Source organism: Flavobacterium sp. RSP49, from assembly GCF_003968735.1.
Classification (GTDB): Bacteria; Bacteroidota; Bacteroidia; order Flavobacteriales; family Flavobacteriaceae; genus Flavobacterium.
This window is the reverse complement of the sequence record NZ_RYDN01000002.1, coordinates 115,344-207,485: the sequence shown is the minus strand read 5'-3', so window position 1 is coordinate 207,485 and position 92,142 is coordinate 115,344. Positions and strand designations below refer to the sequence as shown.

Here is a 92,142-nt window from a genome sequence, read left to right as displayed (position 1 = left end):
TTAGCGGAATTGATAGTTCACCTCTGTTTTCCTTTGAATAAATTTAGTGTTTTTTATCTAATACAAAGTAAAGGCGGTATCGGGAGTTAAATTCGCAGCACCATTCTTGACATAAAAAAAAGAGTCAATACACAAATCGACTCTTCTTTTTATAAAATACTCACTTTATTGAATCTAAAGCATCCCGTTACGAAAAACTTATTCGCTCCAGAAACTGCCTAATCAAAGTCTAAACTACTTTACCGCTGGTACATAATTCTGATTATCAATGATTAATTTTCCTAAAATCTCTTTCAGAATTTCTGAAGTTCCCCCGCCTATTGGTCCTAAACGACTGTCCCTAAACAAACGTGCTAATGGATACTCCTCCATATAGCCATAACCACCTAACATTTGCAAACAACTATAAATAGTCTCATCTGCAACTTTTGTAGATTTCAGCTTAGCCATAGTGGCTTCCTTTACGACGTATTCCCCTTTGTCTAAACGAGCGACAGCAGCATAGTTAAACACCTTACAATGTTCTACCTCTGTTGCATGCTCAACAAGCGTGTGTCTTAGTGCTTGAAACTTACTTATTTTTTTTCCAAATGCCTCTCTTTGCGACATATAAACTATTGTATAATCTATTGCATATTCAGCTCTCGCATGTGCATTTATCGCCATGATTAAACGCTCTAAAGCAAAATGCTGCATGATGTAAGGAAATCCTTTCCCCTCTTCTCCCATTAAGTTTTCTGCTGGGATCTCTACGTTGTCAAAAGCGATTTCAGCCGTATCAGATGCTCTCCAACCTAATTTATCTAGTTTGACAGCCGATATACCTTTTAAACCAGTATCCATCAAAAAGATGCTTATCCCTTTATTTCCAAGTTCAGGATTAGTTTTTGCTGCAACAATATAATAATCGGCATAAACACCGTTTGTTATAAATGTTTTGGAACCATTAATAATATATTTATCTCCTTTTTTCACGGCATTAGTGCGCATCCCCGCAACATCACTACCCCCAAAAGGCTCTGAAATACATAAAGCTCCTATTTTCTTTCCGGCGATACTTGGCACTAAGTAGTCTTGCTTTATCCTTTCGTCACCCTCGGCATTCAAATGGGTCATCGCTAAATACCCATGAGCCCACATGGCAGCAGCAAAACCTGATGACTTAATTTTTTGCAATTCTTCGAGAAAAATAACAGTATAAAATAAATCGAGATTCAGACCGCCATAAGCCTCTGGGTAGGCAATACCAAAGTACCCCATCTCGCCAAATTTTTCCCAAATAAAACGTTCTATTGTACCCGTTTTTTCCCACTTTTCGATATGCGGAACAACTTCTTTCTGCAGAAAATCTTTTAAACTTTCTCTAAATGCATGGTGTTCTTCCGTAAAATAAATTGAATTCATATAGTATCTTTTTTTTTAACAAATAGTATTAGTTGAAACATAATAAAGTCGTGCTATTTCAAATTTCGTTTTTAAACATTTAAAAATAATCCTTTAATAAAAAAGTAACACCTTTATTTTAAAAAGTAATACAATCCTCTTATCCGGAGCTTAAAATCTGACTCTTCTAATTAAAGTCCAAATATAAGTCAATTGTTTTTGCTTTATCAACAGGAAATCCCTTAATTTTTATTAAATCCTCAATATTATTAAAATCCCCCTTCATGCTTCTATAGGTTATAATTTCTCTGGCTAGCGCATACCTAAAATAATAAAACTGAGAAAGCTCCTTTAAAGAAGCGGTATTGACCTTGATTTTTTTAAATTGAGGCAGCGCCAAAACTTCAAAATGAGTATTCAAATTCTCAATTACTTCTGGCGACAACCCCCAAATATCCTGCATTTGATCCATAGAAACAAATCCGCCCAACGTTTCTTTTTGTTTTAAAATGCGAATAGAAATGGCCTCACCTATTCCATAAATTTTTACCAAATCTTCTTTTGTTGCCCTATTGATATCAATGACTACTATTTTTTCTTTTTTGGCCAAAGCTGGATTTGAATACTTTTTATAAGTTATAAATTTAGTTTTCTGGCTTTTAGAAAGCACCCAATCCGGGAATTTAAAATAAGGCGCTAGCACATTTAACAATGAGTCTGAAACTTTAGTCACGTTTTGAAACTCCTCAGGAGAATTTACATATTTGTTTTGTTTCCTAAAAGCGAGCAAACGATCAATTTCCTGAAGAGACATCCCTAATCTATATCCTTTATAATCTGTGATAAAATTGGGATTAAAGAGATACACCTTGGACTTTTTATTTACAGTTTCCTTTGTAAGGGAATCCATTGCAGTTTGAAGAGAAAGCCATTTTTGTTTTTCAGGATACACTTTAGATACCGCTCTAAAATCAACAAAAAAATAAACCAGCTGCAGGACTACACTAATCACAAACAAAAAGAAAATACCGGTTCGCTGCTCCTTAGTAAACTTAAAATAAGTTAGAATCGTTTTAAAACTCATGGGGTACGTATCGATTTGCTAGCATTAAAAATAATTCTAAATTTATAAATTAAATCAAGACCGTTCGCTTTCTGTAGATTTTTTTTCAAAAACAAATTAATGCACGCTACAAGCCTATTTGACAAAATAATTTCACCGGGAATCAATATTAAAAAAGACGACAAATCATTTTTTACAACTTAAAATTCAATTATTGTTTTTATTTTTTATAAAAAACAATACATTTGGAGCTTAATAACAAACAAAACCATATAACCCATGTCAATTTGGAAAACTAAACCCCTTTCGGTATTGCTAAATGAAGCATCAGAATCTGAAAAAGGATTAAAAAGAACTTTGTCTTCACGTTCATTAGTAGCGCTAGGAGTTGGAGCAATTATCGGAGCAGGATTATTTTCTTTAACAGGAATCGCAGCCGCAGATAATGCAGGACCCGCAGTAACGCTATCCTTCGTCTTAGCAGGGATAGGTTGTGCCTTTGCTGGATTGTGCTACGCTGAATTTGCCTCTATGATCCCAGTAGCAGGAAGTGCTTACACCTATTCTTATGCAACAATGGGAGAATTTGTTGCTTGGATTATTGGATGGGATTTAGTGCTTGAATATGCTCTTGGAGCCGCAACAGTAGCAGTGAGTTGGTCTCAATATGTAGATAAATTCCTCGCCAATTATGGACTCCATATTCCCCAGGAGATACTCCATGGACCATGGGATCAGAAACCAGGATTCATTAATTTACCCGCCATATTAATTATCTGTGCCCTTTCTCTACTATTGATTAGAGGCACAAAAGAATCAGCTTTATTAAACAATATTTTGGTTATTTTAAAAGTAACTGTTGTTATTGTATTCATAGGTATCGGATGGGGTTTTATCGATGGAGCGAATCACACTCCATTTATCCCTGTAAATGAAGGCGAAGCCCTTTTAAGCTCAGGAAAGATGACATTTTTAAATTTCTTTAGTAGCGATTACTTTGGTCATTACGGTTGGAGTGGTATTCTAAGAGGTGCAGGAGTTGTGTTTTTTGCATTTATAGGATTTGACGCTGTTTCTACAGCTGCACAAGAGGCAAAAGATCCACAAAAAGGTATGCCAATTGGTATATTAGGGTCGCTCATAATTTGTACCGTTTTATATGTTCTATTTGCTTTTGTTTTAACTGGTTTAGAAAACTACCTTAACTTTAAAGGTGACGCAAGCCCTGTCACTACAGCGTTTGCTAAGACAGGTTATACATTCTTAAATTCAGCATTAACAATTGCGATTATTGCAGGATATACCTCTGTAATGTTAGTGATGTTGATGGGGCAAAGTAGGGTTTTCTACAGTATGAGTATCGACGGATTATTACCTAAATTTTTTAGTACATTACATGCTACAAATAGAACACCATACAAAACAAACCTACTTTTCATGGTTTTTGTTAGTATGTTTGCAGGATTTGTTCCTGTGTCAGACTTAGGTCATATGGTAAGTATAGGAACATTATTTGCGTTTGCTCTTGTATGTATTGGAGTTGTTGTAATGAGAAAAACTAATCCCGATGCAGTAAGAGGTTTTAGAGTGCCATTTGTACCAGTATTTCCAATTCTAGGAGTTATCATCTGTCTAATCTTGATGGCTGGATTACCTATTGAAAGTTGGGAAAGACTTGCCATTTGGATGATTATTGGAGTTGCTATCTATTTTGCCTACGGTAAGAAAAAAAGCAAACTAAACAATCCGGATAAATAAATTATAGCATCCAAAAAAAGGGATTCTAGAATAGTTAAACTATTTTAGAATCCCTTTTTTTTATTTAACTTTTTTACAAATCAAAAACCGACGTGCGTTTTGCACGAATTAAATCTTTCAACCGCATCCAAAAAGCCAAAGTTAAATACACGGCAAACCACAAGCCGGCTGTAACAAATGACAAGTAAATAAAAAATAGTCGGACGCTACTGGCACGCATTCCTAAGGTATCTGCTAAGCGGGAGGAAACATGAAAACCGTGTTTCTCAAAAAAGAACTTAAGCTTAATTACTGCTGACATTTTTCAGTTAGTGTATTAAATTCGTCAATCGCATATTTAAAAAGCAAATTTACAACATTCTCCAGTAAACAAATCCAAAAATAATTGAATTAATTTTTTTTCAACAATTCCATTCCTACGGCACATTCTAAGCATTTACCGGCGTTGCAATACTCCATTTTTAGTTGCAGTAATGATTGGGTATCAAAAGCACTTGCAGCGAGAACCCCAAAAGACTTGAATTTATCTATAATGGCATTTTTCTCCGGAGAAACTTCTTCTAACAGACGAATTAAGTCCTCTGAAATTTCTTTTCCCTGACTTTTAGCAAAAGCAAATTGTAACGGAATTATGGTATTTATGACGATCAAATCGATGAAAGATTTAGAAAGCGATTTCCTTTTCTTTGGACTTTCTTTATCAAATTGGTAATGATTCAACCAATATTCAGAAGCCGAAACCTGAAACAGGTCGTAACTACTTTTTAATGAATTCAAAACACTTATTTTTGAAAATAAATGCACCTGACTGTGGTATAAATTTGCGAATTGAGAAAGACGTATCGTAGGAAAATTATCGGGGCGATGCTTAAAAAACTGGACTGGTGCCTGGCCACCTTGCTCCAATTGGTATTTATGTGTCAAGTAAAAATACCTAAATTTTAAATCTTTGAAATAAGTATCCTCCTTATCAGAATCCAATAACCCTGCGGTTCCAAAAATTAATGCTTCCAGATTCTCAATTTCAAAACTTTCTTTTCTAAGCACCGAAAAAGGAATGTTTTGTGCCATATTAAAAAAGAGTTCTCCATTGGTATTTAATCCAAAATTTTTAGCCAAAAGGCAAAACAACACTGCTTCCCAATCGTGATTGGTTTGTTCTAACAAATCAAATATAGATTTTGCTTTTCTTTCCAAACGTTCAAAAAACAAACGTTCCTGCCAATTTTTAAAGACAAATCCATCAATTTTATTAATTTGCTTTTCGCAAAAAATCCATGATTTGGGAGCCATTAAAGATTGGTAATTTTCAAGGGTGGCCTTATCCACATATTTTTTAAGTTCCAAAACCGGAATTTCGCTGTTATTGCTTCTAAACACTTCCGTATCATGCTCCCAAACTACATGTAAAATAACGTTTTCATATCCTGAATCCTGTTCATGATGATGCACATACCAGTCTGACGATTTAAGATGAATTTCGACATTTCCTGCCCATTTTTGATTTGCAATCGTTATTTGTGCATTAAAAAAATCAGGACCGGCCAGTTCAAGATATTGGCCCACAGTAACAATTGTGATTTCCTCTCCATTGAAAGTTTTCAAATTCAAAGTATCAAATTTCTTGAATTTCCACAGGTAATGGAGGAAATCTTCTTTCATATTGAAAATATTAGATTGAAGACTAATGTAGTAAAAAAAGAAATAGCAAATTATCTAAAACAAAAAAAATCAGAAATTTCTTTAAAACTCCAAATATTATTTTGGCAAAATAGGATGTTTTTATTTCAACAAATACAATTTGGCACAAGCCCGGGCATCAGATAACGCTTCGTGATGATTCAAAGCGATATTCATTTCCCGGCAACAATCGCTCAATTTAGTTGGTTTCAATCCTTTGGCTTTGTATATTTTTACGGTACATTCCCAACGAGAGGCAATATTCAAATCCGCATACTCTAAATTATAAAGAGCCATTGATTTTGCCAAAACATTCCGGTCAAAACTTTCATTGTGAGCTACAACCATCCTGTTTTGCAACCGTTTTTTAATTTCAGGATATACCTGAGCAAATGACTTAGCATTCATGGTATCCCGCGGATAAATCCCATGCACTTGAATGGTAAAAGGAGAATATAAATTATTTGGCGGTTTGATTAAACTAACAAACTCATCTGTAATTATTCCATTTTCTACGGTTACAATTCCTACAGAACACGGATGGTATGCGGTTGCTGTTTCAAAGTCTATAGCGGTGAAGGTCAATTTGATTTCAGATTTAGGGTTAACGATATTTGATTTCAGATTTACAAAAATACTGTCAATTATAGAAGTTCAATGTATTTGTTACCTTTTTTTTAGATGTTCTTCCAAACTTTTAGATTCCAAAAATCTTACAGCAACAAAGTAATTAAACCAAAAAACCTTGCAGATTTTTTGATTCTTGTTGGAGTATAATTAGGAAATAAAATCCAGTTTTAATCTTATTTTATCGACCCAATAATATCATATTTAGTTATAATATGGTGATTCCCATTCTCTAATTCAATCAAAACGGCTTCATTCTCTTTCGTGAATAATCGAGAAACTTCTTCAATAGGAGTTCCGTGTTTCACTATTGGAAAAGGTTTTCCCATTACATCTTTAATCGGTTTATCAGCTACATTTTTGTCGGCTACGTAACTTTGAAACAAATCACTTTCATCAACAGAGCCTACAAATCCGGTGGTATCAATGACAGGAATTTGAGATATCTTGTACTTACGCATTCTTTCTATGGCGTGCGAAACTAATTCTTCGGTACGCACCACAATCAATGGTTTGTCGATATGATCTTTTATTACATCCTCCGCCTTAGTGATTTCTTCTTCTAGAAAACCGCGTTCCCGCATCCAGTCGTCATTGAACATTTTACCTACATAACGGCTTCCTGAATCATGAAAAAGAACCACAACTACATCTTCCGGTTTAAAATGTTCTTTGAGTTGCAACAATCCTTTGATCGCCGCACCAGCAGAATTCCCTACAAATATTCCTTCTTCAAGTGCAATTTTACGGGTATAAACCGCCGCATCTTTATCCGTTACTTTTGTAAATCCGTCAATCAAAGAAAAGTCTACATTCATGGGCAATATGTCCTCACCAATCCCTTCTGTGATATACGAATAGATTTCATTTTCATCAAAAATTCCTGTTTCATGGTATTTTTTAAATACAGAACCATAGGTATCGATTCCCCAAATTTTAATGGTTGGATTTTTCTCTTTCAAATATTTCCCAACTCCGGAAATAGTTCCTCCAGTGCCTACCCCCGATACAAAATGAGTAATTTTACCGCTTGTTTGCTCCCAAATTTCTGGTCCCGTTTGCTCGTAATGCGCGATAGCATTTGAAGGGTTGTCGTATTGATTCACATACCAGGAATTAGGCGTTTCTTTGGCCAATCGTTTAGAAACCGAATAATACGACCTTGGATCCGTAGGTTCTACATCCGTAGGACACACCACAACTTTAGCGCCTACGGCACGAAGAATATCCATTTTTTCTTTAGACTGTTTGTCTGAAATTACGCAAATTAGTTTGTATCCTTTTATAATGGCGACTAATGCTAATCCCATTCCTGTATTCCCGGAAGTTCCTTCAATAATAGTTCCGCCTGGCTGTAAACGGCCATCAGCCTCCGCATCTGCAATCATTTTTACAGCCATTCTGTCTTTTACGGAATTTCCTGGATTGAACGTTTCTACCTTAGCAAGTACTAAGGCCTCTACTTCGGCAGTTACTTTATTGAGTTTCACTAATGGGGTGTTGCCTATGGTACCTAATATATTTTCTGCGTAGCGCATTGTATAATAAATTTAAGATTGTAATTTGTTGTAAATACTGCTACAAAGATAGTATTTTGTTATAAATTATTCTTGTTTACGGAATTTTGCGTTCGTGATAATAGCGACATCCTTTCCTTGCTTGCCGCCAAGCAAGGAAAGATATAGCGGATAGCGCGATAAAACGCCCAAAAAAAATGACTTAAAAAAATTGAAATTTTAAAGAGCTATTAATTAAAGAAGTTCCAAATTAAACCAAATCGGATCGTAAAATCACGCGATGGATTATTGGGGGAGGCATAAAAATCATTGCCGGTGAGTGCCGAATTAAAATGTTCCGCTTTCAAATAGATCCTTGTTCTTTGAATTTTTGCATTGATAAAAAAATCAAGGTTAGGATGATTGCCAATTTGTTTGTTTTTTTGCACAAAAAATTCTCCTATGACCGGATTGTATTCATTGGCATAATAACTGGAAAAGTAATTGAGTGAAATCCCTGTTTGCAGAAATAAGGCTTTTTTAAACAAAAAATTCGAGTAGTAAAACGTATTTCGCGTTACAATTTCAGGCACGTTCAAGATGGCATCTTGTTGTTCTGTTTTTTGATATAAAACTGTATTATCTAACGCAAATTTTCCAAATTTTAATTCTCTGCTGATTTTGATCGATACATAATTTATTGTGCTATTGTATTGTGCCGGCGCAACAATTTGTGTGTTATCTGTTTTTTGCTGCGCAGTTGACGCATCGGTAAAATACAAATGATCATTCAAAACTGAAAACTGCAATTCCGCATCTAGCCAAGGAGAAATGGCATTAGCTTTTATTGTATTTATTTTTTCATTCTTAAAATCATTAGACCAGTTGTACTGCACGTAACTGCTCTGGTGCAGATTGTAATTGTTATTGGGTAGTTTGTTTATATTTTGATACTGAAATGCAAATTGAATTTCATCAGTGAGCTCATACTTCAATTTAGCATCTAAATTTGAAAGCGACTGGTTGGTAATGGATCTGGAATAAGAAAAAATACCGTTCCATTTATTTTTTCGGTATTCATATTGTCCTCCGGCACTATTGATGTTCTGGCTCAAGGAACTTGGGACTGTTTTCGCATCAAATATTAGGATCTGATTGTAATAGTAATTAGATCTGAAATCGTCAGCAAAAAACTGAAATTTACCCAATGTTGTATTTTCATAAATCAAACCAATTCTATTGTACATCTTGTTGTAACGCGTTTGATCATTGATCCCGCTGTTTGCAAAAGAGTCCCCAAACCGGTCAACTATTGCCCCTCCTACGGCAGATGCTACTGTGGCCTGATTGTATTCAAAGAACTTATTTTCGTAATTAAACTGATGCGCGAGATACGCGTTATTGTCTCCTTTTTTTGTGTTAATTCTAAAATTGTGATCCACAAAAATTCTTTTTCCTTTCAGAAATGATTTGGCGTCATTAAGATACACTTCAAATCTTTGTCTGTTATCGTAGTTTGGATCACCACTTTCAAAATCATTAATAGTCGTAATTCCACCGTTTTCTTCATTTAAAATATCTTGATAGGTATAATGTGCATTAGCAAAATACCGTTTATTTTTAGTGTTGTAACTGGTGGTGAACCTGAAATTTCCTGTACTTGAGAGCTGATTGATGTATTCTCCTTCTGAACGTAGTCCTCTGTAGGCTATCGAAAAATTTAAATTTTTTGAGGTGTTCAGGGTAATAAAGGCATCTACTGACTGCCCCTTTTGTACGGTTGTTTTAAAATATAATTCGGTAACAGGAGTTGCTACAGAGCTGTAACGGATTTGGTTTGCCTCCAAAAAATTAAAATGCTTTGCTTTAAAACCAAATTCGGGAAATACAACTACATCCGTCAAACCGTATTGTAAGGTATTGTATGTTTGTCCATCATTTGCAAAAGGTAAAAGTCCAAAAATGTCTTTTCGCAAATAGTTGTGGCTGTATTCTTTTTGAATATTGAGAGACGTGTCAATGTAAGTGGTATCCCGTTCTAAAGTGATGAACCGATACATATCAACAGTAGCCACTTTTTGTTCTTTTTGTTTATTGACCGTATCTGACGCACTTTGGTATTTACTGGCAGTATCTGTATTAGTAATATTTTTTTGAGAAAACAGCAGCATGGGCACTGCTAAAAAACAAAATAAAAATAATATTCTCATTTGACAGGATCTAATTAGTCGGTTACGTATACAGTTTTAACTCGGCAAAGATAAATGATAAAAACCTATAAATAAAAAAACATCTGACGGAAGTATGTGTTATACAAGAAAATTACTCGCTGTCAATTTACTCTTTCGGTGCAGTTTTAAAGAGACCTGCAAGCAACAAATTTTCAAGAAACTCTCCTTTTTTGTAGCATTTTGCACCGCAAAACGACACATTAAAAAACGTGTCTGATACTAGCTACTGTCCTCGATAAAACAACACCGTGGTGATGGTCTTGAAAGCAATGTTCAAATCCAGGTAGATGCTGCGGTGCTTGATATAATACAAGTCATACTGCAGCTTGATCAGACTATCATCAATGGTTTCCCCATACGTATAATTGACCTGTGCCCAGCCAGTAAGCCCTGGCTTGATGATGTGTCTGGTTTCATAAAAAGGCATTATTTCTGCAATTTCTTTTACAAAAACAGGACGCTCGGGACGCGGACCTATAACGGCCATATCTCCTTTTAGTATATTGATAAATTGAGGAAACTCATCGATTCTGGTTTTACGCAGAAATTTCCCAAACAGCGTTACTCGGGAATCATTCGTAGCGGTAAAAACGGCACCGTTCGATTCGGCATTTTTAACCATTGTCCTAAACTTTAAAATTTTAAATACCGCCCCATCTTTGCCTATCCGTTCTTGTGAATAAAACAACGGTCCTTTATTTCCTATTGCATTTCCAAACAAAATAAGCGGACACAAGAACACGCCTACAACAAGCCCAGACAAGGAAATCGTTATTTCAAATATTCGCATAACAATCAAATACAACTTATTCTGATTGCTTCGGCTAAAAGGAAAAAAACGATAAAAATCCCGTGACATGTACTGCACTGGTATGCGCTGGGTTTTACTTTCATATACCTGTGTATATTCCCGTATAATATTCCCAGCCTCTAATAAATGAAGCAATTGTTGGTACAAATCTGCTGTAATTCCTTCCGTTTTTTGGGAAGCAATCACAATTTCAGAAACTCCGTTTTCATTCACAAAAGAGAACAAATCCTCTCTTTTGATGTGCTGCACATAATGGTATTCTTCTAATTGTTGTTCACTGCAATCTAGATTAACAAACCCAATTATTTTATAATGCGGATCGATATTTTCAAGTCCTAAAATCAACTCCTGTACCTGCTCCTGATCACAAATCAAGATTGCTTTCTGAAAAAATCGATTAGAGGCCAAAAAGGTTACATACAACATCCTCCAGACAAACAACGATAAGAATACGACCAGAAAAAACAATAGAATTTGAAGGCGGTTTGAGGGCAGTTCCGGAGAAAAAAACGGCGTCAGCAAATAGACTAAAACAGTTGTTGAAACGGTAATAAGAGTGCTTTTTAACACCTGAAACTCGTTGCTGGCTACCTGAAGATTATACATTTCAAAAACAGTTCCAAATACATTGAGGTATACTGCCAAAACGATTGTCCAGTAATAATTAGTAGCTGAAACTTCAAAATAATCAAAAGCAAATACCTTTCCAGTTGCATATAAAGCCGTCAAAACAAACAGAACATCAAACAGTCGAAGAATCATCTTTCGTTCTGATATTTCAAAATGCATTTTGTCAAATGAAAACATGATAGGTATTTATGGTACGAGTGCAATTTAATGTTTTTGTTCCAAATTAAATTTATAGTAGCAACTCTTTTTTTTAAGAACATCCACTTTTAACAAAGTGATTTTTTAATAGCTGCGAATTCCCTAAAAAAACCATGAAAAATATTGAAACGAATACGCACCACTTTTATTATGGTTCTTCTCTACTCTTCTTCCACAACACTCTTTCTTCTGGACGATCTCAACTGCACATTGAGTAAGGACAACGAATATACAAAGGCCGGTGCAGCGGTACGCATGGCGGCATGATTAATGGTTAAAAACCAAAAGGCAACAAAACACAATAAAAACATATTGAACTTGTTTTCCAAATACAAAACCAAGGGCGTAAAAAACAAAATCAGTAGCGCTAAGACCCCTAAAGACCCATGCTCGGCCAGCATCCGGGTAATTTCATCGTGGGATGAGACCCTGATACCCGTTTCATCCTCCCGGACTTCGACCCCTTTCCCAACCCCTACTCCAAAAATAGGGTTCTTCAAAAACGTATTGATCTCATTTAGTGCCACATCCTCCCTGCCGGTAAACTGGCTCTCTTTAGCCCTTCCTGCGGCATCTTGATTGGCATAGCGCTTGTCAATAAGGCCGCCCGTCTGAAAGGAGGTGAAGGTCCAAGTGACAAACATTGCGAACACTAAGAATACGATAATATAATTCAATTTTGCCCTTCCGCCAAAATTAGATTTAAAATACAAGAACGCCAGCAACAAAACAATCATCAAGAATCCGGTAATCATTCCTCCTCGAGAGAAAGTAATGATTCCCCGATAAGTGATATTCAACGCAAGGATCAGGTTGATTATAATTTGGAATTTTGTTTTAGAATCCAATATTACTCTGGAAAAAAAAATAAACATCCCCAGTCCTAAAACCGTAGCCACCTGATTGGGGCCATACCCTCCAGAAGTTTGAAAATTAGATTCGGTTCCCGTAATGACTTCCTGTAAATCTGGGGTATACAAAATCAGATATGCCACACAACTAATAATAGGAAGACCCATGCTCAGCAGGATTGTATTCATCTGATCCAATCCAATCTTTCGCCGAAAGGTGTACAAAGAAGCCAGTCCCAAACAAACGGGACCCGAAAGGTTAAAGGCAATCGCTTTGCGAATATTCGTGTCAAAATTCAATACAAAAGTTGAAATAATAACACCGGGGATTAGTAATAATAGAAAGATCCAATACGGAATGGCTCCTTTAGAAAAACCGCTGTAATACATCCCGATAAGAACAAAGAGTACAACCCCGTATTTGGAAATTTCATAGAGTGGATTTCCACCGGTCATTCGCAAAAAGACTTCGCTCCCTACCACATAAGCCGCAGCAATCAGTGCTTCGTTATTTCTGTTTTGTTTTTTTACGATATAATAAATTCCAAAAATAAAAATAGAATAGCCGTATATTTTTGCTGTAAAAGGCAACAAATACCCCAATGCACCCACCACCACATGGAAAAGAATTAAATAGAGATAGGATCGATCTTCGTTTTTCATTTGTAACTATTTAGAATCGGATAGTTTTTCATAGTTCTTAATTAAAATATCGATCACTTTTTCTTTTGAATAATTATCTACAACTAATTGATGCAAATGTAGTGCAAAACAAATTCTTAAAGATTCCTTAGAAATCATTTTGTCTAATTGAACTTGAAGCTGAAAACTATCTAGTGGAGTAAACAACAAACCGCTAAAATTATCTTGGATAATCATTGGACAATGCCCAGTATTTGTTGATATTACTGATAATTTTGCCAAACCATATTCTAATAATGTTACAGGAAACCCCTCTGCTGTAGAAGTTAAAATACCAATTGTTGCTTGAGATAGTATGTATTTGATGTCAGTCTTAGAACCATAAATAAAAACATAATTTTCTAAATTATGTTTACTTATAAATTCCTTTAAAATAGCTGAATAGTCGTCCTTGTAATCTTTTCCGATTAAATGCAAACTCCAACCCAATTCCATTAAATTCATTTCCGCAAAAGCGCGCAATATTGTTATGTGATTTTTAGGTTGTTTTAGATTTGCGATACATACTATTCGCTTCCCTTCTTCACTTTTCAGAATAGTTTCTTTTAAAACGGTGTCATCAAACGTAGCGAAATTTGGTAAAAAATAATTTTTTTTAGTTAATAGATTTTTATTAGCCCAAACTTCTAATTGATGATTTACTACAAATGTGCAAGAGAAAAAACAGGAACAAAAAGATAATATCAAATTATTCCATATTGATTCATTTGCCCTTGCTCCATAATGATCGTGCCAAATTAACTTAATCTTAGGATACGTCAATTTAAGTAATACCGCAGTAAAAAATGATGTACCGTGTGCATGTGCGATTGTAATTTTATTCTGTTTTACAAATGATTTCAACTTTAAAACTGACCTTAAGTCGAAAGTGTGTTTTTTATTTAAATACAAATAAGAAACATCCGCATCAATTTGATGGAGCAGTGGCCCTTCATTTCGGGTAACGACCAAACCTGCAAATTCAATTTTTTTCGCTAGCGCATTGGCATAACTGATCGCCATACGCTCCGCACCACCGGCCTCGAGTGAATCTATAATTTGAATGATTCTCATGTTGTTGTTATCACTTATGTTATATATTAATCTACGCCCAATAGTAGCAAACCCACTCAAAGAGACGAGTTAAACTCAGCATCAACGTGCCAGTAATTTTTTAATTTCCGCTTCGAAAAAATCCATCGTATAGCCCCTGGACCATTCTGCTCCTATGGTTTGTTTGTAATCAAAAAGGCTTTGGTTACTCAAAACCGATTCGATTTGTAAAATATCTATTTCAAGATCCATTTCCAGCAAAATCCCTCTGTTCCCATAATCCAGCATAAAAGGCACACATGAAACAGCGGTTGCCAGAGGAACACAACCCCAAAACAGACCCTCGGCAATCACTTTTGGCCACCCTTCACTCTCTGAAGGCAACACTATAAAATGACTGTCCTGATAGGCTTTTTGCAGGGTTTCTTTGGATTGATTTCCTTTCAAAAAAACAATGGACTCGAGCTGATGCGCTGCAACATACTCCTCTAAGACTTTACGTTCTACTCCTTCCCCATACAGTCGCAAACGCACTAAATACCCTTTTTGATGCAAATTTTCGATCAATTGAACAGCATACAGCGGATGCTTCCCATGGACTAATGTACCTGCAAAAACAAAATCGACCACACCCTGTAACACTTTTGGAACCACTGCCAATTTATCTTTTTCAGAATAGGTAGCCGTAAAAAAAGGTTTAATATTTCCAGAACTGCCCTTCCACTCGCCATACACTAAAACCTGCATGTTTCGGGTCAAAAAAGTGTTACTTAAAATCCATCGTTGCAGTTCGTAGGTCCAAGGGTGCTTGGATTCAGGATCCCAATTTCCGGCATATTTAGCTGTTTTTGGAGTATTCGGAAATAAAATTTGAACAAAACAACCCAATAATCCAATATTTCCGGGACACCGTAAATGAATGTGATCAGCAGATTTCATGGCTTTAAATAAAGCCCAAAGCAATCCGGGAAGTTTAAATAAAGTAAGTAAAATAGCTTGTTTCGATAATAAATCAAAACTTGGAACAGGAATAAAGTGTATGTTTTGATGCTGGTAAGAACTGTCAATGGCTGTCGCCTTACCTAAAAAAAAAGGAGCCACAATCACTACTTGTGTTACATGGTTGCCCCAAACATTCATTTCTCTTACGTAGGGAGCGTACGCATAATATAAATTATTCACTTTCGAATGCGGCACGTGGGTAATGATTAAAAAAGTCATGTTATGGTTAAGGTGAAAAATGATTTCGTTTAAAAAATTTATGGAAAGTTAATTATTAATCTGAATCGAAGCATATTATTTTCAACTAAAACCATTTATATTAATCAAACAGTCCCGCTGTCAGTCTATCGCAATATCATTATGGTAAGGATTCGTCAGTTCGAGGTGGAATTTATACCCTAAAAAAGCAATATAAAAATGACTTTTTATGTTTGTATTCAATTATATATCAAATTGCTATTATTTCCGAGGTACTGTCCTAAGCTTCCGCAGTCGAGTGTCAAATGTTTTAAGAATACGTAAAAAGAAAAGCTGTTTGAGCGTAGCGAAATCGAAGATTAGTGAATACAAATTAAAATAGTAGCGCATGAACAATTCTTTTCTTTTAGTACTCGAAAACTAATTTGACCGACAAGGAAGTGAAGACTTGAAATCGAAGATTCAGCAATACCAAAAAACAATAATAACTCATGAATATTTTTTTATTTCTTTTTTGATCAAGACAAATCTAAGATTCAACGAACACCACTTATAATAAAAGTTAAGTGAGCTAAAAAAGAAAGTTAGTAAGTCCTAATTATTTACTTTCAATAAAACGTCATTGGTAGTTGAGTTGAAATTTGCGATAGAAAGTTATTACGAAGTATCGAAAACCTTTACGTTTTGGAAACATCTTCATACAATTTTGAACATTAAAGCTTTCGTACTAATATTGAAAATCAGTCAAAGTGACGGTAAAAACAGCTTAACCTTAATGACATACGTTCGATACGCCATAAAGATGTGATTTACAAACGGTATAACTACCCTGAAAAACGGCCCCGCCTTACTTTGATTCGCATTATCATCTAACCTTTAATAAAATAGCAATACTTCCGGCAGTTAATTCCTCATCAGAATAGTTTTCATACAATTCATTAATCTTGAATTTCTTGAATTTTCTATGCTGCTCACTTCCCTCTTTACAGCTATCAAATTCAAGAAAAACAATTTCAAAGTTTTTCTCAAAAAGTTGCAGATACTGAGGTAATCTAAGTCTGTTGTGATAATCGAACTTCGTTTGAATGCTGTCCCATTCCTCATTGCTGTATTTAAGGAAATCATACAACGAAAGACTACTATCCGAGTAAGCTCTATGATCACTTGGTGAAATTAGGTGTACTATATAACTCCCACTCTTTAATTTTTCCCTGAATGTTTCATGAATTTTAATGATACTTTCTGGAGGTACATGTTCCAATACGAATCGTGACACTACCAGATCTGCATTTATAAAATCTCCATTACAAATGTCTGTATACGGAAAATAGCGTATGTCCTTTGGCAATTGAAAAACACCCTCAAAGGTACTTGTTGGTACTCCATAATTTTTTGAAAACAGCACATTCAATTTTACAATTTCAGATAATGTATAATGCTTGTTAATATCATAAGTGTCAACCCTCTTGGCATTGGAATCATACTTTAACAAATAAGGAAGAATGGGCAACCAACCGGATCCCAACTCTATTACATGCTTGTTTTTTAATTCGATTCCATTTTTATCAAGTATTCTTGAAATAGTTTCCAATGATTTCCTGGTGGATTCGATCTTATAGTCAATCGTATCCTTGGCAAATAGCTGCTGCAATTTGTGATACAAGTAAAACCCTAATTGTTTAGGCAAAACATCAAGGCATTTAAATAGAACTGTTTTGGATTTATGGTTCATTTACAAAGTATTGTTGTAATTCTTTCTTTTATTTCTTTCTCATTAGCATGGTCAAATGCATGCAACGGAACAAAACTCGATTAGAAGTTCTGGATTTTCCCCAATCATGATGATGCCATTGTTGTCCTAGTTGCTTTTTCTTTTCTTCAGAAATGGGCAAAACAGCTACAAATACATTCCATTTGGATTTTCCTAAAAGTCCGCGTCTGTCAAGGATCGTAAAGGCTTTTTGGTATTGGTAAAATGTTTTTTTTGTAAATGGCCATTCTCAAGCTGCATCCGATTGAAAAGGACGGTAAAGGCTTCTTATAATTTTTATGGGCCAACTCGTTTGCAGCGGATCATAACTTATTATTTCACCTTTTGGAACTAATTTTTCATTTAATTTGTCAATTAAAATGTTGGCGTTTTCAAAATGATGCAATACTCCGTAGGCATAAATTAAATCAAATCCATTCTGTGTAAAGTCATCGCAAAGGAAATCAACTGTTTCAGCTTTAGCATTGGGTAAAGGTTTCAACCTTTCGTTCAATTTTTCAATAGCCACATCGCTCAAATCAATACCCAAATATTCTTTGGCATTTTCGGCAAGATACAAGGACCAGTAATTTCCTGAATAACAGCCCAAGTCAAGTACTTTTTTATTGGACAAATCGCCAAACCATTCTTTGTGCAACAGGTAAACTTGATCCTGAATACCAATGTTTTTTCTGGTTTTGTTTAGAAGGCCATTTCTAAATTTAGCCCGAATTTTAGTAAAAAAATTCTGCTTGATATTGTTATTATAAAATTCCTTTTGCTTTTTATTGGTTTCTAAAATCGCTTCTGTTGTTTTCATTGGGTTATTTTTGGTTTATTAATCATCAAACTCCACCAACCAACGGTTCTGCCTACTGCCTCAGTAAAAGCTTCTTTTTTACTACTGCTGGTAAAGGTATTGCTAAACCGAATACCAGTCAAAAGTAATGTAATTGTGTGCCATTTTAATTGATGTTCTAATGTTGGCTTAGGATTTTTCGTTCTCCAGACATACCAACCATTTCGCACGACCATTTTCCCGTATTGATATTGATTGGGTCTTCCTGCGGTATCGTGATAATGATACAATCTTGCAGCAGTGTTCAAGTACAATGCCCCTATCTTAGACACTCGTAAAGAAAAGTCGGCATCCTCATACAATCCATAACCTTCAAAATAAGTAGAAAACCGCAACGTATCAAACACCTTTTTTCTGAAAGAAGAAACACCTCCCATCAACATTTCTACTGCATACGTTTTACCGCTCGGAGGCAAAAATCCCACACTACGACCGTGTGAATATAAGGAAGAATAACCCGGTGGACAATCACTGTCTAATCCTAATTTTTTTCTTAACACGAATCGGCTGCCATCTTTTCTTTTCCATCCATCAAAATAAAATTCATCACTTTTGGAGTGATACTTTTCACCAACAAATTCCGTTTTAGTTTCATCAATAATGTACCCGCCAACACCTAAAGCCTGCGGATAAACCTTATACGTTTGTAACAGTTCTTCAAAATAGGTAGCCGTCAAAACAATGTCATCGTCTAAAAAACAGATTATTTCTATATCAACTGCTACTCTTTCAATTCCGTAGTTGCGTTGCTTAGTCAGACCACGATGTTGTGGTGGAACGACGAAATATTTTAAATGATCAAATCGATTATTCTCTATCATTACCGATGTATCTTGATTAGTTGACCCATCGATGATCATAATTTCATCAGGATACTTTGTTTGCTCTTTCACAGACTCTAATAGCTGTAATAAAGCTTCGGCACGCATGTACGTACAAATTAGTAATGAAAATTTCATTGTTATTGGTGTCTAATTCCTAAATTCTGCAATTTTTGTGCATAAAAAACCGACTTCTTAAATTGAATATTCTTGTAAGGAAGTCGAAATAAACGATACAAAAAAGCAACTTTAGAACCCGTAAATAGATAATAGGTAAAATGTTTATACTTATACTCTCTCAATTGTTTAGGACTGTAATGCTTCATTATCCCATACATAATTGTTGGACTAGGAACCGGTTTTATGTTTTTCACAGGAGCATCCAGTTCCCAGGGCTGTGCTTTCCTTTTTTTTCCAACAATCTTAGCTTGAGTTCCCCAAAAACGATAGCCTCCGCTGGGTGGTTTTAAATGTAAATTAGCAGCAGATGGATTAGCTAAAACAGTTACTCCGATTTTACTTAACGACATTCCAAAATCACTGTCTTCGCCATAACCGCCATCAAAATTGACATCATTACCGACCAACTGATTTACAAACTCCCGTTTGACACAAGAATTCGCATTGCTAAACATTTGAGTACAGCCCGCAATAAATGGGGGTCGACTCAATTGTTCCAACTTAAGAGCCAAATCCTCTAAATTCTGTTGGTGGTGATCCGCACGGATATCCAGTCCGTTGCAGGCTCCAACCGAATAGGTTTGTAAGAACCGAATGTGGTTTTCGATGAAATCCGCAGGGATCCGAATATCATCATCCCCAAAAACAATATAATCCCCCGTGCATAGAGCAATCCCCTCATTTCTGGCCCTACAACTACCCTTTGTCTGTTGCCAAATCACTTTTAATTCAAAGGGATACTGCTTTTGTTCGTAGGCCGTTTCATCTCTGTCGCTCAAGGGAGTGGCATCTACAACAATAACTTGGGTCGGTTTATAGTTTTGATTAGACAAATCATCTAACAATTGTAAGGTGTATTCTTGACGGAATATCGTAGGTATAATATAACTTACTGTAGGATTACCTTGAATAGCAAGAAGCACCCGAGAAGGAATTCTAGCCGTTATGTCCCTTTTTTTATAGGTATTCTTGACTCTGAACAAAGTAATCCATTCTGAAATTTTCAAGAAACCTAATCTGTAAATCATAAAAATGGCATGGCTTATTTTATAATTTTTTCTAAAAAAAAGATGACGATCTCTTCTTGAAACTATCACCTTTTCTATAGCCGCATTTGTAAATAAATTTTTTACATATAATGGAACTCCTCCCAAAAAACGGTTGCATCGAAATCCAAAATCTAAAGCCTGCATTTGAATATTTTCAAAATCGGTATCAAAACCTTTTGTGAGGTCCCAAACTGATTTACGAACTGCAAAAGCATTGGGATTAATCCTCCAACTGACACATTGATCTAATCCATCAAAATCATTCAAATACCAGAAGAATACAGCAGTCTGATAGACCAATTCAGGGAAAGCATTTTTATAGCCCTGCTCAAAAGAACTATGCCAAATATCGCCTGCTCCAGTAGACAATAGCTCCAATTGTGAAAAATCAGGAGTACCGGCATACAATAGTACTTCACCTGACGTCGTTGTATATTCTTTTAATTGTATTCTTCCCATTTATAGTTTAAACTTAAATCTACCCGTTGGGTGTAATTAATAAAAATTTCAATTAATCTTAAATAAAAAAATTGAACCACACTTCGATCCGTTAATCTCTGTTAGCATCCTACGTTTTAATAATCCTTTCTATCAGGTCGAAAGTACATATTGAGCGTCGACGAATTGTAGTCGAAGTCATGCTTTTTTAACTTAGCTGTCTGATTCTAACCTAACACAAACTTTTTTATAAAACACTACACTCTGTTGCGCCACTTTCTCCTTACTAAATTTTTCTTTCACTTTCTTTTCTGCCGCTAAACCAAACGCCTTTTGCAAAACAGCATCATCTAACAGTTGAATAATTTTTGTTGCGTATTCCAAATGATTTTTAGGATGTACTAAAAACCCATTGATACCGGCATCAATCACTTCTTGTGCCCAGCCAATATTTGAGGCTACAATAGGTTTTTGCAGCGCCATGGCCTCAATCCAAGACACGGGCAAAGCCTCTGCAAAAGTAGGAAACACGCAAATTGTTGCCGTACTAATATGCTTTTTGATGTCCTGATATGGTACAGCCCCATAATAAGTCACATTGAGCAGCGCAGCTGGAGAAAATATTCCTTGCATCATCTGCCAAGTGGAAGAATTCCCTGACATGATATCGGGAACATCTTTCCCTAACAAAATCAATTTTGTATTTGGATTTTTAGCGACCACTGCATTAAAAATAAACGGCAACTCTAACAATCCTTTTTTACGAATTAAACTACCAAAATATAGAATCGTGTTCGTATTTTCTTTGTTTTTATCATCCGGACTAAACGCATCAAGATCAATACCATTCGGAATAATCGTAAATTGCTTGTTTAAACCAAAGACCGCATTCGTAGTATCGGCCGTAAACTGACTTACGGAAAGCAAGCCATCTGCCTTTTTCAATGCTCTTTTTTCATGAAATTTATTAATCCACTTTACAGGCCGCTGATCCAAGTGACAAAAATAAGTATCCGAGCCATGCAACCGAATCACAACCGGACATTTTTTAGGAGAGATAAAAGAGGTGATTCCTGTCCAGTCCGGAGCTTCTACCACATCAATTTTTTTATCCTCGTATAAAGTATCAATAATATTTTGCAGTTTTTTTCGGGTCAAATACCACGACAATCCCTTAAATTTCACATTTCTGATTTGTTGAATACAAATACCATTGTCATAAAAAACAGCTTCTTCTTTTTGGGCATACACTAAAACGCGTACGGAACAGCCTTCTGCCAAAAGTCCCATTGCCAGATTTTTGATACTGGTACCTATCCCGCCGGAGCTTCCCGTTTTTGGGTGTGGATATTCCGGGCTTAAAAAAGCTATTTTCCTCACCTCAACCTTCTCCAAAATAAAGGGAGCCACTGCTGAATATTCGTTTCCCATCTTATCTATTAAAAAAATCTTTTATAATTACACTGGTAAACCGTCGTGCTCCGGTATCATTCAGATGCCCGCAGGACGAAAAATACTGATCTCCTTCTACCGTATTTTCATAATTGTAAATTTCAGGATAGCATTGTTGCACTTTTTCAAAATAATTTAATCCTTTGGTATTGGTGCACATCGGGGTCATGACGGCAATCAAATTGATGTTGTTGTCCTTGCAAAGCTGTTTAATTTCTTCATAATATTTGTTCCGTAACGGTTTTAAATTAGTCAGATTGTTTTTCATGTTACCCTTTTTTTTGACTAACGGATAATATCCTAAATAAGCCAAATTTGTAGTAGGCTCTTTCGATACCGTTTTATAGAGTTCTCTAAACCCAATCTTGGAATCAAATGCAACATACCTGTAAAAAGGAATGTAATACAATTCTTTAAAATCGGCCTCTTTTAAAAAATGATTTCTGATTGTTTTAGAATCATGGATAAAGGGAAGAAAACGAGAAGAAACACCCTCATCTCGCTTTTCATTTGATAAATTCAAATCGGCCTCGAGTATCACATTTTTTATAGTATACTTTCGTTCCACCATTAATTTCAACAGTAGGGAGGCTTCAAACAAATGTCCTCCGCTCATCCCAAAATTAAATGTTTTCAATCCTTTTTCTTCAAACATTGGAGCCACAAAATGATTGTTGGCTCTGGAAGATCCTAAAATTACCACATCATACTCGCGCGCTGCTGAATTGTAAACATAATCAATTTTCCCTCTATTCGACGACTGTACATAAACTGTTGTGTATAGAAAATCCAATACTACTAACAGTAAAAATAGTAGCACGAGGGTTTTGACTGTAAAAATTAAAAACTGCTTCATTGTTGTTTTGTATTGTATAGTATTTATAGTTTCTTTTTAAATAATTTCTTTTTCCGCCCCCATCCCTAAAGGGTGGGAAAAAGAAAGACTAAGAACTACGATTCAAGAGCGTTCTAAATTTCCGTTTCCCTTTAGGTTAGGGGTAAAACGGAAATTTGACACCAAACGACCTAAATTTTCGACTCCCTTTAGGGCAGAGGTAAAACGGAAATTTATCCCGCATCAATAAACGCTTTTATTGTATCTATAACTTCCGGCAACTGCATTAGTACTTCCTCATTTGTGAATCGAATTACTTTTAATCCTTGAAATTCGATATTCTTGGTTCTTTCTTCATCTAATAGCTGTTGTTCTTCAGTCAGATGATATCCTCCATCAATTTCAATTACTAACTTTAAGGCATGACAATAAAAATCGGCAATGTAAAAACTAAGAGGATGTTGCCTCCGAAATTTAAAGCCCTCTATTTGATTGCTTTTTACCGCTAACCAAAATTTTTCTTCCGCTTCAGTTGCGCTTTCTCTTAATTTCTTTGCATTTGAAAAAATTTTCGGAGATGCACCTTTCCACATATTATCTGACTGAAGCGAATTTTTATCCATAACTCAAACTATATTTTTATTTCAAAAACTTAAGATTCCTTTAGGGTTGGGGTAAAACGAAAATGCGGCTCCCTCAACTTCCTTTTTCCTTCCCCATCCCTAAAGGGTGGGAAAAAGAAAGACTACGACCTACTAATCAAGAACGTCCTAAATTTTCGGCTCCCTTTAGGGTCAGGGTAAAACGAAAATCAACCTCTCCTATTCCTTTTTCCTTCCCCATCCCTAAAGGGTGGGAAAAAGAAAGACTACGACCTACTAATCAAGAGCGTTCTAAATTTTCGGCTCCCTTTAGGGTTGGGGTAAAACGAAAATACCACACTAAAACTGAAAATAAATAAATTCTTTATAATCGGAATACGTTCCTAATGCCACAATTGCTGCAAGGCATAATCCCAACTTTAAATAACTGTAGCGTCCAGAAATAGGTTCCACTTGCGTTCGGCTATTCCATTCCACAACAATAAAAGCAAGTATTAAAATGATGATTTCATAATTGTATCGCTCGTTATCCAAATACTGTGATGCAAAATTTCCATTGGTAAAAATACGCCCAATATATTCAAAAGCATCTCCTATCGATTTTACCCGGAAGAAAATCCATGCCAGGCAGGTTAATGCGAATGTACTGATAATGCTAAAGAAAACTGTGACGGAGGCAAAATCCCAATGCAAGGACACTGTTTCCATATTAGATCGATTCCGCTTCAATAGCAACAATGGTAAAAAATACAGGGCATTAATAAAACCCCAGGCAATAAAAGTCCAATTGGCACCATGCCAAAAACCACTGATTAAAAAAATAATAAAGGTATTGCGGATTTTCATTCCCATACCTCCACTGCTGCCTCCCAAAGGAATATATACGTAATCCCGAAACCACGACGAAAGAGAAATGTGCCAGCGCCGCCAGAACTCGGCGATATCACGAGAAAAATAGGGGTAGTTAAAATTGCGCAGCAAATCGATTCCAAACAATTTTGACATTCCCAACGCCATATCAGAATAACCCGAAAAATCCCCATAAATCTGGAAAGCAAAATAAACGGCACCAAGAACCAACGACAAAGAATTCATGGATTCATAATTATCAAAAATCGCATTGGCGTATGTAGCGCAGGTATCCGCAATTACCACTTTTTTGACCAATCCCCAGGCAAACTGAAAGATTCCTTCTTTGGCTTTTTGATAGTCAAAACTGCGTTTCACCTTTACCTGTGGTAATAAATGTGTGGCTCTTTCAATGGGTCCCGCCACAAGCAGTGGAAAATAACTGACAAACAACGAGTAATCCACAAAATTATATTCGGCTTTAATGCGCTTTAAATAAATATCAATGACGTATGATAATCCGTGAAACGTATAGAAGGAAATACCCACCGGCAAGATCACGTTGAGCAGTAAAGGACTCGTTTGTAACCCAAACCCATTCAACAACTCCGAGAAAGAATCTGCAAAAAAATTATAGTATTTAAAAATTCCCAGGAAGCCCAGATTTACACTGATACTCAGCCAAAACCAAAATTTCCGACTCCTTACCGTCTTGGCCTTTTCTATCCGAATACCGGTATAATAATCTAAAAACGTCGAGAACACCAACAGGAACAGAAAACGCCAATCCCAACAGGAATAAAAATAATAGCTGGCTATAATGAGCACTGCATTTTGAGTGCTTTTGGTTTTATTACAAACAAACCAATACAACACAAATACGATTGGCAGGAAAACGGCAAAGGATAAGGAATTAAAAAACATACGTACGGGAACGGATTTGACGGTGTAAAATTAAGATTTATTCTCTAATACCAATGCTAAATAATGATCAACCATCGACGTTAAAGTTATATCATTGACACTTTTATTAACTGCGGAACAATTACTGATTCTAGAATCATTATTCAAAATTTTAACTAAAATTTCTTTTAACTGATTAACTTGACAAACCTCAAACAAAAAACCATTTTTATTATCCTCCACTAATTCTAATATATTTCCTTGTTCCTTCGTTGTTATAACTGGCAAATCACACATTAAGCTTTCGACAACTGAATAACAAAATGTTTCTCCATGAGAAGGATGAATTAAATAATCATAATTACAATAGATCTCATTTAAATTAGCCACACTCCCTTTGAAATCAAAAAATTTCTGAAGCGAATAATCCTCAATCATCTTTTTCAATTCCATTTCGAAATAACCACTGCCATATATATCTATTAAAAAATCATATTCATGGTTATCCGTTAAATATTTTACAGCTACTATTAAATCCTGAATTCCTTTATCCCTTCTGAGATGAGAAGCGACAATAAATTTGTTATTGAATTCAAAATTTAATTTCTTTTTAAATTTACGATTATCTAATCCATTAAGAATTACGATTGATTTTTTCCCAATTTGGGATCCAAATTCCTTGATTAATTCGAGACGGGAATAATCAGAAACCCCTACAAAAACAGCAATATATCTGGAAAATAAAATTCCTTTGATTCTTTTCTCGATTCTCTTTTTTAAAGGATAGCCGGAAAGAGGTCTTGGATTATGATCCACGGCAATTATTTTAGCGCCGCTGAACTGCTTTATTTTATAAAAAAAAGGAGTACATAATTCGACAAAATGGGTAATGATATGCGTATACGCTGTTGCATTGGTGGTACAAAAACTAAGAAAATGATTTTCTACGGATTGATATCCACTCTCAAAAATCGTTAAAGTAACATATTCGCCATGATCCGATTGATTCGGAAAAAACCAATCTACCTGAATATTATTTGCTGCACATTTCTTGTCAAACGCCCAAAAAAAGTAATCCATTCCGCCTACTCTTTCGGGTAATAGTTCATAATTACAAAGCACTGCTATTTTTTTATTTTCGGTCATTCCATTGTGATAAAGTTGTGGCAATACGCTGACTGGTTCCGTTTAATTTTTTGCTTATTTGTAAGTCAATCATAGCCTTTCTTTCTTTAGTTCGTGCCAAAGGATTGATTAAAGCCTCCTTGATTTGGTCAATTAATTCGGTTGGATTTTTGGCGATGGTCACGGATTGGCTCTCGACTACTTTTTTGAAATGATCATATCCTAAAAAACGTTGGTCATCATACAAACCATTTTCAGGATTTCCAAAAACAGTATTAATTACCGGTTTGTCAAATAACATAAAATCTAAACTCATTGTAGAGCACATGTTAATATTCAAATCAACATATTCCAACAAAGAACGTAAATCCATGATATCCTCCTCACTAGGAATGCGTTGCGACCAGCTTTCAGCATGATTCTCCCGAGTCAAAATCCATTTGGGCGTATTCCAGATAATTTCAGGAAACTCTTTTTGTATCGCAGCAAAACGCTCTGGTTCTTCTGCTGGAGAAGTCCGTACAACAAGTTGACATGGAATTCCTATTTTATTTTCTCGCATGGCATTGGCAATAGTCCGAATCACAACAGGATCATTCGCTCCGATACTGGCATCAGCACAACTGAAACAAATTATTTTTTGACTCTCCTTTAAATTAAATTTAGCATAAAAATCTTGTTTTTCTGTTTTGTATTTGTCCATCACATAAGGCTCAAATTGAGGTGTTCCCACCACTCTTACCTGTTCCTCTTTTACATTCGGATAAAAATACAACAGCTCCTTTTTCATTAAATCACTCCAAACCAAAAAATAATCAAAAGTGCCTAACATCCTTCCTTTGGAGGCTAAATTATCCCAACTGAAAATAAAACTGCTGACTGGTATTTGAGATTGGATAGCTGCATATAAAAAAGGGGCTAAATACGAGGGTCTTTGATGGGTAAAAAAAACATGAGTCGGTTGGTCTTCTTGCAATAATCGAAGATACCCTTTTGCTATTCTATGTTTAGAAAAAGACAAAAACTGTAATTTTTCTACAAACAGAATACTGGCAGAAGAGTGCACTCTCTGCGTAAAAAAATAAATAATTTTGACTAAAAGAGATCGGGCAGAGATTGTTTTGGGATACCCGGATTCCAGGTTGTCTTTCATACCATAAAAAGACTTATAGTGTTGTAGATGAGCTAGCTCTTTCCATTTCCTGAAAAACCAGGTCCATTTGCCTTCTACAAAAACATCCAATTCTTTTATGGTACTTGTAGACTGTAAATCCGCAGGATAAGCACTGATAGGCAACCCCGAATAAATGATAATAGTATCAAATTGGAGTCTGGCTTCTGTTAAAAAGTCACTCATTACAAAATTCCGGAATCCAACGCCATCAGTGATTACTATACCTAGTTTCTTCATTAAATATCTCTAAATTGTTTTTGATGATTGATTGCCCAAATTGCATCCATTTCTATAGACTCCAGAAACAACTGCGCACTGTTCCCTTTCCCAAAATCAGTAGCCGTTGGAATGGTTTTTTGAATATCTATTAGTGCTAATGCGGCTGTAATATTTTTTTGTTCATAATCCACGTTAATAATGTGCGCGTGAACCGCTCTGTTTTGCTGTCGTGTTCCAATATTAATAATAGGAATGCCATAGCAAGGCGCTTCCCGAATTCCAGCACTACTGTTCCCTATGATATATTGTGCGTTTTTGAGCAAAGTCAGAAAATATTCAAATCGCAAAGAAGGAAATATTCGAAAACGGGTATTGTTTTCCAGTCTTTTATAGGCTTCCAAAATAGTGTTAGTTCCCAAATCATTATTAGGGAAAACAACAACATAATTATGTGTATCTTCCAGTAAAGCGGCAACAAAATGATTCGCATGATGCTGCATTTCGGCAGTTTCTGTGGTAACAGGATGAAACATGGCAATGGCATACGTATCAAAAGGAATTTGATAATAAGATTGGGCAACGCTCAAATTTGGTAACGCATCCGAAAACATAACATCAATATCAGGAGATCCAATGGTAAATATAGAAGACTTTTTTTCGCCCATTTGAATCAATCGTTTGGCCGCATCAGCATTAGAAACAAAATGGATGTGGCTTAATTTACTGACGCTATGCCGAATTAATTCATCTACCGTTCCGGATAACTCGCCTCCCTCGATATGCGCCACTAAAATATTATTAAGCGATCCTACTATAGCACCGGCAAGTGTTTCTACGCGATCTCCATGAACTATAATCATATCAGGAGGTACGGTCTTGATAAAGGCAGAGAGCCCTTCTATGGTTTTGGCCAAGGTCAAATCCATCGTAGTCTCATGAGTATGATTGATAAACGTATGAATATTTTTGAAGCCACAGCGTTCTATCTCCAATAGCGTGTAACCATATCGCTCTAGCAAATGCATTCCGGTAACAAAAACAAACACCTCAAATCCTTCTTGTTGTTCAAGAATTGAAATCAATGATTTTATTTTTCCGAAATCCGCTCGGGTTCCGGTAAGAAATAGGATTTTTTTCATTATTTTTTTGTCATGTCGAGCGCAGTCGAGATACTTTTAAATCTTAAATACCGGTCGATTGCGCTCGAGGGAACTGTATTTATTTTGTAATTGTCTCTATTTTTAAGTTTTTAATTGCTATCCAAAAAAAGGCAAAATAAAGAAACTATTGTTCAAAATCATTAAAATCTAATTGCTCGTCGTTATCAATATATCGAGTAGCGATTTTCCCAATCAAATCATTAAAATGTTCAGCCAATATAGCTCCAGTTCCCGGACGTTTTACCCATATATTATCCGTAGTAAATAACGCTCCTTTTTTTATTGGAGCAATCGTACAAACCGTTGCAAATGCAAAATCAATAGTTACTTGTTCTTCTAAAGCAGGCTTTTTTGTTCCACCCCGCATGTGCCACATTTCATGAGAGGAAACGATAAGTTCCCCACATGTCTGCTCATCCATACTACACACAATATCCGGACCGGTACGATGTGTATGATCCGTAAAATGACGTTCCAAAATACTGGCTCCTAAAGCTACAGCTCCTAAACACGCATTGTTATTCAAAGTATGATCGGACAAGCCGAAAACTTTATCCGGAAAAGCTTGATGCATTTCCATCATTGCGCCGAAACGCACCAGATGAATTGGAGTTGGATATAAATTTGTAGTATGCAATAGCGCTACGGGTACGTTGTACTTATCAAAAATAGCCACCGCTTTAGTAATGCTTTCAATAGTATTCATTCCAGTACTCAAAATAACAGGCTTACCAAAAGCAGCAATGTGCTCCAACAACGGATAATTATTGCATTCCCCAGATCCTATTTTATAGGCGGATACATTGAATTTCTCCAACCGATCAGCGGCAGCTCGTGAAAAAGGCGTAGAAATGAAAATCATTCCTTTGCTTTCTACATAATTTTTTAGTTCTAATTCATCGACTTCGTTCAAAGAGCAACGTTCCATAATTTCATAAATCGAAACTGTAGCATTGCCTGGAATTACTTTTTTGGCTGCCCCACTCATCTCGTCTTCCACAATATGCGTTTGATGCTTGACCACCTCAGCACCGGCCCTGTGAGCAGCATCTACCATCTCTTTGGCTATTTGCAAAGAACCTTCATGATTAATACCGATTTCAGCAATAACCAAAGGGGGATAATCAAGACCTATTTTTCTTCCTGCAATTTCAATATATGGGTTCATTTTTTTAATGAATGGTTACAAATTAAATTTTATAATAACTCCAAGACTCAATCTCGACCGAGCCTGCGTTGAGCGAGAGTCAATGAAGACAATCTCGACTGCGCTCGATTTGACAATAAAATCCTGAACTCACTACAACTGTCACGGCGAAAGTTTGTACTGAGCGCAGTCGGAGTAAAGCCGAGACGATTTATTTCAAATTCAATAGTACAACTAAATAATCAAATCATTACAACTGTCACGTCGAGCGCAGTCGAGACGCTTTATTGATTAAATACTCCGCATAATCAAAATCATCCAGCGTATCGATATCAACATTGGCAAAAATATGATTTACTTCATAAGGGATACTATTTTCAGAAACTATTTTACCCTCCAGTATCACTTTAGCTTTGGTAATGTACAACAACCCATTTTCAAAATAAAGAGGCTCTAAATCCTGACTGCGTTGCCCTATTTTGTAATTATAAGGTTCAAAACTGTTGTTGATTATTTTTCCCAATTTTTGATGATTCCTGGTTACGGTGACAAGACTGTCAGCATCATTCATGCAAAACCGTACATAGGCTTCCTGAAGCAAATTTTCTGGTCGCAACGGATTAGTGGGTTGTAACAAAACAACCGTGTCAACTGCATGAGTAATAGTCTCTAAAACATGTTGGACACTACTAATCGTTGGTTCCAAGTCTCCTGAAAAGGCATCTGGTCTGTCAATAACTGTAACTCCATACTGCAGCGCAATGTTTTTTATGGCTGCGTTATCGGTCGTTACATAGATTTCATCAATAATAGATGGATTTTTTTGGGCAAATAAAATACTGTGCACCAATAAAGGAATTCCTCCTAAAAGTAATAAATTCTTATTTGGCAACCGTTTAGAGTTTCCACGAGCAGGAATAATAGCAATCGTTTTCATTAGTAAAATTATATCCTTGTAAAAATACTTATTTTTTTGAATTTCAAATGCGCTTCGAGACTTATAGTTGCAGATGGCGATGTAGATTTAGACCGACTCGCTGAGTTGATCTCTTACCAATGTACGGTTACGGCTACGGACTGTTATGCGGTCTTGTTGTCCTTAGAACACAACATCATTGGGGAACTCGGGCAAGGCCGAATTGTAAAACTGGGCCGACTGGGTAATTTCCAGGTGGGTATCAGTTCCGAAGGCAAGGAAATGGCTGCCGATGTGTCCGCTGCCGCGATTAAAAAAAGTCGCATTCTTTTCCGACCCGGAAAAAAATTACGCAGCATGCTGAATGAGTTATCCTTTAGAAAAGCCGGCTAGAACCCCGTAATCAGAAGCATCTGATTATTGTAAGACCTCGAGTATTCCAGTACTCGAGGTTTTTTTTGGCCTATAATTAACGAAAATTAGAGCCGTTTAGTCTTGACCGGACTTTTGTTTCGTCAAGATCGGGCAAAAAAAGCGTCCGCACGAGATCAATATTCGGTCTTGCTGGAATTGTACATCCCCAAATTGCCTTAAAAGCTTGACTTTGGGTTATGATTTTAACCTCCAATAAAATAAAACAAGAATTATTTATGCCAAAAGAAGTTTCTTTTTGGTCTAAAAAGTACTTTTCAGTCCCTTTTTGATATAAAAAAAGCTCAAAAATACTGGCTAGAACCCCGTTTTTTTGAGCAAAATGATTAGTGTAAGACCTCGAATAATTCCAGTTATTCGTCGTATTACAGTTCAAAAGTAGTGAAATGTTTCAATATGTTTTGGTATTGTTGATAAATATTTCTTTAAAGAGTATCGATTCACTGCTACTCTTAGTCTATTTTTTGGCCCTAACTAGCAATAAACACCTTAAAAATTATTTTTTTATAACAAAAAAACCTTGTGTATGCCCATTGGATTCCGGATGAAACGCAACAAATAATTTTAAAAAAAGATAATGTACCAATTCTTTGAAGTACTTTAGTGTAAAAGCTACTTTTGGAGCAATCACATTTCCTATCGTCGCAGATTCAAGAACCTCAAAACCATTGTTTTCTAAATGAAAGCGCACCACATGAGGCAAAGGAACGTAAACATGGTGCTCCAGTAAATGTTTGGGTTGAAAAGCATACAAATTATTTTTAAACAAGTAAGTAAACTTACTCTCCGCACTCAATGGATTAGGAGTGGTAAGCACCATATAACCGCCTGTCTCCATATGTTCAGCTATGTTTCGTATCCCTAATTCAGGGTTCGAAAGATGCTCCAATACTTCCATAAAAACGACAAAACCAGGAGTTTTAACGTTCTTTGGCGCCTTATGATTAAGGTCCCAAATTGTGGACTCTTCAATTTTCCTAACAAAGTCAAAGGGTTGCCACTCTAAGTTAAACTTTTCAACACTAGGCCTAAACCATCCAAAACCTGCTCCAATATCACTGACTATTTTATTAGGCAATTTGTGAGCCACCTCACTCAACTTAAGTTCGGCCCATTGCCCTCTGTCTAAATTTCTATAGTTTTTCATCTGATAATCTCATAAATTTCCGGTTGCCAATAAATTTTAGTTAAAGGAAGCCTATTGTAATCTTCATATTCTTGCCTTGTCAAGCGATTGCTGTTTTTTAAGATTATTGGAAAGCTCCAAACCAAATCCAACAAGGCTAATAAAACAGCTTTCAAGGCTTTTAAATCGCCCTTAAACACTTTATTTTTTAACTGTATCAAAAGGGAATAGGCCATCTTCCTTGGGATAGTTTTTATAGGATAAAACAAGAAGAACAAATACCAACCAGAGCACAAAGACCTACGCAAACGAAGAGTATAATCAGCGTCGTTTCTTCTTGATTTTAAATTTACCCTGTGGTTGACCAAGACTTCGGGCAAATAATGAATTTCCCATTTCTTTTTAAACAACTGAAAGGAAGCAAAATCCTCCTCCCCATAGAAAACAAACCAAGAGGGATAGTTTGGGATTTCTCTCCAAGCCGACATTCTCCATACATGGGCACAACCCACAAATCCTTGAACTCTATGAGGTTTTTCGTTGGATAATTTGGAAACCGGTTCTTCTAATCCCCAAAAAACACGAAAGGCGAGCAAGCCGCAAAGAGCATTGTCCTCAAAATGTTTTCGTATGGATTCCAATGGATTTTCGCTAACAAAATGGGCATCATCGTCCAATGAAATGGTGTAATCAGCTTTAGTTTCGTTTAGCATCTTGTTCCTGCAAAAAATATAACCTTTTGATATGGAATTTTTTTTGAGTATTATCTTAGGATAGTTTTGCTTTACAAACTCAAAGGTACCATCAATAGATCCATCATCAAAAACCATACATTCTACAGAAGTATGTTCAAGAAGGGGATCGATTTTACTTAAAGTAAAAGCTAGATCGGTTTTACGATTTTTAGTAGTAATATGCAAAGAGAAAACAGGATTTACCATAACTAATTATTATTTTCTAAATCATTAATTACTTTTTTCAAATAAGCAACCGAAAGATATTCCTCTAAATCACTTCTATTCAGAAGCAAATTATCTGGGTTTTGTTTCCATAGCAAATACAATTTTTCTATCAAGTTGGCGATATTTTTAACATCATCCACCTCAGACCAATATTCGTAATCATTTCCCAATAATCTTCTGGTTTCGCTGTAATAAGGGGCTAATGAAAGAATCATTTTATTGGCTGCTATACAATGCGGAAACTTGGCAGGAAGAAAAGGACTTATTTCAGCTTTAGATTCTAAAATAATATTGACCGCTACGTTTTTTTGAAGATGGTACACTTCATCAAAAGCGAAAATACCCTTATGAATATAAATTTCAGGACTGTTTTTTTGATAGTCTTCCAGCATTTCAGCATGGAAGGAAGCAGGACCAAGTAATAGCAATTGAGACTCCTTTTTGGCCTCTGGATTATTTTGTAAAAATAATTTAAACCCTTTTATCAAACCTTCGGGAGAGCGTTGTTTCATCAAATTTCCCGCATGAAGCAGATTGAATTTAGACATATCGAAATAGGATGGAAAATCTTGATTTTGAATTTCATATCTAGCATTTTGGTGCGGAATCACAACTCCCGTTTTTAAAAAATTAGGATAAAAACTCCCCATCCACTCCAACAATAATTGACTAGGAAAAGCACTATATTTTGCTTTTTCGGAAACTTTTGCAAAGAATATCTCTTTTTGTTTGTAGCTAGATTCAACCCAGGTATAAGGTCTTGGATAAAAGTGAAACGGATAAGGATCGTGTATGTAAGCCATCCAATTACGATGTAATTCAGGACATTTTAAAACTGCATAATGTGGTCTAAAACTTCCCCCTTTGCTTAATGTAAGTACTAAATCCGGTTCAAAAGTCATTTTTTTTAAACCTCTAACAATACTGTTCGTATCATTAAAGAAGGTAAAGGAAAAACCAAATATCTTCTCTAATAATGGCGCAACATTGATATTAAAACTTCTGCTCAATATCCTTTGCAGTCGACTCAAAAAATACAGAGGGCTGTACTTTATCTCTGTAATTGCAATACACTGTATTCCTTCTAATTGAATATTTTTTAAAGTATAATGATAGACTAAAACCTCGAAACCTGCCTCGGCTAAGTTCTTAATCAAAGCGACATTGGCTTTTGAACCACTACTGTCTTCAATATTGATGGAGTCTACTACAACAAGAATTTTCATTTTAATAGTGTTTTAATAAATATGTTGCTATTTTTTGGCAGGCATCACCGGTTCCATAAGGATTGATGGAATGCCCAAATCCCGTGAATCCGTCTAAAAAAGAACAAATAGTAGTGCTGATTTTTTGCTGATCGGTACCTACTAAAATAGAAAATCCGGCAGTAACCCCTTCAGGTCTTTCTGAAACATCACGAGTAACCAAAACAGGTTTACCTAAGGAAGGGGCTTCTTCCTGAATACCACCGGAATCTGTGACAATCAAAAAAGATTGTTGCATCAACCACACAAAAACGGGATAGGAAACGGGTGGTATCAGATAAATATTTTTAGTATTGGACAATTTCTCATATACAACATCTTTCACTTTGGGATTTAAATGTACAGGATAAACTATAGTAACATCATCCCGTTCTGAAACTGATAAAAGTGCATCACAAAGGCGCTCAAAACCGGCTCCGAAATTTTCTCTTCGGTGTCCTGTAACCAGAACCATTTTTTTATCGGTAGGAAGCAAACGTTTCAATCGTTCAATTTCAGGATTGATATAATCTTCTGCGCCAATTTTCTCAACAGTCCACAATAGCGCATCAATAACGGTATTTCCAGTTTCGACGATAGTAGTTGGCAGAATGCGTTCATTCCGTAAATTCTGTGTGGCTACAGCGGTAGGGGTAAAATGAATATCGGCAATTCTGCTGGTCAACTGCCGGTTCACTTCCTCCGGAAAGGGCGCCTTTTTATGATACGTACGCAAGCCCGCTTCTATATGTCCTACGGTAATGCCATTATGAAAGGCGGCCAACGCCACCATCGATGAAGTTGTTGTGTCTCCATGGACCAAAACCAAATCTGGTTTTGCATCAGCAAATACACTATTCATCTTTAATAAAATACTGGCACTTAAACTGTTCAAGCTTTGATTGGGTTGCATCAAATCTAAATCATAATCGGGAGCAATAACAAAAAATTCCAACACCTGATCCAGCATCTCTCGATGTTGTGCCGTGACACAGACTTTTACATCAAAATTATTTTTTTTTAATTCGTGATATAGCGGTGCCGTTTTTATGGCTTCCGGACGTGTGCCAAAACAAAGTAGAATTTTTTTAGTATATATCATTCGAATTTTTTAATGAAAGGATGCCGTTTAAGTTTTTTAATTTACTAAAAAGCTTTTGAATACTAATTACAATTTTTAAAATTCTAGAGTTTTGATAAGGCAATAATTGCTGATATTCTTTATAATCTGTCATTAAATGTGGCAATAACTCTAGCTCTATTAAGTGATGCTCTTCTCCCCAATCACCAATTTGCGAGATACCATTCAATTGAAAAATCGCTATTGGAATGGCATAACTTTTTGAAGTTGTTGAAGACTCTAGAAAACAACGAATCCAAAACTCATAATCTCCAGCAATTTTATAAAAGTCGTTGTATAATCCTAATTTTTCAAACAAGCTTCTTTTTATAAATGTACTTTGATGTTTAAATCCATGTCGGATAACATAAAACAAGGTCGGCTTTGCAATATGCGTCCTCCTACCAACAACTATATTATTCTTTTCTAAAAAACAATCAAAGGCAACAATATCCTCAACTAATTTTTCAGCACACACATTTAAAATAGTAGCATCATTAACCAATACATCTCCACTGTTCATAAACAACAAATACTCGCCTTTGGCTGCTTTAATTCCCTTGTTCATCGCATCATAAATTCCACGGTCTGGCTCACTTACCCAGTACGTTAATTTATGTTGATAATTTAAAATAACTTCTTTACTTCCATCAGTTGAATTTCCATCAATAATTACGTATCCAAAATTTGAAAAAGATTGATTTAAAACCGATTGTATCGTTTTTTCTAAACCTAAAGAATCGTTATAATTTATGGTTACGATGGTGATTTTAGGCATAAACGATTTTGTTTTATTAATACTTACCCTTTTGTTGACTGATTATTTGTTTGCTTCCTTTGGTATTTGTACAATTCAATATTGGCAACTGTAAAATACCAAGCCCGAAATAAAGATAGAAACAAGCCTACAAATCCATCTTTGAATCCTCGTGAACGAATGTAACAATTAAAAAACTGTTGAAATGGTATCTTTAAAATTTTTGAAAGCGTTATTGAGTAACCTTGAACAAAGCGAGATTTTCCCTCATTTTTTAAATAGCGCAAATGTTTTTCAAAAATTTGTCTATAGCCTGACATCCAATAATGATCAATGTTATTTTTACCATTATATATAATATAATGAGATAAAAATCCTTCTTTTAAAGCAATTCCTGTATGAACAATAGGTTTAATTATTATTCTTTCCTTATGAAACAAAAAGGCTCTATGTTTAACACCTCCCCATGAAGTCCCTTTTAAAGGAGAGGATTTGAAAAAATAGATTATTGGAACAAATACAGCTCCCATTTTGCTATTATCTTTAATTGAATGAAAGACATTTTGGGTATCTTTTGCTAAATCCAATGTAGTTACCTCATCAGGATCAGTCATTAATACCCACTTGTATTTTGTAATATTAATATGCTTATGATAAATCATTTCTCCAACTGGGATTGTCGGAATTGTCAAAACCTTCGCTCCATACTTCTTAGCGATTTCAACAGTATTATCAGTACTTTCTAAATCTACAACTATAATCTCGTCACAAAAAAGAATGCTTTTAATACAATTTTCCAGCAAATGTCCTTCATTTTTTGAAATAATAAACGCTGAAATTGGGAGTTTGCTCATAATACTAATCAGAGTTTTTACTACAAAAATCACTATCAAAACTATTTAGTTCTCTTTCATTTAGAATTAGATTGTTAGGGTGTTTTTTAAAATTATTTTTTAAATATGAAATAAACATAGCTTTTATAAAATGGTAATAATCAATGAAAAAGAAATTTATGAAATATATATTTGATATTTTAAAAAACCAATTAATTTTTTTTTTATCATTTAAATATGAATTATTCATTTTTTTTAATAAAATTAGCTTTTCTAATCTTGTAAAACAACCGCTCTTTTTCGACAACAAGTAATTAAAAAAGGTAAATGTTGATTTTGATTTTAACTCAAGATTATTTTGACTTCCAGAGATGCTCAAAGCAGAAATTCTGATATTTACTACCGCACCATTTATTGTGTAGATTTCTTTAAAGTTTGAAAATTCTAAAATTGCCAATACATCAGAGAACCATCCTAAAGGAAAATCCTTAAAACCAATAATCTTTACTTTTTCTTTACTAAAAACATATTCACTTAATGAACTTCTTGAACCTCTAAAAAAGAAATCTGTTGATTTTTCAATTTTAGGATGAACATAAACTAAAGATGTTTCCTCTCCTTTTTCATCAATTTTACAAGTTGCAAATCGAACTACATTTGAGATTGATTTTATTTCTTCCAGATTTTCATAAAAAGCTTCGACTAAATTATCCCCCAGAACATCATCATCCCCCAAAATCATAATCCATTCCTCTTTTCCAGTCAAAGCAATACAGCGTTCCCATTGTTTTACCAATGAGGTTCCACCAAGATTTTCCTCAAACCGGTGATATACAAAATCAAATTTTCCGTGATACTTTTCTAATAAAAAAGTTGGGTTTTCAGAACTAGCATCATCACCTATATAAACTTTAAACCGCCTATCCGTTTGATTGTCTAGTGATTGCACTGTTTCTTCGAAAAAAGCAAGTTTGAAATATGGGATTACTATTGCAAGCATAGACAAAACGAATTTAACTATTTAGATTTAAATTTTAAAATTATTGGAAAGAAACGTTTAAACAACTTTAAAACTCCAACTGACTTTAAAACTTTTTTGATTAGCAAACCTGTTTGATGAGTTTTCGAATTTTTAGTTGCTCTTAATTTGTATTCCAAATCTTGATTTGATTTATAATATCTAGAGATCATCCTTATAGAAAACTTATGATATTCCTCCTCAGATAAATAATCCATGAAATATTCACAGGCTTTTATCTGGTCTTCACCTAGTCCTATTGTCATCATTCTGCTGAAAGGATTTATTCGATATAACGCTAATGGCTTGTCAACAAAAACTGCTTTGCATCCCGTTTTAAAAATTATTACCCATACAATCCAATCTTCCTGTGCTGTCAAATTTTCTGGAAATCGGATAGTTTTGAACAAGGAAGAATGAAAAAAACCACATTGCACTTGTATAGAAAAACTTTCGTTCCACTGATACAACATACTTTCAAAAGTAAATAACTGGCCCTTCAATTGGCAGAATGGTTCCGATGTTATTTGAGGGTTATTCGTAAACATCCTAAAGTTAGAAATAACAAGATTTACTTCATTATTTAGTTCTATTTGTTGCAAGGACGATTCTAATTTCTCCCTATCTAAAAAATCATCCGAATCTAAGAACTGAAGATACAATCCTTTGGCTTTATCAATCCCTAAATTTCTGGCACTACTTACTCCCCCATTTTCTTTATGCCAATAAATAAAACGAGGGTCTTTAGCTAACCAATTACTGGCAACCTCCTCCGTATTGTCTGGACTTCCATCATCGACAATCAAGCATTCCCAATTTTGATACGTTTGGTTCAATACTGAATGTAAAGCTTCATCCAAGTATTGGGCTTGGTTGTAACAGGGAACAATGATGGAAACTTTTGGTGTACTCATATTAAAACTTGTGCAATAAACCCAATTTGACTAATAACCCTATTTTTTTTGATTTTCTTAAATTGGAAATGGTTTTTCTTAATTCAAACAGTTCATTTATATCTTCGATATGTCCTTTGAATTCTGAATTTAATAATTGTTGTCTTTCTTCATACAGCAGTTTCTGGTTTGCTAAATCTGAACTTATACCATCTAAATAATAGCTTGTTAAAATTGAATCTACTTTCAAATAGCTACAACTATTTTTAAATAAGGCTTCAATAAAAAATTTCCAATCAGATACAAATCTAAAATTTTCATCATAGAATCCATAAACATCAAAAAGAGTTTTTTTTATAAAAGTGGATTGATGACATAGAGTTCCTATATAAAAGAAGGAAAAATTTAGCTGTGCGGGGTAAGCAACTATTTTCGAAGTTTTCTGTTCTACAAACTCAATCTCAAAATAAACAAAATCGTGATCCCTAATTGCATTATGGTTTTCGTGAAGAACGGTATTACTAAAAAGAGGATCCCCACTATTCAAAAACAACAAATACTCTCCGCTGGCTTTTGCAATTCCTTTATTCATGGCATTATAAATCCCTTTGTCTGGCTCGCTTACCCAATAATCAATATGCTCACTTTGACCTTCTATATATTCCCTGCTTCCATCAGTTGAATAACCATCAATAACAATATATTCAAACTCTTGCCAAGTTTGGTTCACAACGCTCTCGACCGTTCTTTTCAAGCCGTCTAGGTTGTTGTAGTTGATGGTTATAATGGATAGTTTTTTAGTCATTTGAATTTAATATATTGTTAAACAAATTCATATATTTTTGCGACTGAACTTTTTGATCATATTTTTTTATCGCATTATTCCTTATTTCAAATTCATCAAAACAACTTGGATTGTTCAAAAACTTTTTTATGGTTTTGAAAAGTGAACCTACACTTATCTCTTCAGTAATAAAACCATTTACACCATCTTGAATCATGTCAGGTATTCCTCCAACTGGGAAGCCTATTACAGGTGTACCACACATTAAGGATTCTAAAACAGTATTAGGCAAATTATCCATTACGGAAGGAATTACAAATACATCTGCCGCCGAATAAGCTATGCTCATCAATTTTTCGTCAAAAATAGGACCTAGTTCATATATATTATCATTAGAATCAAGTTCACTGCTTTTATTTCCTATAGCACACAAAACCAGATTGGAATCTGCCAATTGTTCAAAAGCTCGTTTTAAAAAGACAAAACCTTTTCTATTGTTATCAATCGAATCGGCAACAAACAAGATTACTTTTTTGTTTTTTGGAATATTTAATAAATCTCGTGAATAATTCTTATCTCTTGGAGCATATATTTCAGAATCTAAACTATTTGGAATACAATATACTTTTTTATTTTTAAACACTTCACTTCTCCTTGCTTCCGCTGCTAACCATTCTGAAGGCGCTACAATTGTCAAACTAGGAATCTTTGTTATTGCTTTCTTTTTTAATTCAATATTTTTTTTTGCAATACTTATTTCTTCCTCAGAAACAGTTCTAATAATTGGATACCCAGATTCATCAATACCCATATATTTTTCAATATAATGGTCTCCACCAGTAAAGGGGTTCATATCGTGTAATGTCCAAACTACCGGTTTTGTGTTTTTTTTAAAAAAAGAAGTGTAATCTAAAAAATTTGCCACCCAATGCAAATTGACTATTTCTGCTTCCTTATACAATTCGGATGTTGTAACATCAAGATTAGAATCTGGAAAACTAAACATTTCCAACCTACTATCTCTCTGACTTAAAAATAATTGTTCCTCAATATTTGAAACATTTATTGTATTATATAATTTTAATTCTTTTAGTATTCTTTTTACTTTATTTCTAACTTTATCAAACCTAGTAAATGTTTGTTGAGGTTGCTTAAAACAATTTGAATTTACCCAATTATTTTGTTTGAATCTAAGCAATACATTTGAAGTTATTCCTTCAAAAAGAAATCCTGAATGTAAACATTTACAAGCTTTTGCTGCTCCGCCTACATCGTGTGTATTTATCAAGAGAACCTTCATTTAAACTTCTTTTAAACCATAAATATTTAATTGCATGTCCATATTATTATAATTATTAACATTTATTAAAGGAGACTTACTTGAAATACCCGGAGACGAAATATAAAGCCTGAATTTAGCTTTTGTAAGAATCGCAATTATTTCTTTCAATGATTGAGGTTGTCCAACAAAAGAATGGTATTCTACAAAAATTCTATCCACTTTAACAAGGTCGTCTTCAATATCTTTTAATACGATTGTTTCTGCTCCTTCTATATCTAATTTTAAAAAATCTACTTTTTTATTAAGATATGGCTTCAATGAAATAACCTCAATATTTTCATTCATTATAAGATTTTCATTCATTTCAGTAATTGCACCACCATCTGCACCTTCTGAATGAAATGATACTGTTTTATTTTCATTCCAAAGTCCTTTATTTATTAATTTGACATTTCTAAAAAGAAAGGATTTAATATTATTTTCTAAAATATTAAAAATATTTATATCTGGTTCAAAAGCAATAATTTCTGAATTTGGATGTAATAACTTTAAATATATTGATGCAAGACCAATATTAGCCCCTCCATCTATAATATATGGTGATGGATTTGTTGTTTCGAAACGGTATATCTCCTCTTTAAAAATTTCTTTGTGCATAAAAAGAAAAGAGGCACTGTCAGGAATAATTAATTCAATTCCTTTGATCGTAAAAGTTGTCTTTGTATATCTAGGAAAATCAATTAATCTTGTCTCTTGGTCAATTTTTGGGGTAATGAATTTTCGCTTAAATAGCTTAATAACTTCAGGAGCCAATAATCTTGTAATTTTTCTTTTTAAGAAACTTTTCAAACCATCATAGGTAAGTTTTTTTATCTCAACAATATTAAAAACTTTATCCGAAGCATATCTATCTGCTTTCTTGTCAACTTTATTATTTTTAGGATGCGAAATTTCACCAATATCTTGTGTTTTCATATTTGCAAATGGGCTCGCACCAAATGTGTGTGTCGCATCTTTACCAAAACCAATATTAGAAATTAAATTAACATTTGGCATAACTGTTACTCCTCTATTATTCCAAATAGCAAACATCCATTGATAATCCCAAATATGAGTAGAATCCCTATTAATAACATCTTCAAATTTTTGTATCCAATAAGTTTTAAAAGCAATTCTATCGTCAATTTTTTTTATCAATTTATTTTTTTTGAAACAGTCCAACTGTGTTAAATTATGATCATAATGTCTCCAGGCTCTTCGCCAACTTGCCCAACCCCATATATGAGAATAATTTGAAAAAAAATAGGAAGCATCTCCTCTTTGCATTCCATTTTGAAAATTATCACCACTAATTAAATAAATATTTTCCTTTTGCTTATACTTTTCTAATAATGTTTCGCAATATCCAAAGAAACTAGGATGAGGTAAACAATCATCTTCCAAAATAATCCCTTGTTCCACATTTTCAAAAAACCAAGTGATTGCTTCAGAAACAGCAAGACCACATCCTAAATTTTCATCTCTAAATAATGTCTTTACTTCACAATCCCAATCTATACCATTAAGTACAAGATCTCTTGTTGCTTTACATTTCTCAAAATCTTCTTTAATATGAGAGCGCACCCCATCAGCTGCTATAAATAAGTGTTTAGGTTTTTGTTTTCGTATTTCCTCAAAAACTATTTGAGTAATTTCAGGACGATTAAAAATCAAAAAAAGAATGGGGGTGTTAAACATTTAATAATTTAATTTATGTATTTAAAAAAACAAGTATTAATGGTTTTAGCAAAAAATAAATATCCCTTAGAAATTAAATATGTATTTATTTCGTTTCTCTGAAATTCATCTATAGATTCATTTTCTAATGACTCTACTAAAATTAGTAGTGGTCTATATTTATCCCAATTATTTGATTTTAAGATCTGTAAGTCATAACCTTCAACATCGATACTCATAAAATCAATTTCCTTACCTTCGGGAAAATATTTTTCTAAAACATCTTTTAAAGGTATTGCTTCTAATTTTCGATTCTCCAAAACTATATAACTATTATTTACATACTTTTCAGCCTGAACCGAATCAAATGTATTCAGTGCAGATTCATTAAAAATATAAAAAGACAATTCTCCTCTTTTTTCTGCGATAGGTTGCTCAATATTGATGTCTCTCGATCTATGTTTTTCAAACTCGTTCATGCTTCCTGGCATCGCATCAATATTAACACCGCTCCAACCTTTTTTATAAAACAAACATGTATTAGAAAATCTCATTGGGTGATGAGCTCCAATATCAACGTAAAAACCCTTGTCTTTATTTTCAAAAAAACGATTTAATATTAAATCTTCTCCTTCTTGCGAATATGATAAATTTTCAAAATTTTTTTCCTCATTAATTTTATCCCTTACTGGTTCTTGATAAAATTTAAGTACTTTATTTGGAGTAAATTTTAATATATACTTTTTTAGTCTTTCAATTCCCATGTGCCTTTTATTAAAAATGGAGTATTAATTTCGCTTATTCTTCCTGTACCATAAAAATCGCCTTTTTCAATATCGATTAAGGCCATTGGTTCTTTTAGCCAATCTGATTCAATTCCATCAACTTCTATTCTTCCTCTGATTATTATTTTCCCATTGTTTAAAGGAAATTCGTTGATTGCACAACTAACTTCAATTAATTCTTGTTCCTCTCCAGTAAAAAAGACATCTTGAAAATCACTATATAAATAAGATAAAACATCTTCATATTGATTATGTAGAGAAAATCCGAGATTAATTTTTTTAGATTTTTTATTAATTTTTAAAGCAAAAACAAAATTTATTGAATCTCCAGTAAGTATTTTATCTATTCGCTTACCATACTGATTTTCAACATAAAAATCATGAAACACAACTTTCCCATTCCCGCTTCTGTCTTTGATTTCAAATAGTTTTGTTGGATTATAATTATCAAAATCCGTTAAATAAGTATTCAAAGCATCACCTATTTTCCCATCATAAACCACCTTCCCTTTCTCCAACACAATTCCCCTCGTACACAAACTCCGCACCGCCGCCATATTATGACTCACGAACAATACCGTCCGACCTCCAGTTCTGGAAATATCCTGCATCTTGCCAATCGCTTTCTTTTGGAACTCGGCATCACCTACGGCCAAAACCTCATCTACAATCAAAATTTCAGGTTCTAGAAATGCGGCTACGGCAAAAGCCAGTCGCACATACATTCCGCTGCTGTATCGCTTTACGGGGGTATCAATGTAGCGTTCGCAACCGGAGAAATCAATGATCTCGTCAATCTTCGATTTGATTTCTTTTTTGGTCATTCCTAAAATAGCACCATTCAGGTAGATGTTTTCTCTACCGGTCATTTCGCCATTAAATCCGGTCCCTACTTCGAGCAAGGAAGCCATACGGCCTCCAAACTTAATGCTTCCTGTTGTAGGCGCTGTAACACGGGATAATATTTTGAGCAAAGTAGACTTTCCTGCGCCATTCTTGCCAATAATCCCAAGAATCTCACCGCGTTCCACTTCAAAATTAATATCCTGCAATGCCCAGACATAATCACTCGTGCCTTTGGTACTGCGATCATTGGTGTCGCCAATTTTGAGATACGGATTCTCCTTCCCGCGCACTTGATGCCACCAGCGGTTCAAATCATGCGCCATAGTACCCGTTCCTACCTGGCCCAGTCGGTATTGCTTGGAGATGTTTTCGGCTTTTAATATAATGTCTTTCATAATTCGTGAGAAGTGAATTGTGAAAAGTGAGTAGAAAGCAACTTCCTACTATTCACAATTCCGTTTCATTTTACTCGTTTTTAGCTAGATAATACTTTATTTTTTAATTTTACGTAAGATTCTTTATCACATTCCACGATTCTCTTCTCACCTTTCACCTTTCACCACTCTCCATTCACCTTTCACCACTCACCTCTCACCTTTCACCACTCTCCATTCACCTTTCACCACTCACCACTCACCTTTCACCACTCTCCATTCACCTTTCACCACTCACCACTCACAATTCACTTCTCTCACTTCTTATTTATATAATTCTTAAATCCAATCAAAAGCTTTTTAACCTCTATAAGTTGCTGTTCAAAAGCATCCTCTTTTATAACAAATTCTAATCGTATCGCAATTAAATATTGCGTTTCTAACTCTGAAAGTGACCCTATGGAAATATACAGAAACTGCATTAGCTCTTTATCTCCTTTACGTGCAGCTCCTTCGGCAATGTTTGATGGAATAGAAATAGCTGCTCTTCTCATTTGACTCGTTAAACCATACTTCTCGGTGTCTGGAAACGACTGTGTAATCTGATAGACTTTAACAACCAAATCCATACCCTTCTTCCAAACATCCAAATCTTTATGATCCATATCTTTTTTATTTAGTGAGTAGTGAATAGTGAATGGGTAGATGGTGCTATAAAGGAACATATTTGTTCTTAGTTCACTTTTCACTTGTTATATTCACTCCTTATATTCACTCCTTATATATTCACTTCTCACTTCTCACTTCTCACAATTCACTTCTCACAATTCACTTCTCACAATTCACTTCTCACAATTCACTTTTCACTTCTCACAATTCACCTCTCACCAATTCACCTCTCACCAATTCACACTAAAAAACTCATCGTTTCATTTTCAACACACATCCTAAAGATTCCAAAACCAGCACATAATGGGTATTAGTCATTTCCTGAACTGTGGCTTTTTGGTCGGCAAAAGGTCCCGATTCTAATTGTATCGTTTCCCCAATTTGATATGAGGCCACAGTGAGATCAACACAATCCGAAGTATTGAGCCATTTCTTGATGACTTCAATTTCTTCATCACGCACAATTGCTGGTTTTCCTAACCAATACAAATAGCGGACTGCGCCAACGGATTGAAACACCAGATTCCGTTTCGAATCTTCTAATTGTACAAAAACATAGGAATTAAAAAGAGGTACTTCCACTTTTTTCTTGCGGTCAGACCATTGTCGCATTTGGATTACCAAAGGACAGTAGCATTCCACACCTATCTTTTGTAATTGTTCTGCCACTTTTTTTTCCCATTTGGGCTTTGTATACACTACATACCAATTCATCTTTTATCTTGTATTGCCATAAAATTAATTCTCCCTATCCGAATTCAGAATACACTTTTTGAATTATTTATTTAAAAACGGTTCTCAATACACGACACTTCGAGTGCGAAGCGTAGCGAGACGTTTTGTTCTATTTCATAACTTGAAAACTACTCGTAACACGCTGCGCACAATTAGCTTTTAAATGTTTAATCGTTTAACCATCTAACCTTTAATTTTTTAACCCCTTAACCATTTAATCGTTTTACCGCTTAACCCCTCACGAACCTATTGCCTGATACACAAAACCAATCGCTTTTAATTCCGGGCCGTTCAGCAAATTTCTACCATCAAAAATAAAAGCAGGTTTTTGCATCGAATCGTATATTTTTTGCCAGTCGTAGTGGATAAATTCATCCCACTCTGTCAGTATCGCAATAGCGTGTGCCTGCTGACAGGCTTCGTACGGGTCCAAAAAGGAACGCACACTGTTCGCATTCGCCTCTGCATTTCTGGTTTCCAAATAATTTAAATCCCCCAAGATCTTCTTGTCAGAAACTTTAGGATCATACACCGCAATTTTTGCGTGTTCATTGATCAAATCATCAGCTACATAAATTGCTGCTGATTCTCTGGTATCATTCGTATCTTTCTTGAATGCCCAACCCAAAAAAGTAATTTTCTTATCGGAAACCGTATTGTAAAGCGTTTGAACAATAGTATTGGAGAAACGTCTTTTTTGATGGTCATTCATGATAATAACTTGCTCCCAATAATCTGCAACGGCATTCAAACCATAGGATTTTGCAATGTACACTAAATTTAAAATGTCCTTTTGAAAGCAAGAACCTCCAAAACCAACGGAGGCTTTTAGAAATTTAGATCCAATCCTGCTGTCCATTCCAATCGCTTTAGCGACTTCATTGACATCGGCTCCCGTTTTCTCACACAGTTCTGACATGGCATTGATGGAAGAAATACGTTGTGCCAAAAAAGCATTGGCGGTAAGCTTAGACAATTCAGAAGACCAAACATTAGTGGTCAATATTTTAGCGGCAGGCACCCAATTCAAATAGACATCAACTAAGGCCTGAATCGCTTTTTTACCTTCCTCCGAAGGATCGCCTCCAATAAGAATCCGATCCGGATGCAACAAATCAGTGACAGCTGTTCCCTCTGCTAAAAACTCGGGATTTGACAGGATTTGAAACTGTACGCCATTCCCGGTATTATCAAGTATACTCTTAATTGCTTCTGCAGTTCGCACCGGTAGTGTCGATTTCTCCACTACTATTTTATTATCTTTGGCTACCCGTGCAATTTGTCTGGCACAAAGCTCTATGTATTTTAAATCAGCCGCCATACCTTTCCCCTTACCATACGTTTTAGTGGGGGTATTCACGGAGATAAATATAATCTGGGCTTCGTCTATGGCTTTATCAACATTCGTAGAAAAAAACAAATTCCTTCCCCGAGCCTCGGCAACAATAGCGTCCAATCCGGGTTCATATATAGGAATATTGTCCGTGTCGGTATCATTCCAAGCCGCAATGCGCTCTTCGTTCAAATCGACTACTGTAACTTGTATCTCCGGACATTTTTGAGCAATAACCGCCATCGTCGGGCCACCAACATACCCAGCTCCAATGCAACAAATTTTTGTGATTTTCATCTGTATATTTTTTTATTTTTTTTAATCCCAGTACAGACGCGATTTATCGCATCTCTACATTTCGCAATGCATCAAATCCGCAATGTAGACCCGATTTATCGCGTCTTTACGGTATACGGTATTACGATAAATTATCCCAATACCAGTGCACCGCCTCTTTCAATCCTTCTTGCATGCCAAATTTTGGATTGTATCCCAGCAGCGCTTTTGCTTTATCAATACTGGCCAGGGAATGTGGAATATCACCCGCTCTGTTAGGACCATACACTACAGTAACGTTTGCAATTTCAGAATCGTATTTTGTTAAAAAATCTTTCAAATAGCCCACTAAATCATTCAACGTATTCCTATCGCCACACGCCGTGTTATACACCGTATTGATTGCCTCTGGATTTTGAGTTAACATCGCCAACTCATTCATTTGAATAACATTGTCAATATAAGTAAAATCGCGGGAATAATTCCCGTCACCATTTATTTTTGGGCTTTCGTGTTGCATGAATTGCATCACAAATTTCGGGATAACGGCTGCATAAGCGCCATTGGGATCTTGCTTCCGTCCAAAAACATTGAAATACCGCAGTCCAATGGTCTCTAAACCATAGGTTGTGCTGAAAATTTCGGCATACAATTCATTTACATATTTTGTTATTGCATACGGCGAAAGCGGCTTCCCAATAGTATTTTCTACTTTGGGCAACGCTTCTGAATCGCCGTAGGTAGAGGAACTTGCCGCATACACAAATCGCTTCACTTTTTCGTCTCTTGCTGCCACCAGCATATTCAAAAATCCGGATACATTCACGTCATTCGTGGTCACCGGATCATTGATAGAACGGGGAACAGATCCCAAAGCCGCCTGGTGCAGCACATAATCTGCGCCTTTGACTGCTTTTTGACACTCTTCCGGATTCCGAATATCGCCTTCTATCAAACGAAAATCAGGATGGTTTATGCAGTCTTTCAAATTATGCAGGTGCCCGGTGGCAAAATTATCCAGGCAAACCACCTTATAGCTTTTAGATAAAAAATGGGCACACAGATTAGAGCCTATAAATCCCGCTCCTCCAGTGATTAACACTGTTTTTTTTATATCTTCTTTCATTTGATTTTTCTGTATTAAAAAAAATAAACCACTATAAATTAAAAGTTCATAGTTTTTGTTGGCAGACTTAACGTTTACACTGTGGTATCCCTTATTTATTTGATACGAATTTCACAAATTATAACGAATTAATTTGTGAAACTTGTAGTAAACGTTTTTGAACCTGAAAAGTAAATACCCTAAAACGCAACATTTTACCTATATCTGTAATCAATTAATTACTTTCGGGGTCTATTAAGTATTTTCTGAGCCACTCTTTCATACATACTCTTAGGTTTGTCTTCTTCATAATAGCCATTGGTATAGGTACCATATCCGTAACCATACCCATACCCCGTTCCGTATTTAGCTTTATTCTCTAGACCATTCAAAATGATACTGGCATTATTTAATTCCCCTCGTTTTATACGATTATTCAACAAGGTAATCATGTCTTTTTTGGTGAAATTCTGCCTCACAATATAAAGAGTAACATCACAATATTGTGCTAATTCTAGTGCGTCTGACACTAACCCTACCGGAGGTGTATCTAATATTATATAATCGTATTTTTTCTTTAATTCTTCAATCAGCTCTCCCATTCCGTCACTCATTATCATCTCCGATGGATTGGGAGGAACCGGTCCGGAGAGAATCACATCCAGAAAAGGAATGTGGGTGTGATTTATAATTTCGTCAACCGTTTTTTGCTTGATCAGGTAATTTACAATCCCGGCTTCATTAGATAAATTAAATTCAGTAGCCAGTTTTGGTTTTCTTAAATCAAGGCCAATAACAACTGTTTTTTTCTCGCTCAGGGCAAATACGGTAGCAATATTTATGGAACAAAATGTTTTTCCCTCACCACTAACGGAGGAGGTTATCATCAGTGTTTTGGCACCGTCTACATTTTGTTGTTTGTACAAAAACTGGAGCGAGGACCGAATGGCTCTAAAAGATTCCGACAACGATGATTTAGGCCTGTCAAACACTGCTAAATTTGTATTTTCTTTATTGACACCGACTACGCCTATCAAAGGAATTTTTGTCAACTTACTGATGTCCTCCGTATTTTGAATCGAATTATTGACAAAAAAAATGCCAAATACAAAAATCAACGGAACAAGTATTCCCAGAAATAAGGCCAATATATAATTGACGGATGTTTTAGGGCCTATTAATCCGCCGCCAATATCCTTTGCAGGATCAATAAACTGAACATCCGATAGATTCGCTGCTTTGACAATATCAGCTTCACTTCTTTTTTGAAGAAAGGTGCTGTAAATATTATCACTCAAATCATATTTTCTTTTGATTTTAACGAGCTCTTGCTGGTCTTCCGGGAGTTGTTTTATGGTGCTTTCGGCTTCATTAATTTTACTGCTCACCATCGCTAAATCATATTGCAACGAAGCTTTTGCGGTAGCTATATTTTCTAACAGTACATTTTTGACTGCCTCCATTTGATTGTCAAAATCCTTAAATATCTTCTCGCTTTTTACGGCATAGGCCATTTCGGATCTTTGGGTAGACAAGGCGATCAATTTTGAAACATTAACTACAATATTAGGATCTTCTATTCCCGCTACAGATGGCGCTGGAAGTTTTGCATAGTTGGTACTGTTTTTCAAATAAGCCTTTAACGAATTGTAATAGGACAGTTTGCGGGTCACTTCATCTTTGACTACATCAAATTCCAGAATCTTATCCGAGAATTTAGCACCTCCCGCTTCAATATCATAAATATTTTTATCTTTTCTAAATGTTTTTAGCTCATTCCCGGTTTCTTTGAGCTGGGATTCCATGGCAATCAGTGTACTGTCTATAAAAGCAATCGTATTGGTAGCAAACTGATTTTTACTATCTAACTGTCTTTTGATCAGCATTTCAACAGTCGAATTCAAATATTCGACCATTCTGGCTTTATTAGTACCCTGCATTCCCAGGGTAATTATAGAACCGCCTTTATCATCTGAGCGCACACTGATCCCTTTATATCCGGCTACTGTTCCGTCAAAATCATTAAAACGCACAAAATATTCATTTCCTTTGTAAAAACCGGGATTGTCTTTTATTTGTAATTTCCAATTCAAAAAGGGTAATGAAACAGACTCTCCTACTTTGTATCTTTTTACAAAATCACCAATTTCGACTGCTGTATTGCCATAGGAATTATTGGAGTACGTGACGACCGAGACGTTTTGATTCCCAAATGGAATTCTGATTTCATATTCATTTTCGCTTAAAAACGTAATTCCAATAAAATTTCCTGCTAACTGCCCTTTCGATTTATCAATATTCACATAGAATGGAACTGCTCCGTAGGCATCTACCATATTGTATTCGCCCTGAACTAAGTAATCAATATAATACTGGAGTTTATCTACCACTAACTCATTGTGTGATCTGGATTGCAGTGTTGTAGAGATGGATTGAACCTGATCAGAGGTACCGCCCCAATTAAAAACCAAACTGGTATTAGAAGTAAAAAGAGGGTTACTTTCCTCCTTTATGGCAATGAGGGTCTCCATGCCATATATTTTTTCTTTACGGATGTTGACCTGATAGGCAATAGTAAAAGTGATTATTAAACTCAGTAAAAACCACTTCCAATAACTTCCGATTTTTATTAAAAATCCCTTAAAATCAAAACTGACTTGATTTTCAAAAATCGAAAAATCTTTTATATCTAACATTTTCTGAATGCTGTTTTAATTTCTTAATAGTAGAAAGGTCGTTGTGGCCAAAGACAGCAACGTAATAATAGTCCCTAAGGATTCAATTCCTGTTTTCCCGGTTCCCCAGGTTTTTTGCTTTAGCGGCTTGATATAAACATAATCATTAGGTTGTAAGTAATAATAAGGCGATTGCATCACATTGATATCCGTCAAGTCCAGATCATGCATTTGAACTCCTGTTGGTGTTTTTCGCATGATGGTAACTGCTTTACGGTCTCCTGTAACAGAGATATCTCCGGCATTTGCAATGGCTTCCATTATATTTACTTGCTCTTGAAATAATGTTTTTGTTCCCGTGCTACCAATTTCCCCGTTGATCGTATATCTAAACCCCGATAATTTAACGGTTACAAAAATATTAGCTTCGGCATTAAAATACTCCGCTAACAATTGTTTTTCGATTCTCACTCTGATTTCATCCAGCGTGTAACCAATAACATTTAATTCTCCTAAGACCGGAACCCTTATATTTCCATGATCGTCTACTGTAAATCCATCAAAATACAATGCGGATTCTGATTTTCCTACCGAACCGCCTTCGCTTGTAGGACTAAAAATAGCAACTAATTTAGGATCTATCGCTTTTATAGTAATACTCAACACATCATTTGTTTGCAACCGATAAGGCTTAGATCCTACCACAGCAATAGTAGATTCTTGTGCTGAGGTATCCTTTTTCTGAAGATAAATTAAATCTTTAGTAGGAATGCAGGAAAAAAGCAACACACTTATAACTAACAACAAACAGAGTACCGACTTGCTCATTTACAATATTTTTAAGCGACAAATATAACTTTTCATTTACGATTTAAAAAGCAACATTATTTATTAAACAAATTAATTATTTTTAAAAGTCTTTTCAAAAGGAACTCTTTGCAAAATACTCCTGCCCAGGGTAACTTCATCTGCATATTCCAGCTCATCTCCTACTGAAATTCCTCGGGCAATTGTTGATATAATAATCCCGCAATCCCCAATTTGTTTGTAAATATAAAAATTGGTAGTATCTCCCTCCATTGTGGAGCTTAACGCAAATATAATCTCATTGACACTACCGGATTTTACTTTTTCGACTACAGTATTGATGTTCAGCTGACTGGGGCCCACGCCGTCAATTGGTGAAATTTTACCGCCCAAAACATGGTAAATTCCTCTGAATTGTCCTGTATTCTCGATCGCCATAACATCTCGGATATCCTCCACAATACAAACAATTTGATGATTTCTGTTTTTGTTGGCACAAATTTCACACAATGCACTGTCCGATATATTATGGCAACTCGCACAATACTTTATATCCTCCCGCATTGCCACCAAGGCTTGCGCTAAAAATCCTGTTTGCTCTTTTGGCTGTTTTAATAAATGCAACACCAGTCGCAGTGCAGTTCGCTTACCAATTCCTGGCAACTGAGACATTTCATTGACTGCCCGTTCTATTAATTTTGAAGAAAATTCCATAACTGCAAATGTAGCAATTTGTTTATTTGTTTAATCGGTTATTTCTTGAATCGATTGTATACTTTGGTTATTCGATTTTAGTCCGCCGTTTTTTCTACTATTGGTCGCAATGTCATTAAGACTGCACTGTTTCTGCCCTCACTTCGAGTACTTTTGAATAGTAATGCGAAAGTGTTACTATTCAAAATTGTGTCGAGAAGCCATTATATAAAAAAGAATCCTTTTTCAACGGAAGTACTTAGGAGGTAAAGCAATACTTTTAGTAGGCGGTATTAAAATAAAATCGGCTATAATGTTGCATACAAACCAATTAAGCAGTGGCTATTCGTGATGTAATAAGGATAGAAGTTCAAGGCCAAAGGTAATCCGGATCCAGAAATGATGCATTAAACAAAAAATCGTATTTTGCTGCCTGTAAACTCAAAAAAATGACACCATTCACCATTCTATCGTTAATTGTAATCTACTTCGGGATTTTGTTTTTGATTTCCCATTTTGTAAGTAGAAAAGACAGTGGCAATGAGGCTTTTTTCAAAGCCAATAAAAACTCAAAATGGTATTTAGTGGCTTTCGGGATGATTGGAACTGCGCTTTCCGGGGTAACTTTTATTTCGGTGCCGGGAGAAGTGGGTGCGCCAAACGGAGAACAATTCAAGTATTTTCAGTTTGTTCTGGGAAATGCCATTGGCTTTATAGTTATTGCAAAAGTGCTATTGCCTCTGTACTACCGGATGAATCTGACTTCGATTTACGGCTATATCGAGCAGCGATTGGGGTTGTATTCCTATAAAACTGCCGCAACAATTTTCCTGATCAGCCGAACAATAGGCTCTGCGTTTCGATTGTATCTTGTGGTGATCGTTTTACAACGCTACGTTTTTGACTTTTACAACATTCCCTTTGCCTTTACCGTGCTGATTTCGCTGGCTTTAATTTTTGCATATACCTATCGTGGCGGACTCAAAACCATTATCATTACGGATACCTTACAAACTTTTTTCTTAGTGACCTCCGTTTTTATGACTATTTTCTTTATTTGTAGGAGCTTGAATTTAAATGCTTTTGAAGCTTTTGAAACCGTAAAAAACAGTAATTATTCGAAAGTATTTTTCTTTGAGGATTTCGTGTCGAGTAAGTTCCATTTTGTCAAACAAATTCTGGGAGGGATTTTTGTAACCATTGCCATGGTAGGTCTGGATCAGGATTTAATGCAAAAAAACCTGAGTTGTGCCACCATTGGTGAAGCTCAAAAAAACATGTTCACATTTACCGGAATATTTGTACTTATCAATATATTTTTCCTGAGCGTAGGTGCGCTACTGTATGTTTATGCCGCTAAAAACGGGGTTGAAATCCCCACCGATTTAAACACCGGAAAGCCCAGAACCGATTTGCTTTTCCCGGAAATTGCTTTTAATCACCTGGCTCTGATACCTTCAGTTATATTCTTATTGGGATTGACGGCCGCAACTTTTGCTACGACTGACTCTGCATTAACAGCGCTTACGACTTCGTTTTGTGTGGATTTTTTAGGAATGGACAAAGCGGAGAACCTGAACAAACCCAATGTAGTCCGAAACAGACATCTGGTTCATGTTGCGTTTTCCTTTTTGATGTTTCTGGTCATTATTTTCTTTAATTCCATAAATGACAGTTCCGTAGTAGGAATGATTTTCAGGGTGGCCTCCTACACGTATGGACCACTTTTAGGATTGTATTGTTTCGGGCTGTTTGCACAGTCAAAAACGGTCAAAGACAAACTGGTCCCGATAATTTGTTTGTTGTCTCCTGCACTCACATACCTTATCAGCGAACATTCAAAAACATTGTTTTTTGGATACGCCTTTGACAATGAGCTGATCATTGTAAACGGGCTTATTACTTTTCTTGGATTGTGGTTGATTAGCAAAAAAGCGGCTTCAGAAACACGATTTTAGTTTTAGCCCAGATGGCAGCGGCATCCTTTTCTTGTCCCGTTTTAAAAACGGGACAAGAAAAGATATAGCGAACAGCTGGAGGTAGCTCCAAAAAAATATTAATACTGGTTAGTAGTCAATAATACTAAGGTACAGGCTATTTCTACTTTGATATCATTCAGCTTCAGCAATTGGTACAATTCTGGATTTTCAGTTCCCGGATTAAAAACAACACGTTTAGGTTTAGCCTCGACGATATAATTGTAATAATCACGCTGGCGTGCCGGGTTCAAATAAAGGGTAACGGTATCTATATTTTTTATGGGAATGGCTTTGGTCTGAATTTTCACACCGGCCACTTCACCAGCATTTTGTCCTAAAGCAAGCACCGAATGTCCTTTGTCTACCAACATAGTGATCGCTTTGAAGGCGTATTTCTCTGGTTTAGTTGTTGCTCCCAGAACTAGTGTTTTTTTATTCTTTGTCATTTTCTATAAGTATATGCAACAAAAGTAAACAAAAAGGTTTGTCCGTTTCGGAATTTTCAAGTTTAGTTATCACCGCAATAAAAACATTTCCCTAACATTAAAAAGTAAAAAAAGAGTATTTTTACACCCTTAAATATAAAATATGGATCTTTTTATTTATCTGTTTGTCGCACTTTTCTCCGTGTTGAACCCTATTGGTACTGTTCCTATTTTTGTAGGACTTACACAACATGACACAAAAAAAGAACGTTCCAGGATTTCATTGTGGACAGCGATAAATGTGTTTATCATCTTAATTGTCTCTTTTTTTATTGGGCAATATATGCTGATTTTTTTTGGCATTAGCATCGATGCGCTTCGAATTGCGGGAGGACTTATCATAGTAAACTCGGGATTTTCATTGCTCTCGGGACAATTTAACAAAAAGAGGGGGATCACCAAAAAAGCAGAAAACGATGCTCAAAAAAGAAATGACATCGCTCTGACTCCACTAGCTATCCCTATGCTAGCCGGACCTGGATCTATTTCGCTACTGATTGCTTTTTATCAGGAACACAATACAACTAGCGAAATTATCATTTCATCCTTTGCCATTCTTGCTATCGCAGTTGCTATTTTCATCATCTTGAAAAGTGCTCATTATTTAGCAAAAATACTTGGAGAATCCGGAATTGTAGCGATTTCCAGAATCATTGGTTTTATTGTAATTGCTATAGGAATCCAATATATCGTAAGTGCAATTATCAATATTATTAAAGGCAATTTGATCTAAGATTAAATTCAGGCAAAACGCAGTGTATTTGCCTGAATTGTACAATTATTTTCTTGGCAAAAAGATCTCAGCCATCATACATCTGGCACTGCCGCCACCACATGCTTCAATAGTATCCAGGCTCGAACTCAAAATTTCAGCATGTCGTTCCAGTTGTTCAATTTGTTTTGAAGTTAAACTCTGATGTGCAGCAGCACTCATCACTAAATATCGTTTGTCCTTTGCCCCATGAATTTCAAGCATGTTTCCTGCAAAAGTATTCATTTGGGCTTCCGTAATTAAAATGATTTCTTTCCCGTTTTCTTTTAGGCTATCCAGGACCATTTTACGTTCTTTTTTATCATCAATACACTCCGAACAAATCACAGCAAAAGTGTCCCCCAGACACATCATCACATTGGTATGGTAGATCAATTTTCGTTCCGAACCGACGGTTTGAAATGCTTCAAAAATAACTGGAGCATAGTCAAAATCCTCACAGAATTCGATAAACAACTCTTCATCAGCCCTAGGTGACAAAGCGCAATATGCTTTAGTGTTAGTTCTATCCAAAAGCAAACTTCCTGTTCCTTCCAGATAGAATCCATCTTCCTCTGCCGATGTATAATCAACAATATTATGAATCACAAATCCTTTGTCTTCCAGAACATCTAAAATATCTTCGCGGCGCTCGTGACGGCGATTTTCAGCAAACATAGGATACAAAGCCACATCTCCATTCTCGTGAAAAGAAATCCAGTTGTTTGGAAAAACACTATCTGGTGTATCTGGATTCAGGGTATCATCAACAACCGTAACATCAACCCCGACTGCGATCAGTTTTTCGACAAAAGCATCAAATTCTTGCTGTGCTTTAGCGTTAACCGTTGCAGGCAAAAGACCGTCTACTACTTTTTGGTAATAATTATTTACTGCCGTTTGTTCGTTCATTCTAAACGCTACTGGGCGAATCATCAATATCGAATTTGTTGTTTGTTTCATGGTTTTTTGTGTTTTATTTTTGTAGTAGAGACGCACTGCTGTGCGTCTCTATCGTGCGTCTCTACCACAATACGTTTTTAAAATTGAATTAATCTCGAATCAAAGGCAAGGTCGAACAGCGCAATAGCCCTTCTTGTTTTGCAATTTCGGCATAAGGAATTTCTTCTACCAGAAAACCGTTTGCTCGCAACCAATTGTTCAGTCGGGTGAAATTTCTTTCGGAAACGACAACAGTAGTATCGATAGAAAAAATATTAGAATTCATGTGATACATTTCGTCTCTAGTGACGTGAAATAAATTTTCTTTCCCAAAAAGATTAACCAGAAATAAATAATCGGCTTCTTCTCGAAATCCATTTTTGTATATAATCCCTTTATTAATTCCAACAGGCTGAAAACAACAGTCTAAATGCAAGGCATTATCCTTTGCTTCAATTTTAGACTTTACTAGGTCAAATCCCTTTACAATTTTAGTAGGAAACAGGTCTTTGATGTACTGCACACCCTGAAGATTCGTCCGTGCTGTAATATAATCCTGGTAATCACTTCCTTTATATGTACCAACGAAGATATAGTCATTCCACAACATCACATCTCCTCCTTCTATGTGTACTTCTTCTGGGGGGCGCACTACTTTTTGAGGTTCCATTTGGTCTATTACGTACTGAATCGCGTCTAATTCCCGCTCGCGATCCGGCAATATATTCGATTTTACAAAAACATCTCCAATTACAAAGCCAATATCTCTGGTAAAGATTTGATTGTAATTTTCGATCATTTCAGGACGAAACACCGTTACATCATATTTTTCAAAAACCCGATTGAAGGCTTCCATTTCCCGAACCATATCTATCTCGATCGGATAAGTCCCTGCCAATATATGCTCTAACGATTTTGGATCATAGGCCTCTTCTCGTTTTGGCGTTGGCCCGTTATGTACTGCAGAACCCAAAACAACTGCCCTTAGTCTTGAAGTTTCATTATTTACATTTAACTCTAACATGTCTCTTTAACTTTTAGCAAATATAAAAAAAGCTCCACAAATTTGTGAAGCTTTTTACCTTTTATCTTTTATCAGAGGTCTTGAATTCTCGCAAAGGATGTCCTGTGTAAATTTGTCTTGGTCTTCCGATAGGCTCTTTATTTTCTCGCATTTCTTTCCATTGTGCAATCCATCCCGGCAAACGCCCTATGGCAAACATAACTGTAAACATATCGGTAGGAATTCCCAGCGCTCTGTAAATAATTCCAGAGTAAAAGTCTACATTAGGATATAAATTTCTTGATTTGAAATACTCATCTTCCAAAGCCGCTGCTTCTAACTTTTTAGCAATAGCAAGAATTGGGTCTTCAACTCCTAAAGTTGCTAAAACTTCATTTGCTGCTTTTTTGATGATTTTTGCTCTTGGATCAAAGTTTTTATAGACTCTATGTCCAAAACCCATCAATCTAAAAGGATCATTTTTATCTTTGGCTTTAGCCATATATTTATCTGCATCACCGCCATTTCTATGGATTTCTTCCAGCATTTCAAGAACTGCCTGATTGGCACCACCGTGCAACGGACCCCAAAGAGCTGAAACTCCGGCAGATATTGATGCAAATAATCCCGCATGTGAGGAACCCACCATTCTAACGGTAGAAGTGGAACAATTTTGCTCATGATCGCCATGAAGTATAAACAACTTGTCTAATGCATCAACTACCACAGGGTTTGGCGTATACGGCTCTGTAGGCAATTCAAACATCAAATGCATGAAATTCTCCACATACCCTTTAGTGTTATCATAATAATTCAAAGGATAACCCATACTTTTTCTGTAGGTCCAAGTGGCAATAACCAGGAATTTCCCCATGGTTTTACAAACTGCTTCATACATTTCTTTTTCATTATCTACATTAACCGATTTAGGGTTGAACGCAGTCAATGCACTTGTCAAAGCAGCTAAAACACCCATTGGATGGGCTGTTTTTGGAAAACCATCAATGATGTTTTTCATTTCTTCATTGACCAGCGTGTATTTTCTGATATCCGTTTCAAATTGCGCCAACTGTTTAGTAGTAGGCAATTCTCCAAAAATTAAAAGATAAGACACTTCAAGAAAATCAGCTTTTTCTGCTAAATCTTCAATAGCGTATCCTCTGTAGCGAAGAATTCCTAATTCTCCGTCCAGAAAAGTAATATCACTCTTACAAGAACCTGAATTTTTATAGCCCGGATCAAGAGTAATTATACCGGATAAATCACGTAATTTGTTAATATCGATGGCAACTTCATTTTCGCTACCTACTACTATAGGCAGTTCAATTTTTTTTCCGTCGATTTCTAATGTTGCTGTTTTTGACATAATATATTTGAAAATAAACTTTTAAAATAATAATTTATCAAATCTAGGGAATTAAACACTAATTAAAAAGAGAATAACACAATGAAAATGTTAAATATTACCAAAAAAAAGCCATTCACACGAAGTGAATGGCTAAAAAAGATAGTATTAGAACTTATTTTATTTTAAAAGCGTTTTTTCCCGGAAAATAAGCGGTATCGCCTAATTCTTCTTCAATTCGCAATAATTGATTGTATTTAGCCATACGGTCTGAACGAGATGCAGAACCGGTCTTAATTTGTCCACAATTCAATGCTACTGCTAGATCTGCAATAGTATTGTCCTCCGTCTCTCCGGAACGGTGTGACATTACCGAGGTAAAGCCTGCGTTTTTAGCCATATTGACCGCTGCAATAGTTTCAGTCAAAGTACCTATTTGGTTTACTTTAACCAAAATTGAATTTGCAATTCCTTTTTCGATTCCTGTTGACAATCGTTCCACATTAGTAACAAATAAATCATCCCCTACTAATTGTACTTTAGCACCAATTTTATCCGTCAGGTATTTCCAACCATCCCAGTCATTTTCATCCATTCCGTCTTCGATAGAGATAATAGGGTAATTAGCTGCTAATTCAGCTAAATAATCAGCTTGCTCCTCTGAAGTTCTAATTTTACCCGTTTCGCCTTCAAATTTCGTATAATCGTATTTTCCGTTTACAAAAAATTCAGAAGCCGCACAGTCTAAAGCCACCATTATTTCGTCTCCAAAAGTATAACCAGCAGCCTCAACTGCTTTTTTGATCGTGTCCAATGCATCCTCTGTACCACCGGCAAGGTTTGGTGCAAAACCACCTTCATCACCAACAGCTGTACTTAAACCTCTATCATGTAATACTTTTTTAAGGCTGTGAAAAATCTCAGTTCCCATTTGCATTGCATGCGTAAAAGAAGTTGCTTTAACGGGTATGATCATGAATTCCTGAAACGAAATTGGCGCATCAGAATGTGAACCTCCATTGATGATATTCATCATAGGAACGGGCAATGTATTCGCAGAAACACCGCCTACATATCGATACAAAGGCAATCCTAATTCATTTGCTGCCGCTTTGGCAACAGCCAAAGACACACCCAAAATTGCATTTGCTCCCAAGTTTGATTTATTAGGCGTCCCGTCTAAATCAATCATCATTTGATCAATAACATTTTGTTCAAAAACGGAAACTCCAAGAAGTTCTTCCGAAATAAGGGTATTCACATTTTTCACCGCATTCAAAACTCCTTTACCAAGAAAAGCTTTTCCTCCGTCACGTAACTCCACTGCTTCATGTTTACCGGTAGAAGCTCCAGATGGAACTGCCGCTCTTCCTAAAACACCATTGTCTGTAATTACATCTACTTCAATTGTAGGATTTCCTCTTGAATCAAAAATTTGTCTTGCGTGAATTTTGATAATTATACTCATATTTTCTAATTTTTATTTAGTAATACAAATATATTCTATCTTTTGTAATGACATTATGAAAATAATGAATGTTATTAACGAAAACGTTATAATTATTTTAGAAATAACACTTTTCTACTTTATTAAAATTTTATTTTGCAGTATCAAATTAATTTTACTTTTTTCATTATATATTCGTGAAATTATATTCACTTTTGAAAGTGCTTTTTTTCTTTAAAATTTACAGTCAAGATGCGTATTGCATCGAGACAGCGCAAAATAGGACTAAAATATCATCGATAATGGTATAAAAATTATTTTTCGCATAAAAAAAGGCCTGACTTTATGATTAAAGTCAAACCCTTCTGTTTTAAAATTTTGACAATTAAATAACTGTCTTTATCCTTTAATATTTTCAATAAACTGATCAAATAAATACGACGAATCATGGGGCCCAGGACTTGCTTCAGGGTGGTATTGAACAGAAAAACAATTTTTGTTTTTCATGCGCATCCCTGCAACAGTTCCATCATTAAGATGAAGATGCGTAATTTCAAGATTTGGATGATTGTCCAATTCCTCTTTATTAACCGCAAAACCATGATTTTGAGAAGTTATTTCCCCTTTTCCAGTGATGATATTTTTTACAGGATGATTTATTCCTCTGTGCCCATTAAACATTTTATAAGTAGAAATTCCATTAGCAAGACCAATTATTTGGTGTCCAAGACAGATTCCAAATAAAGGTTTATCATTGTCAAGAATTTCTTTAGCCACTTGAATCGCACCCGAAAGAGGCTCAGGATCCCCGGGACCATTAGATAAGAAGTATCCATCTGGATTAAATGCAGCTAAATCCTGATACGAAGAATCAAAAGGAAATACTTTGATATAACAATCTCTTTTAGCCAGATTACGAAGGATATTCATTTTTATTCCTAAATCAAGTGCTGCGATTTTATACGTTGCCTTCTCCTCACCAAAAAAATAAGGTTCCGTAGTAGAAACTTTAGATGCTAATTCTAAACCCTTCATATCAGGGACTTTTGACAAAGCCATTTTTAGTTCTTCTACTGAGGTATCATCTGTACAAATTACAGCATTCATAGCACCGTTCTCCCGAATATAACTAACCAGGGCACGCGTATCTACATCAGATATACAGATCAAGTTTTGTTTAATAAAATAATCTTCTAGACTCCCTGAAGCATCGGAACGAGAATAATTAAAACTAAAATTTTTACAAACCAACCCGGCAATTTTAACACTACCTGATTCTATTTCTGAATCGTTTACTCCATAATTTCCAATATGAGCGTTCGTAGCAACCATTAATTGTCCAAAATAAGAAGGGTCAGTGAATATTTCCTGATAACCTGTCATTCCGGTGTTAAAACAAACTTCCCCAAAGGTAGTTCCGCTGATTCCAATAGATTTACCATGGAATATGGTTCCGTCACTCAATAAAAGAATGGCGCTTTGTCTTGTTGTATATTTCATTCGTTGCTATCTAATGTTATTATAATAGTATCATGGAACTCGCAAAGCGGGTTTCATATATAGTTAAATATTGTGCAAATTTAATTGTTTAAAGCAATGGATGCAAGTTTTTGAAATTTATTGTATAATAAAAATTCTACCCTATAGCTCTGAAGACCTTGGAGCGTCTGGAGGCATCTTTTTGATTTTTCTTTAAAAGCAAAAGATACAGTGAACAGCAAGACAATTCACTATTAAATATTACGTTTTTTGTTCCGAAAAAATCAAAAAAAAAGGATAAACTATAAATAGCTTATCCTTGATTTTTATTGAATGATTATTTTCATAATTACTCAGCTGTCTCTGCAGTTGGTTCACCTTCAGCAGCTGTAGCTTCAGTAGCCTCATCTGCTTTTTTAGCTTTCCCACCACGACGGCTTTTTGCTTTTTTAACTTCTTTTTTACCACCATTGTAAAGTTCATTGAAATCTACTAACTCGATCATTGCCATATCGGCATTATCTCCTAAACGATTCCCAACTTTAATGATACGTGTGTATCCACCTGGACGGTCTCCTACTTTAGCAGCTACGTCTCTGAACAAGTCAGTTACCGCATATTTGCTACGTAAGTAAGCAAAAACGATACGACGATTGTGAGTCGTATCTTGTTTTGATTTTGTTATTAAAGGCTCAACGAATTGTTTAAGCGCTTTTGCTTTAGCAACAGTAGTGTTAATACGTTTGTGCTCTATAAGAGAACAAGCCATATTAGCTAACATAGATTTTCTATGTGCAGTCTGTCTGCTTAAGTGATTGAATTTTTTTCCGTGTCTCATGACGTGTTTTTTTATACTTTCATCTTGATGCTATCCATTTTGGAGATCAAAATATGAAGTAATTTATTCTTTATCTAGTTTGTATTTTGCTAAATCCATACCGAAGTTCAAATTTTTAACTGCAACAAGTTCATCAAGTTCAGTTAAAGATTTTTTACCAAAATTACGGAATTTCATTAGGTCATTTTTGTTGAACGATACTAAATCACCAAGTGTATCAACTTCAGCCGCTTTCAAACAATTTAATGCTCTTACAGAAAGATCCATATCAACAAGCTTAGTTTTAAGCAATTGTCTCATGTGCAATGACTCTTCATCATACGATTCTGTTTGTGCAATTTCGTCAGCCTCGAGTGTAATTCTTTCGTCAGAGAACAACATGAAATGGTGAATCAAAACTTTAGCAGCTTCAGTAAGGGCATCTTTTGGATTGATAGAACCATCAGTTTTAATTTCAAAAACTAATTTTTCATAATCTGTTTTTTGCTCTACACGGAAGTTTTCAATTGCATACTTTACATTTTTTACCGGAGTAAAAATTGAATCTGTAAAAATAGTTCCAATTGCAGCATTCTGTTTTTTGTTCTCTTCAGCAGGAACATATCCTCTACCTTTTTCGATCGTTAAATCGAAATTAAGTTTAATTTTAGGATCTAAATTACAGATAACTAGTTCTGGATTCAAAACTTGGAAACCTGAAATAAATTTTTGAAAATCACCAGCTGTTAATTGATCTTTACCGGAAACAGAAATAGTAACTGATTCATTATCAATATCTTCAATTTGTCGTTTGAAACGTACTTGTTTAAGATTAAGGATAATTTCGGTAACATCCTCAACAACTCCTGAAATAGTAGAAAACTCATGATCTACACCTTCAATACGAACAGATGTAATAGCATAACCTTCTAATGCTGAAAGCAAAACTCTTCTAAGTGCATTACCAACGGTCAATCCGTAACCTGGTTCTAAAGGTCTAAATTCAAATTTACCTTCAAAATCGGTTGAATCGATCATGATAACTTTATCGGGCTTCTGAAAATTAAATATTGCCATAAATTTCGACTAAGTCAATTATTATTTGTTGTACAACTCTACGATTAATTGTTCTTTAATGTTTTCTGGGATTTGAAGTCTAGCTGGTACAGAAACGAAAGTACCTTCTTTGATATCATTATTCCAAGTAATCCATTCATAAACATGACTTGAATTAGACAAAGAACGTTCGATTGCTTCTAAAGATTTAGATTTTTCACGAACTGCAACTTTATCACCAGGTTTAAGGTGGTAAGAAGCTATATTTACAACGTCACCATTAACAGTGACATGTCTATGAGAAACAAGTTGCCTCGCTCCTCTTCTTGAAGGGGCAATACCCATTCTAAAAACAACGTTATCTAATCGTGCTTCACATAATTGTAAAAGAACTTCACCAGTAACACCTTTAGTTGCTGATGCTTTTTTGAATAAACCTCTAAATTGTTTTTCTAAAATTCCGTAAGAATATTTAGCTTTTTGTTTTTCCATTAACTGGATAGCAAATTCAGATTTTTTCCCTCTTTTTTTAGCCATCCCGTGTTGTCCGGGTGGATAATTTCTTTTTTCGAACGCTTTATCGTCTCCGAAAATTGCTTCGCCGAATTTACGGGCGATTCTTGTACTTGGACCAGTATATCTTGCCATTTTAAATTGTTTAAGATAGAGATTATGAATTCAGGTCTTATCCTTCGATAATCGGTATTCTATCTAGGTTATACTAAAAAAATATTATTAAACTCTACGTCTTTTTGGAGGACGACATCCGTTGTGAGGCATTGGAGTAACATCGATAATCTCAGTCACTTCAATTCCACCGTTATGCAAAGAACGGATCGCAGACTCACGTCCGTTTCCTGGTCCTTTAACATACACCTTAACTTTTTTAAGTCCTGCTTCAAGAGCTACTTTACTACAATCTTCTGCTGCCATTTGGGCTGCGTATGGAGTATTCTTTTTAGAACCTCTAAAACCCATTTTACCAGCTGAAGACCAAGAAATAACTTCACCTTTTTTGTTTGTCAAAGAAATGATGATGTTGTTGAAGGTAGCAGAAATATGAGCTTCTCCCGTTGATTCAACGATAACTTTACGTTTTTTTGCAGTTGCTTTAGCCATATTACTTATTATTTAGTTGCTTTTTTCTTGTTGGCAACAGTTTTTCTTTTACCTTTTCTTGTTCTGGAGTTATTCTTAGTTCTTTGTCCCCTTAATGGAAGACCAGTTCTGTGACGAATACCTCTGTAACACCCAATATCCATAAGACGTTTGATGTTTAAAGAAACTTCTGAACGCAATTCTCCTTCAATTTTGAAAGTGGACACTGCTTCACGAATCGCTCCGATCTCATCATCATTCCAGTCTTGAACCTTTTTATCTTGGCTTACTTGAGCTTTTTCTAAAATCTCAATAGCTCTACTATTTCCTAATCCGAAGATGTAGGTAAGTGCTATAACACCTCTCTTATTTTTTGGGATATCTACCCCTGCTATTCTTGCCATAATTATCCTTGTCTTTGTTTAAATCTAGGATTCTTTTTGTTTATTACGTACAATCTCCCTTTTCTTCGCACAATTTTGCACTCGGGACTTCTCTTTTTTACTGAAGCTCTAACTTTCATTTTGAATATCCTTTAATATCTATAAGTAATTCTTGCTTTTGACAAATCGTAAGGGCTCATTTCTAGTTTCACTTTATCACCAGGTAATAATTTGATATAATGCATACGCATTTTTCCAGATATATGTGCAATTACTATATGTCCATTCTCTAACTCTACACGGAACATTGCATTTGATAATGCTTCAATGATCGATCCGTCTTGTTCTATTGCTGATTGTTTTGCCATAAAGTTAAGCTACTGCTTTTCTATTTTTACCACTTTTCATTAAACCATCATAATGCTTATTTAGCAAATATGAATTGATTTGCTGCATTGTGTCAATGGCAACACCTACCATAATTATCAATGAAGTACCTCCGAAAAACATTGCCCAGGATTGTTGAACATCCATAACACTTACAATTATCGCCGGGAACACAGCAATCAAAGCAAGAAATAAAGATCCTGGAAAAGTTATTAAAGACATTACCTTATCAAGATAATCAGAAGTTTCAACTCCTGGTCTGATGCCCGGTATAAAACCACCGCTTCTCTTTAAATCATCAGACATCTTGTTAGTAGGAACTGTGATTGCAGTATAAAAGAAAGTAAATACAATTATTAACGTTGCAAAAACTAAATTATACCAGAAACCAAACATATTACTAAAAGCGCCAACGATTGACTGCGAAGCATCTGATTTAGACAGTCCTGCCAAAGCAGCTGGAATGAACATAATTGCTTGAGCAAAAATAATTGGCATCACCCCAGAAGCATTAAGCTTTAAAGGGATCCACTGTCTATTTCCACCTAACATGTCTTGTTCAAAATCCCCTGAAGTAGTTCGTCTGGCATATTGAACAGGAATTCTCCTAATCGCCATAACCAGCAGTACACAACAAACAATAACCAATAACCAAATGATAATTTCGATAACTAACAACATCGGACCACCGTTATTATTAGTCACTCTCGTGGTAAATTCTTGGATGAATGCCTGAGGCAACCTTGCCAAAATACCCACCATAATCAACAAAGATATACCATTTCCTATTCCCTTATCTGTAATTTTTTCTCCTAACCACATCGCAAAAATTGTACCTGTGACTAAAATAATTACTGACGAAAATAAGAATTCAAATGAATTGAATCCCAATAAAAATGCATTACTAGGTAACGTTCTATATAAATTGTAGATGTAAGTAGGACCTTGAACCAAGGTGATACCAATAGTCAACCAACGTGTAATTTGATTAATTTTTTTTCTACCGCTTTCTCCATCGCTTTGAAGTTTTTGCAAGTATGGAACCGCAATTCCCATCAACTGAACAACAATTGAAGCAGAAATGTAAGGCATTATTCCTAAGGCAAAAACAGAAGCCTGTGAAAAAGCTCCTCCAGTAAACATATCAAGAATTGAACCAATTCCTTCTTTAGTTTGTCCGGCTAAATTACCCAACTGTGTAGCATCAATACCTGGTAAGGTTACTTGAGCCCCAAAACGATACACTAAAAGCAAACCCAATGTAATTAGGATTCTATTTTTCAGTTCCTCGATTTTCCAAACATTACTAATTGACTCAATAAATTTCTTCATATTAATTGAAAAATTACATTGTTACAGCTTCTCCACCAGCAGCTTCAATAGCAGCTTTTGCAGTAGCAGTAAATTTGTGAGCGGTTACTTTTAATTTTGCTGTCAATTCACCTCTACCTAAAATCTTAACGATTTCATTTTTAGTAGCTAAACGATTAGCAACATAAACTGTCATATCAACAGTATCTTTAATAACACCATTATCAACTAATAGTTGAAGTGTATCAAGATTTACACCTTCGTAATCTTTACGATTGATGTTTGTAAAACCAAACTTAGGTACACGTCTTTGAAGTGGCATTTGACCCCCTTCAAAACCAATCTTTTTAGAATAACCAGAACGAGATTTGGCTCCTTTGTGACCTCTTGCAGAAGTACCACCTTTTCCGGAACCTTCTCCTCTACCTAATCTTTTATTTTGATTGTGTGTAGCACCTTCAGCAGGTTGTAAGTTACTTAAATTCATAACAGTATTTGTTATTTAGCTTCTTCAACAGAAACTAAGTGTTTAACTTTATTTATCATCCCAAGGATTGTAGGGTTTGAATCATGCTCTACAACTTGTCCCATTTTACGTAGACCTAAAGCTTCCAAACCTCTCTTTTGAGTAAGAGGACAGTTGATTTTGCTTCTAACTTGTTTTACTAATAATTTAGCCATAATTTCCTTGAATTAACCTTTAAAAACTTTTTCTAAAGAAACGCCTCTTTGTTTTGCAACAGTATAAGCACTTCTCATTTGTAATAAAGCATCAAAAGTTGCTTTTACTACGTTGTGAGGATTTGAAGATCCTTGAGATTTAGATAATACATCATGAATTCCTACTGATTCAAGAACTGAACGAACAGCTCCACCAGCAATAACTCCTGTACCATGAGAGGCAGGAATTAAGAATACACGTGCACCACCAAATTTACCTTTTTGTTCGTGAGGAACTGACTGACCATTCAAAGGAATTTTCACTAAATTTTTCTTAGCATCTTCTACTGCTTTCGCAATTGCTTCAGCAACATCTTTAGATTTTCCTAATCCGTGTCCAACCACTCCGTTTTCATCACCTACGACTACAATAGCAGAAAAACCAAAAGCTCTACCACCCTTTGTAACCTTAGTAACACGATTTACACTTACCAAACGATCTTTTAATTCAAGACCACTTGGTTTTACTAACTCTACATTCTTGTATTTACTATTAGACATACTATATTAGAATTTAAGTCCAGCCGCTCTTGCGCCTTCCGCTAATGATTTAATACGTCCGTGATATAAATAACCTCCTCTATCGAAAGTTACTACGTCTATCCCAGCTTTTAAAGCTTTTTCAGCAACTAGTTTTCCAACTGCTGTAGCCACTTCAATGTTCGTACCGTTACCTATTTCTTTTTCTCTTGAAGAAGCCGCCAATATAGTAACTCCGTTTACGTCATCAATAAGTTGCGCGTAAATTTCTTTGTTACTTCTAAATACAGATAGTCTTGGATTAGTAGCAGTACCACTAATTGTTTTTCTAATTCTGAATCTAATTCGTTGTCTTCTTTCAGGTTTTGTTAATGACATAATCTTATTTTTTAAGCTGATTTACCTGCTTTTCTTCTTAATACTTCCCCTACAAATTTAACACCTTTTCCTTTATACGGCTCTGGCTTACGGAAACCTCTGATTTTCGCAGCTACTTGCCCTAAAAGTTGTTTGTCAAATGATGTTAATTTAACGATAGGGTTTTTACCTTTTTCAGATATTGTTTCTAAAGTCACTTCTGGAGCAATTTCTAAAACAATATTGTGAGAATAACCAAGTGCTAAATCTAATTTTTGTCCTTGATTTGAAGCTCTGTAACCAACTCCTACCAATTCTAATGACTTAGTAAAACCATCTGTTACACCTATAATCATGTTATTGATCAAAGATCTATACAAACCGTGTTTTGCTCTTTGGTCTTTGTGATCAGAAGATCTTTCTACTTGAACTAGATCCCCTTCAACTGTAACAGTAACGTCCGAAAACTCCTGAGTTAGTTGACCATTTTTTCCTTTTACTGTAATAATACCATTTGCAACTTCAACAGTTACACCAGCAGGGATTACAACCGGACTTTTACCTATTCTTGACATCTTATTATAGTCTTTAAATTAGTATACGTAACAAATTACTTCACCACCTACATTCAATTGCTTCGCTTTTTTTCCTGTCATCAACCCTTTAGAAGTAGAGACAATAGCGATGCCTAATCCATTAAGGATTCTAGGAATGGTAGAAGAACTTGAATATTTACGTAAACCTGGTTTACTAATTCTTTGGATATCTTTAATTACGGACTCTTTAGTATCTTTATCATACTTCAAAGCAATTTTGATTGAACCCTGAACAGCGTTGTCTTCAAATTTGTAACTCAAGATATAACCTTGATCAAATAAGATCTTAGTTATTTCTTTTTTTAGATTAGATGCAGGAATCTCAACGACTTTGTGGTTTGCAGCCACAGCGTTTCTAACTCTCGTCAAATAATCTGCAATAGGATCTGTATACATATGTATTGATTTGCGGCAACGGTTTTCGACAAAGTATTTGCCGAACCTGAAACCAATTTATAAATTTCTATAATCATAAATTTCAAACTACGAATTACATTTTAAAATGTAATTCATAATTTGAAATTCATAATTAAATTTTACCAAGATGCTTTTTTAACACCTGGTATCAATCCGTTATTTGCCATTTCACGAAATGTAACACGTGAAAGACCGAATTGACGCATATACCCTCTTGGTCTACCTGTTAATTTACAACGATTGTGCAAACGAACTGGTGAAGCATTTTTTGGCAACTTTTGCAAACCTACGAAATCTCCAGCTTCTAACAAAGCTTTTCTTTTCTCAGCATACTTAGCTACTGTTTTTTCTCTCTTAACCTCGCGGGCTTTCATTGATTCTTTAGCCATGTCTTAATTCTTTTTAAAAGGTAAACCTAGTTCAGCCAATAATGATTTTGCTTCCTTGTCTGTTTTAGCAGTAGTTACAAAGGAAATATCCATACCTGAAATTTTGTTAACTTTATCAATATCAATTTCTGGGAAAATGATTTGCTCCAAAACTCCAAGGTTATAATTTCCTCTTCCATCAAAACCAGTAGCTTTAATACCACTGAAATCCCTTACACGTGGCAAAGCTGAAGTAATAAGTCTATCTAAAAACTCATACATTCTTTCTCCACGCAAAGTAACTTTTGCTCCAATAGGCATCCCTTTTCTCAATTTGAATGACGCAACGTCTTTCTTTGAAATAGTGGATATTGCTTTCTGTCCAGTAATCTTTGTCAACTCATCAACCGCATAGTCGATTAGTTTTTTATCAGATACAGCTGCACCAACTCCTTTACTTAAAACGATTTTTTCCAATTTTGGAACTTGCATTACGTTTACGTATCCGAATTCCTCTTTAAGAGCAGCAATTACTCTGCTCTTATATTCTTCTTTTAGTCTAGGTATATACTCCATTACTATAGTACTTGATTAGATTTTTTTGAAAATCTTACTTTCTTATCTCCTTCTACTCTAATACCAACTCTTGTTGTTTCCTTAGTTTTAGGATCAATTAAAGAAATATTAGATATTTGTATAGAAGCTTCCTTCTTTACGATACCACCTTGAGGGCTTTTTGCACTTGGTTTCGTATGTTTCGATACCATGTTAACACCTTCAACAATCGCTTTGTTTTTCTCACGGTACACACGTAATACTTTACCTTCCGCACCTTTATGGTCTCCAGCAATTACTCTTACTATATCACCTGATTTTATTTTTAGCTTTATCATCTTAAAACAAATTAAAGCACTTCTGGTGCTAATGATACAATTTTCATGAATTGTTTTTCACGAAGTTCTCTTGCTACCGGACCAAAAACACGAGTTCCTCTCATTTCACCAGCAGCATTCAATAACACACATGCGTTGTCATCAAACCTAATGTATGAACCATCGGCTCTTCTTACTTCTTTTTTGGTACGTACAACAACTGCAGTTGAAACAGCTCCTTTTTTAACGCTTCCGTTAGGAGCAGTATCTTTGATAGAAACTACAATCTTGTCACCAACAGAGGCGTACCTTCTTTTGGTACCTCCTAAAACACGGATAGTTAAAACTTCCTTTGCTCCAGTATTATCTGCTACTTTTAGTCTTGATTCTTGTTGTACCATAATTATTTAGCTCTTTCTAAGATTTCAACTAACCTCCAACATTTGGTTTTACTTAAAGGACGCGTTTCGCTAATCCTTACGGTATCTCCAATGTTACAGTCGTTCATTTCGTCGTGTGCGTGATACTTTTTAGTTTTCAACACGAACTTACCGTATAATGGGTGTTTTACTTTACGCACTTCTGCAACAACAATAGACTTATCCATTTTGTCCGAAGTTACAACACCAACTCTTTCTTTTCTTAAATTTCTTTTTTCTTCCATCTTTCAGCAGACTACAGTTATTGTCTTTTAGTAAGTTCAGTAACTAATCTTGCAACTGTTCTTCTTACACTTCTAATTTGAAGTGGGTTCTCAATTGGTGAAATAGCGTGAGCCATTTTTAGATCAGCGTATGTTTTCTTAGTTTGGCTAAGCTTTTCTTGCAACTCTGCTGCAGAAAGATCTTTTATTTCTGATTGTTTCATAATATAATATAGATTATGCTTCGAAATCTCTAGCAACGACGAATTTAGTTTTTACTGGAAGCTTTTGAGCTGCAAGACGTAACGCCTCTTTAGCAACTGACAAAGGAACTCCTCCAACTTCAAACATAATCCTTCCGGGTTTAACAACGGCAGCCCAATACTCAACTGCTCCTTTACCTTTACCCATACGTACCTCAAGAGGCTTCTTAGTAATTGGTTTGTCTGGAAATATTTTGATCCATAACTGCCCTTCTCTTTTCATAAAACGAGTTGCAGCGATTCGTGCAGCTTCTATTTGACGAGAAGTCAAGAACATTCCATCTTCATGTACAGATTTAATACCAAACATTCCATTAGAAAGTTCATGTCCTCTTTGAGAATTCCCTTTCATTTTACCCTTTTGTACCTTTCGGTATTTTGTTCTTTTAGGCTGTAACATTTTTCTTTAATTTAAAAATTTACTTTCGTTTACGAGCGTCTGGTTTACCACCTTTATTAAAAGGCTTTCTGTCTCCTCTAGGAGAATCGCCACCTTTACCACCAGCACCAGATTGTTTTTTGTCCATTCCGGCAAGTGGAGAAAGATCTCTCTTTCCATAAACTTCACCTTTCATGATCCACACTTTGATCCCCATTCTACCATAAGTAGTATGAGCTTCTGCCAAAGCATAATCAATATCAGCTCTGAAAGTTGATAGAGGAATTCTACCTTCTTTGAAACCTTCTGAACGAGCCATCTCAGCACCATTCAAACGACCAGAAATCAAAACTTTGATACCTTCTGCGTTCATACGCATAGAGGCGGCAATTGCCATTTTGATTGCACGTCTGTAAGAAATTCTGCTTTCGATTTGACGACAGATGCTGGTAGCAACTAGATACGCGTCAAGCTCAGGTCTTTTGATTTCAAAGATGTTGATTTGAACCTCTTTGTCAGTAACTTTCTTAAGTTCTTCTTTCAACTTGTCTACCTCTTGTCCACCTTTCCCGATAATAATACCCGGTCTGGCTGTAGTGATAGTAACGGTTACAAGTTTCAAAGTTCTCTCGATGATTACTTTTGATACACTAGCTTTTGATAAACGAGCATGGATGTACTTTCTGATTTTATAATCTTCGGCAAGTTTATCACCGTAATCATTTCCACCATACCAGTTTGAGTCCCATCCTCTGATGATACCAAGTCTATTTCCAATTGGATTTGTCTTTTGTCCCATCTTTATTAAATTGCTTGTGTGTTATTAATAGATCCAAGCACGATTGTAACGTGATTAGAACGTTTTCTAATTCTGTGTGCACGACCCTGTGGAGCTGGACGAAGTCTTTTCAACATCATTCCACCATCTACTGTTATCGTTTTTACAAATAAACCTGCTTCTTCCATATTAGCGTCAGGGTTTTTTGCTTGCCAGTTGGCAATTACAGACAAAACCAATTTTTCTAATTTTCTTGAAGCTTCTTTAGAACTAAATCTTAAGATGTTCAATGCTCTTTCTACCTTCTGACCTCTTACCAAGTCCGCTACTAAGCGCATTTTTCTAGGTGAAGTGGGGCAGTTATTCAATTTTGCGAAAGCAATAGACTTATTAGCCTCTTTTCTCGCATCTGCTGTTTCTCTTTTACGAACTCCCATTGCTTCTTATTTTTTACCTTTATTTTTTGCTCCAGCATGACCTCTAAAAGATCTAGTTGGTGAAAATTCTCCTAATTTGTGACCTACCATGTTTTCTGTTACGTAAACTGGTACAAATTGACGACCGTTATGAACTGCGATAGTTTGCCCAACAAAGTCTGGAGTAATCATAGAAGCTCTAGACCATGTCTTAACAACTCCTTTGTTTCCACCTGCAATGTTTTCTTGAACTTTCTTGTCTAACTTATAATGAACGAAAGGTCCTTTTTTTAATGAACGTGCCATATCTTATTATTTCTTTCTACGTTCTACGATATACTTGTTACTCGGGTTTTTCTTAGAACGAGTTCTATAACCTTTTGCTGGTATTCCATTTCTTGAACGTGGATGTCCACCAGAAGAACGACCTTCACCACCACCCATTGGGTGATCGACAGGGTTCATCGCTACAGGTCTTGTTCTAGGTCTTCTACCTAACCATCTTGTTCTACCAGCTTTTCCTGATACAACTAATTGATGATCTGAATTAGACACAGCTCCAATTGTAGCCGAACACGTCAACAAGATCAATCTTGTCTCACCAGAAGGCATTTTAATTGTCGCATATTTTCCATCTCTTGCCATTAATTGAGCAAATGTTCCAGCTGAACGAGCAATTACAGCTCCTTGACCAGGTCTCAATTCGATACAAGAAATAACAGTTCCTAAAGGAATTCTGCTCAACGGTAATGTATTCCCAATTTCGGGTTGAGATTCAGGACCAGAAACTAATTTCTGACCAACTTTCAATCCGTTTTGAGCAATAACATACGTTTTCTCTCCATCAGCATACGCTAACAAAGCGATAAATGCAGTACGATTTGGATCATACTCAATTGATTTTACCGTAGCAGGAATTCCTTCTTTAGTACGTTTAAAATCAATGATACGATATCTCTGCTTGTGACCACCACCCGTATAACGCATGGTCATCTTTCCTTGACTATTTCTACCACCAGAGTTTTTTATCGGCGCTATCAAAGAGCGTTCCGGCTTATCAGTTGTAATGGCGTCATAACCATTCACAACTCTAAATCGCTGACCTGGGGTAATAGGTTTTAATTTTCTTACTGACATTTTTCTATCTTAGATATTGTTGTAAAAATCAATTGTTTCTCCTTTTTGTACTTGAACAATTGCTTTTTTAGTTGCATTCGTCTTTCCACTTATTAAACCACTTTTAGTGTATTTAGTAGTTCTATCTGGCCTAACATTCATCGTATTGACACTTAAAACAGTTACTCCATAAGCAGCTTCAACAGCTTTCTTAATTTGCACTTTGTTTGCTTTTTTGTCAACAACGAATCCGAAGCGGTTTAAAACTTCACTTTCTTTGGTTACTTTTTCCGTTACTATAGGCTTAATTATGATGCTCATATCCTATTATTTACTTAAATTTTCTTCAATTATCTCCAAAGAACTCTCCAAAAGCACTAAATTATTAGCGTTTAATATAGCGTAAGTACTTAATTCTAAGCTACTTACTACGCTAGAGCCTTTTAAATTGCGTGACGACAAATATACATTTTTATTTACATCACCCAACACAAACAGAGATTTTTTATTTTCTAACTCTAAAGCTTTCAAAACGTTGATGAAATTTTTAGTGTTTGGTGTTTCAAAATTAAAGTCTTCAAGAACGATAATATTCGATTCTTTTGCTTTAATAGAAAAAGCAGATTTTCTAGCCAAACGTTTCAAGCTTTTATTCAATTTAAATGAATAACTTCTTGGTCTTGGTCCAAAAACTGTTCCACCACCTTTAAACAATGGATTCTTTGCACTACCCGCACGAGCAGTACCAGTTCCTTTTTGTTTTTTAATCTTACGCGTACTTCCCGCTACTTCAGCTCTTTCTTTAGCTTTGTGCGTTCCCTGTCTTTGATTAGCAAGATATTGCTTAACATCAAGGTATACTGCGTGATTGTTTGGTTCTATACCAAATACTGAATCAGAAAGTTGCACTTTTCTTCCAGTATCTTTTCCGTTGAAATCTAATACTTTTGCTTCCATTACTTCTGAATGATTACATAAGAGTTGTTACATCCAGGAATACATCCTTTAATAACAAGTAGGTTCTTTTCAGCCACTACTTTTAAAACTCTAAGGTTTTGAACTTTTACATTGTCTCCTCCCATACGTCCAGCCATACGCATTCCCTTGAATACTCTGGATGGATAAGAAGACGCTCCTACAGAACCCGGCGCTCTTAAACGGTTGTGTTGACCGTGAGTTGCTTGACCAACACCACCAAAACCGTGACGTTTTACAACCCCTTGAAAACCTTTACCTTTAGATACACCTTGTACATCTACAAATTCTCCTTCAGCAAAAATAGAAACATCAATAAGATCCCCTAATTTTTGTTCTGTTGCGAAATCTTGGAATTCAACGACTTTTTTCTTAGCTACAGTTCCCGCTTTTGCAAAGTGACCTAAAGCCGCTTTTGTGGAATGTTTCTCGTTTTTGTCATCGAAACCAAGTTGCAACGCTTCGTACCCGTCAACACCTTTGGTTCTGACTTGGGTAACAACACATGGTCCAGCTTCGATTACTGTACAAGGAATATTCTTCCCGTTTTCGTCGAAAATGCTAGTCATGCCGATTTTTCTACCAATTAACCCAGACATAATTATTAATTATTAATTATTAAATATAAATATAGAACGCAGCTTTTAACCAAATCCTATTTTTTAAGTGGGTGCAAATGTATAACATATTTACACACAAACCAAAAAAATAATTTTCGATTAAAAACAGCGTCCTTTTCTTACTAGTAAGCTACTTAAACTTTGATCTCTACTTCAACACCGCTAGGCAATTCCAATTTCATCAAGGCATCAATAGTTTTTGATGAAGAGGAATAAATGTCAATCAATCTCTTGTATGACATTACTTCAAATTGCTCTCTTGCTTTTTTGTTAACGTGTGGAGAACGTAATACTGTGAAAAGTTTTTTGTGAGTTGGTAATGGAATTGGACCTGTAACAACTGCTCCTGTACTTTTAACTGTTTTTACAATCTTTTCAGCAGACTTGTCTACTAACATGTGATCGTAAGATTTTAGTTTTATTCTGATTTTTTGACTCATTTTCTTAAAGATTAAGCGTTTCCTTTTGCTTTTTTGATAACTGCTTCCGAAATATTCGAAGGAGTTTCAGCGTAATGTGAAAATTCCATTGTTGATGTTGCACGACCTGAAGATAAAGTTCTTAAAGTAGTAACATAACCAAACATTTCTGATAATGGCACATCGGCTTTAATGGTTTTAGCACCCGCTCTATCACCCATATCATTTACCTGACCTCTACGACGGTTGATATCACCTACGATATCTCCCATGTTTTCTTCAGGTGTAATCACTTCCATTTTCATGATTGGCTCTAATATAACAGCACCAGCTGCTTTAGCTACCTCTCTATACCCCATTCTTGCTGCAAGCTCAAAAGAAAGTGCATCAGAATCCACAGGGTGGAAAGACCCATCCAATAAAGTTACTTTCAAACTATCTACTTGATATCCTGCTAAAGGACCAGTTTTCATAGCTTCCCTAAAACCTTTTTCTACAGATGGTATATATTCTTTGGGAACGTTACCACCTTTGACAGCATTAACGAACTGCAATCCAACAGGAGCTTTACCATCAACTTCATCAGCTGGCTCTAATCTAAATACGATATCACCGAATTTACCACGACCACCAGATTGTTTCTTGTACGTTTCTCTGTGTTGAGCAGACTTTGTAAATGCTTCTTTGTATTCAACTTGAGGCTCACCTTGGTTTACTTCAACTTTGAATTCACGTCTCATTCTATCAACTAAGATGTCCAAGTGAAGCTCACCCATACCTGAGATAATAGTTTGCCCAGAAGCTTCATCTGTTCTAACCGTAAATGTAGGATCCTCTTCAGCTAATTTAGCCAAAGCCATACCCATTTTATCTACGTCAGCCTTAGTTTTAGGTTCAATTGCAATACCAATAACCGGTGCTGGAAATTTCATAGACTCAAGAATAATTGGGTGTTTTTCATCACACAACGTATCTCCAGTTTTGATATCTTTAAATCCAACTGCCGCTCCAATATCACCCGCTTCGATATAATCGATTGGGTTTTGTTTGTTTGCATGCATTTGGTAAATACGAGAAATTCTTTCTTTATTTCCTGAACGTGTGTTCAAAACGTAAGAACCCGCATCTAAACGTCCTGAGTAAGCACGGAAGAAAGCTAAACGACCTACGAATGGGTCAGTAGCAATTTTGAAAGCTAAAGCAGCAAATGGCTCTTTAACATCGGGCTTACGCAATATTTTAGTTTGATCTTCTTCTAACAATTCAGCATCATCAGGATGAATTCCTTCAATACCATCTTTATCCATTGGAGATGGCAAATATTTACATACTGCATCTAACATGAATTGAACTCCTTTATTTTTAAAAGAAGAACCAGCGATCATAGGAATGATAGCCATATCCATTACAGCAGCTCTCAATGCAATATTGATTTCTTCCTCTGTAATAGAGTTTTCATCTTCCATAAATTTTTCAAGTAAAGTCTCATCATAATCAGCTACTGCCTCAATAAGAATCGATCTGTACTCCTTCACTTCTTCAAGCATATCCTCTGGAATAGGCACAATATCATACGTTGCTCCTAAACCTTCTTCATGCCATACTATAGCTTGATTTTTAACTAAATCCACAACACCTCTGAAATCATTTTCTTCACCAATAGGCAAAGTGATTGCAACTGCGTTTGATTTCAACATATCTCTTACTTGTTGACAAACCATCAAAAAGTTAGATCCTTGTCTATCCATTTTATTAACGAATCCAATACGTGGAACTCTGTATTGATCTGCCAATCTCCAGTTCGTTTCTGATTGTGGCTCAACACCATCAACAGCACTAAATAAGAAAACCAAACCATCAAGAACACGCAAAGAACGGTTTACTTCAACTGTAAAGTCAACGTGTCCCGGTGTATCGATAATATTGAAGTGATAAGGAGCTGTTTCAGATAAAACTTTACCTTGTTCAGTTGGAAAATTCCATTCACAAGTTGTAGCTGCAGAAGTAATTGTAATACCTCTTTCTTGCTCTTGTGCCATCCAGTCCATTGTTGCAGCACCATCGTGTACTTCACCAATTTTGTGTGATTTTCCAGTGTAGAATAATATACGCTCTGTTGTTGTTGTTTTACCAGCATCAATGTGAGCAGCAATTCCTATGTTTCTTGTATATTTTAGATCTCTAGCCATTTCTTAAGAATTAAAATCTAAAGTGAGAGAATGCTTTATTAGCTTCTGCCATTTTGTGAGTATCCATTCTTTTCTTAACAGCAGCTCCTTCTTCTTTAGCCGCAGCTAAACATTCTGAAGCTAACCTCTGAGCCATCGATTTTTCGTTTCTTCTTCTAGAATAAAGAATTAACCATTTCATCGCCATAGAAATTTTTCTGTCTGGACGAATTTGCATCGGAATTTGAAATGTAGCTCCACCTACTCTACGACTACGTACTTCTACGTGAGGCATAACATTGGTTAAGGCATCTTTCCAAATTTCTAATGATGGTTTCTCCGCATCTTGTTTTTTAGACTCAATGATGTCAATTGCATCATAAAATACTTTAAACGCTGTCGATTTTTTTCCATCCCACATTAAGTTGTTCACAAAACGTGTTACCAGTTGGTCATTAAACCTAGGATCTGGTAAAAGTGGTCTCTTCTTTGCCGCTCTTTTTCTCATGTCTTTTTGTTTAAAAAAAGTCTTAATGTCATAACGCCACAACGCCTTAATGTACAAAATACACTTTAGACTTTTGACTTTAGACTTTAAACTAATTAATTACTTTTTTGCTTCTTTTGGGCGTTTTGCTCCGTACTTAGATCTTCTTTGCGTTCTTCCTGCTACTCCTGACGTATCAAGGGCACCACGAACGATGTGATATCTAACTCCTGGTAAATCTTTTACCCTTCCACCCCTAACTAATACTATCGAGTGCTCTTGTAGATTGTGTCCTTCACCAGGGATGTAGGCATTTACTTCATTACCATTTGTCAAACGTACACGCGCTACTTTACGCATTGCAGAGTTTGGTTTTTTTGGTGTTGTAGTGTAAACACGCGTACAAACCCCTCTTCTTTGAGGACAAGAATCTAAAGCAACCGATTTACTCTTCTTAGTTATCTGAGTTCTTCCTGTTCTTACTAATTGTTGAATTGTTGGCATAATTAATACTAAAAATTTCTTATTATATTAAATTCCCGCTTTTTACGGGGTTGCAAATGTAGAAAATATTTTTTATTCTACAAATGTTAATCTACTAATTTTCAATAAGATTATTTTATCATTCGATTTTAATCGCAAAAAGCAGATATTTACATTCTATTTAATAAAACAAAATTCACTTGAAGCACTTCCTTATTTATATTCTCCTTTTTAATTTAGGTCTACACTGCTCTGCTCAAAGCTTTCAGGTACTCATTACAGGAAAATCAACCTTGGAAACAAAGACAATCGACTCTTTAAAATATAACCCAAAACACACAAACACAAAGTCAATTGAGATTGAATTAAACAGGCTGTCCCAAGATCTTTCAAGAATTGGATACATTGACAACATTACCGGACCACTAATCCAAATAAATGACTCCAGTTATCGTGCTAAAATACATTTAGGAGAAAAAATAAAAGCGATAAATATATATATAGGTAGCAACAAAAAACCAAACCTTCCTATACTTTTAAAAGAAGAAGAAGAAACTATTATACTACCTTACCCAGAAATAGATTTTTACTTGCGTAAAAAAATACAAGAATTAGAACAAAATGGGTTTGCATTAGCTAAACTAAAGCTGACAAACATCAAAAGAATAAATGCCGTTTTATACGCCAATTTAAAAATAGAAACCGACAAGAAAAGAATCTTAAATGCGATAACCATAAATTATGAAGACACAAATTCGACTACAAAATTCCCATCCGGACATTTTGCTCAACTAAACAGGAAATACAAAACAAGCATTTTTAACCAAAAAGTACTCGATCAGATTTACACTGATTTTGAAAATTTTGGATTCATCAGTCAAATAAAATATCCGGAAATTCTATTTACAAAAGATACCACAAAAGTATACGTATATCTTCAAAAAAGAAAATCAAACACATTTGACGGATTCATTGGATTTACTAACAATGAAAATCAAAAAATCACATTGAATGGATATTTAGATGTACAACTCCAAAATATTTTAGGCACCGGCGAACAACTTTCAGTATATTGGAAAAGCGATGGCAATGACCAAAAAACATTTAAAGCAAGTGTAGAATTGCCTTATTTGCTAAAAACTCCAATAGGCCTAAAAGCACAAATTCAGCTATTCCGACAAGACACGACCTTTCAAAACACTAAAACCGCAATAGACCTGAGCTACTTCATTAATTACAACACCCGATTTTATTTAGGATACCAAAAAACAGAATCCAGCGCTATCCAAAATTTAAACAATAATTCACTTAGCGATTTCGATAATTCGTTCCTAACGTCAAGTTTTAATTATATCAAATTGGATGCAGCCAATTCTGTTTTTCCTACAAAATCAAGTCTCACACTACAATCAGGAATAGGAAGCAGAGCACTTAATACCCTATCCGAAAACACAACAAAAAGCAACCAGTTTTTTATAAACATTCAAGCCGTACACAACTTTAACCTAAATAAAAAAAATTCCATCCATATCAATAGCCTTAATTATTATTTACAAAGCAATACTTACGTCACCAACGAATTACACCGTTTTGGTGGATTCAACAGCGTCAGAGGTTTTGCTGAAAATAGCCTGCAAGCCTACCTCATGACTTCACTACTCACGGAATATCGCTATATTGTATCTCCAAATCTTTACGTTCATTCAATTTTAGATTACAGTATTTACAAAGATAAATCCGCAATAGACCAACAAGACAAAAAAGAAAACTTAATAGGCATTGGAATGGGATTGGGATTATTAACAAAAAATGGATTATTCAAATTAGCACTTGCCAGCGGGAGGACCACAAATCAACCTCTAGAAATAAACAATACAATTGTACACATCAGCTATAATGTATCTTTTTAAAACATTAGAAACAGATTGCACGACTTTTGTTCTATTAAAAAAAGTCCAGATTAAAAAAATAATAATCAAAAAACATTGCAAACATCATCTTAAATTAATTTTCAACTTCATCTGATTAATTTTAAACAACACCCCTAAATAACAATTGTTCTATAGCCATTGTTTTACTTCCTAACTTACTTCAAACTTAAATAAAAGAATTTAAAACCTTTTTTGATATGGTATGCAGTTTTCATATCTATTTCCTTAGCATCCAGTAAGACACAATATCCAGTCTCTACTTTTTTTAACAGGACATTTACACTACATAAGAGCATAGCAGTAAAAAAAATCTAGATGTCCACAAACAATTATGAGCCTATTGATCACAAAATACATGATTTCATGAGATATTTTCTAATTTTTGTTATAATAAAACTAAAATACTGCCTAATTAATAGTATTTATTGAAAAAATTAAATTATCGCTAATTTTTAACAATAAACAATTAGGAATATTAACAAATTATTAAGAAATTTGCTAAACTAATTCAAAATATTTATAAAATGAAACTAAAGTTCAATGGATTCTTTGTACTACTTGTAGTACTTGTTGCGCAGCTAACTTTTGCGCAAGAAAGAGCTGTTTCAGGTGTTCTTTCTGACAATGCAGGATTGCCTTTACCAGGCGTGAGTGTATTAGTTAAAGGAACAAATACTGGAACACAAACTGATTTTGACGGGAAATATTCCATCAGAGCCTCATCAACCCAAGTGCTAATATTTAGTTACATTGGGATGATGACTCAAGAAAAGACAGCTAGCTCATTAATTATTAACGTAAAGTTAAACAATGCTACAAATGAACTTGACGCTGTCGTGGTAACGGCATTGGGAATTAAACGAGAGAAAAAATCTCTAGGTTATTCTTCACAACAAGTTACGGCTGAACAAGTGTCAACTGTGCCAACTGGAAATTTTGTCAACAACTTATCTGGTAAAGTTGCAGGACTTAGCGTAACTAATGGAACAAACTTTGGGGGATCTACAAATGTAGTTCTTAGAGGTTTTAAATCTTTGTTGGGAGATAACCAAGCATTATTTGTTGTCGATGGCGTGCCAATATTAAACACTAATGTAAACAGTGGCGACCAAAGAAGAGGTCGTGGAGGTTTAGACTTCGGAAATGCGGCATCAGATATTAACCCGAATAACATTGCAGAAATCAATGTCCTCAAAGGCGCAGCTGCGACTGCATTATATGGATCACGAGCACAAAACGGAGCCATAATAATAACAACAAAAAAAGGAAAAGCAGGTAAAGATTTATCCGTAGAATTTTCTTCATCTTACACTAGATCCACGATTGACAAGTCCACTTTTGCAAAATACCAAACGGAATATGGACAAGGTTATTTCGGACAAGTGTTTTCAACATATCAAGGGCAGCCTAGAGCGAGAACTGGAGATGATGCATCTTATGGACCTAAGTATGATGGATCCCTTGTTTTTCAATATGATGCTTTTGTACCAGGATCTGCTACTTTTGGACAAGCAACTCCATGGGTTGTTGCACAGAATACTCCTGAAAGCTTTTTTGAAGCAGCATCTTCAACAATTAATAACATATCTCTTAGCGGAGGTTCAGATAAAGCGACTTATAGACTGACTTACGCAAATACAAAAAGTGATGATGTTTTACCAAACGCTTTATTAAGCAAAAACAACTTTAATGCGGCAGCAAGTTATAAATTTAACGATAAATTAAGTTCTAACTTCAACGCAACCTATGTTAATCAAAACACGAGAAACAGAAACGCAACTGGATATAATGGTAATGTAATGTCTAACTTTAGACAATGGTGGGCAACCAATGTAGATATCAAGGAACAAAAGCAGTTTTACAATTTAGGGCAGCAAAATTACACGTGGAATCAAAGGAACGCAACTAATATTTCACCTGCGTATTGGGACAATCCTTATTTTCAAAGAAACCAAAACTACAATACCGATACAAGAGAAAGATTTGCTGCTAATGCAAGTGTAACTTACGACATATCAAAAGAATTTAGTTTACTAGGAAGAGCAGGTACTGATGGATTTAATTTAAGAACAGAAGACAGATTAGCTACAGGCTCTTATCCAAATGTTATTGGATCAAACTCAAATTTAGCTAACTTACCGGCTCAACCTTCGGGTTATGCATTAGATATTTATAATTTTAGCGAACAAAATTATGACTTCTTGGCGACGTACAAAAAAGATTTAGCTGAAGAACTAAATTTAAGTGTAATAGTAGGTACTAATTACAATGTACAAAATAGATTTTCAAATCAACAATCAACTTCAGGAGGCTTATTTATACCGGGATTATACACAATATCTAACTCAGTATCCGCTCCAACATTACCTAGAATTGTTGATACTAAAAAACAAATTCTTGGTTTATTCACACAGGCAACTTTAGGCTACAAAGGGACTTACTACTTAGAAGGCTCTGTAAGAAGAGATCAATCTTCTGCATTACCAGTTGAAAATAATGCATATTGGTATTCAGCGATTTCTGGAACTGTCGTTTTCTCAAATTGGTTAAAAGATGTTGAATTTATTAATTTTGGTAAATTTAGAGCCGCATATGCACAAGTAGGTTCAGATACAGATCCAAATCAATTACAAAATACTTATAATTCACTTACACCTTTTCAAACACCAGTTTATTCTTATAATACTAATGCCAAAAATCCAAATCTTAAACCACAACAGTTGGATAATATTGAATTTGGTTTAAATATGCAATTTGCAAAAAACAGATTAGGCTTTGACGTAGCATACTTTGAGAATAAAGCTTTTGACCAAATTTTACCACTACCAGTATCAACGGCAACAGGGGCAGCATTTACAACTATAAACGCAGGAACATTGACGACAAAAGGGTTTGAGGTATCACTTAACTTTACACCAATCAAAACAGAGAATTTTGACTGGGATGTAAATGTAAACTGGGCAAATCCAAACACAAAAGTTACAGAATTAGCTCCTGGAATTGAAAACATTAATATTAACTCCCTTCAAGGTGGTATCAGCATTAATGCACCATTAAATCGCGATTATGGTTCTATTTGGGGAACAACTTATGAACTTGATGACTTAGGCAATAGAATAATTGGTGAGAATGGAGCATATGTTGTTTCTACCACTACGGATAATCAATTAGGAACATATCAAGCAGATTGGTCAGGAGGTATAAATAATAAATTTACGTATAAGAACCTTTCTTTCAGTTTTTTGATTGATATCAAAAAAGGAGGCAGTATATTTTCACTTGACCAATATTACGGATATGGAACAGGAATCTATGCTAATTCTGTTGGAACTAACGATTTAGGCAACCCCGTAAGAAACACACTAACTAACGGCGGAGGAGAGCTTTTACAAGGTGTAATGGCTAATCCTGCTTTTACTTCTACTAACGGTCAACCAATGTATATAACCAATACAACGAGATTAGACAGATCTCAATCAAGCCAAGTATTAGGTACAGATCCACCAGCTGCTGCATTTTTATATGATGCTGGATTTGTAAAACTTAGAGAAGTTGTTCTTACGTACAGTCTTCCTTCAACTATTCTCGGAAAATCAATAAAAGGTGCATCATTTAGTGTAATAGGTAATAACTTATGGATAATAGATAAAAGTTTACCTTACGCTGATCCTGAAGCTGGATTATCATCTGGTAACACTCAAGGTTACCAGTCTGGACCTATGCCCACTACGAGAAATATTTCTTTCAATGTTAAAGTTAATTTTTAAAAAGATAAAAATGAAAAAAATCATAGCAATACTAACCATATGTTTGTTAATGACAGCATGTGTTAGTGAAGATATAAATACCGATCCCAATAGTGCATATACTGCTGTGCCAGGATCATTACTAAATTTCGCTCAAAAAGAACTAAGCGACTATGTTAACACTCCAAGTGTTAATATTAACAATTTTAGGCTTACAATGCAATATTGGCAAGAAACTACTTATGTGAACGAAAGTAATTATGACTTTACAAACAGAAACGTATCTAATAATATATTTTCATTGAACTATGTAAGCGTAATTAATAATTTAGGGAAAGCTAAAGATATTATCATCAATTACGCACCTACAGCAGATGAAGCATCAGGATGGTCAGTTAACAAAAAAAACCAGTTAGCTATTATCGATGTAATGCAGGTTTACACTTATCAAAATCTAGTTGATACTTTTGGCAATATACCTTATATCCAAGGTGCAAATGTGAACGATTTTCCATTGCCAGCTTATGATGACGCGTCGACCATTTACACTGACCTAATTAAAAGAATTAATGAAGACATCTCAAATCTAAACACGAATGCAACTGGGTTTAAATCTTTTAACGATGGGGACATATACTACGGTGGTAATATTGCTAAATGGAAAGCATTAGCAAATTCTATAAAATTAAAACTTGCTATTGCGATTGCTGATGTAAATCCAACTTTAGCCCAATCTACAGCACTACAAGCTATTGCAGCAGGAGTAATAACGTCGCCGACTGGAAATTGTCAATTTCAATATCTTGCAGCATCTCCAAACTTCAATCCTTTGTATGAAAATCTTTCTGCAAGTGGCAGAGATGACTTTTTTGCTGGAAAGACCTTAATCGATTACATGGCGGCCTCAAATGACCCAAGAATAGATAATTATTATGAGGAAGTTACAGGTGGTGGTTATGTCGGACAAACCATTGGACAAGGTGGAGAATTTGCTGATTTCTCACATATCGGATCTTATGCGTACACTGAAACTACACCAGGCGTTATCTTAAACTATACTGAAGTTGCTTTCTATATTGCTGAAGCTAATGCACGTTGGAATCCAACTGCTGCTCCTAGTGCATACAGAACTGCAGTAACAGCTTCAATATTAGAATGGGGTGGTACAACATCAGAAGCATCAACTTACCTTGTTGTAAATCCATTCAATGCTTCTAATTGGAAAAAGTCAATTGGAGAGCAAGCTTGGGTAGCTATGTATAACCAAGGTCTAACTTCTTGGAATTTCTGGCGAAGATTAGACTTTCCAATTTTGACAGCGCCAAGTTCAGCTATAACTAATGCCGGAGGAAAAGTTCCTGTAAGAATGGCTTACCCAGTTCTTGAACAACAAGTAAACAATTCAAACTACACAACAGCCTCAAATGCAATTGGTGGAGATTTATTAACAACAAAAATATTCTGGGATAAATTCTAGTTATCACTTAATTCAATTATTCAAAACCATCCCATTTTTTGGGGTGGTTTTTTTTTAAATCTTAGCACCATGGTAAAAGAACTTCAAGATTTGGATTAGGACTATCTAATTATGTTGGAGCCAATACTGCACAAAGAACAGCAGCTGGATCTTCTAAATCAGGAGCACTAATGTTATTAGCAGAAAGCAAATTTTTACAAGCTGAAGCAGTACAAAGAGGATTTCTAACTACTGGAAGTGCGCAAACTTTGTTCAACGAAGGCGTACAATCTTCTTTTACTTATTTAGGAGCTACAATAGGCACATACTTGACTGAGATAAATCTTAAATCCGGTTTTGGATGGGCTGCTTCTTCTAATAAGATACAAGCGATATTAACTCAAAAATGGATTGCATTAAGCAGTATTCATGGTGTTGAAAACTATATAAATTACACACGAACCGGATTCCCTGTTATACCGGGATCAATTAATGGTTTTAATTTACAGCCATCAAGACCTAAGAGACTTATATACCCATTATCAGAATACAATGCAAACTCTGCAAATGTTCCTAATTTGACCTCTTCTCAAATTATCACACAAGGACCTTTCTGGTACGTACCGTAATTCTTTAGAGTGTAAAGCACTACAAAAGGCTGTTCGAAAATTATTTTTCGGACAGCCTTTTTTTTGATAACCTACGGGACCATAAATAAAGTGTTTTAATACATGTAAAATATCAAAAAATAAATTGTTTATGATCTAAGCCAGTGATGTAAAAAGAGACAAAACCTAAACTTATTTATAAACAAGTACTGATTTTCTTTTACTCGTAAAAAGTCGAGATTTTATTACAAGTTTGCAAAAATAAATTTAAAAAATACAACAATTAATTATCTCTTATTTTCTTGGTTATTCTCTAGTAATTTACTGTCGTTATGGATGGATTTTATATAATCTCTGGGCGTCAGATTACTATATAACTTAAAACTTGTGGTAAAATATGAAAACGAATTAAATCCCGTTTCATGAACCAAGAACTGTATGTTTCTTTCTCCAAGATGAATCAGCTTAATGGCGTAATCCAATCGAAACTCTCTCATATATTGGCTAATGTTCTTATTTGTAAGTTTTCTGATTCTTTTATCTAAAGTTGATTTACTGATAAAAAGTTTTTTGGACAATTCATCAATATCAACATTCAATTTTAAATTATTCAACAAATGTTCATTTACACTAGTAAGAAAATCTTTTTCAGATAATTTTATAGTAACTTTTGAAAAGGGATCTGGTTTAAATTTTTTTTCTATATTATTTTTGAATTCTAGCAAGTTATTGACTTTGAAAATTAACTCTCTAACTTTAAAAGGCTTCACAATAAAATCATTAACTCCATTTTCAAGTAGCTTATATTGAACGCTATCGTCTATATTAGCAGTAATTATTACAAATGGCACTGCGTTTAGTTTGCCATTTTTTTTTAAAAAAAAATACAAATCTTCTCCATTCATATTAGGCATCATCAAGTCACTAATAATAATATCGGGTATGTGTTTGTTTAAGTATACCAGTGCATCAACACCATCTTTGAACCAGTTGACATTAAAACCACTCAGGCTCAATAACTCCGATATTGAGCTACCAAGCGCTACATCATCTTCAATTAATACTATTCCCCTTTTTTGATTTATCATGCATCTAAATTAACTATTTTAATTTTAAATTATTGTTATTATTTTTTAAATTATTAGGACTAGTATTCATATAAATTAAAATTAAAATATCTTTATTTATCATTTAAAAACTACACCTCGCAAATGTAGCAATCACGTCTAAAAAAAATTAACAAAAGATTGATTGAAATACAATTAAATATTGTTTATCTGATAAAATAGATTTTCCCCATAAAACAAAAAGTCACGTGCTTTGCCAGCAATAAATTAGTCTAAATAAAATTGATTTAGCGTAATGAAAAAATTAAATAAATAAACCGTCTTAGCTTGATGAACAATCTTTTATTAAACATTTCTAAAGTCACTAATACTGTATTAAAAAAAAATTCCATAACTGATACCTTGAATTTATGCTTAAGCGACATTGCCAAAGGACAACAAATCGACAGCTGTTCCGTTTTTAAGAATAAAACAACCAATGGCAAAACAACCTTCTACTACGTCAACAAGAGGCAGGGTCATAAAACTAAGCCTAAAATTGAGAGTTTTAATCTAAATAATCTTACCTACGATACCTATCCAGAACTTTATGATATATTATCAAAAAATAAGCCTTTGCATGGTCTTGTAAGAGACAATAAAAATGTGTTTTTTAAAAAGCACATGGAAACACAAGGGATCAGATCATACCTGTTTACCCCTGTGTTTTCTAATACTACATTCTGGGGCTGGATAAGCTACACGATATGCAAAGAGGAAAGGAAATGGGAAGAAGAACAAATTAAAACCTTACAGACAGTTGCTAAAAATATTGGTGACAGACTTTACAAAGATAAAATTAATATAAAATTAAAAAAAACTTTGGAAAGATTTGATTTTTACATGGCCGGTTCAAATCAAGCAATGTGGGAATGGGATATTAAAACTAAGAAAACAACCTACTCTCATAATTGGGAAGGAATGTTAGGATATACTGAAGACGATTTCATTAAAGATAAAGAATTATGGCAAAAAAGTATTCACTCAGAGGACATGATTCAAGTTGCCATCGATTTAGAATATTTTATTACTCAAAAATTAAATCGATATGAAGGAACTGCACGAATGATTCATAAAGACGGACATATAATATGGATAAAATATTCCGGAATACTTAAAAAAAATAAAAAAGGAAAGCCAATAAAAGTTATTGGAACACATACCGATATTAGCGAGATTAAAGAAAAAGAAAATCAATTAGAATTGTCCGAAGCTAAATTTAGATTCATTGCAGAAAACACAACCGATATAATTTGTCAACAAAAAATGGACGGAAGTTATTACTATATTTCCAATTCTTCAAAGGAAATAATAGGATACACACCTGATGAATTAATAAACAAAAAAATATTTGATTACATTCATCCTGACGACTATGTGGAGATGTTGAATTATTATAAAGCGTTTCTTAAAAGCAGTAAAAACAAAACGGTAACGTATCGCTTTAGAAAAAAAGACAATACCTATATATGGCTGGAAACCTCTTTAAAAAAAATATTAAATCATGAAAACATAATCATTGGTATACAAACTTCCAGCAGAGATGTCAGCGATAGAATTAAAGCCTCCGAAGAAATCAAGATAGCATTTGAAAAAGAGAAAGAACTTAACGAAATGAAATCTAGGTTTGTCACGATGGCGTCCCATCAATTTAGAACCCCTTTGACGGTTATTTATTCTAATGCGGAACTCATTGAGCTGAAATTAGATCATTTTGACAAACACACACACCAATTCTTAGAAAAGAAAACGTTCCGAATAAAAAATGAAGTCGATCGAATGATCGAGTTAATGAACAACATATTAATTTTTGGAAAATACGAATCAGAAAAAATTCAAAAAACGATAAAAGTTTTAGATTTTAATACATTCATTAACTCCTTACTCAATCTTTATTTTAATAATCAACATCACAAGCGCAAAATTCAAGTAAAAATAAAAGGTAAAAAACATTTCTTTTTTACTGATGAAATCTTAATGACTCACATTTTAACGAACCTAATCAATAATGCCTTTAAATATTCGAAAGGAAAATCAGATCCATTACTCCTTATAACCTATTTAGAAAAAGAACTGGAAATAGAGGTGATTGATTATGGAATTGGAATTCCCGAAAATGATATTCAATATGTATTTACATCCTTTTTTAGAGCTTCAAACACAACTGCAATAACTGGTTCCGGATTAGGATTAGCCGTTGTAAAACAGTTTACAGATTTTTTAAATGGCAAAATAGAACTAAAAACTCAAGAAAATATTGGAACTCGAATAAAATTAATTTTCCCTTATGAAAAAAAATAATATCCTTTTAGTTGATGATGACCCAAATATTAGAGAGACCATTGCTGAACTTCTACGATATGAAAATTATGAGGTGAAAGTTGCCTCTAATGGCCAAAACGCCTTAGACCTTCTGGAATACTGGACTCCTGACTTAATTATATGCGACATAATGATGCCCGTAATGGATGGTCATGTATTTCACAAAATAATTTCAGAAAACCAATCTTTAAGTCCCATTCCTTTCATTTTTCTGACAGCAAAAAAAGAAAATAATTTGAGAAGAAAATGTCTGCTGGAAGGCGTTGATGATTTTTTATCAAAACCATTTAAAATCAAAGAATTAATAAAAATAATAGCTGTAAAAAT

At 35.1% G+C, this 92,142-nt stretch carries 92 protein-coding genes and 1 pseudogene (1 of these 93 cut by a window edge); 10 read left to right on the top strand and 83 right to left on the bottom strand.

The features are described from left to right. Window positions 1-234 precede the first annotated feature (234 nt). Entirely contained in the window at window positions 235-1,404 is a 1,170-nt protein-coding gene (locus EKM02_RS02550; protein WP_126451896.1) for an acyl-CoA dehydrogenase family protein, read from the bottom strand. Between the two features lie 166 nt (window positions 1,405-1,570). After that, window positions 1,571-2,467 (bottom strand): ComEA family DNA-binding protein, encoded by an 897-nt coding sequence (locus tag EKM02_RS02545; RefSeq protein WP_126451895.1) that lies wholly within the window; start codon window positions 2,465-2,467, stop codon window positions 1,571-1,573. Between the two features lie 258 nt (window positions 2,468-2,725). On the opposite strand from EKM02_RS02545, the gene EKM02_RS02540 reads away from it, so the two are divergent. Beyond that, window positions 2,726-4,204 (top strand): amino acid permease, encoded by a 1,479-nt coding sequence (locus EKM02_RS02540; protein WP_126451894.1) that lies wholly within the window; start codon window positions 2,726-2,728, stop codon window positions 4,202-4,204. A 73-nt stretch (window positions 4,205-4,277) separates the two neighbouring features. Here EKM02_RS02540 and EKM02_RS02535 read toward each other — a convergent pair whose 3' ends face one another. From EKM02_RS02535 to EKM02_RS02430, 22 genes are all read right to left on the bottom strand, one after another. After that, window positions 4,278-4,505 (bottom strand): PspC domain-containing protein, encoded by a 228-nt coding sequence (locus EKM02_RS02535; protein ID WP_126451893.1) that lies wholly within the window; start codon window positions 4,503-4,505, stop codon window positions 4,278-4,280. Between the two features lie 89 nt (window positions 4,506-4,594). Next, window positions 4,595-5,866 (bottom strand): DUF2851 family protein, encoded by a 1,272-nt coding sequence (locus EKM02_RS02530; RefSeq protein WP_126451892.1) that lies wholly within the window; start codon window positions 5,864-5,866, stop codon window positions 4,595-4,597. Window positions 5,867-5,986: 120 nt separating this feature from the next. Beyond that, window positions 5,987-6,469, bottom strand: coding sequence for a 3'-5' exonuclease (locus EKM02_RS02525; protein ID WP_126451891.1), 483 nt, complete (start codon window positions 6,467-6,469; stop codon window positions 5,987-5,989). Window positions 6,470-6,687: 218 nt separating this feature from the next. Next, the gene (locus EKM02_RS02520) at window positions 6,688-8,049 is read right to left on the bottom strand and encodes a pyridoxal-phosphate dependent enzyme (protein WP_126451890.1); all 1,362 of its coding nucleotides are present in this window, start codon (window positions 8,047-8,049) and stop codon (window positions 6,688-6,690) included. Between the two features lie 209 nt (window positions 8,050-8,258). Then, window positions 8,259-10,217 carry a putative porin gene (locus EKM02_RS02515; protein WP_126451889.1) on the bottom strand — a complete coding sequence of 653 codons (1,959 nt, stop codon included), beginning with the start codon at window positions 10,215-10,217 and terminating at the stop codon, window positions 8,259-8,261. A 244-nt stretch (window positions 10,218-10,461) separates the two neighbouring features. Next, window positions 10,462-11,856 (bottom strand): exopolysaccharide biosynthesis polyprenyl glycosylphosphotransferase, encoded by a 1,395-nt coding sequence (locus EKM02_RS02510; RefSeq protein ID WP_126451888.1) that lies wholly within the window; start codon window positions 11,854-11,856, stop codon window positions 10,462-10,464. A 182-nt stretch (window positions 11,857-12,038) separates the two neighbouring features. Then, window positions 12,039-13,391: an O-antigen ligase family protein gene (locus tag EKM02_RS02505; RefSeq protein WP_126451887.1), complete on the bottom strand. Its 1,353-nt coding sequence runs from the start codon at window positions 13,389-13,391 to the stop codon at window positions 12,039-12,041. Between the two features lie 6 nt (window positions 13,392-13,397). Then, window positions 13,398-14,483 (bottom strand): glycosyltransferase, encoded by a 1,086-nt coding sequence (locus EKM02_RS02500; protein ID WP_126451886.1) that lies wholly within the window; start codon window positions 14,481-14,483, stop codon window positions 13,398-13,400. An 81-nt stretch (window positions 14,484-14,564) separates the two neighbouring features. Then, on the bottom strand, window positions 14,565-15,683 hold the full coding sequence (locus EKM02_RS02495) for a glycosyltransferase (protein ID WP_126451885.1): 1,119 nt from the start codon (window positions 15,681-15,683) through the stop codon (window positions 14,565-14,567). 844 nt (window positions 15,684-16,527) lie between these two features. Next, on the bottom strand, window positions 16,528-17,394 hold the full coding sequence (locus EKM02_RS02490) for a hypothetical protein (RefSeq protein ID WP_126451884.1): 867 nt from the start codon (window positions 17,392-17,394) through the stop codon (window positions 16,528-16,530). Between the two features lie 268 nt (window positions 17,395-17,662). Beyond that, the gene (locus EKM02_RS02485) at window positions 17,663-18,232 is read right to left on the bottom strand and encodes a class I SAM-dependent methyltransferase (protein ID WP_234423141.1); all 570 of its coding nucleotides are present in this window, start codon (window positions 18,230-18,232) and stop codon (window positions 17,663-17,665) included. Next, complete coding sequence (locus tag EKM02_RS02480; protein WP_126451883.1) at window positions 18,229-19,230, bottom strand: glycosyltransferase family 2 protein; 1,002 nt, start codon at window positions 19,228-19,230, stop codon at window positions 18,229-18,231. The genes EKM02_RS02485 and EKM02_RS02480 overlap by 4 nt, the downstream gene beginning before the upstream one ends. 2 nt (window positions 19,231-19,232) lie before the next feature. Then, window positions 19,233-20,780 carry a glycosyltransferase family 2 protein gene (locus tag EKM02_RS02475; RefSeq protein WP_234423140.1) on the bottom strand — a complete coding sequence of 516 codons (1,548 nt, stop codon included), beginning with the start codon at window positions 20,778-20,780 and terminating at the stop codon, window positions 19,233-19,235. 192 nt (window positions 20,781-20,972) lie between these two features. Beyond that, on the bottom strand, window positions 20,973-22,190 hold the full coding sequence (locus EKM02_RS02470; RefSeq protein WP_126451882.1) for a glycosyltransferase family 4 protein: 1,218 nt from the start codon (window positions 22,188-22,190) through the stop codon (window positions 20,973-20,975). A 1-nt stretch (window position 22,191) separates the two neighbouring features. Continuing rightward, the gene (locus EKM02_RS02465; protein ID WP_126451881.1) at window positions 22,192-23,067 is read right to left on the bottom strand and encodes a hypothetical protein; all 876 of its coding nucleotides are present in this window, start codon (window positions 23,065-23,067) and stop codon (window positions 22,192-22,194) included. Between the two features lie 212 nt (window positions 23,068-23,279). Continuing rightward, complete coding sequence (locus EKM02_RS02460) at window positions 23,280-23,669, bottom strand: endonuclease domain-containing protein (protein WP_234423139.1); 390 nt, start codon at window positions 23,667-23,669, stop codon at window positions 23,280-23,282. Between the two features lie 318 nt (window positions 23,670-23,987). Next, window positions 23,988-25,421, bottom strand: coding sequence for an MBOAT family O-acyltransferase (locus EKM02_RS02455; RefSeq protein WP_126451880.1), 1,434 nt, complete (start codon window positions 25,419-25,421; stop codon window positions 23,988-23,990). A gap of 30 nt (window positions 25,422-25,451) precedes the next feature. Next, window positions 25,452-26,546 (bottom strand): glycosyltransferase family 4 protein, encoded by a 1,095-nt coding sequence (locus EKM02_RS02450; protein WP_126451879.1) that lies wholly within the window; start codon window positions 26,544-26,546, stop codon window positions 25,452-25,454. After that, a complete protein-coding gene (locus EKM02_RS02445) occupies window positions 26,533-27,936 on the bottom strand; it encodes a hypothetical protein (protein WP_126451878.1) in 1,404 nt (467 codons plus the stop codon). Before EKM02_RS02445 ends, EKM02_RS02450 begins: the two co-directional genes overlap by 14 nt. Further along, window positions 27,936-29,057, bottom strand: coding sequence for a UDP-N-acetylglucosamine 2-epimerase (gene neuC, locus EKM02_RS02440; protein ID WP_126451877.1), 1,122 nt, complete (start codon window positions 29,055-29,057; stop codon window positions 27,936-27,938). Before neuC ends, EKM02_RS02445 begins: the two co-directional genes overlap by 1 nt. Window positions 29,058-29,202: 145 nt before the next feature. After that, window positions 29,203-30,246, bottom strand: a complete 1,044-nt coding sequence (locus EKM02_RS02435; RefSeq protein ID WP_126451876.1) for an N-acetylneuraminate synthase family protein — start codon at window positions 30,244-30,246, stop codon at window positions 29,203-29,205. 238 nt (window positions 30,247-30,484) lie between these two features. Next, entirely contained in the window at window positions 30,485-31,162 is a 678-nt protein-coding gene (locus EKM02_RS02430) for a cytidylyltransferase domain-containing protein (protein ID WP_126451875.1), read from the bottom strand. A 36-nt stretch (window positions 31,163-31,198) separates the two neighbouring features. Between EKM02_RS02430 and EKM02_RS02425 the strand changes: the two genes are divergently transcribed. Next, entirely contained in the window at window positions 31,199-31,534 is a 336-nt protein-coding gene (locus EKM02_RS02425; RefSeq protein WP_234423138.1) for an HU family DNA-binding protein, read from the top strand. A gap of 535 nt (window positions 31,535-32,069) precedes the next feature. Here EKM02_RS02425 and EKM02_RS02420 read toward each other — a convergent pair. The 20 genes from EKM02_RS02420 to recR all read right to left on the bottom strand — a co-directional run bounded on the left by EKM02_RS02420 (window position 32,070) and on the right by recR (window position 53,627). Beyond that, on the bottom strand, window positions 32,070-32,720 hold the full coding sequence (locus tag EKM02_RS02420; RefSeq protein WP_126451873.1) for a methyltransferase domain-containing protein: 651 nt from the start codon (window positions 32,718-32,720) through the stop codon (window positions 32,070-32,072). Further along, window positions 32,717-33,640, bottom strand: a complete 924-nt coding sequence (locus EKM02_RS02415) for a glycosyltransferase (RefSeq protein WP_126451872.1) — start codon at window positions 33,638-33,640, stop codon at window positions 32,717-32,719. The genes EKM02_RS02420 and EKM02_RS02415 overlap by 4 nt, the downstream gene beginning before the upstream one ends. 2 nt (window positions 33,641-33,642) lie before the next feature. Then, window positions 33,643-34,887 carry a UDP-glycosyltransferase gene (locus EKM02_RS02410; protein WP_126451871.1) on the bottom strand — a complete coding sequence of 415 codons (1,245 nt, stop codon included), beginning with the start codon at window positions 34,885-34,887 and terminating at the stop codon, window positions 33,643-33,645. 1 nt (window position 34,888) lies between these two features. Then, window positions 34,889-36,007 (bottom strand): non-hydrolyzing UDP-N-acetylglucosamine 2-epimerase, encoded by a 1,119-nt coding sequence (gene wecB, locus EKM02_RS02405; RefSeq protein ID WP_126451870.1) that lies wholly within the window; start codon window positions 36,005-36,007, stop codon window positions 34,889-34,891. Further along, complete coding sequence (locus EKM02_RS02400; RefSeq protein WP_126451869.1) at window positions 35,994-36,803, bottom strand: glycosyltransferase family 2 protein; 810 nt, start codon at window positions 36,801-36,803, stop codon at window positions 35,994-35,996. The genes wecB and EKM02_RS02400 overlap by 14 nt, the downstream gene beginning before the upstream one ends. A gap of 23 nt (window positions 36,804-36,826) precedes the next feature. Beyond that, a complete protein-coding gene (locus EKM02_RS02395) occupies window positions 36,827-37,636 on the bottom strand; it encodes a glycosyltransferase family 2 protein (protein ID WP_126451868.1) in 810 nt (269 codons plus the stop codon). A 4-nt stretch (window positions 37,637-37,640) separates the two neighbouring features. After that, on the bottom strand, window positions 37,641-38,615 hold the full coding sequence (locus tag EKM02_RS02390; protein WP_126451867.1) for a glycosyltransferase family 2 protein: 975 nt from the start codon (window positions 38,613-38,615) through the stop codon (window positions 37,641-37,643). A 17-nt stretch (window positions 38,616-38,632) separates the two neighbouring features. Next, entirely contained in the window at window positions 38,633-39,547 is a 915-nt protein-coding gene (locus EKM02_RS02385; RefSeq protein WP_126451866.1) for a glycosyltransferase family 2 protein, read from the bottom strand. A gap of 1 nt (window position 39,548) precedes the next feature. Next, on the bottom strand, window positions 39,549-40,331 hold the full coding sequence (locus tag EKM02_RS02380) for a glycosyltransferase family 2 protein (protein WP_126451865.1): 783 nt from the start codon (window positions 40,329-40,331) through the stop codon (window positions 39,549-39,551). After that, window positions 40,324-41,610, bottom strand: coding sequence for a glycosyltransferase (locus EKM02_RS02375; RefSeq protein WP_126451864.1), 1,287 nt, complete (start codon window positions 41,608-41,610; stop codon window positions 40,324-40,326). The genes EKM02_RS02380 and EKM02_RS02375 overlap by 8 nt, the downstream gene beginning before the upstream one ends. Continuing rightward, window positions 41,611-43,329 carry an FkbM family methyltransferase gene (locus EKM02_RS14740; protein WP_158614718.1) on the bottom strand — a complete coding sequence of 573 codons (1,719 nt, stop codon included), beginning with the start codon at window positions 43,327-43,329 and terminating at the stop codon, window positions 41,611-41,613. Between the two features lie 8 nt (window positions 43,330-43,337). After that, the gene (locus EKM02_RS02365; RefSeq protein WP_126451863.1) at window positions 43,338-44,072 is read right to left on the bottom strand and encodes an FkbM family methyltransferase; all 735 of its coding nucleotides are present in this window, start codon (window positions 44,070-44,072) and stop codon (window positions 43,338-43,340) included. Then, window positions 44,054-45,334, bottom strand: coding sequence for a polysaccharide ABC transporter ATP-binding protein (locus EKM02_RS02360; RefSeq protein WP_126451862.1), 1,281 nt, complete (start codon window positions 45,332-45,334; stop codon window positions 44,054-44,056). The genes EKM02_RS02365 and EKM02_RS02360 overlap by 19 nt, the downstream gene beginning before the upstream one ends. 296 nt (window positions 45,335-45,630) lie before the next feature. After that, window positions 45,631-45,978 carry a four helix bundle protein gene (locus EKM02_RS02355; protein WP_126451861.1) on the bottom strand — a complete coding sequence of 116 codons (348 nt, stop codon included), beginning with the start codon at window positions 45,976-45,978 and terminating at the stop codon, window positions 45,631-45,633. A 256-nt stretch (window positions 45,979-46,234) separates the two neighbouring features. Further along, complete coding sequence (locus EKM02_RS02350) at window positions 46,235-46,696, bottom strand: UpxY family transcription antiterminator (RefSeq protein ID WP_126451860.1); 462 nt, start codon at window positions 46,694-46,696, stop codon at window positions 46,235-46,237. A 259-nt stretch (window positions 46,697-46,955) separates the two neighbouring features. Continuing rightward, window positions 46,956-48,347: a UDP-glucose 6-dehydrogenase gene (locus EKM02_RS02345; RefSeq protein ID WP_126451859.1), complete on the bottom strand. Its 1,392-nt coding sequence runs from the start codon at window positions 48,345-48,347 to the stop codon at window positions 46,956-46,958. A gap of 121 nt (window positions 48,348-48,468) precedes the next feature. Further along, window positions 48,469-49,452: an SDR family oxidoreductase gene (locus tag EKM02_RS02340; RefSeq protein ID WP_126451858.1), complete on the bottom strand. Its 984-nt coding sequence runs from the start codon at window positions 49,450-49,452 to the stop codon at window positions 48,469-48,471. 218 nt (window positions 49,453-49,670) lie between these two features. Then, on the bottom strand, window positions 49,671-52,127 hold the full coding sequence (locus EKM02_RS02335) for a polysaccharide biosynthesis tyrosine autokinase (protein WP_126451857.1): 2,457 nt from the start codon (window positions 52,125-52,127) through the stop codon (window positions 49,671-49,673). 15 nt (window positions 52,128-52,142) lie between these two features. Further along, window positions 52,143-52,934, bottom strand: coding sequence for a polysaccharide biosynthesis/export family protein (locus tag EKM02_RS02330; RefSeq protein ID WP_126451856.1), 792 nt, complete (start codon window positions 52,932-52,934; stop codon window positions 52,143-52,145). Between the two features lie 72 nt (window positions 52,935-53,006). Then, on the bottom strand, window positions 53,007-53,627 hold the full coding sequence (gene recR / locus EKM02_RS02325; RefSeq protein WP_126451855.1) for a recombination mediator RecR: 621 nt from the start codon (window positions 53,625-53,627) through the stop codon (window positions 53,007-53,009). Window positions 53,628-54,055: 428 nt separating this feature from the next. Here recR and EKM02_RS02320 point away from each other — a divergent pair, with 428 nt between their 5' ends. Next, window positions 54,056-55,564, top strand: a complete 1,509-nt coding sequence (locus EKM02_RS02320; protein WP_126451854.1) for a sodium:solute symporter — start codon at window positions 54,056-54,058, stop codon at window positions 55,562-55,564. A 98-nt stretch (window positions 55,565-55,662) separates the two neighbouring features. On the opposite strand, the gene EKM02_RS02315 is transcribed toward EKM02_RS02320, so the two are convergent. Beyond that, window positions 55,663-56,031, bottom strand: coding sequence for a CoA-binding protein (locus tag EKM02_RS02315; RefSeq protein ID WP_126451853.1), 369 nt, complete (start codon window positions 56,029-56,031; stop codon window positions 55,663-55,665). A gap of 142 nt (window positions 56,032-56,173) precedes the next feature. Here EKM02_RS02315 and EKM02_RS02310 point away from each other — a divergent pair, with 142 nt between their 5' ends. Further along, window positions 56,174-56,803: a MarC family NAAT transporter gene (locus EKM02_RS02310; protein WP_126451852.1), complete on the top strand. Its 630-nt coding sequence runs from the start codon at window positions 56,174-56,176 to the stop codon at window positions 56,801-56,803. Window positions 56,804-56,848: 45 nt separating this feature from the next. Here EKM02_RS02310 and ctlX read toward each other — a convergent pair whose 3' ends face one another. The 37 genes from ctlX to rpsL form a co-directional block, all read right to left on the bottom strand. After that, a complete protein-coding gene (gene ctlX / locus EKM02_RS02305) occupies window positions 56,849-57,784 on the bottom strand; it encodes a citrulline utilization hydrolase CtlX (RefSeq protein WP_126451851.1) in 936 nt (311 codons plus the stop codon). 88 nt (window positions 57,785-57,872) lie between these two features. Beyond that, window positions 57,873-58,787: a dimethylarginine dimethylaminohydrolase family protein gene (locus EKM02_RS02300; protein WP_126451850.1), complete on the bottom strand. Its 915-nt coding sequence runs from the start codon at window positions 58,785-58,787 to the stop codon at window positions 57,873-57,875. A 61-nt stretch (window positions 58,788-58,848) separates the two neighbouring features. Beyond that, entirely contained in the window at window positions 58,849-60,132 is a 1,284-nt protein-coding gene (locus EKM02_RS02295) for a citrate synthase (protein WP_126451849.1), read from the bottom strand. Between the two features lie 154 nt (window positions 60,133-60,286). Then, window positions 60,287-61,579 carry a phosphopyruvate hydratase gene (gene eno, locus EKM02_RS02290; protein ID WP_126451848.1) on the bottom strand — a complete coding sequence of 431 codons (1,293 nt, stop codon included), beginning with the start codon at window positions 61,577-61,579 and terminating at the stop codon, window positions 60,287-60,289. Between the two features lie 378 nt (window positions 61,580-61,957). Next, window positions 61,958-63,058 (bottom strand): glutamine-hydrolyzing carbamoyl-phosphate synthase small subunit, encoded by a 1,101-nt coding sequence (gene carA, locus EKM02_RS02285; RefSeq protein ID WP_126451847.1) that lies wholly within the window; start codon window positions 63,056-63,058, stop codon window positions 61,958-61,960. A gap of 328 nt (window positions 63,059-63,386) precedes the next feature. Next, entirely contained in the window at window positions 63,387-63,875 is a 489-nt protein-coding gene (gene rplQ, locus EKM02_RS02280; protein WP_126451846.1) for a 50S ribosomal protein L17, read from the bottom strand. Window positions 63,876-63,938: 63 nt separating this feature from the next. Then, window positions 63,939-64,931: a DNA-directed RNA polymerase subunit alpha gene (locus EKM02_RS02275; protein WP_126451845.1), complete on the bottom strand. Its 993-nt coding sequence runs from the start codon at window positions 64,929-64,931 to the stop codon at window positions 63,939-63,941. 21 nt (window positions 64,932-64,952) lie between these two features. After that, window positions 64,953-65,558 (bottom strand): 30S ribosomal protein S4, encoded by a 606-nt coding sequence (gene rpsD / locus EKM02_RS02270; RefSeq protein ID WP_073210389.1) that lies wholly within the window; start codon window positions 65,556-65,558, stop codon window positions 64,953-64,955. An 87-nt stretch (window positions 65,559-65,645) separates the two neighbouring features. Beyond that, entirely contained in the window at window positions 65,646-66,029 is a 384-nt protein-coding gene (gene rpsK / locus EKM02_RS02265) for a 30S ribosomal protein S11 (RefSeq protein ID WP_024981527.1), read from the bottom strand. An 8-nt stretch (window positions 66,030-66,037) separates the two neighbouring features. Beyond that, a complete protein-coding gene (rpsM, locus tag EKM02_RS02260) occupies window positions 66,038-66,412 on the bottom strand; it encodes a 30S ribosomal protein S13 (RefSeq protein WP_091173715.1) in 375 nt (124 codons plus the stop codon). 2 nt (window positions 66,413-66,414) lie between these two features. Further along, entirely contained in the window at window positions 66,415-66,531 is a 117-nt protein-coding gene (gene ykgO, locus EKM02_RS02255; protein WP_008992256.1) for a type B 50S ribosomal protein L36, read from the bottom strand. Between the two features lie 12 nt (window positions 66,532-66,543). After that, window positions 66,544-66,759, bottom strand: coding sequence for a translation initiation factor IF-1 (gene infA / locus EKM02_RS02250; RefSeq protein ID WP_007136545.1), 216 nt, complete (start codon window positions 66,757-66,759; stop codon window positions 66,544-66,546). Window positions 66,760-66,763: 4 nt separating this feature from the next. Next, window positions 66,764-68,110, bottom strand: a complete 1,347-nt coding sequence (gene secY, locus EKM02_RS02245) for a preprotein translocase subunit SecY (protein WP_126451844.1) — start codon at window positions 68,108-68,110, stop codon at window positions 66,764-66,766. A gap of 13 nt (window positions 68,111-68,123) precedes the next feature. Next, entirely contained in the window at window positions 68,124-68,576 is a 453-nt protein-coding gene (gene rplO, locus EKM02_RS02240; protein WP_126451843.1) for a 50S ribosomal protein L15, read from the bottom strand. Between the two features lie 11 nt (window positions 68,577-68,587). Then, entirely contained in the window at window positions 68,588-68,770 is a 183-nt protein-coding gene (gene rpmD / locus EKM02_RS02235; protein ID WP_027310825.1) for a 50S ribosomal protein L30, read from the bottom strand. Between the two features lie 12 nt (window positions 68,771-68,782). Continuing rightward, the gene (gene rpsE, locus EKM02_RS02230) at window positions 68,783-69,310 is read right to left on the bottom strand and encodes a 30S ribosomal protein S5 (RefSeq protein ID WP_126451842.1); all 528 of its coding nucleotides are present in this window, start codon (window positions 69,308-69,310) and stop codon (window positions 68,783-68,785) included. A gap of 6 nt (window positions 69,311-69,316) precedes the next feature. Beyond that, a complete protein-coding gene (gene rplR / locus EKM02_RS02225; protein ID WP_113636694.1) occupies window positions 69,317-69,667 on the bottom strand; it encodes a 50S ribosomal protein L18 in 351 nt (116 codons plus the stop codon). Window positions 69,668-69,678: 11 nt separating this feature from the next. Then, window positions 69,679-70,221 carry a 50S ribosomal protein L6 gene (gene rplF, locus EKM02_RS02220; protein ID WP_126451841.1) on the bottom strand — a complete coding sequence of 181 codons (543 nt, stop codon included), beginning with the start codon at window positions 70,219-70,221 and terminating at the stop codon, window positions 69,679-69,681. 18 nt (window positions 70,222-70,239) lie between these two features. Further along, complete coding sequence (gene rpsH / locus EKM02_RS02215; RefSeq protein ID WP_066081018.1) at window positions 70,240-70,638, bottom strand: 30S ribosomal protein S8; 399 nt, start codon at window positions 70,636-70,638, stop codon at window positions 70,240-70,242. Between the two features lie 140 nt (window positions 70,639-70,778). Continuing rightward, window positions 70,779-71,048 (bottom strand): 30S ribosomal protein S14, encoded by a 270-nt coding sequence (rpsN, locus tag EKM02_RS02210; protein ID WP_007136553.1) that lies wholly within the window; start codon window positions 71,046-71,048, stop codon window positions 70,779-70,781. Between the two features lie 3 nt (window positions 71,049-71,051). After that, window positions 71,052-71,603 carry a 50S ribosomal protein L5 gene (gene rplE / locus EKM02_RS02205; protein WP_126451840.1) on the bottom strand — a complete coding sequence of 184 codons (552 nt, stop codon included), beginning with the start codon at window positions 71,601-71,603 and terminating at the stop codon, window positions 71,052-71,054. Window positions 71,604-71,605: 2 nt separating this feature from the next. Next, window positions 71,606-71,920, bottom strand: a complete 315-nt coding sequence (rplX, locus tag EKM02_RS02200; RefSeq protein WP_035668111.1) for a 50S ribosomal protein L24 — start codon at window positions 71,918-71,920, stop codon at window positions 71,606-71,608. Window positions 71,921-71,931: 11 nt separating this feature from the next. Further along, complete coding sequence (rplN, locus tag EKM02_RS02195) at window positions 71,932-72,300, bottom strand: 50S ribosomal protein L14 (protein ID WP_026717863.1); 369 nt, start codon at window positions 72,298-72,300, stop codon at window positions 71,932-71,934. Between the two features lie 2 nt (window positions 72,301-72,302). After that, window positions 72,303-72,563, bottom strand: coding sequence for a 30S ribosomal protein S17 (gene rpsQ, locus EKM02_RS02190; protein WP_066081027.1), 261 nt, complete (start codon window positions 72,561-72,563; stop codon window positions 72,303-72,305). Window positions 72,564-72,580: 17 nt separating this feature from the next. Next, window positions 72,581-72,766 carry a 50S ribosomal protein L29 gene (gene rpmC, locus EKM02_RS02185; protein WP_126451839.1) on the bottom strand — a complete coding sequence of 62 codons (186 nt, stop codon included), beginning with the start codon at window positions 72,764-72,766 and terminating at the stop codon, window positions 72,581-72,583. Between the two features lie 13 nt (window positions 72,767-72,779). Further along, window positions 72,780-73,205 carry a 50S ribosomal protein L16 gene (gene rplP / locus EKM02_RS02180; RefSeq protein WP_007803637.1) on the bottom strand — a complete coding sequence of 142 codons (426 nt, stop codon included), beginning with the start codon at window positions 73,203-73,205 and terminating at the stop codon, window positions 72,780-72,782. A 19-nt stretch (window positions 73,206-73,224) separates the two neighbouring features. After that, complete coding sequence (rpsC, locus tag EKM02_RS02175; RefSeq protein WP_126451838.1) at window positions 73,225-73,983, bottom strand: 30S ribosomal protein S3; 759 nt, start codon at window positions 73,981-73,983, stop codon at window positions 73,225-73,227. Window positions 73,984-73,988: 5 nt separating this feature from the next. Further along, a complete protein-coding gene (rplV, locus tag EKM02_RS02170) occupies window positions 73,989-74,399 on the bottom strand; it encodes a 50S ribosomal protein L22 (protein WP_007136561.1) in 411 nt (136 codons plus the stop codon). A 6-nt stretch (window positions 74,400-74,405) separates the two neighbouring features. Further along, window positions 74,406-74,684, bottom strand: a complete 279-nt coding sequence (gene rpsS / locus EKM02_RS02165) for a 30S ribosomal protein S19 (RefSeq protein WP_007136562.1) — start codon at window positions 74,682-74,684, stop codon at window positions 74,406-74,408. A 6-nt stretch (window positions 74,685-74,690) separates the two neighbouring features. Then, window positions 74,691-75,515, bottom strand: coding sequence for a 50S ribosomal protein L2 (gene rplB, locus EKM02_RS02160; RefSeq protein WP_059114053.1), 825 nt, complete (start codon window positions 75,513-75,515; stop codon window positions 74,691-74,693). 9 nt (window positions 75,516-75,524) lie between these two features. Further along, window positions 75,525-75,815 carry a 50S ribosomal protein L23 gene (gene rplW, locus EKM02_RS02155; RefSeq protein WP_126451837.1) on the bottom strand — a complete coding sequence of 97 codons (291 nt, stop codon included), beginning with the start codon at window positions 75,813-75,815 and terminating at the stop codon, window positions 75,525-75,527. 6 nt (window positions 75,816-75,821) lie between these two features. Continuing rightward, a complete protein-coding gene (gene rplD / locus EKM02_RS02150; RefSeq protein ID WP_091173690.1) occupies window positions 75,822-76,451 on the bottom strand; it encodes a 50S ribosomal protein L4 in 630 nt (209 codons plus the stop codon). After that, window positions 76,451-77,068, bottom strand: a complete 618-nt coding sequence (rplC, locus tag EKM02_RS02145; RefSeq protein ID WP_126451836.1) for a 50S ribosomal protein L3 — start codon at window positions 77,066-77,068, stop codon at window positions 76,451-76,453. Before rplC ends, rplD begins: the two co-directional genes overlap by 1 nt. Window positions 77,069-77,223: 155 nt before the next feature. Continuing rightward, window positions 77,224-77,529 (bottom strand): 30S ribosomal protein S10, encoded by a 306-nt coding sequence (rpsJ, locus tag EKM02_RS02140; RefSeq protein WP_011963470.1) that lies wholly within the window; start codon window positions 77,527-77,529, stop codon window positions 77,224-77,226. An 11-nt stretch (window positions 77,530-77,540) separates the two neighbouring features. Further along, window positions 77,541-79,697: an elongation factor G gene (fusA, locus tag EKM02_RS02135; protein ID WP_126451835.1), complete on the bottom strand. Its 2,157-nt coding sequence runs from the start codon at window positions 79,695-79,697 to the stop codon at window positions 77,541-77,543. Window positions 79,698-79,707: 10 nt separating this feature from the next. Continuing rightward, window positions 79,708-80,184: a 30S ribosomal protein S7 gene (rpsG, locus tag EKM02_RS02130; RefSeq protein WP_035668130.1), complete on the bottom strand. Its 477-nt coding sequence runs from the start codon at window positions 80,182-80,184 to the stop codon at window positions 79,708-79,710. Window positions 80,185-80,283: 99 nt separating this feature from the next. Further along, window positions 80,284-80,667: a 30S ribosomal protein S12 gene (rpsL, locus tag EKM02_RS02125; RefSeq protein ID WP_007136570.1), complete on the bottom strand. Its 384-nt coding sequence runs from the start codon at window positions 80,665-80,667 to the stop codon at window positions 80,284-80,286. Window positions 80,668-80,846: 179 nt separating this feature from the next. Here rpsL and EKM02_RS02120 point away from each other — a divergent pair, with 179 nt between their 5' ends. From EKM02_RS02120 to EKM02_RS02105, 4 genes and pseudogenes are all read left to right on the top strand, one after another. After that, window positions 80,847-82,556, top strand: a complete 1,710-nt coding sequence (locus EKM02_RS02120) for a hypothetical protein (protein WP_126451834.1) — start codon at window positions 80,847-80,849, stop codon at window positions 82,554-82,556. Window positions 82,557-83,101: 545 nt separating this feature from the next. Beyond that, window positions 83,102-86,344, top strand: coding sequence for a SusC/RagA family TonB-linked outer membrane protein (locus EKM02_RS02115; protein WP_126451833.1), 3,243 nt, complete (start codon window positions 83,102-83,104; stop codon window positions 86,342-86,344). Next, a complete protein-coding gene (locus EKM02_RS02110; protein ID WP_317124970.1) occupies window positions 86,325-87,800 on the top strand; it encodes a SusD/RagB family nutrient-binding outer membrane lipoprotein in 1,476 nt (491 codons plus the stop codon). The genes EKM02_RS02115 and EKM02_RS02110 overlap by 20 nt, the downstream gene beginning before the upstream one ends. A 134-nt stretch (window positions 87,801-87,934) precedes the next feature. Beyond that, window positions 87,935-88,408: pseudogene (locus tag EKM02_RS02105) on the top strand (SusD/RagB family nutrient-binding outer membrane lipoprotein); the annotation flags it as partial. Between the two features lie 266 nt (window positions 88,409-88,674). Here EKM02_RS02105 and EKM02_RS02100 read toward each other — a convergent pair. Beyond that, on the bottom strand, window positions 88,675-89,475 hold the full coding sequence (locus tag EKM02_RS02100) for a response regulator (protein WP_126451830.1): 801 nt from the start codon (window positions 89,473-89,475) through the stop codon (window positions 88,675-88,677). 309 nt (window positions 89,476-89,784) lie between these two features. Between EKM02_RS02100 and EKM02_RS02095 the strand changes: the two genes are divergently transcribed. Further along, window positions 89,785-91,794: a PAS domain-containing protein gene (locus EKM02_RS02095; protein ID WP_126451829.1), complete on the top strand. Its 2,010-nt coding sequence runs from the start codon at window positions 89,785-89,787 to the stop codon at window positions 91,792-91,794. Then, on the top strand, window positions 91,781-92,142 hold the beginning of the coding sequence (locus EKM02_RS02090) for a sensor histidine kinase (RefSeq protein ID WP_126451828.1). 721 nt of this gene lie beyond the right edge of the window; 362 of the gene's 1,083 nt are visible here — the first part of the coding sequence; it begins with the start codon at window positions 91,781-91,783; its stop codon lies beyond the right edge, outside the window. Before EKM02_RS02095 ends, EKM02_RS02090 begins: the two co-directional genes overlap by 14 nt.

Coding starts and splice junctions, on each gene's coding strand:
- EKM02_RS02475 (WP_234423140.1), bottom strand. CDS start 20,780: ATGGGAAGAATACAATTAAAAGAATATACAACGACGTCAGGTGAAGTA.
- EKM02_RS02535 (WP_126451893.1), bottom strand. CDS start 4,505: ATGTCAGCAGTAATTAAGCTTAAGTTCTTTTTTGAGAAACACGGTTTT.
- EKM02_RS02520 (WP_126451890.1), bottom strand. CDS start 8,049: ATGCGCTACGCAGAAAATATATTAGGTACCATAGGCAACACCCCATTA.
- rplF (WP_126451841.1), bottom strand. CDS start 70,221: ATGTCAAGAATAGGTAAAAGTCCGGTTGTAATCCCTGCTGGTGTAACT.
- EKM02_RS02365 (WP_126451863.1), bottom strand. CDS start 44,072: ATGGGAATTGAAAGACTAAAAAAGTATATATTAAAATTTACTCCAAAT.
- rpsD (WP_073210389.1), bottom strand. CDS start 65,558: ATGGCAAGATATACTGGTCCAAGTACAAGAATCGCCCGTAAATTCGGC.
- rplB (WP_059114053.1), bottom strand. CDS start 75,515: ATGTCAGTAAGAAAATTAAAACCTATTACCCCAGGTCAGCGATTTAGA.
- rplR (WP_113636694.1), bottom strand. CDS start 69,667: ATGTCATTAACAAAACCTGAAAGAAGACAACGAATTAGATTCAGAATT.
- rpsL (WP_007136570.1), bottom strand. CDS start 80,667: ATGCCAACAATTCAACAATTAGTAAGAACAGGAAGAACTCAGATAACT.
- EKM02_RS02330 (WP_126451856.1), bottom strand. CDS start 52,934: ATGAGCAAGTCGGTACTCTGTTTGTTGTTAGTTATAAGTGTGTTGCTT.
- EKM02_RS02275 (WP_126451845.1), bottom strand. CDS start 64,931: ATGGCAATATTTAATTTTCAGAAGCCCGATAAAGTTATCATGATCGAT.
- wecB (WP_126451870.1), bottom strand. CDS start 36,007: ATGATATATACTAAAAAAATTCTACTTTGTTTTGGCACACGTCCGGAA.
- EKM02_RS02540 (WP_126451894.1), top strand. CDS start 2,726: ATGTCAATTTGGAAAACTAAACCCCTTTCGGTATTGCTAAATGAAGCA.
- carA (WP_126451847.1), bottom strand. CDS start 63,058: ATGAAATATACAACAAGACAAAGCGCCATTCTTTTATTGAGTGACGGA.
- EKM02_RS02515 (WP_126451889.1), bottom strand. CDS start 10,217: ATGAGAATATTATTTTTATTTTGTTTTTTAGCAGTGCCCATGCTGCTG.
- EKM02_RS02415 (WP_126451872.1), bottom strand. CDS start 33,640: ATGGTAAATCCTGTTTTCTCTTTGCATATTACTACTAAAAATCGTAAA.
- ykgO (WP_008992256.1), bottom strand. CDS start 66,531: ATGAAAGTTAGAGCTTCAGTAAAAAAGAGAAGTCCCGAGTGCAAAATT.
- EKM02_RS02375 (WP_126451864.1), bottom strand. CDS start 41,610: ATGAAGGTTCTCTTGATAAATACACACGATGTAGGCGGAGCAGCAAAA.
- EKM02_RS02460 (WP_234423139.1), bottom strand. CDS start 23,669: ATGGATAAAAATTCGCTTCAGTCAGATAATATGTGGAAAGGTGCATCT.
- EKM02_RS02470 (WP_126451882.1), bottom strand. CDS start 22,190: ATGGGAAACGAATATTCAGCAGTGGCTCCCTTTATTTTGGAGAAGGTT.
- EKM02_RS02505 (WP_126451887.1), bottom strand. CDS start 13,391: ATGAAAAACGAAGATCGATCCTATCTCTATTTAATTCTTTTCCATGTG.
- EKM02_RS02335 (WP_126451857.1), bottom strand. CDS start 52,127: ATGTTAGATATAAAAGATTTTTCGATTTTTGAAAATCAAGTCAGTTTT.
- EKM02_RS02295 (WP_126451849.1), bottom strand. CDS start 60,132: ATGTCAAAAACAGCAACATTAGAAATCGACGGAAAAAAAATTGAACTG.
- EKM02_RS02385 (WP_126451866.1), bottom strand. CDS start 39,547: ATGAGTACACCAAAAGTTTCCATCATTGTTCCCTGTTACAACCAAGCC.
- fusA (WP_126451835.1), bottom strand. CDS start 79,697: ATGGCTAGAGATCTAAAATATACAAGAAACATAGGAATTGCTGCTCAC.
- rplQ (WP_126451846.1), bottom strand. CDS start 63,875: ATGAGACACGGAAAAAAATTCAATCACTTAAGCAGACAGACTGCACAT.
- rpsH (WP_066081018.1), bottom strand. CDS start 70,638: ATGTATACAGATCCTATTGCAGATTATTTGACGAGAGTTAGAAACGCT.
- EKM02_RS02430 (WP_126451875.1), bottom strand. CDS start 31,162: ATGAAAACGATTGCTATTATTCCTGCTCGTGGAAACTCTAAACGGTTG.
- EKM02_RS02350 (WP_126451860.1), bottom strand. CDS start 46,696: ATGAATTGGTATGTAGTGTATACAAAGCCCAAATGGGAAAAAAAAGTG.
- EKM02_RS02530 (WP_126451892.1), bottom strand. CDS start 5,866: ATGAAAGAAGATTTCCTCCATTACCTGTGGAAATTCAAGAAATTTGAT.
- rplC (WP_126451836.1), bottom strand. CDS start 77,068: ATGTCTGGGTTAATTGGTAGAAAAATCGGCATGACTAGCATTTTCGAC.
- rpsN (WP_007136553.1), bottom strand. CDS start 71,048: ATGGCTAAAGAATCAATGAAAGCCCGCGAGGTTAAGAGAGAAAAAACA.
- rplW (WP_126451837.1), bottom strand. CDS start 75,815: ATGAGCATCATAATTAAGCCTATAGTAACGGAAAAAGTAACCAAAGAA.
- rplV (WP_007136561.1), bottom strand. CDS start 74,399: ATGGGAGTTCGTAAAAGAGAAACAGCAGATGCGAGAAAAGAGGCTAAT.
- rpsM (WP_091173715.1), bottom strand. CDS start 66,412: ATGGCAAGAATAGCAGGGGTAGATATCCCAAAAAATAAGAGAGGTGTT.
- secY (WP_126451844.1), bottom strand. CDS start 68,110: ATGAAGAAATTTATTGAGTCAATTAGTAATGTTTGGAAAATCGAGGAA.
- EKM02_RS02450 (WP_126451879.1), bottom strand. CDS start 26,546: ATGACCGAAAATAAAAAAATAGCAGTGCTTTGTAATTATGAACTATTA.
- EKM02_RS02355 (WP_126451861.1), bottom strand. CDS start 45,978: ATGGATCATAAAGATTTGGATGTTTGGAAGAAGGGTATGGATTTGGTT.
- infA (WP_007136545.1), bottom strand. CDS start 66,759: ATGGCAAAACAATCAGCAATAGAACAAGACGGATCGATCATTGAAGCA.
- EKM02_RS02500 (WP_126451886.1), bottom strand. CDS start 14,483: ATGAGAATCATTCAAATTATAGATTCACTCGAGGCCGGTGGTGCGGAG.
- rplD (WP_091173690.1), bottom strand. CDS start 76,451: ATGGAAGCAAAAGTATTAGATTTCAACGGAAAAGATACTGGAAGAAAA.
- EKM02_RS02545 (WP_126451895.1), bottom strand. CDS start 2,467: ATGAGTTTTAAAACGATTCTAACTTATTTTAAGTTTACTAAGGAGCAG.
- EKM02_RS02510 (WP_126451888.1), bottom strand. CDS start 11,856: ATGTTTTCATTTGACAAAATGCATTTTGAAATATCAGAACGAAAGATG.
- rpmD (WP_027310825.1), bottom strand. CDS start 68,770: ATGGCTAAATTATTAGTAAAACAAGTTAGAAGCAAAATCAACTGTCCT.
- EKM02_RS02435 (WP_126451876.1), bottom strand. CDS start 30,246: ATGAACCCATATATTGAAATTGCAGGAAGAAAAATAGGTCTTGATTAT.
- recR (WP_126451855.1), bottom strand. CDS start 53,627: ATGGAATTTTCTTCAAAATTAATAGAACGGGCAGTCAATGAAATGTCT.
- EKM02_RS14740 (WP_158614718.1), bottom strand. CDS start 43,329: ATGTTTAACACCCCCATTCTTTTTTTGATTTTTAATCGTCCTGAAATT.
- EKM02_RS02390 (WP_126451867.1), bottom strand. CDS start 38,615: ATGCTTGCAATAGTAATCCCATATTTCAAACTTGCTTTTTTCGAAGAA.
- rpsC (WP_126451838.1), bottom strand. CDS start 73,983: ATGGGACAAAAGACAAATCCAATTGGAAATAGACTTGGTATCATCAGA.
- EKM02_RS02310 (WP_126451852.1), top strand. CDS start 56,174: ATGGATCTTTTTATTTATCTGTTTGTCGCACTTTTCTCCGTGTTGAAC.
- EKM02_RS02485 (WP_234423141.1), bottom strand. CDS start 18,232: ATGAAAACAACAGAAGCGATTTTAGAAACCAATAAAAAGCAAAAGGAA.
- rpsG (WP_035668130.1), bottom strand. CDS start 80,184: ATGAGAAAAAGAGCGGCAAAGAAGAGACCACTTTTACCAGATCCTAGG.
- EKM02_RS02380 (WP_126451865.1), bottom strand. CDS start 40,331: ATGACTAAAAAACTATCCATTATAACCATCAACTACAACAACCTAGAC.
- eno (WP_126451848.1), bottom strand. CDS start 61,579: ATGAGTATAATTATCAAAATTCACGCAAGACAAATTTTTGATTCAAGA.
- rpsE (WP_126451842.1), bottom strand. CDS start 69,310: ATGTCTAATAGTAAATACAAGAATGTAGAGTTAGTAAAACCAAGTGGT.
- rplN (WP_026717863.1), bottom strand. CDS start 72,300: ATGGTACAACAAGAATCAAGACTAAAAGTAGCAGATAATACTGGAGCA.
- EKM02_RS02340 (WP_126451858.1), bottom strand. CDS start 49,452: ATGAAAGAAGATATAAAAAAAACAGTGTTAATCACTGGAGGAGCGGGA.
- rpsS (WP_007136562.1), bottom strand. CDS start 74,684: ATGGCACGTTCATTAAAAAAAGGACCTTTCGTTCATTATAAGTTAGAC.
- neuC (WP_126451877.1), bottom strand. CDS start 29,057: ATGAAAAAAATCCTATTTCTTACCGGAACCCGAGCGGATTTCGGAAAA.
- EKM02_RS02360 (WP_126451862.1), bottom strand. CDS start 45,334: ATGAAAGACATTATATTAAAAGCCGAAAACATCTCCAAGCAATACCGA.
- EKM02_RS02320 (WP_126451854.1), top strand. CDS start 54,056: ATGACACCATTCACCATTCTATCGTTAATTGTAATCTACTTCGGGATT.
- EKM02_RS02445 (WP_126451878.1), bottom strand. CDS start 27,936: ATGAAGAAACTAGGTATAGTAATCACTGATGGCGTTGGATTCCGGAAT.
- EKM02_RS02400 (WP_126451869.1), bottom strand. CDS start 36,803: ATGCCTAAAATCACCATCGTAACCATAAATTATAACGATTCTTTAGGT.
- rplP (WP_007803637.1), bottom strand. CDS start 73,205: ATGTTACAGCCTAAAAGAACAAAATACCGAAAGGTACAAAAGGGTAAA.
- rpsJ (WP_011963470.1), bottom strand. CDS start 77,529: ATGAGTCAAAAAATCAGAATAAAACTAAAATCTTACGATCACATGTTA.
- EKM02_RS02110 (WP_317124970.1), top strand. CDS start 86,325: ATGTTAAAGTTAATTTTTAAAAAGATAAAAATGAAAAAAATCATAGCA.
- EKM02_RS02455 (WP_126451880.1), bottom strand. CDS start 25,421: ATGTTTTTTAATTCCTTATCCTTTGCCGTTTTCCTGCCAATCGTATTT.
- EKM02_RS02465 (WP_126451881.1), bottom strand. CDS start 23,067: ATGAAGCAGTTTTTAATTTTTACAGTCAAAACCCTCGTGCTACTATTT.
- EKM02_RS02550 (WP_126451896.1), bottom strand. CDS start 1,404: ATGAATTCAATTTATTTTACGGAAGAACACCATGCATTTAGAGAAAGT.
- EKM02_RS02115 (WP_126451833.1), top strand. CDS start 83,102: ATGAAACTAAAGTTCAATGGATTCTTTGTACTACTTGTAGTACTTGTT.
- rplX (WP_035668111.1), bottom strand. CDS start 71,920: ATGATAAAGCTAAAAATAAAATCAGGTGATATAGTAAGAGTAATTGCT.
- rpmC (WP_126451839.1), bottom strand. CDS start 72,766: ATGAAACAATCAGAAATAAAAGATCTTTCTGCAGCAGAGTTGCAAGAA.
- EKM02_RS02345 (WP_126451859.1), bottom strand. CDS start 48,347: ATGAAAATCACAAAAATTTGTTGCATTGGAGCTGGGTATGTTGGTGGC.
- EKM02_RS02420 (WP_126451873.1), bottom strand. CDS start 32,720: ATGAAAAACTATAGAAATTTAGACAGAGGGCAATGGGCCGAACTTAAG.
- EKM02_RS02300 (WP_126451850.1), bottom strand. CDS start 58,787: ATGTTAGAGTTAAATGTAAATAATGAAACTTCAAGACTAAGGGCAGTT.
- EKM02_RS02490 (WP_126451884.1), bottom strand. CDS start 17,394: ATGAACCATAAATCCAAAACAGTTCTATTTAAATGCCTTGATGTTTTG.
- EKM02_RS02480 (WP_126451883.1), bottom strand. CDS start 19,230: ATGAAATTTTCATTACTAATTTGTACGTACATGCGTGCCGAAGCTTTA.
- EKM02_RS02095 (WP_126451829.1), top strand. CDS start 89,785: ATGAACAATCTTTTATTAAACATTTCTAAAGTCACTAATACTGTATTA.
- EKM02_RS02495 (WP_126451885.1), bottom strand. CDS start 15,683: ATGACTTTTTTAATCATTACCCACGTGCCGCATTCGAAAGTGAATAAT.
- EKM02_RS02100 (WP_126451830.1), bottom strand. CDS start 89,475: ATGATAAATCAAAAAAGGGGAATAGTATTAATTGAAGATGATGTAGCG.
- rplE (WP_126451840.1), bottom strand. CDS start 71,603: ATGGAGTATATACCTAGACTAAAAGAAGAATATAAGAGCAGAGTAATT.
- EKM02_RS02410 (WP_126451871.1), bottom strand. CDS start 34,887: ATGAAAATTCTTGTTGTAGTAGACTCCATCAATATTGAAGACAGTAGT.
- rpsK (WP_024981527.1), bottom strand. CDS start 66,029: ATGGCTAAAGCAACTGCAAAAAAACGTAAAGTTATCGTTGAATCAACG.
- ctlX (WP_126451851.1), bottom strand. CDS start 57,784: ATGAAACAAACAACAAATTCGATATTGATGATTCGCCCAGTAGCGTTT.
- EKM02_RS02395 (WP_126451868.1), bottom strand. CDS start 37,636: ATGAGCAAACTCCCAATTTCAGCGTTTATTATTTCAAAAAATGAAGGA.
- rplO (WP_126451843.1), bottom strand. CDS start 68,576: ATGAATTTAAGTAACTTACAACCTGCTGAAGGTGCTACACACAATCAA.
- rpsQ (WP_066081027.1), bottom strand. CDS start 72,563: ATGGAAGAAAAAAGAAATTTAAGAAAAGAAAGAGTTGGTGTTGTAACT.
- EKM02_RS02315 (WP_126451853.1), bottom strand. CDS start 56,031: ATGACAAAGAATAAAAAAACACTAGTTCTGGGAGCAACAACTAAACCA.